Genomic DNA, 115,343 nt, shown 5'->3' with positions numbered 1-115,343 from the left:
GGTCTTCTGAAACCATATTTGCCATCATGGCTGTCATTGTCGGTGGGGCCATGTCTGCCAAAGCCGCCACAGCGATCCCAATAAACAAAACATAGACACTCGCCGTCAATCCAAAGGCAATCAGCGCTGCGATGGCACAGATGACCGAGAAGATGAGGGTTTTGTACTCTCCCCATTTCGGGATCAGAAAACGCATAACCACGCCCTGCGTGAAGGCGACCCCAATGCCGTAGGACGCCAGTGTTAAGCCAATCAGCGCTGTGCCCCAGCCAAAGACCTCTCGTGTCCAGAAGGCCCAAAGGGTGGGATAGACCATGTTTGCGAATTCGAAGGCGAAGATCAGAACTAGCGGAAGGCCTAACCCCGGCAGGCGGAATGCGTCCAGGATAGAGCCAAAAGGGTTCAGATCACGACGCGTGAAACGCCGGCGTTTTTCCGTTGCAAGGCTTTCGGGTAGCAGGAAAAGGCCGAAGGCGACATTTGCTGCGGCCAGTCCTGCGGCAAGCCAGAACGGTGCTGTGATGTGCACACTGGCAATCAGCCCTCCAATCGCGGGGCCCATCACGAAGCCTATTCCGAAAGTGGCTCCGATCAAACCAAAATTGGTTGCCCGATCCTCGGGCTTTGAGATGTCGGCCAGATAGGCGGTTGCGGTGATATAGGTTGCCCCCGCTATCCCAGCCAGCACACGGCCGATCAGCAGCCACCAGAAGGTCGTGGCCAGCGCCATGATGACGTAGTCCACAGCAAGCGTCACCAACGCCAAAAGCAACACCGGCCGACGGCCAAGACTGTCCGAAATACCGCCAATGATAGGAGCAAACACAAACTGCATCGCGGCGTATGAGGCCATCAAGATACCACCCCAGAAAGCACCGTCGGCGGTGTTGGCCGCGCCGACACGCTCCATCAGGTCCGGCATGATCGGGAAAACAATACCGATACCCACCGCATCCAGAAGGATGGTGGCCAGAATGAACCAGATTGCCCCGCGCTTTTGCATGCTTTGCTCCTTTGTCCACATCAGTGACCTGTGGCAACGCAAAGCGCAAATGCAAAAAAGCCCCGCCATTTGGGCGGGGCTTTTCTAATTTCATGTGCCGTGGGCTTAGCCTTTGACGGAAAGTCCCAGTTCACTTGCCATCGCAGCGATATCCACCGTGCGTTTGGCCAGCTCGTCCAGATTTTCGGCGGTTGCGTTTTCGGATGCGGAAGCCGCATCAGACACAAACCCATCCAGAACGTCCTGTGTCACTTCCGAAACAGGCAAGGCACGTTCAGCCAGAACCGAGGTGCCCGTTGCTGTCACTTCGGCGAAACCGCCAGTAACCGCAAACTCGGCGTTGCCTTCGGGCGACTCAACGCGAACGATACCGGGGCGCAACGTCGTGATCGTCGGTGCGTGGTTCGGCATCGCCGTCAGGTCGCCATCGGCACCCGGCAGCTGGACCGCGGTCGCTTGAAGCGAAGCCAGGCTTCGTTCCGGCGACACCAGGTCGAATTGCATCGTATCAGCCATAAAAGGCCCTCCTTCAGCGGTTCAGCTTAAGCAGCGTCTGCCGCCATCTTTTCGGCTTTGGCGATCACGTCATCGATACCGCCAACCATGTAGAAGGCGCCTTCGGGCAAGTGATCGTATTCGCCAGCAACAACAGCTTTGAACGAGCTGATGGTCTCTTCCAGTTGAACCTGAACACCGTCAGAACCGGTAAAGACTTTCGCAACGTCGAAGGGCTGCGACAGGAAGCGTTCGATCTTACGAGCGCGCGCAACAGTCAGCTTATCTTCTTCCGACAGTTCGTCCATGCCAAGGATGGCGATGATGTCCTGCAGCGATTTATAGCGCTGAAGGATTTCCTGAACGTCAGTCGCAACTTTGTAGTGCTCTTCACCGATAACCAGCGGGTCAAGCAGACGTGATGTCGAACCAAGCGGATCCACAGCCGGGTAGATGCCTTTTTCCGAGATCGCACGATCCAGAACGGTCGTCGCATCAAGGTGGGCAAACGAGGTTGCAGGTGCAGGGTCGGTCAAGTCATCCGCGGGAACATACACGGCCTGAACCGAAGTAATCGAACCCGATTTGGTCGACGAAATACGTTCCTGCATGGCACCCATGTCGGTTGCCAGTGTCGGCTGATAACCAACCGCCGAAGGAATACGACCCAACAGAGCCGAAACTTCCGAACCAGCTTGGGTAAAGCGGAAGATGTTGTCGACGAAGAACAGAACGTCCGAACCGGTGTCATCGCGGAACTGCTCGGCCAGGGTCAGACCTGACAGGGCAACACGCATACGTGCTCCGGGAGGTTCGTTCATCTGGCCGTAGACCAGCGCAATTTTCGACTTTTCCAGATCGTCGGGAACGATAACGCCCGATTCAATCATCTCGTGGTACAGGTCGTTACCTTCACGGGTACGCTCACCTACACCAGCGAACACGGACACACCCGAGTGCACTTTCGCGATGTTGTTGATCAGTTCCATGATCAAAACGGTTTTACCAACGCCGGCACCGCCAAACAGACCAATTTTACCACCTTTGGTGTAGGGGGCCAGCAGGTCGATGACCTTGATGCCGGTGGTCAGAATTTCGGTTTCAGTCGACTGGTCTTCGAAAGCAGGTGCGTCGCCGTGGATCGGGCGAGTTTCTTTCGATTTCACAGGGCCTTTTTCGTCAACGGGCTCGCCGATGACGTTCAGGATGCGACCAAGTGTTGCGTTGCCGATCGGTACCGAGATCGGTGCGCCAGTGTCAGTTACTTCCTGACCGCGGACCAGACCTTCGGACGCGTCCATAGCGATACAGCGCACGGTGCTTTCACCGAGGTGCTGAGCCACTTCGAGGACAAGTTTGTTGCCGTTGTTTTCGGTGTTCAATGCGTTCAAAATTGCCGGAAGGGCATCCTCGAACTGAACGTCCACAACGGCGCCAATCACTTGGGTGATCTTACCTTTAGCGTTAGCCATTGTTGTTTCTCCGGTTCCTTAGAGCGCCTCAGCGCCCGAAATGATTTCGATAAGTTCGTTGGTGATCACGGCCTGACGCGAACGGTTGTACTGAATGGTCAGTTTGTCGATCATGTCGCCAGCGTTGCGGGTTGCGTTGTCCATGGCGGACATCCGCGCGCCCTGCTCCGAGGCTCCGTTTTCCAACAGCGCAGTGAAGACTTGCGTGGCCACGCCCGAAGGCAGAAGCGTTGCAAGAATGCCTTCTTCCGACGGCTCATAGTCATAGACGGTCGACGCTTCTTCGGCACCTTCTTCGGGTGCGTCAAAGCTGGCCGGAATGACCTGCTGAGCAGTTGGAATCTGGCTGATCACGCTTTCGAACTTGTTATAGAAGATCGTCGCGACGTCGAACTCACCCTCGTTGAAACGATGGATAAGGTCGTTGGCGACAGCCTGAGCATTGCTGTACCCAACATTGCGCACACCCGACAGATCCACATGGTCAACCATATGGTCTGCGAAGTCACGCTTCAGTTGTTCACGGCCCTTCTTGCCAACAGTCAGCATTTTGACTGTTTTGCCCGAAGCCATCAGCTCTTCTGCTTTCGCACGCGCCATTTTGGCGATCGACGAGTTGAAGCCACCGCAAAGGCCGCGTTCGGCGGTCATGACCACAATCATGTGGACCTGATCCGAACCCGTTCCCGAAAGCAGTTTCGGAGCACTATCGCCCCCAGACGAAGCAGCCAGCCCCCCCAGAACGGCGTTAAACCGATCTGCGTAGGGACGACCTGCTTCGGCCGCTTCCTGTGCCCGCCGCAGTTTTGCGGCGGCCACCATCTGCATGGCCTTCGTGATCTTCCGCGTCGACTTGACGCTTTCGATCCGATTTTTGAGGTCCTTAAGGTTGGGCATCGTTCAGAGCCCCTCTTAAGCGTAGTCTGCGGCAAACGCGTCCAGCGCTGCTTTGACCTTGTCTTCGAGCTCACCTTTAACCTTACGGTCGTTGTTGGTGATATCGTCCAGCAGATCTGAATGCTTCTGACGCAAGTGGTTCAGAAGACCGGCCTCAAAGCGACCCACTTCTTTCACGTCAACCTTGTCCAGGTAACCGTTGGTGCCGGCGTAGATTACGCAGACGATCTCGGCGTTGGTCAAAGGCGAATACTGTGCCTGCTTCATCAGCTCTGTCAGACGTGCGCCACGGTTCAGCAATTGCTGTGTCGACGCATCAAGGTCCGAACCAAACTGAGCAAACGCAGCCATCTCGCGATACTGAGCCAGCGACAGTTTAACCGGGCCAGCAACCGAGGACATAGCCTTGGTCTGAGCCGACGAACCAACGCGCGACACCGACAGACCGGTGTTCACAGCGGGGCGGATGCCTTGGTAGAACAGTTCGGTTTCCAAGAAGATCTGACCGTCGGTGATCGAAATCACGTTGGTAGGAATAAACGCGGAAACGTCGCCACCCTGAGTTTCAATAACCGGCAGAGCGGTCAGCGAACCTGCACCATAGTCTTCGTTCAGCTTGGCCGAACGTTCCAGAAGGCGCGAGTGAAGATAGAAAACGTCACCCGGGTAAGCTTCACGGCCCGGTGGGCGACGCAGAAGCAGCGACATCTGACGATAAGACACAGCCTGTTTCGAAAGGTCATCATAGATGATCAGGGCGTGGCGGCCATTGTCACGGAAGTGCTCGGCCATCGCGGTTGCGGCATAGGGTGCCAGGAACTGCATGGGCGCGGGGTCGGATGCGGTTGCAGCCACAACGATCGAGTATTCAATCGCGCCGCTTTCTTCCAGCTTCTTCACCAGCTGAGCAACAGTCGAGCGTTTCTGCCCAACAGCAACGTAGACGCAGTAAAGCTTTTTGCTTTCGTCGTCGCCAGCGGCTTCGTTATAAGATTTCTGGTTCAGGATCGCGTCCAGAGCAACGGCAGTTTTACCAGTCTGACGGTCACCAATGATCAGCTCGCGCTGGCCACGGCCAATTGGGATCATCGCGTCAACCGACTTCAGGCCGGTTGCCATCGGTTCGTGAACCGATTTACGCGGGATGATGCCCGGCGCTTTAACGTCAGCAACGTTGCGCTTTTTGGTTTTGATCGGGCCTTTGCCGTCGATCGGGTTACCCAGACCGTCAACAACGCGACCAAGCAGTTCGTCACCAGCAGGAACGTCCACGATGGAGTTCGTACGCTTTACAGTGTCGCCTTCTTTAATGTCGCGGTCCGAACCGAAGATAACAACACCAACGTTGTCGGCTTCAAGGTTCAGGGCCATTCCGCGGATACCACCGGGGAATTCAACCATCTCACCAGCCTGAACATTGTCCAGACCGTATACACGGGCGATACCGTCACCGACCGACAGAACGCGGCCAACTTCGGCCACTTCGGCGTCTTGACCGAAGTTCTTGATCTGGTCTTTCAGGATCGCAGAAATTTCTGCTGCTTGGATACCCATTATCCGACCTCTTTCATGGAATTCTGAAGTGCATCGAGCTTGGCTTTGACCGACGTGTCGATCATCCGCGAGCCCACTTTGACGACCAAGCCACCGATGAGAGTATCATCGACAGCCAGGTTGATGTTCACATCCTTGCCGATGGTGGCCTTTAAAGCCTTGGCAAGTTTGTCCTGCTGAGCCTTGGTCATGGCTTTGGCTGCGGTCACCTCTGCGGTCACCTCACCCTTATCCTCGGCGATCAGGGCGCGCAGGGCGTCCAGAAGCTGAGGCAGCACAAACAAACGACGTTTTTGGGCCATCAGACCCAACGCGTTCGCGACCATCGGCGAAAGTTTCATTTTCTTGGCGACAGCTGAGATCACAGCACCCTGTTCATCGCGGGTATACACCGGCGAATTGATCAGGTTCACAAGATCAGAGCTATCGGCGAGAGCAGCATCAAGAGCGGACACATCCGCTTCAACTGCTTTCAGTTTCTTACCCTCTTTGGCCAACTCAAAGATGGCCGTGGCATAACGTTGGGCAATGCCAGTTGAGATCGAGACTGGTTCGGACACGTCCACCCTTCCGATGTACTATGCCCCATCATGGTTTGCGTGAGCAAACCGGGGCGGCCTACAGAAGCCGCGATTTCGCGCGTGCTATCTAAATCGTCGTCGCATGTAACAGGGAAAACCCCACCTCGCAACAGGCTTGAGTGGGTTTAACGCCAACATTCTGGACGTAGGTTTCGTAAGATTCCTGCATCATTTCGCCCTTACCCCTTAACCCTAGGGACAAATTCGTGGTTAGGGGTCGAAATTCTGGGGTCCGTTTTCAGAATACCATCGCATACCGAAGTGACCCACAATCACGATTCCTTAGCGCCCGCGCCGTTTTTGGCGTTGAACAATCCTCACAATCGCGACTGATTCTGTTGGCTAAGAGCCACTGTGGCGCGGTGCGCTTGGTTCTGGCACGGCCAACCCCTCGAGCACCTTCAAAGGCTTGCGAACAGCTTGCGCCAGACCCGGGCGTTTCGGTGCGGGAATCTGTTTGGTGACTTCCACCATCAAAACACCGCCCGCAAGGATCACCGGCAGCTGATGCCCTGCCCGTTCCCAGAACGCCCCAGTCTTACGCCAAAAGCGTTTTGCCGATGGGGGTTGATACAGCGACGAAAGATGCCGTTCGACTTGGAAACCATGCTCTCGCAGTTGCGCCTCTAGCTGTCCAAGCGAATACGGGCGCCCATATCCAAAGGGCGTCGCATCTGATCGCGCCCATAAGCCCGCGCGGTTGGGCGCGATGAACAAGGCGCTCCCTCCGGGACCCAACACGCGATAGCATTCGTCCAACAATTGGCTGGGTGTTTCTGATGTCTCAAGCCCGTGCATCACAACCAGACGATCCACAATCCCGGTGTCCAGCGGCCAAAGCGTGTCTTCAACCAGAACCGAGACGTTTGGAAGACCCGCAGGCCAAGGCATCACCCCTTGTGGGGCTGGCATCAAACCGATGACGCGTCGCGCGGTCTTCAGATAAGGCCGCAACAAAGGCACCGCAAAGCCGAATCCGGCCACGGTTTGCCCCTTGCATTGAGATTCTGGCCACAACGCCACCACTTTATCGCGGATCGCCTTTTGGGCCGCACGTCCCAACATGCTGCGGTAATAGAAATTTCTGAGATCCTGCACATCTAGATGCATGAAACGTCATTCGACCCCGGTCTGTTCAGAGCTGAGACTACCTGAACACCTGCAAAATGGAATGCCCGATCTGCATGCAGCGGTTCCTACGAACCGCCCCCGGTTTTGCGCAACACAATGGCCAGATTGTTCGCCGGCATTTCAATCAGGTCAGCCTGACGCAAACCGGTTTCCGCACTCCACGCTTCGATTTTCTCGAGATCCTTGTAACCGATCTGCGCATCATGATCGGTAAGCGAAGCGTGAAACGCTTCGTCCCCTTCGCTTCGAAATGCACCACCTGTTCGAAACGGGCCATAAAGGAACCAACTGGCGCCGGGCGCAAGATTGCGTGAAACACCGGCAATCACGGCATGAGCCGTCTGCGCATCAATCAGATGCATCAAGTTCACAGTTACAATCATCGACATAGGACCCGTCCGCCATGATGGCGCGCTTGCATCCAGGAATTGCGCCATACGCATATTCCGGACACCCTTCTCGGCTCTCCAGGCATCAATGCTGTTGAGACGGGTAGCTTCGATGTCTGTTGGCTGCCAGATCACATTTGGAAAAGCGCGGGCATACTCCACGATATGCTCGCCTGTTCCTGAGGCCAGCTCTAACGCGACCCCCTGTTTGGGAACATAGGGCTCCATAGCTTCCAGGATCGGTGAAAGGTTGCGCGAGGCAGAGGGCGCAGACAAGCGATCATCAGCACGCTGATGCGCTATTGAATGTGGCTTTTCTCCTGCCATTTTTATCCCTTAGGCGCATAACCAGTATTGAGGCTCGGGTTAGTTTGAGCAAGACTGATTAACCAGTACGGAGGACCAGAATGCTCGAACTCGTCACAATTCCCTGCCTTTCGGATAATTATGCATTTTTACTGCACGACGCCAAGACAGGAAAAACGGCACTTATCGATGCGCCCGAGCCGCTGCCCATTGAAAGTGAACTTGAAGCGCGCGGTTGGTCTTTGTCGGAAATCTGGTTAACGCACCATCATTGGGACCATATTGACGGGGTCGCTGATCTGGTCGCCTCGACAGGTGCGCGCGTCATCGGGGCCAACGTGGACCAGAATCGCTTGCCGCCGCTTGATCAGTCTGTCACAGCTGGACAGAGCTTCGACTTTGCGGGTCACGAAGTTCAGGTCTCGGACGTATCAGGTCATACCATTGGACACATCGCGTTCTATGTCCCAGACGCAAAAGCGGCGTTCACCGGTGACAGCCTGATGGCGCTGGGATGCGGCCGTTTGTTCGAAGGCCGCCCTGAGCAAATGTGGGACAGTTTGCAGCGCCTATCCAAACTGCCTTCAGATACCCAGATCTGTTCGGGTCATGAATATACTGGCGGGAATGCGTCCTTCGCGATCACGATCGAACCCGGCAACGAGGCCTTGCGCACCCGTCGGGAACGCATTGAAGTGGCCCGTTCGCTGGGAACGCCGACAGTCCCTTCCCTTCTTGCGGAAGAGCTGGAAACCAATCCTTTTTTGCGGGCGCACTTGCCCTCGGTCAAAGCATCCCTACATATGGAAACCGCAACAGACGCCGAAGTCTTTGCCGAAATTCGGGCTCGGAAAGACGATTTCTAAGCAAAAATCCGCAAAATCACACTTGTGCGAGCAAAAATTGACCAAAAGGGTCTTGATAGCGACGCAAGGACAACCGAACCTTAACATTATGAGGCAACGGTAAAAGGCGAAGCAATCGCCGGCGGGAAATCCGCAGAACTTACGAGGAGCGCGCAACATGCCATCTTTTTCAAAACCCCTCGAAGAAGCCATTCATCAGGCTTTGGCGATAGCCAATGACCGCAAACACGAACTGGCCACGCTTGAACATTTGCTTCTTGCGCTTCTGGACGAGCCCGATGCAACGCGCGTGTTGAAAGCGTGTTCTGTTGAGGTGGAGGTATTGCGCAAAGTTCTGATCGATTTCATCGACGAAGAACTGACGACACTTATCACCGACCTTGAAGGGAACGAGGCGGTTCCAACCGCAGCTTTCCAGCGCGTGATCCAACGCGCCGCAATCCATGTGCAAAGTTCGGGCCGCACCGAAGTCACGGGCGCTAACGTGCTTGTCGCGATTTTCGCTGAGCGCGAATCGAACGCTGCCTTCTTCCTGCAAGAACAGGACATGACCCGCTATGATGCGGTGAACTATATCGCCCATGGCGTCGCAAAAGAACCTGGCTTTGGCGAAGCACGGCAAGTTTCCGGTTCACCAGATTTCGACGACGAGGATGTACAAGACGCCCAGCCCGCTGAAGAAAATGACAGCGCGCTTGCAAAGTACTGCGTCGACCTGAACGCAAAAGCGCGCGAAGGGGATATTGATCCCCTGATCGGGCGGGCCCACGAAGTTGAACGCTGCATTCAGGTGCTGTGCCGCCGTCGCAAGAACAACCCCCTTTTGGTTGGGGATTCCGGTGTTGGTAAAACTGCAATCGCGGAAGGGCTGGCGACTAAGATCATCGCGGGGGATACCCCTGAAATTCTGTCCGAAACCACAATCTATTCCCTCGACATGGGCGCACTTCTGGCAGGCACACGCTATCGCGGTGACTTCGAAGAGCGTTTGAAAGCTGTCATGAAAGAGCTTGAGGATCACCCGGACGCAGTCCTATTCATCGACGAAATCCACACGGTCATCGGCGCTGGTGCGACCTCGGGTGGGGCAATGGATGCTTCGAACTTGCTGAAGCCTGCCCTTCAAGGCGGCAAGCTGCGCTGCATGGGATCGACCACCTATAAAGAGTTCCGCCAGCATTTCGAGAAGGATCGTGCACTAAGCCGCCGGTTCCAGAAAATTGACGTGAATGAACCGACTGTTGATGACGCGGTGAAGATCCTTCAGGGGCTGAAGCCGTATTTTGAAGAACATCACGGTGTGAAATACACTGCCGATGCCATCAAATCAGCCGTTGAACTGTCTGATCGCTATGTGAATGACCGTAAGCTGCCGGACAAGGCGATTGACGTGATCGACGAAGCGGGTGCTGCCCAACATCTGCTGATTGCTTCGAAACGCCGCAAAACCATCGGCACGAAAGAGATTGAGGCCGTGGTTGCCAAGATCGCGCGCATTCCGCCAAAAAGCGTTTCGAAAGACGATGCTGAAACCCTGCGCGATCTTGAGAAATCTCTGAAGCGCGTGGTGTTCGGTCAGGACAACGCGATCGAGGCATTGTCTTCGGCCATCAAACTGGCACGCGCTGGCTTACGTGAACCCGAAAAGCCCATCGGTAACTATCTGTTCGCCGGGCCAACGGGCGTGGGTAAAACCGAAGTGGCCAAACAGCTCGCCGACAATCTTGGTGTAGAGCTTTTGCGTTTCGACATGTCCGAATACATGGAAAAACACGCCGTTTCACGCCTGATCGGGGCACCTCCGGGCTATGTTGGGTTTGATCAGGGTGGGCTTCTGACTGATGGCGTCGATCAGCATCCGCATTGCGTGTTGCTGCTGGACGAGATGGAAAAAGCACACCCGGATGTCTATAATATCCTGCTTCAGGTCATGGATAACGGCGAACTGACGGACCACAATGGCCGCACGGTCAGCTTCCGTAATGTGGTCTTGATCATGACCTCAAATGCGGGCGCAGCCGAGCAAGCGAAATCGGCCATTGGCTTTGGTCGTGACCGTCGCGAAGGCGAAGACACTGCCGCCATCGAACGTACCTTTACGCCGGAGTTCCGCAACCGCTTGGATGCGGTGATCAGTTTTGCGCCGCTGGGCAAAGAAGTGATCCTGCAAGTGGTCGAGAAATTTGTTCTGCAGTTGGAGGCTCAGTTGATGGACCGCGGCGTTCACATCGAACTCACCCGCGCTGCCGCCGAATGGATTGCCAACAAGGGCTATGATGATCGCATGGGCGCACGCCCACTGGGCCGTGTCATTCAAGAACACATCAAGAAGCCTTTGGCCGAGGAACTGTTGTTCGGGAAGCTCGCCAAAGGCGGATTGGTTCAAGTGGGCGTCAAGGATGGCAAGCTGGACATTCGCATTGAAGAACCGAAAACCCCGCGCATCGGACGTCGCAAGAAGCCCCCGCTTCTACCTGCGGATTGATGCGCGCCCTTTGGGCGACAATAGTGCTGATCTGCGCCGCAACCCCGGTTGCGGCGCGTGATCCAATTCTCAGCTTCCCTGTAGACTGCAAGCTGGGCGATGACTGTTTCATTCAGAACTATGTGGACGCTGATCCCAGTTCGGGTGCAACAGATTTCACCTGCGGGTCACTCAGCTATGACGGCCACGAAGGTACGGATATCGCACTAACCTCAGACATGGCAGCTAGAGGTGGAGTTGACATTAGACCCGTCGCGCCAGGGGTGGTTCGGCACACCCGAACCGACGTCGAAGATCATTTTCTCTCTGAGCCATTGGACTATCCCCAAGGACAGGAATGTGGGAATGGCTTGATCGTGGAGCATGGCGGTGGTTGGGAAAGTCAGTACTGCCACCTGCGCAAAGACAGCATCCATGTTTCCGTCGGCCAGAAAGTCGGGCTTCGATCCATATTGGGGCAAATCGGCATGTCAGGGCTGACCGGTTTCCCTCACCTCCATTTGACGCTGCGCAAGAATGGCCGTGTGGTTGACCCATTTAATGCCGATCCCTTGACCTATTGTGGCAGCGATCAAACGAAATCACTGTGGGCTGAGGAGCCTGAGTACCAAACCAGTGGATTTGTAAATGCAGGCTTTAGTTTCAAGGTTCCGGAATTCGAGGTCATAAAATGGGGACAGGCGCATCGGTCCACAATTAAAACCACGGCAGGCGGGCTGGTGTTCTGGGCACAAGTATTTGGGGCCAAACAAGGCGACAAACTGCACCTTATCATTCATGGACCGATGGGAGTTTTCGTTGACCATTCCGAAACTCTGACATCCACGCAAGCCCGCGCAATGCGTGCGATTGGTCGCAAACTTCACCAAGAAAACGCGGTGCCCGGCATTTATCACGGAACGGCTACGCTGCTACGTAAGGGGCAGGAAGTTGATCGCGTCTCGATCCTGACCACACTGCAAAGCGCGCTTTAGCGTTCAGTCAGCTTCAGTTCGATCCGACGATTTAGCGCGCGGGCTTCAATAGTGTTGGCAGGATTAACTGGACGATACTCACCAAATCCAGTTGCGGCCAAACGTTCCGGCGGGAAACCCAATTCGTCGATCATGTATTCCACAACCGACAATGCACGAGCTTGGCTGAGCGCCCAATTGTTGCGGAACTCGCCTGTGCCGGACAATGGAACATTATCGGTATGCCCATCAACACGGATCACCCAATCAACCTCGTCAGGGATTTCCCCGGCGACGTCAGACAACAGCGTGGCCACCCTTGCGACTTGCGCTTTGCCTTCGGGCTGCAATTCCGCGCGGGCGCTGGCGAACAACACTTCTGACGAGAACACAAAACGGTCCCCGACAATCTGAACACCTTCACGATTCCCAAGAACCGACCGCAGCTTGCCGAAAAACTCGGACCGGTAAGCGGAAAGCTCTTTGGCTTCTTCCTCAAGCCGTTTGCGCTCTGCCTCTTCCAGCTCGGCGCGTTTGCGTTCCTCGGCGGCCACGCGCGCCAATGCGGCATTCAGCTCGGACCCGAGCTTCTGAATTTGCACTTTTGCTTCCTGATCGCGTGTCGATCCATCGTCAAGAATGGCCTGCAAGCCGCCAAGTTGGGTACGCAATGCGGCGACCTGTTCGTTTAACAGCGCGATCTTGCGTTGGCCCTCGGCGCTTTGCGCCTCTTCCTCGGCAAGTGCCAAATTGGCTGCGGCCAGCAACCGGGCACGTTCCTCGGATTCACTCAAAACGTCAGTCGAAACACGTTCGGCTTCCAACCGCGCGGCCAATTCGGCCTCCAAACGGTCGCGCAGATCGGCACTATCGGCACCAGCTCCGGCTTGTTCTTCCAGCTGCAACAAGGCCGAAGCCAGACGCTTATCCAAATCCACACCGGCCGCCTTCGCAGCCGCGAGCAAGGTTAGCGTATCCTCTGCCTGCTTGCGCTCTGCTTCCAGCGCAAGCGTCATCGCCGTCAGCTCCGTGTCCGCGTTTTTCAATCGTTCACGCAAAGCTTCAGCGGCTGCGGCTTCGGCCAGCTTTCCAGCCTCTTCGTCGCTTAGGGCTTTTTGGCCGTCTTCGACTTTGACTTCCAAATCGGCGACCAATGCTTCCAACGCTTCACGTTTGGCAGCGGCCAATCGCGCAGCTTCGGTGCCGGCGTCTATCTCATCGCGCGCCTTCACAAGAGCCAAATTCAACGCTTCTTGTTCCGTGATCAGCTTCGTGCGGGCTTCCTCAAGCTCGGCAACAGAAGCACTTAGGGCTTCTCCTTCAGCCAGAGCACGGTCACGTTCTGACAGCAACGTCGCGACCTGAGCTTCAAAGCTTGTGATCCGCGCCGCTTGTGCCGCGAGATCTGAAGCTTGGTTTTCTGTCTGCGTGGTCAGCTGAGCGATCATCGAAGCCTGCGCATCCGAGATTGATCGCGCCTCGCTGAGTGTTGCATTCAGCGTACCGACCTCACCCTGAAGCGCTTCGGTGCGGTTGCGCTCTAGCCCCAAGGCATCAGCAAGCTCTGACACCTGTACAGACAGGGCATCAAGTTCGTCGGCCTGCCCTGATATCGTTTCGCGCAGGATAAACTGAACGATCATGAAGATGGTCAGAACGAACATCAACACCAGCAGCAATGCCGTCATAGCATCCACGAAACCGGGCCAAATTGACCCGCTCATGCGTTGGGAAGATCGGCGGCTCAACGCCATGACTTAGTCTTTCTCCTGACCCGAAGCGACACGGATCGCGTGGGTCAAGGTTGCCAAATCACCACGAAGATCGGACAGGCTTTCCTGTCGTCCAGCCTGCATTTCTTCCAAGATGCGCAAAAGCTGTACATCGATCGAACGCAGGCGCATCCGGCTTTCGGCGTCGACCTGCGTTTCTTCATCTTCTTGTGCATTGGCTTCAAGAATCCCGCGGACCGCCTCTTGGCTTTCGGCGATCTGCATCAGCGCCTGCGTCTGCCCATCATCCTGAGCAAGCTGCGAGGTCAGAGCTTCGATATTGGTCGCAAGCGACCGCAAACGTTCGTCCATCATCGTGCGCTGCGCGTCGGATTGGACAAACATAGTTTGCATGGTTTCAATCTGTTCGGCCAAGATGCCCAGATAGGCACCGGCTTCGGCAGCGTCCTCACCATCTCCGCCCGAATAGCTCAGCTTGGTGATGGTCGACAGCCATTCTTCAAGCTCGCGGTAAAACCGGTTTTGACCATGTCCTGCGAACAGCTCCATCAATCCAACGACCAATGAGCCCGCAAGCCCAAGAAGCGAGGATGAGAACGCGGTGCCCATACCACCAAGCTGTTCTTCCAAACCGGTCATCAGGCGGTTGAACACTTCAACCCCGCCTTCACCTTCGCCGGGGGCAAGGGACCGGATGGTCTCGACCACCGCGGGTACAGTGGTGGCCAGCCCAAAGAACGTGCCCAACAGGCCCAGAAAAATCAAAAGATTGACGATGTAGCGCGTGATGTCGCGCGCTTCATCAATACGGGTGGCGATACTGTCCAAGATCGACCGCGACGACCCCGAGCCGATCTGAAGCTGCGATCCACGATTTGAGCGAAGCAACGCCGCCAAGGATGCCAAAAGACGCGGTGCGCGTTCCGGATCGTGATGTTCGCGCTTCTGCACAAAGCCTTCGATCCAACCGACCGAAGCAAACACCTGCCAAACCTGCCAAAAACAAGCCAAAAGCCCGATCACGAAGACAAACAGGATAAACCCGTTCAGATATAGGTTTGCCATGAACACAGGCAACACATGTGGCAGAGCGACAAACGTGCCAAAACCCACAAGCCCCAAAGCAACCAGCATCAAGATGATCTGGCGTACGGGATGGGTGAAAGACGGCTCGATGCCTTTTCTTTTGGGCGCAGTCAGCGTCCCGCGATCTGGTTGATCCATGCGGGGAAAGTCCTTGTCGCCATTATTATTGACGACAGGATAGGCAGGTTTTCAGCCCCTGCCAAGCTTTCTATCTGCTGATCTCAATTGCCCGTTAACGCACGCACCTGACGCGACAGCCACGACAAATCTTCATCCTCGATCCCAAGCTCGGTCAAGTGGTTGGCTGTGTTATACAGATACTCTGTATTTGGCCCCCTGCCCCCAACAGCAGAGGCAATGATGTCAGCCTGCACAGTCAGCTCAATCTGGCAATATTGAACGTGATCCGGGTCGATAACATAAGTCACGGCCTGGACCGTTCGCCCGTCAAACAGATCAATCGTCAGCTGCTTTTCAAGATATGCGGATGACACAAGTTCGCGTTCGCGCAGGTCAGCCATCGTCTTGTCGTAGGTACCCGGGCGCGCGCGAAAGGCCAGACCTTGGCAATGTGCGCCTTCCAGTTCATCCAAGGCCAGCACCAGTCCCGGGTTCTCTTCGGTTCCCCGATGATGGATCGAGCGCATGCAAAAGCTTCGATGGTATTCGGGCAGCGTCGCGACAACGGCTTCGTCGTGATCGAAGCCGGGGTTCCACATCAAGGAACCATATCCGAACACCCACAAGTCATCATTGCTCATTTTGCTCGCCCTTCTGTTTCGCGCAGATTAAACACGCCTATAAACACGTGTTGTGTAAAAGGGAAAGTGTCATGCGCAAGTTGGTTGTGATTGCAGTTGTTTTGGCCGGTCTTTGGGCCGGATATTGGTTTATCGGTGCGAAAGGTGTCGAAACTGCATTCAACACGTGGATCGAAGATCGCCGTAGCGATGGTTGGGTATCACAGGCGCAAGATATCTCGACCCAAGGATTTCCCAATCGCTTTGACACGATCTTCACAGGGCTCGAGCTTGCCGATCCCGAGACCGGTCTGGCGTGGCGCGCGGATGAGTTTCAGATCCTTGCGCTTTCTTATCAACCAAATCACGTGATTGCGGTGTGGCCGGGGCAACAAGTGTTGTCTTCACCCGAACAAAACATCTCTTTCAAGGCCGACGAATTCAAAGGCTCGTTGGTTTTTGATGCTCATCCGGATCTTCCTTTGGACCGAAGCTCGATTGTGATTGAGAACCTGACCATGCAATCCAGTGCCGGCTGGACGGCAGGGCTTGAAAGCGGGCAGATCGCTACGCGCAAATCCTCAGCTGCGCCTAATCGCTACGACATTCATTTCGAAGCGTCCGACCTGTTGCCCGCGTCGTCCTTAATCCAAGGATTTGCAGGTGGAGAGCTGCTGCCCCCGGTTTTTGAGAGCGCGCTACTAAAGGCCAGTGTTGATTTCACCATGCCTTGGGACCGGCACGCCGTTGAAGATGCCCGCCCACAGATCACACGGATTGATCTGGAAGACCTTGATGCACAATGGGGAGAGCTGGGGCTGAAAGCCGTCGGAACAGTCGATGTTGATGAGCGCGGCATCCCAGCGGGCGAGGTCGCAATCAAAGCCAAGAACTGGCGCCAGATGGTTCAGATCGCCGAAGCATCGGGCACCCTTGCACCAGAATTGGTCAGCACCGTGACTGGCGCGCTTCAGTTCGTGGCAGGCTTGTCTGGCAATTCGGAAACATTGGACGTGACACTGCGCCTTTCCGGCGGGGCCGTGTTCCTTGGGCCCATCCCGATTGGATCAGCCCCGATTATCAAAATCCGCTAAGGCACAGCCCTAACGACAGTATGATCCACTGCGATAGCGGGCCGTATCAAAATGGAAGTGGTCCTGATGATACCGGTCTGCATTGGGGCCTAAAACGGTTCCAAATGGTCCGCAGGCGGCTTTGTGCATCTTCTTCAGAACTTTGCTATGTACCGGATCGCGCCACCCGCGCAGGACAGATAGCTCGGTCCCATTCTTCAGTCGAATCCCTGCGATATCCACCGCGCGGCCTTTGCCGTGTTCACTGATCTTCGCCCCGCGCTTGTTGTTGCGCGTGCGACAAGCGTAATGCGCCACAACGCGAAGCGATGACGGTCCACCGCCCAAGCGTCCAACTGACGGGAATACGCCATTGCGAACCCAGCTGTTCAGCGCTTTGGCCGTCGTGCAATCCATGACAGCTGACTGACTTAGCTTTACGCCTGAAACCTCGGTCACGCGGACTGGGGACGAAATACCGCAACCACGGATTTTGCCCGGAATTGCTGAAATCGCCTGCCCCTTGATCTCGTTCACACCACAAATTCGGCCACGCTTGCCTGATGATGCGGGTTTTGGAGTCGATGAAGCGATTTTTTGAGCAAACCCCTTTGGGCGATTGACCGGACGCAACGAACGCGCAACAGCCAGTTTGGTTGGCGCTAATGGCACTTCTGGCGCGACGACGGGTTCAGCTTTTGCTGGGCGTTCTACCGGTCGCTGAGGTGTTGGCGACGCAGGCTCTTCTTGCACGTCAGGGCGGGGTTCAGGCCGCGTCGTTTCAGCCGTCGCAACACCAGCGTTAAGCAGTGCAAACAACGCAAAACTTCCGATCCGCAAGGTAAATCTGCAGCCAATCAAACTCGTCATCCTACCCTCGTGTATGGCTTAGTCGTGTTTAACGGAGCGCCCGAAATCTGGTGCGTCCGTATCCTGTCCAGCTTCGATGATACCACGCCGGATCGCACGGGTTCGAGTGAAATAGTCAAACAGGTGGTCCCCGTCGCCTTGTCGAATGGCGCGTTGCAAGGCGAACAGCTCTTCCGTAAAACGACCCGAAGATCTCTAAGGTCGCGTCTTTATTGGTTAAAAACACATCACGCCACATGGTGGGATCAGAGGCGGCAATACGCGTAAAGTCGCGGAAACCCGCCGCTGAATAGTTGATCACCTCAGTATCCGTCACGCGGCCCAGATCATCTGCGACGCCTACCATTGTATAGGCAATCAAATGTGGGGCGTGGCTGGTTACGGCAAGAACCAGATCGTGATGGTCCGCTTCCATCATTTCGACATTCGAGCCCATACCGCGCCACAAATCTGCAAGGCGTTGAGTTGCTGTCTCATCAGCACCGTTGGGCACAAGAATGCACCAACGGTTATCATAAAGCTCGGCAAAGCCGGATCGCGGTCCACTGTGCTCGGTCCCGGCAAGTGGGTGGCCCGGAATGAAATGAACACCGTCGGTCAGATGCGGTGATACAGCATCGATAACAGCACGTTTCACAGACCCAACATCTGTCACAGTTGCGCCCTTACCCAGAACCGGACCAATTTCCTGTGCAACTGCACCCATTGCGCCGATCGGAACTGCCAACACCACAAGATCGGCACCTTCGGCGGCCTCGGCGGCCGTATCCACGACCCGATCACAGAAGCCCAGCTCTCGGGCAGTGTTACGAGTCTCCGCTGAACGCGCGGTGCCTACGATCTCGCCTGCCAGTCCACCACGGCGCATTGCATGCGCCATCGACGATGCGATCAGTCCCAGACCAATCAAGGCGACGCGTTGATAGATCACACTCATGATGCGCCTCCTTCCTTTTGATCGCCCTCAGCCAACGTAGGTCCGCCTTTGAAACGCCCTATCATGTGCGCCACGCGGCGACAGGATGCCTCGTCCCCAATCGTGATACGCAGGCAGTTAGGCAAGCCATAGCCCGCGACACGGCGGACGATAATTCCTTCGCTTTGAAGAAACTCATCACAAGCGTTTGCTTCACCTTCGTCCGCAAAGCGTGCAAGAATGAAATTCGCACAAGACGTGTCAGATGGCACACCAAGTTCCGCCAAAGCTTCTGCCAGCCAGGCCCGAAGGCGCGTGTTTTCCTTCAAACAGCGCGTGCTGTGTTCATGATCGCCCAGCGCAGCTTCGGCAGCATCAAGCTGAGGCATAGAAAGATTGAACGGTCCCCTTACTCGGTTCAGGACACCGATCACCTCGGCCGAGCCATAGCCCCAACCAATGCGCAGACCGCCAAGTCCATACATCTTCGAGAAAGTACGCGTCATGACGACATTCTCGTGTTGTTCGACAAGCGAAGCCCCACCATCGAACCCATCAACATATTCCGCATAAGCGCCATCAATGACCAATAGAACATCGTCCGGAAGTTCACGAGCAAGGCGTGAAAGGTCGGCCCGGCTGACCATCGTGCCGGTCGGGTTTCCGGGATTGGTGACAAAAACCAACGACGTCTTGGGTGTCACTGCGGCCAAGATCTCATTCACATCGACCATACGCTCACGCTCTGGCACTTTGACCGGGGTTGCACCCGCCGCCAACGCCGAGATCTTGTACATCGAGAACCCGTGTTCGGTGTAGATCACTTCCGTTTCCGGACCGCTGTAGCACTGACACAGAAACGTAATAACCTCGTCCGAGCCTACGCCGCAGATGATGCGCTCTGGATCAAGACCATGCAGCGAACCAATGGCCGTACGAAGGCTGGCGTGGTCAGTGTTCGGATAGCGATGCAGCGCATGACCTGCTTTTTGGAACGCCTCAACAGCTAGCGGGCTTGGTCCGAACGGGTTTTCGTTCGAGCTGAGCTTGATGACATTCGTCATCCCCTCGACACCCGAGGCACCACCTACATAGGGCTTGATCTCCATGATCCCCGGCTGGGGCACAGGTTTTGTCATGACTTAGCCTTTCCTTCGTAAGCGCGGTTTTAGACCTACTCCAAATTCAAGACCAGCGATGTTTAGATCGTGCTGAGATTTTGAAGCAGAATTGTATTTTGGCCGCATTTCCAGAATTGCAGTGATCCTGAAAAGCAGAAAGGGCCGCGACTGGCGCGACCCTTTCCAAATTCGAATGATCCGTAAAGATCAGTTTTTGGCGTAGAATTCGACGACCAGATTAGGTTCCATCAACACCGGATAAGGCACGTCTGACAAGCCAGGGGTGCGAGTGAAGGTGGCAACCATTTTTGAATGATCGGCTTCAATGTAATCAGGTACATCGCGCTCGGCCAGACCAACAGCTTCCAGAACCAGAGCCATTTGCTTGGACTTGTCACGCACTTCGATCACATCGCCTTCTTTGACGCGGTACGAAGGAATGTTAACCTTCTGGCCGTTCACTTTCACGTGGCCGTGGTTCACGAACTGACGGGCAGCGAAGACGGTCGGTACGAACTTGGCGCGGTAAACTACAGCATCCAGACGACGCTCCAGCAGGCCGATCAGGTTTTCACCGGTATCGCCTTTAACACGCTCGGCTTCGCCGTAAATGCGACGGAACTGTTTCTCGGTCAGGTCGCCGTAGTAGCCTTTCAGCTTCTGCTTGGCGCGCAACTGCAGACCGAAGTCCGACAATTTACCCTTGCGACGCTGGCCGTGCTGGCCGGGGCCGTATTCACGACGATTTACTGGCGACTTCGGACGTCCCCAGATGTTTTCGCCCATACGGCGGTCAATTTTGTACTTGGCAGCAGTTCTTTTTGTCATCTGCTGATCTCCTTCAATAAAGTTTCGAAGGGCGTTGTCCTCTGGCTTGCGCCTGACAGGGATCCCCTTGCGGAGGCCACCAACACCAATGAAAACCGGCCCCTCGCGGGACCGGACTTGGGGCTTATAGCGCCGTGGACGGTGGAGTCAATGACTAGGCAACACCAATTTGCCCGTTACGGCCATAGATCTGCTGCGCCGAATTATCAGATTGTGAAGTGAATCCACTCAACCCCGGAAACAGGCTATTCAACCGGTCTTGATGCTTGGATTGCGTGGTATCCAAATCCGAAAAGGCTGGGTGCTGGCTTTCCAGCGGAACACCATTGGCCCAGATCACCTCGTGCCGCCCTAACAAGACCTGATAGAAACATGTTTCTTCGGCAACTCGATCCGTCGAGATAAGGCTGCCATCAACCAGATCGGCGGCACTGGCTAGAACTTCGTCCTGTCCGATCAACTTCTGAGCGCGCATGCCTGAAACTAGAATTTGTTGATGAGGAGAAACCAAAAGATCCGCATCCGGCTGGCCAGAGCGAATAGCTCCTGCGCGCAGACGGATGGGCTTTGTCTCTGGGCTTACCATCATTCGCGCAGCCGATATCTGACGTTGCCCGACCCAAAGGACCGGCTGACCACCGTGTTCACGGGTCAATAAGATGCTACCTTCCCGCAGCTTTTCGACCGGACACTCGCCTGAAGGCGTGCGCACCCGCGTGCCTTGCGTCAGAACTGCCATGCCCGACGGCTGTTCGACCAACTCATCCTCGGTTGACGCAACCATATTGGCGCGAACAACACGCAAGGTTGTTTCTGATGGTGGAACGGAGCCCGCGAAAACCAACAAGGGACATCCGCCATTTGGTGAAACCACCAAAGAGACCAGATAGCTTTCATAACCATCTGTCACTTCGAACCCAACATTAAGCCTTGGATCGTTTTCCGCCATAACATCGAGGCCGTTAGCCCCAATCGTAGCCGCGCCAACCAGTTGATGCACAAACACTGCTGCGCGTCTTCGATTGTCTGATTGCTCACCTACATTCTGAAGCAATGCGAGCTCTCGTGACCGATCAACCCGTAATGCTTTGCCACTCCATTGCCAGTCTGAACCCACAACCAAAGCCCTAAGCGGAGCATTGTCCGCCATGTCGACCTTCGTCTGCGCCCAAGAGATGACAAAAGTGCCCTCGTAGCCCATCTTCATGCCTATATACCTGCCATTATATTTATTTTTTTAAAAAGGTAGCACGCGCGAATCACCTTGGTAAAGGTTTTGTAGCGCACGGATGACACCTGTCGCAGATGGGTAACAAGTTGGATCGCAAGCGTTAATATCAAAGCTGTATCTGAACCCTTGCGCAGCGCATTTATGATTGGTAATATTTTCTTACCAATCTTCAGGAGCGCTTCATGCCCGTCATCACAGAAATCGAAGATCTACGTCGCATCTACAAACGGCGCGTGCCGAAGATGTTCTATGATTATGCTGAAAGCGGCAGTTGGACCGAACAGACCTTTCGAGAAAACAGCACGGACTTCGAAAAGATCTACCTTCGACAACGTGTCGCCGTGGATATGGACAACCGCTCGACCAAAACCACGATGCTGGGGCAAGATGTCTCAATGCCTGTTGCACTGGCCCCTGTTGGTTTAACCGGCATGCAAAGCGCTGATGGTGAAATCAAAGCTGCCCGCGCGGCCGAAGCATTTGGCGTTCCGTACACGCTGTCGACAATGTCGATCTGCTCGATCGAAGATGTCGCCGAAAACACCACCGCTCCTTTCTGGTTTCAGGTTTACACCTTGAAAGACGATGACTTCATGCGCCGATTGTTTGATCGCGCACGCGCAGCAAATTGCCCTGCCATTGTCGTCACCGTAGATTTGCAGGTCTTGGGCCAGCGCCACAAAGATCTGAAAAACGGGCTTTCAGCCCCACCCAAGCTGACTGTCAAGTCTGTTGCCGATATGATGACCAAGGTGCAGTGGGGGCTTGGTATGCTGGGCACCAAACGCCGCTTTTTTGGTAACATCGTGGGACACGCCGAAGGGGTCGAGGATCCATCGTCGTTGCACACTTGGACCGCGCAGGCATTTGATCCATCCCTAGACTGGGATCGGATCAAACAGTTCAAGAAAATGTGGAATGGCCCAATGATCGTCAAAGGGATCATGGAGCCCGAAGACGCCATCGCCGCCATGAATGCGGGAGCCGATGCGATTATCGTGTCCAATCATGGGGGGCGGCAGCTGGATGGAGCACTCAGTTCCATTAGGGCGCTGCCTGCCATTATGGATGCCGTTGGCGATAAGGTTGAGGTACATTTGGATAGTGGCATCCGGTCAGGGCAGGACGTCCTAAAAGCGATCGCGATGGGGGCAAAAGGCACGTATATCGGCCGCGCATACACCTATGGATTGGGTGCGATGGGGCAAGCGGGTGTCACGCGCGCGCTAGAGGTGCTTCACAAAGAGCTTGATATCTCGATGGCATTTTGCGGCCATAGGGACATCAACAATGTCGACAGAAGCATACTACGTATTCCCAAAGGGTTTTCCGGCGACTGGGAAGGCTGACCAGTGTCCGAGACCTGAAAGTTGGGTTGGCCAAATTCAGTTTGGCCAACCTTCAGAAATAGCTGCGCACCAACGCACCCGATATCAAAACCCACCCATCTGCGACCACGAAGAACGCCAGCTTAAATGGGAGCGAGACGATTGCCGGCGGAACCATCATCATCCCCATGGACATCAGGATCGCCGCGACAACCAAGTCGATGACAAGGAATGGCAAAAAGATCAGAAAGCCGATCTGAAAGGCGCGCTCAACTTCGGACAGAAGGAAAGACGGCACCAAAAGCGATAGGGGCGATGTTCCCGCAAGATCAACCCCTGCGGTTTCTTCCCGCAAAGTGGCCAGATGGGTGAAGGTTTCCGGATCAATACGATTGGCCATAAAAAAGCGAAACGGTTCAATCGCAGCTGTAAATGCAGGCTCGAGTTCCAACACCCCTTCCGAGAAAGGCTTCGCACCATTCGCCCATGCCTCCAAGAAAACAGGTTCCATGATGAAATAGGTCAGGAACAACGCAAGGCTGACGATCAACATATTCGGTGGCGATTGCTGCAAACCGATCGCCTGCCTGAGGATGGAGAGGACGGTCACGATAAAAGGAAAGCAGGTGATCATTATGGCCAAGCCGGGAACCAAACTTAACACCGTGACCAACACAAATATCTGAATTGTCCGGGTGGCAAGCGACCCATCTTCTCCCAACGAGATCGAGATATCTTGCGCCATCAGCGCCGAACCAGACCCCATCCAGATTAATCCGGCGACCAGCAAGCACAGCCCAGATACCCAACCCTTCATCGCGATCACAGCCCCGACTTTAGATCGACAATTTTAGTCAAGCGCACGGCTATTTGCCCTGTAGGATCACCTTCGACCTCTTCAAGCTCTCCGTGCGCAATAAGCCGGTCGCCAACATAGAGCTCGACTGGGTCGTCTATCCGCTTGTCCAACGGCAGGACATCATCTTGCTTGAGGCACAAAAGCTCTTTAACAGTCGGGCGGGCAACGCCCACTGATATCGTCACTGCAATGGGAACACGGGCGAATGGGCTACCATCGGATTCGATTTCCTGGGTAAGTGATTGTTCAGCCATGATGGAATGCCTTTTCGTTCACGTGGTACAAAGTTTCGACGGCTTGTTTGATGCGCAAAACAGCTTCTGAAAGATCAACGCAGCATTCACTTTTGCCTGACCGCAAATAGATCTGCCCATCCGGCAACGTATCTTTCTCTAAGATCTCAAAAGGTATCGAAATAGCTTCTTCCAAGAACGCCTCCAAAGCAGAACGATCGGCGGGTGAGACGAGAACTTGAATGGACCCATCGGCCAGCTCTTCAGCCATTGGTATTATCGCCTCGGACACTATGGGGCCGATCGCCTTTTCAAGCGCCTTGGGAAGGACCACTTCGAGCATCTGTGTTAGAAGCGGCTCGAGAGTAGACAGCACGTGGCTGCGTGCTTCTTGATATGTAAATCCCAGATCCTCAAGGTTGCGCGCGAACTCTGCTTTAACGCGTTCGCCATCTTCATTCATGGAAGCCGCCGCATCACCCCATCCAGTTTGATATCCTGCCTCGTATCCTTCAAGCCTGCGCGCTTCGAACTGTGCGTTCAGGTCGGACTGTTTTAGGGTCAGCGTCGCATCTTCATGCGAATGCCCAGCGACGGAAACTGCGTCGCCAAAATCTTCCAAGGAATATCGAAGGCTCATCCTGCTGCCCCCTCGTCTTCTTCCATCCAACCGCGCAAAATCTCAACCGTTTCGGTCTGACGCTCGGAGATAAGATCACGGAGTCGCTGCACTGGGTCAGCAGAGGGCTCAATCGCCACAACGGCGTCGGAGGTGTTCTGAATGGATCGAACGTTCGGGGCCAATGCTGGTGCTGTGGATTGCCCCTGCAACGCCTCGCTGGCAGCGCTGATTGCACCACTTGGTTGGCCGACGGACGCATCAGGTAAGCCAAGTGCTGGTACATCACCCGCCGTCTTAGGCAACGCGGCCTGAGCGGTCAGCATCGGGCGCAAAACGAAAAGCCCCATCACAAGTGTGACGATGGATAGCAAAACAAGTTTGATCACCGACATTAAATCAATATTCAAAGAGCTCAGAAAACCCGATGAAGGGCTACTGCCCGCCTCGGCAATCGCCTCGAACTCCATGGTCTTTATGGTAATGATGTCACCGCGCGTTTCATTGAAGCCCACTGCACCTGCTACAAGCTCCTGTAGGCTTTCAAGTTCTGCGTCTGAGCGGGGAGCCCATTCGGTTGACCCGTCGTCATTTACTGTTCGAATACCGTCCACCAACACTGCAACAGTCAGTCTTTTCACAGCACCCGGGGTTTTCAGAACTTCGCGCGTTGTTTCGGACACTTCGTAATTCACGCGTTCGCGCGTCTCTGACATGTTTGACGATGACGACCCGCTTCCCGCGGCGGCATCTCCGTCTGGAAGATTAGAAGCCACACTGACGCCGCCCGCCTCACTGTCGTTGGCTGCGTTCGAGCTTTCAGTCGTATCTGTAGAGATCGCAACACGGCTTTCGGGATCAAATCGTCGTTCACGGATGGATTCTTGCTCGGTCTCCGTTTCAAGGTTCAACTCAATAACGGCGTTCCCAAAACCGACTCGGGCCTCCAAAAGCCGCTCAACATTCTGCTTCAGACGCTCGGCACGATCCTGCGCGCCAGACAGCCCACCAACTCCCGCCTCGTCACCCCCCATTAAACCAGCCCGGCTGTCGATTACCGAGACGTTTTCCGGCGACAACCCAGGGACTGCGGATGCCACCAAAAACTTGAATGCCTTGATTTGATGGGTGGGCAGTGTGCCGCTTGCGGTTGTGATGGTGACCGAAGCAGTGGGATCATTGCGCTGCCTAAACTGTCTGGATGACGCATTTGCGATGTGCACCCGTGCATTTCGAACCATGGGGCTGGCCACAATAGTGCGTGCGATTTCACCTTCTTTCGCCCGCCAATAGGCAGCGTCGAACATCTGCGACGTGGTACCAAAACCGCTGAGCCCATCCAAAAGCTCGTACCCTTTGCCAGAATTTGCCGGCAGACCTTCGCTTGCCAGAGTCATGCGCAGCGAATCCCGCTGAGTTGCATCAACGAATATTGAACCTCCGCGAATTTCAAAGGCTACATTACGACCTTCAAGCGCCTGTACCACTTCACCCGCCGCACTGCTTTCCAGACCCGCGTATAACAGTGTCATCTGCGTATTTGTTGCCATGCGGGAGAGGCCAATCACGGCCACAAACATGGCCAAGGTTGCCGCCACGACGACACCCCTTTTACGTAGGTCCATCGCCCCCCAAACCGAGATCAACTGTTGCAAGACGTAACTCCTTTTTCGAGCGGGCTTCTACCCCCGTCATGTCAACCTGTTTCCCCCATCGCCCTTAATAATTGGTTAGTGCCAATCAGTTTATATCGGCCCAGTGCAAATGGATTCGAGGATCACATGTCTGACGACGAAACCGCTCAAGGAGCCGAGAATGAAAAAGCCTTGGGAAAGAAATCGAAGAAGGGTCTGGTGATCGGACTAGTTGGTGCATTGCTGCTAGGCGGTGGCGCTTTTTACGCAACGTTTGCCGGGCTTGTCGGCTCTAAGCCCGCGGCTGAAACGGCGCTGGAAGACACACCCGGCGTTCAAGAACTACCCGCTGTGAGCTTCTTGGAACTTGATCCGCTCGTCGTTTCGCTCGGCCCGAATGCAAGCAATCGCCACCTAAGATTTCGCGCTTCGCTTGAGGTCGAGCCCACGTATGAAGAGGATGTCGAGAGGCTGAAGCCTCGCGTGGTAGACATCTTAAACTCGTATTTGCGGGCGGTAGATACCGCGATGCTGGAAGATCCCCACGCATTGGTGAAACTGCGTGCGCAGATGCTGCGCCGCATTCAACTGGTGACCGGCGAAGGCCGTGTGCGCAACTTGTTAATTCTCGAATTCGTGCTCAACTAAACTGGAGTAGGTCATGAACTACCTTGCCGATATTTTCCTTGGACTGGGCGCTTTTGGGGCGGGCATCTATTGCCTAGTCCTGTCACGCCGCCTGAAACGGTTCAACAACTTACAAGATGGTATGGGCGGTGCAGTTGCCGTCCTAAGTGCGCAAGTTGACGACATGACAAAATCCCTTGATCAAGCGCAGTCGGCAGCTGGTCATAGCGCGTCCGTTCTGACCGAGCTAACAGAGCGCGCGGAAACATCAGCCCGCAAGTTAGAGCTGATGATGGCGAGCCTTCATGATTTGCCAGACCCTTCTGATACGGCAGTTGAGACAACGCAGAACCCCACCGCAAACAAGACTGGTTTTTCTTCGACACGCCACTCTGCATCGGCGTCTCCACTCTTTTTGAGCAACCGCAATGTTGAGGCCGCAGAATGACAGGCGCACCTAAAATCACCCGCAAACCAACAAGAACGTCCCGGTTTCGAAAACGTAGCATTTTGGTTTTGATTGCCGTGACTTTGGTGACGTCTGGCGCGGTCAGGCTTGGGCCAGTAACGGCGGCATTCGCAGAGGATCTTTCCGAGCTGCTCTCTGGAACATCTGCTGAGGCGGATTCTCCAGCACTGCAGTCAGAACAAAGGGATGTCGCTGTCGTTCTGGCCGCCCTGCAAGAACGAGAAGCGATGTTGGATGAACGAGAGAAAATGCTCTCGCAACGAATCGATGCGCTTAGCATTGCAGAAGAACGCGTCTCCGAAAAATTGGAAGAGCTTACCATGGCGGAAGAGATGCTCGCGTCCACAATGGCCAAAGCTAAAACAGCTGCGGCGGACGATTTGGATCGATTGACTGTTCTTTACGAAAACATGAAGCCCAAACAGGCAATCCCGCTGTTTGCAGCAATGGAACCCGATTTCGCAGCGGGATTCATCGCCAAAATGAAACCCACCTCGGCGGCGCCCATCATGGCGGGGCTCGACCCCCAAACATCTTATGCCATCAGCGTAGTTCTGGCAGGCAGAAATGCGTCAGCGCCGACCCAATAGACCAGTAATCAGAAATTAACTCGGCCATGCGATGACAGTTAGGTACTGGCTTAGAATAGCAGAGGTTCTTTATGATTGGCTTTGTAGGTATAGCCCTGATTTTCGTGATGGTGTTTGGCGGTTATCTAGCTGCTGGCGGGAAAATGGGAATCATTATGAAATCCCTGCCCTTTGAGTTCACAATGATTGGCGGTGCTGCCGCAGGCGCATTTATCATCTCGAACGACATGTCGGCAATCAAGCACACGCTCAAGGATATTAAGAAGGTCTTCAAAGGCTCTAAATGGAAACCCGATGACTACCGTGACCTGCTCTGCCTTCTGTTTGAATTGATCCGACAGGCTCGGCAGAATGCTGTTGCGCTTGAAGAACATATCGAAACGCCAGAAGACAGCCCGATTTTTCAGCGCTACCCTAATATTTCAGCCGACAAGGAAGCTATCGAACTGATCTGCGATACGCTCCGATCAGCCTCGATGAACTATGACGATCCCCATCAGGTCGAAGAGGTGCTTGAAAAACGGATGGAGGCCAATCTCCATCACGCGCTGCATTCAAGCCACGCCCTACAATCTGTGGCTGACGGCCTACCCGCGCTGGGTATTGTGGCCGCAGTTCTTGGTGTGATCAAAACCATGGGTTCCATTGATCAACCACCTGAAATTCTCGGAAAGATGATTGGCGGCGCCCTCGTCGGAACATTCTTGGGCGTTTTCTTGGCATACGGGTTGGTTGCACCCTTCTCAGCGAAGGTGAAAACCGTGACGGAAGAAGAAGCACATTTCTATCATCTTATTCGCGAAGTGCTTGTCGCCAATCTTTACAATCACTCGGTCAACATCTGCATTGAAGTTGGACGCCAAAATACACCCGGCCCGCATCGCCCCAGCTTCAATGATCTCGAAGAAGCACTTAAAGAGATCAAGAAAGCAGCTGCATGAGAGTTTGGTTCGCACCGGCAATCGCAATCCTTGTGACTGCAATGCCAGCGATGGCGCGCGACATCACGGTCCGTTCGGGCGAACACACAGGTTTCTCGCGATTGGTATTTTACATCAAACCCACAGACGCATATGCCATTACGAACGTTGTGGATGGATACCGACTTACGCTTCCTCAGGATGTCACAAGCTTCAATTCAGCGCAGGTATTTGAATTGATACCCCGCACACGCGTTGAAGATCTAATATACTCTGGGAACGGCGAAATCATCATTCGCGAAGCCTGCGACTGTCATATCAAAGAACTTCGGCTCGCCTCCGGTGAGGTGGTGATCGACATTGTTGATGGACCCGATCCCAATACGCATTCCGAACCGACGACCAAGATGCCAGATGACACACCTGCTTTTCAAATTTCAGGGACCAAAGGTCTCTTGCCTCTGTTTGGTTCTGGCGAATACGAGGCTAGTCTAGAGAAGACAGTCAACGCCGAGCATTTGATACTACAAGCCGATCCGCCACCTGCCGAAGAGGAACAATCTTTGGTCGACAAGCAACGCTTGCTTACGCAGCTTTCAAAGGCCGCCGCGGAAGGATTGATCGAAGCGAAGATCGACCAACCTAAAATGCCAACAATTCTCGCCGATTCAGTTCTAGAATCCGAGGAGCTCATGCCCGAGCCCTTTGCGCATACCCCGAATGACCACGTTAGGATGCAAACAGCACACGACGAAGCGCGCGCTATGCGAACTGGACAATCGTTCGCCGCTCGGGCTTGCCTGCCAGATGATCAATTTGACATCGCAAGCTGGGGTCATGTCGCACCGGCCAGCACCCAACCGACAGCAGAGTATTCATCTAGCTATCTGGGAGAATTTGACCGGCCCGACGAAGGGCTCCTCCTGGCACATATCAGGCAAAATATATTCATGACATTCGGGCTGGAGGCACTGCAGCTTATCGATATCTACGATGGAGTCCTTTCGGACATCACCAGCCTTCGTATGATGGCGGAAGTGATGGAATACGGGCATTCAGCCGACGCTGACCGCTGGCTGACACAAATCAGCTGCAACAACAGAATCGCCATGTGGGCAGTCCTTGCGCAAAGGGCACTACCAGCTGAAGTCAACGAAACCGCTATTTTAAGATCATTTTCGGAGTTGCCATCACATCTCAGAAGTCATTTAGCGCCTGTATTGGCGCGAAAATTCTTGGACGCTGGCGAGACTGACGTAGCGATCGAGATCAGAAATATTGCAGCACGGTCCGGGCGCGCACCATCGGAAAGTGAAGCTCATCTTGAAGCTGAAATCAAGCTCTCAACAGGGCAAGCGAATGAGGCCGAGAGAGAACTTTATAACGCAGTTCAGAACGACCTGTCGCGAACCCAGTCCGCTGTTACCGCGTTGATGGAAAGCAAGTTGGAAAATGATCGCGGGATTTCGGATCAAGAACTTTCACTTCTGGCGTCGATTGCGTTTGAACACGGGGAAAGCCCTATGGGTATCGGACTCCAGCTTTTACATGCCCGCTCTCTCTTCCACATGGGACGATTTGCTCAAGGGTTTAGTTATTTTGACGATATCTCAGGCTTTGTTAAGCAAACCCAGTTAAACGCCACACTTGATGAAGCCGGGCAGAAATTGCTGTCCCTCGGGTCAGATTCTGATTTCCTAACGTTCAGCATGACGCGCAACGACTGGGGAACAGTATCTGCAGAAACCAGGCTGGAAATCGCAAAACGCCTTAAGAAATTAGGGTTTACAGAAAATGCACGGCGCTTTGTCCTGAACAGCCCGAACGCCCCTGATCGGGCTACGCGTGAGTTCTTAGGGTCGGTAGCCATGCGTCAGCGGAAACCAGGTGTGGCTTTGAGCTATCTTGTTGGCCTAGAAACGGAAGCCGCAGTTGCTCTGCGACAGCAAGCTTTGAAGCTGCGTCCCAAAGATGATCGCGGGCAAGTGATTTCCAAAAATCTTGCGCTCGCATCCGTGCAAAAAAGCAATACGAAAACCACCATACAGATTCTCGACATCCCAGCAGGTTTCATTCCGGATGACGTCATAGAAGCTTTGCGGGAAGAACACCCGACGTCTGAACCCGATGCTCAAACTGATTTGCAATCTTATCAGGCCATTCTGGATAGGAGCATATCCACGCGGGACGCGTTGAATAGCCTTCTTGGCCTTTTTCCAACGGTTGATAATGGTAAGTAACTGATCGTTAAGCGTGATCTTCTAGGCTCGGTTCGAACTTAGCAGCAAGAAATGCGCGAAAATGACGATCCTCAGAAAAACGCCTCCGGATACAGAGGTCTATAGCAAAGCTCACACCACCAACGCTCATCGTCTGGGTTGCGCGCCTTTGTGTGCACGTCCACAGACAAACAAGAGTTGCGCTAAGACAAAACGGCAATCAGTTTCGAGCCAACCGTGATGATTATCCGCGCCGCGAAGGATATATTCCGCCCAACAATCCTGCTTGCATTGGCCCTTATGGCGATCATCGTGATGATGATCTTACCGATGCCTGCTTGGGTCCTAGATTTGGGATTGGCTGCATCTTTTGCCTTGGCCATCCTTATGTTCACGGTCACTTTGTTTATCGAGCGCCCGCTGGATTTCTCGGCTTTTCCCACAGTGTTGCTTGCTTCGCTCATGCTACGACTGTCGCTGAATGTTTCCTCAACAAAGCTTATAATTGGGAATGGACACACAGGAACCTCCGCCGCTGGGAGTGTTATCGAGGGCTTTGCCAGTTTCGTTATGGGCGGCAGCATCCTTTTAGGTCTGGTCGTATTTTGCGTCCTTCTCATCGTGAACTTCATCGTAATCACAAAGGGTGCCACCCGCATGGCCGAAGTCGGCGCCCGGTTCGCTTTGGACGGCATGCCCGGCAAACAGCTTGCCATCGACAGCGACATGTCCGCGGGTGCCATTGATCACGCCGAAGCCAAGGCGCGGCGTGAACGCGAGCAGGCCGAGACCACATTTTTCGGATCGCTTGATGGCGCTTCAAAATTCGTCAAAGGAGATGCCGTCGCAGGACTTCTGATCACCTTCCTGAACCTCGTCATGGGGCTTATCATCGGTGTTGTCATTCACGGGATGGACTTGTCGCTTGCGTTTCAGACTTACGCAATTTTGACGGTTGGGGATGGGCTGGTCACGCAAATCCCTGCTGTGATCATCTCGATCGCATCCGCCCTGTTGCTGGCGCGGGGCGGCACGTCTGGATCGACTGATCTGGCAATGTTCTCGCAATTCGCAAAACATCCCTCTGCCCTAGCAACCGTTGCCTTTCTGATGGGGTTGTTCGGCTTGGTGCCCGGGCTGCCATTTATACCATTTATGCTTGGGGCTGCGGTGCTTGGATTTGCTGCATGGTCCGCTGCCAAACAGAACGCAGCCGCTGCCGCCCAAACGAAAGATCCCGCAGACGTTGAGACTGAAACCCCTCAGGAAAGCATCGGTGATATTCTGGATTTGGACGATATCCACGTGGAGTTTGCAGCCGACCTTGTCGCGATGGTATTGGATCCGGCCACGGGATTGGATGCCCGCATCTCTAGCATTCGCAATCACACAGCCAGTGCATTTGGACTGATCCTGCCCGAAATCAGGTTAACGGATAACGGATCACTTCCGGCAGGGACCTACACGATCAAGATCCAAGGTGTGGAGCAAGCTCGTAATCGACTGTACCCTGATCGGGTATTGGTCATTCTCAGCGGAGACGAAGCTCTGCTGCCCGAGGGGGAAGACGTGCAAGAGCCCGTTTACCAAGCCCCGGCGCGCTGGATTCAAACCGATGATCAGGAACAAGCTGCATTGGCGGGTTGCGCAGTTGTTTCTCCAACCGAGGTCCTTGCGACACACCTGCTTGAGATCATGAAGCAAAACTTCCCACGGCTGTTGGGCCTAAAGGCCTTACGCAGGCTTTTGGACGAGTTCGTCAACCTATCTGACCCTGCGCGAGCTGAAGCCAATAGGCGGCTGTTGGACGAACTGGTTCCGGACAAGGTCCCACTTGACCTGCTACACTCCGTTTTGCGGCTGCTTTTGGAAGAGCGGGTTTCCATTCGAAATCTGCCCGTGATTTTGGAAAGCGTGGCCGAGGCGCGGCCAGTATTGGGAACGCCCGAGGCCATTTGCGACCACGTTCGTCAGCGTCTGAACTTTCAGCTTCTCTCTGAATTGAAGCGTGAGGACGGAACCGTCCCATTGATCCAACTGGCTCCGGAATGGGAAGCCTGCTTCCAGTCGCATCAGCTGGACCAAGATCGCGGTGAAGTGGCCCTTCCACCAGAGGAATTCAACCGTCTTGCAAATGCTGTTGCAGACAAGATCGCGCGCGCCGGTGAAACCGGTATCTATCCAGCCGTTGTCACATCATCACGCCGACGTCGCTTCCTGCGCACAGTCCTTTCGGCCAAAGGGATTGCTAACCCAGTTCTGTCGTTCGAAGAAATTGGGACAGAGGCACGACCCTCCCTTGTCGGACTGGTGCCCGGATGAATGCTCAATATGCCTTGCTTCTGGAGCAGTCTCAGACCTTTTTCATGTTGGGTTTTGTCGTGTTTTTGCGCGTGGGCGCTGCAATGGCCCTTCTTCCAGCCTTTGGGGAAACCATGGTCCCGGTACGTGTACGCTTGTTTCTGGGGTTGGCCTTTACTGCAATCGTCACGCCAACCGTTGCATCCCAAATCGAGCTTTCACTTAGTCAACTTAACTCTCCGATCTACCTTCTGAGCGAACCGATCATCGGGCTGGGATATGGGATCACCTTGCGTCTTGCGATCATCACCCTTCAGGTCGCTGGCAGCATTGCCGCTCAATCGACATCTCTTGCACAATTGATGGGGGGGAACAATTCTGACCCCCAACCAGCTATTGGACATGTCCTTACGATCTCAGGGTTGGCGCTTGCAGCTATGCTGGATCTGCATGTGCGGATCGTTGAGGGCTTCATGCTTTCCTATCAGGCATTCCCAATCGGGCAACTGCCAGCGCCAAAGGGATTTTCAGACTGGGGCATCACCCACATTGCGCGCAGTTTCGGATTTGCATTCACGCTGGCAGCCCCCTTCGTCATCGTATCGCTTCTTTACAATGTGGCGCTTGGGATCATTAACCGTGCCATGCCCCAGTTGATGGTGGCTTTTGTTGGCGCCCCAGCCATTACTGCGGGTGGCCTTATTTTGCTGGCGCTGACCACGCCCGTGCTTTTGCCGATCTGGCAAAACGCGTTCGAAGCCCTGCTGCTTGATCCGTTCGGAGGGTGGTAAATGGCTGACGAAGACGATGACAACAAACAACACGAGCCAACGCAAAAGAAGCTGGATGATGCCAGAAAACGTGGCGAGATCGCGCGGTCTACTGATCTGAACACAGCCATGTCCTACATGGTTCTGCTGCTGCTTGCGACGTCAATAGGGGCATCAACGATGAGCGGCCTTGGTAGCGTCTTTTCGAGTCTCCTTGGACAATCGGACAAGCTTTCTGAATTCGCGTTCCGTGGCCGGGGCGGACCAGTCTTAGCAAATGCAATGACAGACATAGCTTGGCATCTAGCACCCTGGCTTTTGGTGCCAATGGTGGCGGTGCTTGGCTTGACCGTGGCCACGCAGAGCTTCGTCGTTTCGCCGGAAAAGCTTATGCCCAAGCTTAATCGCGTGTCCCCTCTTTCCAACGCCAAAAACAAATTCGGTCGCTCGGGTCTGTTTGAATTCTTCAAGAGCTTCGTGAAGCTTTCGATATACGGCTTCATTTTGGGCATCTTCATCTGGATCAAGCTCCCCCTTATGCTGGCGGCACTTGCCCTGACTCCCGGCATGGTGTCGGTTTTGTTGTTGGAGCTGTCAGTCGAGTTTTTCGCCATCGTGCTTTTGGTCGCAGTGGTCATCGGGGGCATTGATTTTCTCTGGCAAAAGCAAGAACACCTACGCAAAAACCGCATGTCGCACAAAGAACTCATGGACGAGATTAAGCAAAATGAGGGTGACCCGCACATGAAAGGTCAAAGGCGGCAAAGGGCGTATGACATCGCCACGAACCAAATGTTGCAAGACGTTCCGGATGCTGATGTCATCGTCGTCAACCCAACCCATTACGCGGTGGCTCTGAAATGGTCCCGTCTTCCCGGGGATGCGCCGATCTGTGTAGCGAAAGGTGTGGATGAAATCGCAGCCCGCATCCGCGAGGTGGCATCCGAACATGGTGTGCCAATTCATCGTGATCCACCAACAGCACGTGCGCTTCACGCCACGGTCGAAGTGGGCAACGAGGTGCCACCAGATCAGTATCAAGCTGTCGCAGCGGCCATTCGTTTTGCTGAAAACATGCGCCAGCGCGCCAAGAAATCACTGAGGAATACAGATGGCTAAACCTATTGCTCAACTTACAGATCTGACCGCAATGAAACTTGAACGCGCCATGGCAGAATTGTCCGCCAGTGCAGCGACGATTGCAGATCTGGAAGGACTGATCGCTGACCTTAGGGATCGTTTGCGACAGCTTCCGGGACTCGATGCCGAAACAGGGAAGAACCCTGCCCTTTCCAGTGGGCATTTTGACCGATGGCAAAAACAGGCCGAGGGTCAGTTGCGTCATCTGAACATTCTGCTTGCGCAGGCGCGATCAGAGCATGAAGAGGTTACTGCGAACACCCGCCTGGCCTTCGGGCGCGATGCTGCAGTAAAAGCCATCAAAGCCAAAACAGGGCGCGCGCAGCAGGACTTGCTGAGAAGACGCATGGAACACCAATAAAACCAAGCTCCAGAAGCGTTTCCCCCCTTTTCATTGGCACCGATCCAGTCTATAGGCACGGCTTCACTGCGGGGCTTACACCCTTGGAGGATTCCCGCACCTTTTGATTATGGAGAAAACCAATGGCAAATAAGATTCCGAATCTTGAAGCCACGGTACGTACGGGGACAGGCAAGGGGGCCGCTCGTCAAGCTCGCCGCGAAGGCCAGGTACCGGGTATCGTTTACGGCGGTGGCGAAGAGCCGCTTTCGATCAATATTCCCTTCAACGAACTGTTCAAAAAGCTGAAGGCCGGTCGTTTCCTTTCGACCCTGTGGAACCTGAAAGTTGACGGTCACGAAGACGTTCGCGTGATCTGCCGCAACGTTCAGCGTGACGTTGTCAAAGATCTGCCGACCCACTTGGACCTGATGCGCCTGCGTCGTACCAGCCGGATCAGCCTGTTCATCCACGTTGAGTTCGAAAACGAGGAAGAAGCACCTGGCCTGAAACGCGGTGGTGTTCTAACCATCGTACGCCCGGAAGTCGAGCTGAACGTTCTGGCAGGCGAGATCCCTGAAAAGATCGTTGTTGATCTGACCGACCGTGAAGTTGGTGACGTCATTCACATCTCAGACGTAACGCTGCCTGAAGGTGCGAAAACGACTGTTGACCGTGACTTCGTCATTGCCAACATCTCTGCACCAAGCTCGCTGCGCTCGGAAGACGATGGCGAAGCTGAAGAAGCAGAAACCGAAGAAGCCGCTACTGAAGAAGCAGCCGCTGAAGAATAAACAAGACCTGAAAAGGTGTTGTGAAACGGGATCCTTCGGGGTCCCGTTTTTTTGTTCACTCAATCTGGTGCATTATCCAACCGTTCGAACACCAGAACACTTCCCCGTGTTCCCCACGGCATTAGCCCAAACCCATTTGCAAACATATCGACAATTAGTTGACGCAAAGCGTGGCCACCATAGGCTTGCGGGTGGATCTCCATAATGACGATCCGTACATCCCGCCACCATTTTTCGCCTGCCAGATCCCGTTCTGCGCCTTCAATATCCATGGTGATCACAGTGGGTTGAACCGCCGCTTGGAGGTCTGAAAACTTCAACGCAGGAACAGAAACCAGCTTGGATACTTGTTTGGTTTTCTCTCCATCGGCGGAAATAGCTGAAGCCCAAAACCCGGGAAGGATTTCGAAAGTCACCGTTTCTTCCGAATAACTGTCTGGTACAACTGCGCCATGAAGAACGCGCAACTCCTCTAAACTGTTCATCACCGCATTGTCGCCAATCGCTTTGAACATGGCCGGACTGGCCTCGACGGTAGTTACATTTGATGCCCCGGCAAGGCGCGCCGCCTGCATTGCGATATAGCCAGCGCCCCCTCCCAGATCCAAAACGCGATCGGTACTGCGGACATGCTGTTTCGTCGCGTTGCTCTCGTTGCCTTCATAGCGCTCGTCCCTGATGACCGCTTCGATATTGTCATTCATGCAAGATTTGGGGATCTTCAGCTTAAACCCATCTATTTTGAACTGTGGCATACTGCTCTCCTGCTATGAACGGCCACATGGGAGTATTTGCCACGCTGGATCAGGCCAAGTAGATTACCTAAAATGATAATTTCGGGTTCACACCCCGATGTCCAGAAGGAAAAATCGCTTATGAAACTGTTCGTCGGACTTGGGAATCCAGGCGCGAAATATGCAGGCAATCGGCACAATATTGGCTTCATGGCAGTTGAACGTATAGCCGAGGATCATGGGTTTGCCCCCTGGCGCGGCAAGTTTCAGGGCAGCGTGAGCGAAGGCAAGCTTGGGTCCGAGAAGGTAATCTTGCTGCGCCCCGAGACTTTTATGAACCTGTCGGGCCAATCTGTCGGAGAGGCCATGCGGTTCTACAAGCTCACACCTGACGACGTGTATGTGTTTCATGACGAACTGGACCTTGCACCGGGAAAATGCCGCGTGAAAACCGGCGGGGGACATGCAGGGCACAATGGCTTGCGATCTATCCACGCCCATATAAATGCTGATTATCACCGCGTTCGGATGGGTATTGGCCATCCGGGCAACAAGAATGCTGTTGCCGGATATGTCCTACGGGACTTTGCAAAAGCAGATCAGGATTGGCTGGATGACGTGTTGCGTGGCTGTTCTGACGGGGCGTCGGAATTGGCGGCTGGTGACAGCGGCAAGTTCATGAACGCCATCGGCCGGCGCGTTAACCCTCCTCGGTCTTCGGGCGGCAGCGAAGCACCCCCGAAAAAGAAGGCGCCGCCAGAACCTCGCCCTACGGCCAAACAAGCACCAGCATCTGACGACACCCGCAGCCCACTGCAAAAACTGATGGATAAGTTTTCTTGAGTTTGCGTGACGCATTTGAAGTTCAGGCAGGCAATAATGAACGGTTAGATAGCCCTTTCACAGCACGCATTCTGCGTGTTGCTGGGCGCATCCTGACACCCGGATCCCCGCTTGCCGATCGGATGTTGGAATGGGAGGGGAATGTCGGAGCCTTCGGTCAGTCTTTACCCCTACGGTTTCTGGCTGGGCTTCATGCGCTGGTGCTAACTGAAGACTGTCCAGCGCTGGTGGGCATCTACCCACCCAACCCCTCTCCTAGCGATACACAGATTGAAGCTGCAATCCGGGTGGCCCTTTCAGATCACACAAAGACGTTGGATCGCTGGTTGGATATGCCCCCTCAGACAAATGAGGTCCGACGTGCAGCGGTTATGATCGCGGCCGGACATTGGTTGGCTAAGCATTATGCACTGCCGATGCGGGTGCTGGAACTTGGCGCGAGTGCGGGGCTAAACCTGATGTGGGATCAATTCGCGCTGCAAGCAGGCAGTGTTCGGTTGGGGCCAGAAGATGCACCCGTCGTGCTGTCTCCAGATTGGCGTGGGGATCTTGCCAACCGGAACCGCCCCTAGGGTTCTTTCGCGCCGCGGTGTCGACCTGATGCCCATGGATGTTGAAGACCCTGATGATCTTTTGCGCATGTCCTCTTATCTTTGGGCGGACCAGCCCGAGCGCTTGGAACGCAGCAGGGCTGCCGCTTCAGTTTTCGAAGCACATGTCGACCAAGGTGACGCAGCCGATTGGCTGGAAACACAGCTGGAAGCTGTTGCGCCTGATCACCTGACCCTGATCTATCACACGATCGCCTGGCAGTATTTCCCAGCTGAAACCCAAACGCGTTGTTTGGCAGCCATTGAGGCCGCAGCGCAAAACGGGCCAGTCGCACATCTGTCTATGGAAGCAGATGAACGCAAAGGGGAAGGCGCAGCCATGACGCTTTCACTATGGCCTGAGGCGCGAAAGTTGACGCTTGGTCGTGTCGATTTCCATGGACGATGGGTGGATTGGACGGCACCTTGACCCGAAGAAAGTGAGTTCCAAATGCGCCATCTCTTGAAACGCCTGATGCAGGTTTTACTGGTTCTTGTCGTTCTGGCTGTGGTCGCGGCTATCTGGAAACGTGAAGAAATCTCTCGGCTGCTCGCCGTGAATTCTTTGTTTTCGGAAGAGAAGATTGTTCAAAACTTCTCGCATATGGATGGTGCGTTTCTAACCCAGACACTGTCGCGCGGGGATGGTCCTGTATCTGAGATTCCTTTGGGGGACGCCATTAAGCTGCCCGCAGGTGGCGACGAATGGATCAAGGACCGCAGCGTGACGTCTTTGGTTGTGCTGAAGAATGGCAAGCTGCGCTTTGAAGACTACTATCTTGGTACCGAAGCTGAAGATCGCAGGATCAGCTGGTCCGTCGCGAAAAGCTTCCTTTCAGCGCTGACCGGTATTGTTCTGGCCGATGGCGCAATCGCGTCGCTTGACGATCCCGTCGTGCTATATGCCAAAGACCTGAAAGGCAGCGCATATGAAGGTGCCACGATCCGAAATGTGCTGAATATGTCTTCGGGCGTCGTGTTTGACGAGGATTATCTGGACTTCAATTCTGACATCAACCGCATGGGCCGCGTGCTGGCACTTGGCCAATCCATGGACGACTTTGCCGCCGGGTTGACCGAGACCTTCGCGGCCCCCGGTGAGACTTGGCAATATGTCTCGATCGACACTCATATCATCGGCATGGTGATCCGGGGGGCCACTGGGAAATCAGTTTCGGAACTTCTGCAAACCCGGATTGTCGAACCGATGGGATTAGAAGACGCCCCCTATTATCTAACCGACGGGTATGGCGTGGCCTTCGTACTGGGCGGGCTTAATTTACGCACCCGTGATTATGCTCGGTTCGGGCAGATGTTCCTTCAAGATGGGCTGTGGAATGGCCAACAAATCGTTCCGGCAGATTGGGTTGCCGCATCGACCGCATCCTCTGCCCCTACGGCCGCTGGCGAACAGAAATACGGATATCAATGGTGGATGGCACCCGACGCGCCAGATGGCGAGTATTTCGGGCGCGGCATTTATGGCCAGTACATTTATATCGACACAAATCGCGATGTAGTAATCGCGACCAATGCAGCAGATCGCGGGTTCCGCGGGGAAGGCGTGAACGACACCAACATCGCGATGTTCCGTAAGATCGCGATGTCGATGGATTGAACCCAGTTAGTCTACCGCACGTCCTTCAGTGTCGGACATGTCAAAACCCAGATACTTGGCGACGGTGAAGATATCCTTGTCGCCACGCCCGCACATGTTCATGCAGATGATGTGGTCCTTAGGCAGCTTCGGGGCGATCTTCGTCACGTGAGCCAGCGCGTGGCAAGGCTCAAGCGCAGGGATGATACCTTCGGTCGAGCAGCAAAGCTGGAACGCATCCAAGGCTTCCTTGTCGGTGATGGCAACGTATTCTGCGCGCCCAATTTCGCGCAGCCAGCTGTGTTCGGGGCCGATGCCCGGATAATCCAGCCCGGCTGAGATCGAGTAGCCGTCAAGGATCTGCCCGTCATCATCCTGCAACAGGAAGGTGCGGTTGCCATGCAGCACGCCGGGGCGACCACCGGTCAGCGAGGCGCAGTGCTCCATATCGTCATTCACACCCTTGCCGCCGGCCTCAACACCGATGATGTTCACGCTTTTGTCGTCGAGGAACGGATAGAACAGGCCAATCGCGTTCGATCCCCCGCCGATCGCAGCGATGAGCGTATCGGGAAGACGGCCTTCGGCCTTCTGCATCTGCTCTTTCGCTTCTTTCCCGATGATCGACTGAAAGTCGCGCACCATCGCAGGATAAGGATGCGGCCCTGCTGCGGTTCCGATGCAATAGAACGTGTCGGCCACATTGGTCACCCAATCGCGCAGCGCATCGTTCATGGCATCTTTCAACGTGCCACGACCGCTTTCTACGGCAATCACCTCGGCGCCCAACAGGCGCATGCGGAAGACATTCGGGGCCTGACGCTGTACGTCATGTGCGCCCATATAGACGATACACTTAAGGCCAAACTTCGCACAAACCGTCGCAGTCGCAACGCCGTGTTGCCCCGCACCAGTCTCGGCGATGATACGGGTCTTGCCCATGCGTCGTGCCAACAGGATTTGACCCAGCACGTTGTTGATCTTGTGTGCGCCGGTGTGGTTCAGCTCGTCACGCTTCATATAGACCTTCGCGCCGCCCAGATGCTTGGTCAGACCTTCTGCAAAGTACAGCGGGCTAGGACGGCCAACATAGTGGGTCCAAAGATCCTGCATTTCGGCCCAGAAACTATCGTCGGTTTTGGCCTTCTCGTACTCGGCTTCCAAATCAAGGATCAGCGGCATCAGCGTTTCCGAGACGAAACGCCCACCGAAATCACCAAACCGGCCCTTTTCATCGGGACCATTCATGAAGCTGTTGAACAGATCGTTGGACATGGGCTTACCCCCCTTTGGCCTTAAGCGGCAGCGTGAGCAGCGGCACAGAAGGCCGCAATCAATCTCTCATCCTTGATACCGGGCGCGGATTCAACCCCTGACGACACATCGACTTGCTTTGCACCCGTCAAACGGATCGCTTCAGCGACATTGTCGGGCGTCAGTCCCCCCGCCAGCATCCATGGGCAGGGCCAGTATTTGCGCTGCACCAGACGCCAATCAAATGTGATGCCGTTGCCCCCCGGCAGATCGGCCCCTTTGGGTGCTTTGGCATCGATCAGCAATTGATCGGCCACGGCCGCGTAGCGATCAATCTGTCCCACGTCATCGGGGCCAGAGAATTCCTATGGCCTTGATCACCGGCAGCCCGAAAAGTGCCTTCACTTCGGCCACACGTTCGGGGCTTTCAGATTCGTGCAACTGGATCATATCTGTCGTCGTCTTGCTGACGATATTCTCGATCCCGGCGTTATCCATATTCACAACCAACGATACTTTGGCCACGCCCACAGGCACGTCCAACATCAGTTCTGCCGCTTGATCCACCGATACGGATCGCGGACTTTTGGGAAAGAAATTGAACCCAATATAGCGCGCACCTGCGTTAACCGCAGCCGCGAGCTGTGTGGGGTCTTTCAACCCACAGATCTTTACCGAAATGCTCATCTGGTTCAGCTGGTCTTGTCTAGGAGCGCCAGTACATCATCGCCTGTGCGAGCTTTGGGCTCTCGCAACGACTTCACTTCACGTGCCAGTTGGTCCCGTTCACGGCGGTTGCGCGCACTTTCAGCACGCAGCTTGTGTTCGCGCAGCCATTCCCAAACGAAACCGATCAAGATGCCAGCCACAACGCCGCCAAAAATGACAACGAACAATGGAAGCGTGATGGACCAGCTCCAACCCAGGAAGCCCGAAAGCTCGCTGGGAAGAATATTCAACGTGACACTGCCCCGATTGGCCAATGCGACCGTGATCAGAACAACACCAAGCGCCGCCAGAAAGGCGTAACGGATATACCGCATTTAGAACCTCTTATTTGCCGTTCAGCCGGTCCCGCAGAAGCTTGCCGGTTTTGAAAAACGGCACATGCTTTTCTTCGACTTGCACCGACTCACCCGTACGTGGATTTCGTCCAATACGAGCATCTCTTTTCTTGACTGAAAATGCGCCAAAGCCGCGCAGTTCGACCCGATCACCACGAGCCATAGCTTCAATGATCTCTTCGAAAATGCTGTTCACAATGCGTTCGACATCACGCTGATAAAGGTGCGGGTTTTCGTCCGCAATCTTCTGGATCAGTTCAGACCGGATCATTCTGGTCCCCCCAAATTGGTCTATCTAATGGATTTTGCATCCTTATTCTGTCCGAGTATAGGAGCAAACCAAGCCTTAGGATACAAGCCTTGGTAGGCAAGAAAGCAAAAATCTGACCAATTTCCGCCATTTTCTGCGGTAAATCCAGCATGCTGCAAATGCACATCACACCCTTTCCGCAGGTCGACACTTACGTTGGCAGCTAGCAGCCCTTGTGATTCGAGGCATCCAAAAAGAAAACGGCCCCACGCATTGCGCAGGGCCGTTTCATCAATTCAGTGGAAGACTTAGTCGTCCTGCTTCAGAGCGGCGCCCAGGATATCACCCAGCGATGCACCCGAATCCGACGAACCATACTGTTCTACGGCTTCTTTCTCTTCCGCGATTTCACGGGCTTTGATCGACAGACCCAAACGACGCGTTTTCGCATCGATGTTGGTCACGCGAACGTCCATCTTGTCACCGACCTGGAAGCGCTCTGGGCGCTGCTCGGCACGGTCACGCGACAGATCTGAGCGACGGATGAAGGACTTCATGCCTTCATACTCGACTTCGATGCCGCCATCTTCGATCGAGGTCACTTCAACAGTCACAATCGAACCGCGCTTCACGCCGCCAACTGCATCTGCGAAGGGGTCGCCGTCCAGTGCTTTGATCGACAGAGAGATACGCTCTTTGTCAGTGTCAACTTCCGACACAACAGCCTTGACGATGTCGCCCTTTTTGAAGTCCTGAATGGCTTCTTCGCCACGCTGGTCCCACGAGATGTCCGACAGGTGAACCATGCCGTCGATTTCGCCGTCGAGACCAATGAACAGACCGAATTCGGTGATGTTCTTGACTTCGCCTTCGACCTCGGTGCCCTCGGGGTGTGTTTCTGCAAACACTTCCCATGGGTTGCGCATGGTCTGCTTCAGGCCCAGGGATACGCGGCGCTTGGCACCATCGATTTCCAGAACCATGACTTCGACTTCTTGCGAAGTGGACACGATTTTGCCTGGGTGAACGTTCTTCTTGGTCCACGACATTTCAGAAACGTGTACCAGACCTTCAACGCCCGGCTCCAGCTCAACAAACGCACCGTAGTCGGTGATGTTGGTCACGCGGCCAGTGTGTGTGCTTTCCAGCGGGTACTTGCCAGCAACCAGATCCCACGGATCGTCTTGCAGCTGCTTCATACCAAGCGAGATACGGTGGGTCTCTTTGTTGATCTTGATGACCTGAACCTTGATGGTTTCGCCGATCGTCAGGATCTCGGAAGGATGGTTCACACGGCGCCATGCCATGTCGGTGACGTGCAGCAGGCCGTCTACGCCGCCCAGGTCAACAAACGCACCGTATTCGGTGATGTTCTTGACGACACCGTCAACTGCTTGGCCTTCGGACAGGTTGCCGATGACTTCAGCACGCTGTTCGGCACGCGACTCTTCCAAGATTGCGCGACGCGAAACAACGATGTTGCCACGACGACGGTCCATTTTCAGGATTTGGAACGGTTGCTTCAGACCCATCAGAGGGCCAGCGTCACGTACGGGGCGCACGTCAACTTGGCTACCGGGCAGGAACGCAACAGCGCCGCCAAGGTCGACTGTAAAGCCGCCTTTGACGCGGCCGAAGATCGCGCCTTCGACGCGTGCATCGTCTGCGTATGCTTTTTCCAGGCGGTCCCATGCTTCTTCACGGCGGGCCATCTCACGCGAGATAACAGCTTCGCCGCGGGCGTTTTCAGCCGCGCGCAGGTAGACTTCCACTTCGTCGCCAACGGCGATTTCAGGGGCTTCACCAGGATTTGCGAATTCTTTTAGATCAACGCGGCCTTCCATTTTGTAGCCTACGTCGATGATGGCTTGGCCAGCTTCAACAGCGATGACTTTACCTTTGACAACAGAACCCTCGTCGGGCGTGTCCATTTCGAAGCTTTCATTAAGGAGGGCTTCGAATTCCTCCATAGTTGCGTTAGCCATGTGGCGTTTCATTCCTTTACAGTCATTTTCACGGGCCGAGCGGTTGTCTCCGCCGGTCTTGGATTTCCCAATTTGGTCAACAGGTTAGACGCAAAACAAAGAGGGCCGGAGCACCGACCCTGCCTGTCTTTCCCTGAGTCGCGGCATTTACACCTTGTCGACAGGGCGGGGATTACGCGGATTCTGCCTTTAAAGCAAGGGCATTTCGCGCGATTACAGCGGGATGCCCTTCTTCTGAAGCTGCTCGATAAGGTCTTGTTGCAGCGCATTGCTATCGCCACCGCCAAACTGCACACCCCCGCCTGTGAACGCAGAGCCAAAGCTTTGCGCGGCCACAACGGTCTGGGTCAGGCCCGACACAAATTGTCGTGTTTCCAACGGGGACAAAGGGTGGATGAAGACCGACCAAATCTGTCCACCCGCTACGGCATATCGTGCATCCAGAACAGCATCGAAATTGGCTTGTAACATGCGCTGCATCAACGTCTCATCCATTGCGCCAGCGGGACCGATCCGCACCATCGCACGCATCCTACCCGCTGCTGGATCGGTGACCACCACCATCGGTACGCCAGCAATAACCAACTGAAAGCCAGTTCCTTGCGGCTGAAGTTCGGGATCAATCGCGGCCAAGATTCGCCCGATCCGCTCGTACGTCATAGGCGGTTCGCTCTGCTCCTGCGCAAGCACGGGCAGATGGTTGGCAATGGCCAGCATCACGGCAAGGATTAAGGTTGTGGTTCTGCGCATCTGGGCACCTCCGTCTGCGTCAGCATAACCTTGCCTGATGTTACATACGATGCACAGTGTGGTGAGGGGCGCGTCAGCGCTTAGCGTTAATATACGCGACGGCCAGCGCCACCGCATCCTCGATCGACAGGTCGGACGTGTCGATAATCACCGCATCCTCAGCAGGTTTCAGCGGGGCCTCTTCCCGTTCACTGTCTCGTTTGTCACGCGCGATTACGTCGGCAAGCACCTGTTCGCGGATGACGTCATGGTCCTTGGCGGACAGCTCCAAGAACCGCCGTTCGGCACGCACTTCGGCGCTGGCGGTTACGAAAAGCTTCACATCCGCATCAGGACAAATCACCGTCCCAATGTCGCGGCCATCCAGCACCGCGCCTTCATCACGCGACGCAAAACTGTGCTGAAAGTCGACCAGAGCAGCGCGCACTTCTGGGATAACCGCAACTTTCGATGCTGCCTGCGCCACCTCGGGCGTGCGCAAATCACCCTGCATGTCAGCGGAGGTTAAAGCCTTGGCGGCTTCAATCGGGTCACGACCATCCAGCACCTTTGCCCCAACCGCCCGATAAAGCAGCCCTGTGTCCAAATGGGCAAAACCGAAATGCGCAGCGACCGCTTTGGAGATTGTTCCTTTGCCAGCGGCGGCAGGACCGTCAATTGCAACAATGAATGTCATGCAGATTGTCCTTTCCAACGACGCCACATCATACCAGCTACTCCGGCAAGCAGTATGGACAGGGCGACCGTTACAAAGCCCGACTTCAACATGGTGAAAAGTGCCGCGACCGAGACCACCTCTTCATCAATACTCTTAGCGCCCAGACGCAGCAGATCCGCCACGGCACTGTTTTCATTCCAGTCAAAAACAGCGGCCAGAACAGCAAGACCTGAAAGCCCAATTGCCCACTTTTTTGGGAACAATAGGAAATAGGCCAGAATAAGAGAAAGGGCCATCAAACCGGGATAAAGAGTATCCAGCTTATGCTGCACACTCAAATAATGTGCTTTCCCGTTTTCGCTTAGAGCCATCAGAAATGCGCGCGCTTCGTCAGTCGTATATCCGCTTGGACGCAAATCGAACGGCATCAGCCCATTCGTATCATCCATGATGATCGGCAGGGACCAAAGAACCATGGCACAGTAGACAAGTACCGTTGCGGCAAACACCGCCCAGAAGGCTCGTTTCAAGCTCATCCGTTGTTGCGCACCATCTGTGCGCCAAGGTCCGACATCAGCGGCTCAAAGACCGGGAAGCTGGTGGCGATGGGGCCGCCGTCGTCTAGATTGATCGGTTTTTGCGAAGCGAAACCAAGGCAGGCAAAGCTCATCGCGATGCGATGGTCCAGAACTGTGGCGACGGTACAGCCGCCGGGTACACCATCGGGGCCAAGGCCCTCGACGCTCCACCAATCTTCGCCCTCGTCTACGGTGACGCCAGCGGCGCGCAGACCTTTGGCCATCGCATCGATCCGATCGCTTTCCTTCACGCGCAGCTCGTGCACGCCGGGCATTTCAGTCTTGCCGGTGGCGAAGGACGCGACGACAGACAGAATTGGGTATTCGTCGATCATGCTGGCTGCCCGTTCGGGCGGTACCACGATGCCCTTCATGTTGGGCGAGTATTTCGCGCGAAGATCTGCGACAGGTTCACCGCCCTCGAGGCGTTCGTTTTCAAAACTCAGATCCGCTCCCATGTCCTGCAGCGTGTAGAACAGCCCAGCGCGGGTCGGGTTCAGGCCGATGTTGGGCACCAAAACGTCCGATCCTGGCACGATCAACGCGGCGCAAACTGGGAAGGCCGCCGAGCTGGGGTCGCGCGGCACAGCGATGGTTTGCGGTTGCAGTTCCGGCTGTCCGGTCAGTGTGATCTTGTGACCGTCTTCCGTGTCTTCGACTGTAATCTCAGCGCCAAAGCCTGCGAGCATGCGTTCTGTATGATCGCGGGTGGCTTCTTTCTCGATCACGACAGTCTGGCCGGGCACGTTCAGACCCGCCAGAAGCACGGCAGACTTCACTTGAGCCGAGGCCATCGGCGTGGTGTAGGTCACGTTCACAGGTTCGCGCGCGCCAACGATGGTCATCGGGATGCGGCCACCTTCGCGGCCATAACTTTGCGCACCAAACAGCGCGATGGGGTCCGTCACGCGACCCATCGGACGCGAGCGAAGCGAAGCATCTCCGGTAAAGGTCGCGGTGATCGGAGATGTCGCCATCGTGCCCATAATCAGACGCACACCGGTGCCCGCGTTGCCGCAGTCGATCACGTCTTCAGGTTCTGCGAACCCACCAACGCCCACGCCGTTCACGCGCCATTCGCCTTCTCCTAGGCGTTCCACATCGGCACCGAAAGCGCGCATGGCATCTGCGGTGCCCAACACATCCTCGCCTTCCAAAAGTCCCGTGATATGGGTCTCGCCCACAGCCATCGCGCCCAAGATCAGCGAACGGTGGCTGATTGACTTATCGCCGGGCACGCGCGCCTCGCCTTTCAGCGGGCCGGATTTGCGGGCGGTCATGGGAATGGCGGGGCCGTGTCCGGACATAGAAGACTCCTGTATTCTTAGAATGCTGATAGCGCAGACATTCCAGCGAAGCCAGAGCAATTGGGCTTCAAGGCCAACCCAGGAAGATCAGATGCGGCGGAAGGTCAGATAGTGCGGTGTACGGCCTTCGCGCAGGGCCTTTTGCTCGTAACGTGTCGAGATTCAGTCGCTCCAAGGTGCGCGCCAATCTTCAGCACGTTCGCCCAGCCATTCGAACCCAGCGCGTGGCACCTCTTCCAAAGTCTGGCGTACATAGTCTGGAATGTCGGTGGCCACACGGAACTCGGCCCCCGGCTTCAACACTTTGTGGAAGGGTTCAAGATATTCAGGCGTGACGAAACGACGGCGGTGATGGCGTTTCTTGGGCCACGGATCGGGATACAGCAGGAATGCTTTGTCGATGCTTTCAGCTGGCAGCACGTCAAACATGTCACGCACATCCCCCGGATGAACGGCCACATTTTCGCAACCCGCCTCGCGGATTTTGCCCAGAAGCATGGCCACACCGTTGATGTAAGGCTCACACCCGATGATGCCGATCTCAGGATAGGTGGCGGCCTGATGAACCATATGCTCACCGCCGCCAAAACCTGTTTCCAGCCAAACCGGCTTACCGTCGAAAAGCGCGGTCAGATCAAGCGGTGTGCGATCGGGGTTTTCCTCCCAATCCACTGCACCCGGGCTGAGTGCTTTCAGGTCTTCGTCCAGATAGGTTTTCTGGCTGTCACGCAGGCCTTTGCCTTTAAGGCGGCCGTAAAAATTGCGCCATGGCGCGCCAGAGCGGTGTTTGTTTTGCGATGCATCATCTTGGGTCATGGCCGCGCCTATGCAATGCAAAGGGCGGGCGCGTCAAGTGACGGCCCGCCCTTTTGTTGTTCTGATCGTGGATCAGACGGCTTTCTTAAGCGCATCCACCAGATCTGTCTTTTCCCAGCTGAAGCCGCCATCGGCCTCGGGCGCGCGGCCAAAGTGACCGTAAGCTGCCGTGCGTTGATAAATGGGCTTGTTCAGGTCCAGATGCTGGCGAATGCCGCGCGGCGTCAGGTCCATTTCCTGTGCCACAGCGCGTTCAATCTCGGCCTCAGGCACTTCGCCAGTACCGTGCGTATCGACATAGATCGACAGTGGCTTGGCCACACCAATGGCATAAGACAGCTGCAGGGTGCAGCGTTCAGCCATACCAGCGGCAACGATGTTTTTCGCCAGATAACGCGCAGCATAAGCGGCCGAGCGGTCCACCTTAGTCGGATCTTTGCCTGAGAAAGCGCCGCCGCCATGAGGCGCAGCACCACCATATGTATCCACGATGATCTTGCGGCCCGTCAGACCCGCGTCACCATCAGGCCCACCGATCACGAATTTACCGGTCGGGTTCACGTGCCATTCGGTGCCGCCATTCACCCAATCCGACGGCAGAATTTCGCGGATATAAGGCTCCACAAGGGCGCGCACATCGTCGCTGGTCATCGTTTCATCCAGATGCTGGGTCGACAACACGATCGAGGTCACCTCGACCGGCTTCCCGTTCTCATACCGCAACGAGATCTGCGACTTGGCGTCCGGGCCCAGTTTCGGCTCGGCGCCACTTTTACGCACTTCGGCCAATCGCTTAAGGATGGCGTGGGAATACTGGATCGGCGCTGGCATCAGCTCGGGCGTTTCATTTACGGCGTAGCCGAACATGATGCCCTGATCCCCTGCCCCGTCGCGATCCACGCCTTGCGCGATATGGGCGGATTGTTCGTGAAGGAAGTTCAACACGCGGCAAGTGTTCCAGTGGAACTGTTCCTGCTCGTACCCGATGTCGCGGATACAGTCGCGGGCGATCTGTCCGATCGAGCCCATCATGGCTCGCAGACGATCCTGATCGGTTAGACCAACCTCACCGCCGATGACAACCATCCCGCTGGTTGCAAAGGTCTCGCACGCGACGCGGGCGTTGGGTTCTTCGCTCAGAAAGGCATCAAGAACGGCATCCGAAATTCGGTCGCAAACCTTATCAGGGTGGCCTTCGGAAACGGATTCCGAAGTAAAAGTATAATTCTTACGTGACATGAAACATGCTCCATTTGTTCAGCCCGTCACGTCAGGAAGCCGTTGTGACGGTGGTCAAACATGGGTATCCGGCCTAGCACCGAAAAGGTCAATGTGAAAAGCGATTACGGGTAGAAATGGCGGCGAGCGCGACACAGGCCAGCAACAAAATAAGTGGCAAGTCCCCGAAACGGGCATAGATCGTCTCAGGTTTGGAAGCTGGAAGCGATACATCAAGATGGCCAGCCTGCCCCAGTGGTAGAGACTTAACAACGCGTCCATGCGCATTGATCGAAGCGCTGATACCGGTGTTCGCAACCCGTATGATTGGCAGACCAAATTCAATGGCTCGAAATCTCGCTTGTGCTAGATGCTGTTGCGGGCCGGAGAAGTCGCCAAACCATGCATCATTCGTGACCTGAAGTAACCAGTTCGGACGGACAGGCGCATTGCGAATATCCTGCGGGAAAACCGCTTCATAGCAGATCAGTGGCAACACCGTACCCAGCGCCCCAAAGTCCAGAACTTCGGGGCCTGCTCCTGCCGAGTATCCTTGCCCCAGTTGGGACGCGAAAGCCCGGATTCCGAAACGGAGCATGGCGTCACCAAATGGAACGTACTCTCCGAACGGGACGAGGTGATGCTTATCGTAAACCGGGCGTGCGCTTCCGTCCGCTTCGACCAACGCCAGACTGTTGAAATAGCGCTGCCCCTCAGACCGTTGAATGCCCAGAAGCACGGGCTTTCCATTTGCGGCACCAGCCACATGCGGAAGCAACCACTGGACGTGTTCCAACAGCGAAGGCACCGACGTTTCGGGCCAGATGATAAGATCGGGGGCCGCGCCTTCGGGATTGGCGGCTGTCAATTGCAACTGCCGCTCTACGAAACTTTCCGCAAAATCAGGGTCCCATTTCAGATGCTGTGGCGCATTAGGTTGCACCAAACGAAGCGTGTGTACGGTGTTTTCCGGGGGGTCTGTTGACACCAGAAACGTTGTCAAACCCAGCGTCACTGTCAGACTTCCAAGCCGCCAAAACCCTTTGGCCTCACGTCCAACTATGGACATGGCGAGGAGACTTACCCAAACCAAAGACAGAAATGTCAGACCCGTCACCCCCACCAACGCAGCAAGCTGTGCGACGGGTGTGTTGATCCATGCAAGACCCGGACCACCCCACGGGAAACCAGTGAACATTGTGCCGCGCAACAGCTCGGCTGCGGTCATTCCAACAGGCCAAAGCAGCCATTCAAGTCGACGTTGTGACCCCGCAAGCCACCGAGCCACAGAACAGCCCAGCGCCCAAAGAAGGGACAGCCCGCCTGCCATCCCTAAAAGCGCAAAGGGGGCCATCCAACCGTGGCGATCCGGTTCAACGAAGAACGGATTGACCAGCCAACTCATCGTGACGGTGAAATAACCAAGCCCAAACAGCCATCCATGTAGCGCAGCACTGCGCGAGGAATGGCTGTGTCGCCAGATCAAGTATCCGACAAGAAATCCAGCAAGCGTGGCGGCCCAGACTCTGAAATGGCGCTTGCCCAAGTGCAGCGAAGGCGCCCGCCAAGATAAGGACGACGACACGCCATCTTGGATGGGCTGAAATGCGCGACGCCCAGGCGTCAATGTCAGGCATTCTGTTTTGCGGCGTCATTTGCGTCGGGGTCTTCGTCCGCCACATCCGCTACCGGCAATGGGCCGGGCACACGCAGGCGCAATCGCTTGATGCGACGCGGATTCCGCATCCACGACCTCAATCTCAGCGCCACCTGGATGTGAGATGACTTCGCCACGTGCTGGCACCTGCCCGCACAGAACAAAGACCAGTCCGCCCAGAGTTTCGATTTCGTCCCCATCAGCTTCTTCATGTTGAAGCTGGACCCCAGTCGCGGCTTCAAACTCATCAAGCGGAGTCTTGGCTTCGATCAGATACCAGCCGGGTTTCTCTTCAACCCACAGCGCACCTTCTTCAAGGTCGTGTTCGTCTTCGATCTCGCCAATCACCTGCTCGATCAAATCTTCAATGGTCACAAGACCATCCACGCCGCCGTATTCATCGATCACCAGCGCCATGTGAATCCGTTCAGTTTGCATCTTTTGAAGCAACACACCGATCGGCATCGAAGGCGGCACAAATAACAAAGGCCGGATCAACTTACGCAGCACAAATCGGGCAGACTTTTTGCCCGGCTTGCCGTTGAAACCGTGATTCAGCGCCAAATCCTTTAGGTGCACCATGCCAATAGGGCTATCCAACGTGCCATCAAATACGGGCAGACGAGACAACCCGCTTTCGCGGAATTGTTCGACCAGCTCGTCTTTCAGAATATCGATGGGGGCGGACACGATCTCGGATTTCGGGATCATGACATCTTCGACGCGCATGCGACGCAGGTTCACCATTCCCGGAGTTACCACAGGTGCATTTCCATGCAGTTCCGGCAGCGTTTCCACCGGCGTGATACGATCATATTCTCGGGAGGCACGCGCACCAAATATGCGGCTAAAAAATCCCGGCCTTTGTGTTGTTTCATCCCGCAGCGCGCCAAGCGCTGCCTTAGAAGATCCGTCTGCGGTGTCGCCCATTGTTCCTTTTCCGTTGTTGCGCGAAGTGCGCTGTCACTCTTCATATGGATTGGAAATGCTCATCTTGCCAAGGATTTCAACCTCCAACCCCTCCATCAATGCTGCATCTTTGTCGTCTATGTGATCATAACCCAACAGATGAAGCACTCCGTGTACCAAAAGATGGCTCACGTGATGGGGAAATTCCTTACCCTGCTCCTTGGCTTCGCGCAGGCACGTTTCATAGGCAATTGCGATATCACCCAGTTCTGGGTCACCCGGAGGACCCGGTTGGCCACCTGGATTCTCCGCCGCCCGATCATCAGAGGGCCAAGATAAAACGTTGGTCGGGACAGGCTTGTCACGAAAGTCTTGATTCAATACCGAAATGCGCGCGTCGTCACAGGCCAATACGCTGATTTCAAAATCATCGCCAATGGCTGGCAGCAACTGCAAATGCGCAATCGTTTCGGTCGCTGCGTGATCCGCCAAGGATTGCAGCTTAGCCTCTTCCCAGCGGGCATCTTCAAACACGATGTCGGTGTTCATGTCATTTGTCGCGACGGGTTGAACGCGCAATCGCCTTTTGAGCGGCCTCGTCATACGCCTCGATGATCTTGGCCACCAATGGATGCCGCACAACGTCTTTCGAGGTGAAATAGTTGAACGAGATCTGCTTAATCCCGGTCAAAAGCCCCTCGGCATCGCGCAAACCGCTGTCCACGCCGCGCGGCAGGTCAACCTGACTGCGGTCGCCGGTGATCACCATGCGCGATCCCTCACCCAGACGTGTTAGGAACATCTTCATCTGCATCGTGGTGGCGTTCTGTGCTTCGTCCAGAACGACGAATGCATTCGCCAAAGTACGTCCGCGCATGAACGCCAGCGGTGCAATTTCAATCCGTTTATCTTCGATCAGTTTGGCAAGTTGTTTACCGGGTAGGAAGTCGTTCAACGCATCATACAAGGGCTGCATATACGGATCGACTTTGTCCTTCATATCGCCAGGGAGATATCCCAACTTCTCGCCAGCTTCGACAGCGGGTCGGCTAAGAATAATCTTGTCGACATGGCCGCCCAGAAACATATTCACGCCCACAGCCACAGCCAGATACGTCTTACCTGTGCCCGCAGGGCCGATTCCAAAGGCTAATTCATTGTTGAACAGGCTTTCGACATAGGCTTTCTGTGCTTCCGTGCGTGGCTCAACGGTTTTCTTGCGTGTCTTAATCTCGACACCGCCGCTTTTGAACATCTCGATCTGATCGCCGTCACGGGTGCCCGTGCCTGCCTGCGTCCCGCCCATTCGGATTTCGGCGTCGATGTCACCCGGCTCGACCGCTTTGCCACTTTCCAGCCGCTCATAAAGCGCGCGCAGTACTTCTATTGCCTTATCGCGCGCATCGGATTCCGCTATCACAGCAAGCTGATTGCCGCGCCGAATAATCTGCACGCCCAGATGGCTTTCGATATGTGTAAGGTTGCGATCGAACTCGCCGCACAGGTCAATGAGAAGGCGGTTGTCAGGAAATTCCAGCAGCGCTTCGTGGGCCGAACTGGCGTCCGGGGCTGCGGTCATGTCTTCAATTCCCAATGGGGTCTCCTGTAAGATGCATATCCCGATGGTGCCAAGAGCCGAGGGGACACGCAAGCCCCCACATGAAAACTTCATGTGATTGTCACGAAGTCGCGCGGTTTTCAGCCATCTTGGATTTAGTCCAGCAGTTCGCCCGTCAAGGAATTGGTGCGACTGCCAATGATCTTTACGCGACGCAATGTGCCGACGGGCACATCACACTCGGCATGAACCGCGTGCAAGTGATCGGATTTGCCAACCATCTGCCCGTCAAGCCGCCCTGTCTTTTCGAAAAGCACACCAACTTCTTGCCCAACCATCGCGCTTTGAACGGCGCGCTGTTGTTCAGTAAGCAAAGCTTGCAGGCGATGCAGCCGCTCGGTGGCGACTGTATCATCGATCAATGCGCGTTCAGCCGCTGGCGTGCCGGGGCGGGACGAGTATTTGAAGCTGTAAGCCTGACCATAGTTCACTTCGCGGATCAGGTTCATTGTGTCTTCAAAGTCTTGATCATCTTCTTCAGGAAAACCGACAATAAAGTCGCCCGAGATCAGGATGTCGGGGCGTGCTTCGCGAATCCGCTCGATCACGCGCAGATAGCTTTCAGCCGTGTGACTGCGGTTCATCCGTTTCAAAATCTTGTCCGAGCCTGACTGAACGGGCAGGTGTAGGTATGGCATCAGTTTTTTGCAGGTGCCGTGTGCTTCGATCAAGTCATCGGTCATGTCATTGGGGTGTGAGGTGGTGAAGCGAATACGCTCCAGCCCGTCAACATCGTCCAATGCCCAAATCAGCTTGGCCAAAGACCAATCACCATCCGGCCCAGCGCCGTGATAGGCATTCACGTTCTGACCAAGCAGAGTGATTTCACGCACGCCGCGTTCGACCAGATCGCGCGCCTCGCGCAGGATGCGGTCAACCGGGCGGCTAACCTCGGCCCCGCGGGTGTATGGGACCACGCAAAAGGCGCAGAACTTGTCGCACCCTTCCTGAACCGTCAAAAAGGCCGTCGGGTTGCGTTTGGCTTTGGTGCCACGCTGTTTTGGAAGATGTTCGAACTTGTCTTCATCTGGGAAATCAGTGTCGAGCGCTTTTTCACCCTTGGCCACTTGCTCCATCATGGCAGGTAGACGGTGATACGTTTGGGGGCCAACGACCAGATCGACCATCGGCTGACGGCGCATAATCTCTTCGCCTTCGGCCTGCGCGACACAGCCTGCCACACCAATCTTCAGATCCGGGTTCTCGGCCTTCAATCCTTTAAAACGACCCAGTTCGGAATAGACTTTCTCGGCCGCCTTTTCCCGAATGTGACATGTATTCATCAAGATCATATCCGCATCATCGGGCTTGTCCGTTTCAACGTACCCATCCGCGCCCAGCGCTTCGGCCATGCGTTCGCTGTCATAAACATTCATCTGGCAGCCATAGGTGCGGATGTAGAGTTTTTTCTTGTCGGACATGACGCGTTTCCCGAAGTTTTGCGGCTTATGTTCAAGTTCCCGCGTCCTACAGCAAAGGGAACAGGCCCGCAACGCTTGCAAAACCTGTTGTTTTCAGGAAGTTTCTGACGGCAATCAGCAAAACCAGCGATGAACGGGAACAAATCATGCGACATAGTGATCTTAGCCAGTTCCTAAAAACCTCTGGGGACGTTTTGTCCAAAGGCCCCGTTGCGCTGATCTTTGTCGAGGATCTGGTCGAGGTTGAAAGCACCATTCAGCACCATCAGGACGCAGGATTTCGAGCCTTGCTGGTATTTGCACCCGACGCGTTGAAGCTTCCCGCTGAAATGGAGAGCGCCGTTCATCGGATCGCCTTCAACACATCAGTGCCAGGGGCCGTGATGGATGCCGTCAATCAGGTGATCGACGCCGCACCGGGAACCTGGCTGTACTACTGCTACAATGCTGAATACTTGTTCCACCCCTTCTGCGAATCCCGCACAGTGGGAGAGCTTATTGCCTACCAAACGGAAGAGCGACGCGACGCGATCCTAAGCTATGTCGTCGACTTATACGCTGATGATTTAGAGCAGTTCCCAAACGCGGTTTCGATCGAGAACGCCCATTTGGACAAATCCGGTTACTACGCAAACGGACGAAAAGGCCCCGATGGAAACCCGCACGAACGTCAATTGGATTTCTTTGGCGGGTTGCGGTGGCGATTCGAAGAACATGTGCCCGCGAACGGACATAAGATCGACCGCGTATCACTGTTTCGGGCGAAACCCGGATTGAAATTGCGCGACAATCACACGTTCAATGACGAGGAATACAATACCTATTCCTGCCCGTGGCATCACAACGTGACTGTAGCAATCACCAGCTTCCGCACAGCCAAAGCCCTGAAAACAAACGCTGGTTCAAAACACGACATTCCAAACTTCAATTGGCACAACACCACGAAGTTTCAGTGGAATTCACAGCAACTATTGGACCTTGGCCTTATGGAGCCCGGCCAGTGGTTTTGACCAGCATTCCAACTCGCCTCGTTTCACGATAAACATGGCGGATCATCCAAGCGAGCACCCGCCGCGACAACGCCTCGGCCTCGTTTATTCATTCCAAGACATCACGAGGTACTGATGACAGAAGTCACGCAAGGCGCGAAGGTGCGCATTCACTATACTGGTTCGCTTGAAGACGGCAGTGTTTTTGACAGCTCAGAAGGGCGTGACCCGCTGGAGTTTGAAGTTGGGTCCGGCATGATCATTCCCGGTCTCGACAAAGCCCTTCCCGGTATGACCGTTGGTGAAAAGAAGAAAGTCACTATCGCCCCAGAAGAAGCTTACGGCCCACGTCAGGACGAAGCCATTTTGGAAGTCCCGCGCAGCGACATCCCTGCCGAAATCCCGCTGGAAGTTGGCATTCAGTTGCAGATGTCTGGCCCACAAGGCCAGCCGGTTCCAGTGACCGTCACGAACCTGACCGACGATACTGTCACGCTAGACGCAAACCACGCGCTGGCGGGTAAGGCATTGATCTTCGATTTTGAGGTTGTGTCGATCGACTAACGACTTTGCAAATTGCTGGGTCGCGCGCCTTTGTGTGCGGCTCAGCTTCGGCGCAGACGGATCACCACATCAACTTTCGAAATCTCGGCACCCTCCGGCGCTTCCGGAAGTTGAGAGATTTTCAGATCTTCGTCCGGCGCATCCATCAATTCTTCGGTGTCTTCCCAAAAGAAATGCGGGTGGTTCGAAACATTGGTGTCGAAATAACTCCGCGCACCGTTCACCGTAATTTCACGCAGAAGACCCGCCTCGGAAAAGACGCGCAGCGTGTTGTAGACCGTTGCAAGAGACACACGCTCTTCGCCGCCACGTGTCGCTTCATACAAGCTTTCCGCGGTGACATGGCGGTGTTGCCCATCCCCAACCAACAGCTGAGCCAACACCAATCGCTGCCGTGTCGGGCGCAATCCGGCACTTGCCAACCAGTTGGCTTCGGTGGGTTTTTCGTGCTGCATCATATTCTAGAACTTTAGGGACCCGCAGAGTGTTTCCAGACGAATATAGGGGCTCCGGGCACCAAGCGCCAATAAAAATTGGCTTTTGCGAACAACATACCCTTTCTGGGCGATCAGCTACCCTTGCGCCAAGCTTTCCTCGGGTGCTAGAGGGTGGTGTAACTGAAGACACAAGATATGGGGCGGAGTGAATGGCGGACTATCCGACAAGCTTTGGAAAAGAAGACCTTTTGAAATGCGCAGCAGGAGAGCTTTTTGGCCCCGGCAACGCGCAACTTCCAGCGCCCCCCATGTTGATGATGGACCGTATCACCGAAGTTTCGGGTGATGGTGGCGCGCATGGCAAAGGCCACATCCTGGCTGAATTCGACATCACGCCCGACCTTTGGTTCTTTGACTGCCACTTCCCTGGCAACCCGATTATGCCCGGCTGCCTTGGCCTTGATGGCTTGTGGCAGTTGACCGGCTTCAACCTTGGTTGGCGCGGTTGGCTTGGTCGCGGCTATGCGCTGGGTGTGGGCGAAGTAAAGCTGACCGGAATGGTCCGCCCCGACCGCAAAATGCTGACCTACAAGATTGACTTCACCAAAGCGATCCAAACGCGCCGCCTCACAATGGGTGTGGCCGACGGTATTGTGGAAGCTGATGGAGAGGTTATCTATCAGGTCAAGGATATGAAGGTCGCTCTGTCCGAGAGCTGATCCGACTTACTATCGGTGCCCCAAGGCACTGCTACACGGAGGAGTGCGCGCATGCGTCGTGTCGTCGTTACCGGTCTGGGCATCGTCTCGGCCATCGGGAACAACAAGGACGAGGTTCTGACCTCGCTCAAGGCTGGCAAGTCCGGCATTTCCGCCAATCAAGACATGGTTGATCATGGGTTCCGCAGTCAAGTTGCAGGCATGCCTGACATCGACATTGCGGCCCATGTGGACAAACGCACACTGCGCTTCATGGGCCCGGGTGCGGCCTATGCGCATATCGCGATGAGCCAGGCGATCGAAGATGCGGGCCTTGGTGAAGACGATGTTGTGAACCCACGTACGGGTTTGGTTGCCGGATCTGGTGGCCCATCGACCAGCGCGATGTTTGCAGCCCACCAGACCGCGCTGAAAACCGGCGCGACCAAGCGAATTGGACCGTTTGCCGTGCCGAAATGCATGGGCTCGACCATTTCTGCGAACCTTGCGACGGCGTTTAAGATCAAGGGGATCAACTACTCGATCACCTCGGCCTGTTCGACTTCATTGCACTGTATCGGCAACGCATCCGAACAGATCATGATGGGCAAGCAAGACGTCATGTTTGCTGGCGGTGGCGAGGAATTGGACTGGACCCTGTCGTGCCTATTTGACGCGATGGGTGCGATGTCATCCAAGTATAACGACACGCCCGAGAAAGCCTCGCGCGCGTTTGACGCAGACCGCGACGGATTTGTGATCGGTGGTGGTGGTGCCATCTTGGTTCTGGAAGACCTTGAGCATGCCAAAGCGCGTGGCGCCAAAATCTACGCCGAGGTCACTGGCTACGGCGCGACGTCGGATGGCCACGACATGGTGGCCCCGTCTGGAGAAGGCGGCGAACGTGCAATGCGTCTGGCCATGGACATGCTGCCCGAGGGCCGCAAAGTCGGCTATATCAACGCCCACGGCACATCGACCCCGGTTGGTGACGTTGGCGAAGTGGAAGCCGTACGCCGCGTCTTCGGCGAGGGCACCACGCCCCCTATTAGTTCGACCAAATCTATGACCGGGCACAGCCAAGGCGCGACTGGTGCGCAAGAAGCTGTCTATTGCTTGTTGATGCTGGAAAACGACTTCATTGCGCCGTCCATCAACGTTGAAAATCTCGACGCTGAAATCAACGAGGGCGAGGTCGCCACTAAGTTGGTTGAAAACGCAGGTCTGGATTCGGTCATGACCAATAGCTTCGGCTTTGGCGGCACCAATGGCTCGATGATTATGAGCAAATACCAAGACTGATACGACGACGAATTTGACACGAACAGAATTGAGGGACTGACATGGCAGGGCTTATGCAAGGTAAACGCGGCCTCATCATGGGGGTTGCAAACCAACGCTCGATCGCGTGGGGCATTGCGCAGGCGATGGCCAATGAGGGCGCTGAATTGGCGTTTTCCTATCAGGGTGACGCATTCGGTGGACGGGTTGCTCCGCTGGCTGAATCAGTCGGGTCGGACATTCTGGTCGATATGGATGTGACGGACGATGCCGCGCTGGACAAAGGGTTCGATGACTTGTGGTCCAAATGGGACTCGATCGATTTTCTGGTTCACGCGATTGCTTATTCTGACAAGAACGAACTGACTGGCCGCTTTGTCGACACGTCACGTGCGAACTTCAAACACTCGATGGACATCAGCTGCTATTCGTTGATCGAAGTGGCCCGTCGTGTAGCCCCGAAAATGACTGAGGGCGGCACGATCTTGACCCTGACCTATGGCGGATCGAACCGCGTGACCCCGTTTTACAACGTGATGGGCGTTGCAAAAGCCGCGCTGGAATCTTCCGTTCGTTATTTGGCCAACGACCTTGGCCCGGACGGCATCCGCGTAAACGCGATCTCGCCCGGACCGATGAAAACGCTGGCCGGGGCTGCAATTGGCGGCGCGCGCAAAACCTTCCGCCACACGGAACAAAACGCGCCGCTACGCCAGAACGCAACGCTCGAGGCCGTGGGCGGCACCGCTGTTTACCTCGCCTCGGATTATGGCAACTGCACGACGGGCGAGATCATCACCGTCGACAGCGGCTTTCATGTATTGGGCATGCCGCAGCCAGATAATCTCTGAGTGGCAAAACAGTAATCGCAACGAAGGCTCCCATTCGGGGGCCTTTTTTGTTTCCCTTCCAGCTCTGGACCCTATCCTTGATCTGGTGCTTACTGCGCGAAGCCAAAGACAAGGACCCGGACCATGCAAACATTCACCGCCAATGACGGGTTAGAGATCGCATTTCGTGAAGAGGGTGAAGGCCTGCCGGTGCTGGCACTGTCCGGCCTCACGCGCAACTCGGACGACTTCAACTTTGTTGCCCCGCATCTAAAGGGCGTCCGCCTGATCCGCATGGATTACCGCGGGCGGGGGCAGTCGGATTGGGGTGACCACAAGACCTATACCGTGCCGCAAGAAGGGCTGGATGCGCTTTTCCTGATGAACCATCTTGGGATCGATAAAGCCGCCATTCTTGGCACCTCGCGTGGTGGACTGATCGCGATGGGGCTTGCTGCGACCGTGAAGGATAAGCTTCTGGGCGTTTGCATGAACGATATCGGACCCGAGCTTGCCGCCGACGGGCTGGACAACATCATGGGTTATTTGGGACGCAAACCAAGCGCCAAGACCATAGAAGAGGCCGCCGAAACACGTGCAAAACTCATGGCCGGATTTGGCTTCAAAGATGTGCCGATGGGACGCTGGATCGAAGAGTGTCACAACTTGTTCGAACAGGACGATAAAGGGCTGACCAATCGTTATGACCCTGCCCTGCGCGACGCGGTTCAGGCCGCTGGCGCGCAGCCTGCCCCCGATCTATGGCCATTCTTCGACGCGATGGCGGACTTGCCCCTTGCCCTGATCCACGGCGCAAACTCGGACCTTCTGTCCGACGGGACCGTTGCCGAAATGCGCGCGCGCCGCCCGGACATGGGGTATGCCAAAGTGCCCGACCGTGGCCATGTGCCATTCCTCGATGAACCCGAAGCCATTGCAACCATCACCGAATGGCTTGGAAAGATGCAATGAACATCAACGAGATCCGAAACGCGGCCCGTCGCTGCGCGGGCCATGTAAGACGCACGCCGCTTTTGTCTTCACCGTTTCTGGACGAAATCGCCGGGCGATGCGTGTTCGTGAAACCCGAATGCCTGCAACATACGGGCAGCTTCAAGTTTCGCGGTGCGCATAACGCGATTTCCATGCTGACTGCCGATCAACGCGAATTGGGCGTAATCGCCTTTTCATCCGGCAACCACGCGCAAGGTATTGCACTTGCCGCCCGCCAAAACGGCGCACCGTCTGTGATTGTCATGCCATCTGACGCCCCCCGGATGAAAATCGACAACACACGCGCCCTTGGGGCCGAGGTGGTGCTTTACGACCGTGCGGGCGAGGACCGGGACGCTATCGGTGCCCAACTTGCCAAAGAACGCGACCTTACGCTGATCAAACCCTTCGACAACGAGGCCGTGATAGCAGGCCAAGGCACAGTTGGGCTTGAGATCGCCAATCAGGCCCGCGAGGAAGGCATTTCAAACGCACAGGTGCTGGTGCCATGCGGTGGTGGCGGGTTGACCTCGGGCATCGCGCTGGCTTTGGAGCACGAAGCCCCCGACATGATAGTCCGCCCAGTCGAGCCTGCGGGGTTTGACGATGTGACGCGTTCGCTTGCCAGCGGCAAGATCGAAGAAAACGCCCAGCGCGCCGGGTCAATATGTGATGCGATCATCACACCCTCGCCCGGCCAGATCACGTTCCCCATCATGCAACGCCTATGCGGGCCCGGCATCGTTGTGCCGGACGAAGATTGCCTGTGCGCTATGGCGCAAGGGTTCACCCGTTTAAAATTGGTGATCGAACCGGGGGCGGCCATTGCGTTGGCTGCGGCCCTGTTCCACCCAGAAACCATCAACGGTGACGCCGTGATTGTCGTGGCCACCGGGGGCAATGTTGATGCCCCAGTTTTTGCTGATGCCCTAAACCGTTTTGCCTGACCGGAGACACTTATGACTGATTTCACGATGGCCTCGTTCAACGTCAAAAACCTGATTGGCGCGGACAAGGAGTATTACCAGTTCCAAAGCTACACACCCGAGGAATACGCTTGGAAGCGTGACTGGATGGCGGACCAGATGATGTCGCTGGACGCCGACATCATCGGTTTTCAAGAGATATTCGAGGAAGACACGCTGCTGGACGTGATCGGTGAGGCCAACGCACGCGCACACGACCTGAACGCCGCCACCATACCCGATGAAAACAAGCGCTATCATCGCAAAGCGATCTTTAGAAAGCTTGCCACGCACCCATGGCCCAAGGATGGATTGGCCTTTGCCCCAAATTCGGCCGATGGCGGGCCCGGAGAACGAAGACCCGGCGTAGCTGTATTGTCACGCTTTGGATTTGTGGGCGACCCAGAGGTTATTCAGGACCTGCCAGAACCGCTTACCATTCCCTTCCCCGCCCTGCGTGGGGATGACGGGGAAGCGGGTCACTACACGCTGACCCGCATGTCGCGGCCGGTCCTGAAGGTGCGCGTGCCAGTTGGCGACCATGTGATTACGATCTTCAACTGCCACCTGAAATCGAAACTGGGCGAGTTTATCCGTCCAGAAGGTGCGCCCTTCCCGCCGGAAGCCGACCTGACTGCCTATGACCCCGTCGGGCGGGCGTTAGGAGCCGCGCGTTCAGCCATGCGGCGCATGGCCGAGGCATGGGTTTTGCGCAGGTTGGTCGTTGATGAACTGGAAGCTGGTCACCCCGTTGCCGTCATGGGCGATTTTAACGATGGGGAACATGCAGTAAGTTCCGAGATTATCTCGGGCGAGGTGCCGTTTAAGAACTACGCTTGGATGCTGCGCCATGACGCGAAAACCGACCGCGACCGCTATTCCCGCGAGGAAAGCGCCCAGATCACCGCGGAAATCGAAGCTGTTCGCCTGCATTCAGCCGAAAAGCTCTTCGTGCGCAAATCCTTGCGCGACATGGTTTATACTTCGGCCTTTGGTGGAGTGTTTGAAAGCATCGACCAGATCTTCCTTAGCCGCCATTTTCATCCGGACAATGTGCAGCGTATCGCAGACATGACCTATTTCAGCGTGCTGAATGATCACATCACCGACGGCTCCCATCCAGAGGCGCCTTATAACAAGTTGGCGTCGGATCACGGTCAGATCATGGCGCATCTGACTTTGCGCGGGTCCGAATGATCAAGATCCCGGATGACAACGGCGTGGCGCTTCACGTCGTGGAAAGCGGATCAAAGGAAGGACCTGCCGTGGTGTTTGCCCACGCGCTTGGGTCCGACCTGTCCATGTGGGATGCGCTGGTGGCAGAGATGCCCGATCATCTGCGCCTGATCCGAATGGACATGCGTGGGCATGGCCACAGCCCCTGCCCCGACGGTCCTTATCCGATGGGCGATCTGGTGGCCGACGCCGGTCGGGCGCTGGATAATCTGGGCGTTAAAGATTGCGTTTTCGTGGGCCTGTCGATTGGCGGCATTATTGCGCAGGGGTTGGCGGCTGAACGGTTGGATCTTGTACGCGGGCTGGTGATCTCGAACAGCGCCGCCAAGATCGGAACGCCATGGATCTGGGCCGCACGCATCAAGAAGGTACGCGACAGCGGGATCGACGCCGTGGTTGACGCCAATATCGACCGCTGGTTTTCGCGCGCTTCGCAACGCGATCAGCCAGAGCTTTTGGACGACGCCCGCACCCGCATGCGCGCCACACCGCCTGAGGGTTATCTGGGCTGCATGGAAGCCATCGCAGACACCGACCTTTATGAAAGCACCGCACGCCTACGGCTGCCGACACTGGCCATTGCAGGTAGCGAAGACGGATCAACCCCTGCCGACATGGTGCGTGAAACGGCTGGCCTGATCCCCGGATCGAAATTCGAGCTGATCCGCGGCACAGGTCATATGTCCCCTGTCGAGAAACCCGCTGAATATGCTGTGCTTCTGACGGATTTCCTGCGCTCTATCGGCCATTTCTAAGAAACGCCGCGTCGTTTTCTGACCTTCCTGTCGCAAGATTGTTGGCAAGCTCTTCGTTTCCGCGCAAGCTTTGGGGGAATGACACACCAACAGGAGCTGCCATGGACCGGATCAAAGCCGCTGTCTGCCACGCCTTCGGGGAACCGCTGGTCATCGAAGAGATCGCAATTCGCGCGCCAGAAGGCAGCGAGGTTGAAGTGACGCTGGATGCCGTCGCCATCTGCCACAGCGACATATCTTATGCCGACGGGGCTTGGGGTGGATCACTGCCTGCTGTTTATGGCCATGAAGCCGCCGGGCGTATTACAGGTGTGGGCGATCACGTAAAAGGGTTGTCCGTTGGCGACCCGGTTGTTGTGACGCTTATCCGCGCCTGCCAAACCTGCCCCAGCTGCGCCTCGGGCACCCCCACCGCCTGCGCGACGCCTTATGACGGCGACCATGGGCCCATCACCGACGTTGATGGAGGCAAGATGCATCAGGCCATGGCAACGGGCGCCTTCGCCGAACGTGTCGTAGTGGAACAAAGCCAAGTTGTGGAACTGCCCGAAGATATGGCCATGGACGTGGCGTCTTTGCTTGCTTGTGGCGTCATCACCGGCGTGGGCGCTGTGGTGAATGCGGGCAATGTTCGCGCAGGGGACGTAGTGGTTGTGATCGGCGCAGGCGGCGTGGGCCTGAACGCCATCCAAGGCGCGCGCATTGCAGGTGCCTCACGCATCATCGCGGTCGACATGTCGGAAGAAAAGCTCGACGCAGCAATGGAGTTTGGCGCGACGGACGGTGTGCTCGCCACAATGGACAAGCCATGGAAAGCCGCCATACAGGCCGCAGGGCGCGGGGCGGATGCAGTATTGGTGACCGTCGGCGCGATCCCAGCCTATGACAGTGCCCCGCGCTATCTTGCACCGGGTGGCAAGGTCGTCATGGTTGGCATGCCCCACTCGGGTGACATGTCCAGTTATGAGCCCGTGGTATTGGCCGCACTTGGGCAGGGTATGGTTGGGTCCAAGATGGGCGACGTGGTGATTCAACGTGACATCCCATGGATGATCGACCTCTATCGGCAAGGGCGCTTGAAGCTGGACGAGCTGATCTCGGGCCGTTGGTCTTTTGACCAGATCAACGAGGCGATAGCCGACACCAAAACCGGGGCCGCGCGTCGGAACGTAATCCTCTTTGATAAAGGATAATTAGATGCGGCTTCGGGACCTCGACATCATCGTGACAGCACCGCCTGCCCCCGGTTGGGGCGGGCGCTATTGGATTTTTGTTAAAGTCACGACCGATAACGGCATCACTGGCTGGGGCGAAGTCTATACATCCGCCGTTGGCCCCGATGCCATGCGTGCCGTGATCGAAGATGTGTTCAAACGGCACATGCAGGGCGAAAACCCTGAAAACATCGAATTGATGTTCCGCCGCGCCTTTTCTTCTGGCTTCACCCAACGCCCCGACCCGACTGTGATGGGCGCGTTTTCCGGGCTTGAGATCGCTTGCTGGGACATCCTGGGCAAAGCGCGCGACCGCCCGGTCTGGGCCTTACTTGGCGGCAAAATGAACGAGCGTTTGCGCAGCTACACATACCTCTATCCCGATCCGCACCACGAACTGCCAGCGTTCTGGACCTCGCCCGAAATGGCCGCCGAGGCGGCTGTGACCCGCGTTGAGCAGGGCTTCACCGCACTGAAGTTCGATCCCGCCGGGCCATATACGATCCGTTCGGGCCATATGCCTTCAATGAAAGACATCTCGCGTTCGGTTGCGTTCTGCAAAGCGATCCGCGAAGCCGTCGGTGACCGCGCGGATCTGTTGTTTGGCACCCACGGTCAGTTCACCACCGGCGGCGCGATCCGCATGGCCGAAGCCATCGCACCCTACGGGCCGCTTTGGTTCGAAGAACCCATCCCGCCCGACAACATCGCCGAAATGGCCAAGGTTGCCCGTGCCAGTTCCGTTCCCGTGGCAACCGGGGAACGACTGACAACAAAAGCTGAATTTGCTGAAGTGTTGCGCCAAGGAGCCGCCTCAATTCTGCAACCCGCCTTAGGGCGCGCAGGCGGTATCTGGGAGGCAAAGAAGATCGCCACCATCGCAGAGGTTCACAACGCCCTGATTGCCCCGCATCTCTACGCAGGCCCAATCGAATGGGCCGCCAACCTGCATCTAGGCGCGTCTATTCCAAACCTTCTGATGGTGGAAACCATCGAGCAAGGGGGGGACTTCCACCTTGCCCTGATTGGCAACACGATCCATTGGGAAGACGGCTTTGTGATCCCGCCAGACGCTCCGGGACTGGGGATTACACCGAACGAAGCCTTGATGCGCGCGCACCCATATACGGGAAGCGGATTGCATCTGGAAACGCAAGAAGATCCCTGCAGCTATGATCAAGAAAACCAGTTTGAAGGTGGTGCGCCGTCTATCAAAATCGACGACGCTTGATCAGACCTAAACCAGCAGAGGTTTCTTGTTTTTAAGATGACGCTCAACAAGTTTCTTCTGGCGTTTCGCGTCTGGTGTGAACTTGGCAAAGCTGGGACTATAGTCCCGATCCGCCAGCTCGGGAAACAACGTCAAAACCTCTTCCCGCGCGTCATCGCTGATCGCCTTCAATGCCTCAGGTCCGGTATATAGGCTTTCGCTGGGCGCGCCTTCTGCATAAACCACTTGATGGTCATCAAACAGCATGTGGTAGTACGTGACCTCGGTCATAGATTGGTCAATGTAGATACCGGGAAGCTGTGTCAGCTTGACCGCATGGACCAATACATCCGTCGTTCCAAACATACGTTGCGCAATAGGTGAGCTGATCAGCATCCGATGCTGGCGGGACACCAGAAGATCGCGCTTTGGCAGCCCATCACCCAGCGCGCTAGCGGTAATTCGGATTGGGAACAGCTTTGGGTTGCTAAGAAGCTTCTCAACAGTCACTGGGCTTTTTCCGATCCATCGCACGGGCTTCACACCCTCTGCGGTCAGAACCAGGTCACCAACCTGAACATCCTCAATCGCTATCGGACCAAGCTTGGTTTCGATGAGAGTACCTGCTGTGAAACAGGTTACATCGTCCCAAGCGAAACCAGAAGTATAGTCCTGCCACCCCCCTAGACTGTCAATGACAGACCCATCGTCAAAAGCCGATCCTGGGGCTGGTACAAAAATGAAATTGCTACCTGTCGACCAAAGATAAAAGTCTTCTGTATGCGTGGTGCCGCTGGAATCCGTAAAGGTCAGCTCGTAGGTGCCGCCTTGCGGATTGGTATAGGTTGTTCCACCGATTGTGATCTCTTCTGTGAAATCATCGGTGAAGTAAGGGGACATGTTGGGGTCGTCATCTTCAATGGTGACCGGCACTAAAGTGGTGGGCGTCCCCGTCCCTGACCAAATCCAACCTTGTACATTATAGGTGGGCATAGCTCACCTCCACTCAACACATAGGCTTTCATTGCGGCTTGTTTTGGCTAAATAAAATAGCTGTCGGCAGCTCACTAATTTCCGGCCTGTTCGCGAAACACATGCTGAACATTAATACTGCATTAAGTGTGAAGTTGCAATTTTCATCTCGCTATAACTGCATCACAACAAAAAAACACACGCCCAGGATGAGTGCACCCAACTCTGATGGGTGAAGGTTTTTCTGGCTTTTGGATACAGTATCCGTTAATGACAACCTAGGACCTGCTTTCCACCTCCCTCCTCAAAAGGAATCCCTATGTCACAATCCGTGTTTTCTGGCACCATGCCTGCCTTGATGACCCCGTGCACTTCTGACCGCACGCCAGACTATGACGCGCTGGTCAAAAAGGGACACGAGATGATCGCTGCCGGCATGTCGGCTGTGGTTTATTGTGGGTCCATGGGGGACTGGCCGCTTCTGACAGATGAAGAGCGCATGACGGGCGTTGAACGCCTTGCCAGTTCAGGGATTCCCGTCGTTGTGGGGACGGGTGCGATCAATTCGAAATCCGCCGTTGCACTTGCGGCTCACGCCCAAAAAGTGGGCGCTGTTGGGCTGATGGTTATCCCGCGCGTTCTGTCGCGGGGATCGTCGATGGCCGCGCAGAAAAGCCATTTCAAAGCGATCCTGTCTGCCGCACCGGATGTCCCTGCCATCATCTACAACAGCCCCGTTTACGGTTTCGCGACTAAAGCAGACCTGTTCTTCGCCCTGCGCGCAGAACATCCCAACCTGATTGGCTTCAAGGAATTCGGCGGCAAGGACGACCTGCGCTATGCGGCCGAGCACATCACCAGTCAGGATGATAGCGTGACACTGATGGTCGGCGTCGACACTGAAGTCTATCACGGCTTCGTCAATTGCGGCGCGACAGGCTCGATCACTGGGATCGGCACCGCCCTTCCGAAAGAAGCGTTGCTACTGGCGGCCCTTTCGCAGAAAGCCGCAGAAGGCCATGCCGAGGCCCGCAAGCGCGCGCTTGAGCTGGAAGACGCTTTTGGCGTTCTGGCCAGCTTTGACGAAGGCACCGATCTGGTGCTGTACTACAAGCACCTTTTGGTCCTGAATGGTGAAGACGAATACCGCCTGCATTTTTATGAAACTGACGCCCTGTCCGATGCGCAGCGCAACTATTGTGAACAGCAATACACCTTGTTCAAAGCATGGTTTGCTGACTGGTCAAAACAGGGTGGTATCATCGCCGAGTGCATGTAAGCCTATCCGCAACTCATAAGGATCAAGATGCGTAGCAATAAAGTCATCCACGTGGTCTCCGCCCATGCCGAGGGAGAGGTGGGCGATGTGATTGTCGGCGGTGTTGCCCCTCCGCCCGGCGATACGGTCTGGGAGCAACGCAATTTCATTGCTGCGGATCAGACCTTGCGCAACTTCGTCCTGAACGAACCACGAGGCGGAGTGTTTCGCCACGTGAACCTTTTGGTTCCTCCAAAACACCCCGAAGCTGATGCGGCTTGGATCATAATGGAACCTGAAGATACGCCGCCAATGTCCGGGTCAAATTCGATCTGCGTGTCTACTGTGCTGCTGGACAGTGGCATTCTGCCAATGACCGAGCCCGAAACCCACCTGACGTTGGAAGCACCGGGTGGTCTGGTTCGGGTGCGCGCAGAATGCAGGAATGGCAAAGCCGAACGGATTTACGTTCAAAACGTGCCCAGTTTTGCAGACAAGATTGATGCGATGGTCGAGGTCGAAGGGCTGGGAACCCTGCGCGTCGACACCGCATTTGGGGGCGACAGTTTCGTGATCGTTGACGCCACCGATCTGGGCTTCGCTCTGACGCCAGACGAAGCTGCCGATCTGGCGCGCACTGGATCAAGGATAACCGATGCCGCCAATGAACAGCTTGGCTTCAGCCATCCCGTCACAGATTGGAACCACATCTCGTTTTGCCAAATCGCTGGTTCCTTAACCCGCGACGGCGATCTTCTTGAAGGCAAAAACACAGTGGCCATCAAGCCCGGAAAGCTGGACCGATCACCTTGCGGCACGGGTGCGTCAGCACGTATGGCGATGCTTTTGGCGAAAGGTCAGATGAAAGCGACAGATCGCTATCATGCACGATCTGTCATCAACAGCGAATTCCGCTGCCGTGTGGTGAAGACGCTTGACCTAAATGGCCGCCCCGCAATCCTTCCCGAAATCTCGGGTCGTGGCTGGATCACCGGAACACATCAGCACATGCTTGACCCTGATGATCCCTGGCCAGGCGGTTATCGTCTCAGCGACACATGGGGTGCTTAGGGCAGGCGCATCTGACCCATTGGTCAAAGAAACAGTGGGTGCATCCCACTTGAACATCTGGCACACCAGTTTCAAAATGCCGGAAAAGCAATAACCAGGGCTCTTACATGACCGTCAAACGCAAGATTGCTAGACAAAGCCTTCCGGATGTCATCACCAACGACTTGCGTGAACGCATCCTAAGCGGCGACCTTGCAGAAGGTGCGGTGATCCGTCAGGAAGCGTTGGCCGATGAATATGACGTATCGCGCATGCCAATCCGCGAAGCGTTGAAACGGTTGGATGCCGAAGGTCTTGTCCATCTGACGAACAATCGCGGAGCATCGGTTGTAAAGCACTCGATTGCCGAGATCGGTGAGATTTTTGATCTGCGTATTCTGATCGAAGTGGATTTGTTCAAACGCGCCATACCGAAGATGACGCAGACTGATTTCGACAAATGCGAAATGCTCCTGACGCAAATGGAAACGTCTTACGATGCGGATGACGTGGCTCATTGGGGCGCGCTGAATTTCAGCTACCACACCGCGCTTTATGCAGCCGCGCAGCGCGGGCTGACAAACGAACTGCTGCATCGAGTGAATCTGCAATCCGATCGCTATGTGCGGATGCACCTAAGCCTTATGGAACAACGCGATGGTGCAAAGGACGAGCATCGTCGCCTTTTGGAACTTGCCGTGAACAGGGATGTGACCGCAGCGACTGCTTTGCTAACTCAGCACATCCAAAACACCAAAGACGAGCTTCTGAGCATGATCTCAGCGCTGCGAGAGGCCGAAGCGCGCTGAATAGCCGGTCATGATGTGTTGGGGATGTTGATACCCAGCAGAAACAATTCATGTTCCTTGCGGATAAAAAAAGACCAGACAACGATCACTCGCTGTCTGGTCTATTGATTTATAGGCTTACTCAGCAGCCGAAGCTTGCTCTGCATTGGCCAACTTGTCACGCAAGCCGTCGCGGTACAGTGCTTTCGTAAGCGCGACACACATCAGGCCCATTACCACAGTGAACGGCAAGGCCCCGATAATCATGGCGCTCTTAAGTGCCTCCATCGGATCAGCACCGCCATTGGTCTTACCTGCGATCAACAATGTGCCGATCACAAACGTTAGGATAAGACCCCACACGATTTTGTGCTTGTTGCCGATGTTCTGATCGCCACCAGACATAATGGTGTTCATCACCAAGATGCCCGAGTCAGCCGAACGTCACCAGGAACGTCATGATCAGGACCACACACATCACGGTAATGCCGGACAGAAGTCCGCCCGAGATGATCTGCTCAAGTGTTACGAACAGTTTGGCTGTGTTCGAAGCCCCGATGATCGCGCCTTCAGCAGCACCGCTCAGTTCCATGTCGATGGCCGTGCCACCCAGAACAGTCATCCACGCAAAGCAGACAAGTGCAGGGGCGAAAACGCAGCCAACGATAAACTCACGAACCGAACGACCTTTCGAGATACGCGCTAGGAACAGTCCCACAAAGGGTGAGAACGCGATCCACCAAGCCCAGTAGAACGTGGTCCAACCAGCTTGCCAGCCGAACTGACGTCCCGGCTCACCAGCAGCATATGCGGCAGTTAGAACATCGTCAGACAGGGCTGCAGCCTCGCCTTCAAGACCTGACTTAAAACCCGCAAGTGAACCCCAAGCGTTGGTCGCTCCGCCACGCAATGCGTCGGCATATGGTGCGGCCTCGGCTGGCAGAGCTGCCGCGAAATCAGCCCCGGATTGTGGACCGAATGCGCCAAAGCTTAGCGAGACGTAGTGCAGGATATAGTCGGCAAATGCAGTGGCGTAGGTTGTCATGGCGAACATAAACGACCCGAAGATGACAAAGGTCATCAGCAGGATGATCGACAGGACAAGGTTAAGGTTCGACAGGTATTTCACCCCACGACCAACACCCGACACAGCGGACAGAATGGAAAGGCTCATGATCACAACAAGACCCACGATCAGGCCAACTGTGCCTGGTGCAGGTGCATCACCTGTCATGTCCATCATCCATTCAGCACCGGTGATCGCATAAAGACCATCGATGAATTGTGACACGCCAAAACCGATGGTTACGGATACACCAAGGATCGTTGCAACAACCCCAAGAACATCCACAACATGGCCAAGAAAGCCGTTCATCATCTTACCGAAAAGCGGTGTCAGGGCCGAACGGATCGTCAGCGGCATGTCACGCGTGTAAGCGTAATAAGCCAGCGACAGCCCGGTCGCGACGTAGATTGCCCAGGCGTGGAAGCCATAGTGCAGGAACGTGTAGCGGAAGCCGGATTGAACAGCCTCAGCACTGTTGGCACCAACGCTGCCCGCCAGCACCTCGGGGTTGGAACCCCAAAGGCCAAGAGGCTCTGCCGTGGCGAACACCATCAGGCCGACGCCCAGACCGGCGCCAAACATCATCGAGAACCAAGAGAAGTTTGAGAACTCAGGGCGTTCGCCTTCGCGTCCCATGATCCTGCGACCGGTTTGCGGCAACACTGCCACCACCAGCAAGAAGAACGAGAAAAGACCAACGATTACGATGTAGAACGAGTTGAAGCTTTCCAGAAGCTTCCAGTTAAGACTGCCAAGAACGCCGTTGGCGTTGGCAGGCCAGACAAGGGCCCAGATAACCAGGCCAACCATGATTGCTTTGCTGAGAAGCGCGATTTCAACGCTGTGCCCCTCGTAGAACCCACTTGCGGCCCTTTTGACCTCCAAGTCGGTGAATGGTTGCTTTAAAGACATGCGTCTCCTCCCTAGTTCGCACGTGAAATTTTCCGGGTTAGTTGATTTTCCGATAGCGGCCCCCCGGATGGTTTCCGCTTGGTTTAATTCAGGATAGCTTCAATTTTCGCCAATGTCGCCACATTCACGGCAACACCATTATCCTTCGCAGACAGCCGTTTGTTACGGCGTCCATCACCGGGCAAATGTGCGCCCTCTTGTTGGTGGATTGCTTCGACCAAACCGACAACACCGGTCGAGTATGCGTCACCCGAGGTTGCCCCCGGATCGATCGCCAGAAAGAACTGTCCGGTTTTCGGCGGGCCGCCCACAGTGCCCGAAAACGGCGAGGCATTGATGCCAAGGGTGGCCCCGGTCATAGCCGCTGCCATGATTTCAGTCATCAAGGCGACACCCACACCTTTGTACCCCCCGGACGGAGCCATCGAGCCTTTCAGACCAACTTCAGGATCGGTGGTCGGGTTGCCTTCCGCGTCAAGAGCCCAACCTACGGGGATGGGTTTGCCTTCGCGGGCATGTTTCATCACTTCGCTTTTGGCGATGGTGCTGGCGCTTTGGTCGATCAGCACGGCTGGCTGCCCATCTGAACCCGGCGCAGCAATCGAGAAAGGGTTTGTGCCAACAACAGGCTTGGCACCACCCGATGGCGCGATCGAGGCTGGCGCATTGGTGAACCCAATCCCCAACAAACCGGCCTGCGCCAGTCGATGTGTGTGATAGCCAAGAACACCACAGTTATAGCTGTTGCGGATCGCCAGCGCGGCAATACCCTGCTCGCGCGCTGCGGGGATCAATGCTTCGAACCCCTGATCAATTGCGGAATGCGCAAAACCTGTAGCCGCATCAACGGTGATAACACCCGGCTTTGGACGTTCCAGTACAGGCTTGGCTTGCCCATCAACTTTACCGCACTGAACGTGCTCGCAGTAAATTGGGATATATGCCAGACCATGACTGGCAACACCGTCAGCTTCGGTCGCTGCGGTGGCAACAGCCAGTGGTCGCGCGTTTTCTTCTGACGTTCCGGCCGCGACAAGCGCGCGGAAAGACAGGTCCTCGATTTCGGCCAGTGTAAGTGTTTTCGTCTCTACCATTGTGTTGCCTTCTCAATCGTTGTCTGACAGCCCCGCACCGGCACCCAGTTTTCGGGATTCCTCGGTCGCAGGGGCATAGGTTCGGTGTGCAAACTGGTTCAAAGCGTCCCAGCTTGCCTGATCTGGATGTGAGCGTGTTTGAGGGGTCGTGGTCGTCACCGTATCGAAAGACAGGGACACCGACACGCGCCGGGCGATTTTCGGCAGATCACCCTGCATATCCAAACAAACGCCATCTGTTCTGGCAATCGTCCCATCAGCGTCGACACATACCGTTTGCCGCGTAACCTTTGCCACGTTTGCAGCAAAGGGCAGAAGGACGGATGGGACTGCAACATGCTGCATCTCGATCGACCTGTCCGACAGATGCTGCGCACAATCAGAAAGCAACGCACCGACAGCGATTGGGCACAGTTCACCTTCGCTCTGCCAGATGCCTTGAACTGAGTGCGGCCTGTGATGATCCGACTGATCAGTAAAGCCGCGCTGTAGAACTTGTATCAATTCTTCGCTGCCGTTTAACCCATGAACACATAGCCAGCGCGCTGCCTTTGAAGCCTCCTCAGCCAAACCCCAAGAATACCCGGCACCACGTGCGGCGCGTTTGGCGGTGGCCTCCATTTCGTTCAGAGAGAAGCTCATAGCGCGACCTCCGGGTAAACCCAAAGATCTGCGTTCTTGTCTGTCAGCTCGTCGGGATAAGGCGCACCGGCATACATACAAATCCGAACCCAGCGATCCGAGCGTGGATCAAAGCGTGTTGCCCCAAAAAACGACAACTTCGCCCGCAACATATCTATCGGCAGAACTGTAGAGGAAATCGTGTTGTCGCGAATTTCTCCGTAAGGCGCGATCTGGCTGATCTGCGCCCGCCGAATGGTGTGACGATGTTCTGGGTGCTGCAAAAGAAATTCAGCGATCGGCAGGTCCGCGTCAAACAAAGCAAGCGCATTGAAAGCGGCAACTGCATCCCGGGCTGGGGCAAGGGGTTGTTCATATTCCGCGATTGGTTCTTCGAAACGCTCCCCTAACCGAGGTTCCAGCTTTTCTTCCGAAACATACCATGCTCGCGCATGGTTTTCTTTTTCGGTCCAATCGGTATCAAGCGCCCAGCCAAAGCTGTCTTTGATCAAAGCACGTGTCTGCGCGACAGTGGTGGCCCCATCAATCACGAAAGCCTCTTTGTTGCTGTCAGCCATGCAGGTGGCCAATCCGTCGACAAGATCACCATAAGGCTCAAGTATCAGCGACGCGACAAGCTCTTGTCCTTCTTCGCTGAGTGAGGCCGAGGTCCAGTTCATGAGCTTATCCCACGGCGCATCCCCCGCAAGAGCATCTTTGGCAAGGTAGGCGTTCAGAAGCTTCAAGTCAGCTTTCAGCTCTTTAAGCTTTTCAATCTGAATTGGGTGTTCGGAACGCCACTGATCAATCGTGTTGGCGCTTCGTTGTAGAAGCGAGATGAAGGTCGCGCGCTCATCCGCACTTGCAGATTTCAATGCACGAACGCGGGCAATCGCCTCTTCCCGGGCCATGATCCAGTTGTTGAACAAGACCGGGTGGTTGACGATGAACGGCGCCATGCCCAAGCCCGTTGAATTGCCGATCCCAAGCTGGCGCGCAATGTTGGGATCAAGCCCAACAGCTAGGTCGCCCCCCTTCGCATTCGCCATATGCTGTACGAGATCACGCACAAATGTTCGGGTCAGGAACACCGACAGCATCTCGGCCTGGAAAGGAACGGCCATTTCTTCACGATCCGCAATGCCCTCGCGGTCCGATGCCCCAAGCTTGCCTGATCCATAGACCGCTGTCGTGCGCATCAAATAGCCAACGGCATCGATCTTTTCCTGATCAGGCTGTTGGCCGGCGGCGAGTGCATCGACAAAGTGTGCCCACAGTCGAACTGATCTGTTGGCACGAGACACCGAGATCTCACGCCCGCTGACCCGACCTGCTTCCTGCAGCGGCACATTTTGGGACAGCCGTTGGATGTCAGCGGCATCTGGCACCCCATCAAACAGCGTAAATGTTGCATCCCATGCTGTGGCAATCACTCGATCGGAACGCATTTCGGGCGGAAGATCATGCGCAAACGCAACAAGCGAATAAGCGCGATCTGGACCTTGCGCCGTGTAAACCGCATGCCCTACGCCATCGGCATTGATGTCAAAGATCGGACGGGTGAATTTCCAGTTTTCGCGTGCCATTCGGCGGGTCAGAACGCGCATGAAGCTAAGTCGGCACTGATGCAAAGACCCAAGCCGTTTCAGCCTCATCACATCTTCAGGCGCGCGGCGCGTTATATGATCGGCAGCTTGTCTCATTTGGCTTGTGGCCCAAAACTCTGATCGTAGAAGCGGTACCAATTTCCGCCCATGATGCCGGCAACTTCGTCGGCATTCATACCTGTGGCCTTTAGACCGGCTTCGATATTTCCGAAGTGGCGGTTATCTTCGAACCAGCTGGGCATTGGGGGGAAACCCGGCGCGGATTTTGATCCTTCGCCATAGTCGATCTCTTTCGTCCATCGGCCAACGCGCATCCATTCCACGATACTGTCGGGCTGATCCTGACACAGGTCGGTGCCAATTCCCAAATGCTCGACACCGTATGTCTCTGCCGTCCGCGCGATCATTTCGCAGAAGCTTTCCAGCGTGCAATCGGACTTGTCCTTCAGGTGATGCGGATAGATCGAAAAGCCGAGCATACCACCGTGTTCGGTTACCGCATGGATCACCGCGTCGCGCTTGTTGCGCAAAGCAGGCGACCAATCATACGGATTCGCGTGAGTGATAGCGATGGGACGCTCGGACAGTTCGGCAGCCTCGATGGTGGAGCGATCGCCGGAATGGCTCATGTCCACCACAAGGCCGACCCTGTTCATCTCTTTGATGACCTGTTTGCCCATGCGGGTGATGCCGGTATCTTCTGCCTCGTAACAGCCCGTCGCCAGCAACGACTGGTTGTTATAGGTCAGCTGCATGAAACGCGCGCCCAGCGTGTGCACGATTTCAACCAGACCGATGTCGTCTTCAATGGGCGACGGGTTCTGGAAACCAAAGAACACGGCAGTGCGGCCTGTTTCACGGGCCACGTCGATATCGCTGGCCCACTGACCTTTCATGATCAGATCAGGGTAGGTCTCGAACCAGCGATTCCATTTCTCAAAATTCAGGACGGTCTCTCGGAAATTCTCGTGATAGGAAATGGTGACGTGGATCGCGTCCACGCCCCCTTCACGAAGCTGGCGAAAGATCTTTTCCGACCAGTTGGCGTACTGAAGACCGTCAATCCGCATCAGACGGGACCGGCGCTGATGTAAGCGGTTTTAACGGTGGTGTAGAACTCGGCAGCTGCCTTGCCCTGTTCGCGCGGTCCGTAAGAGCTGTCACCCCGGCCACCAAACGGCACGTGGTAATCCGTACCTGCGGTCGGCAGGTTCACGGTAACAACGCCGGTGCGCGCATTGCGGCGGAAATGCGTGGCCCGGGCCAGAGATTTCGTCACGATGCCTGAGGTCAGACCGAAATTGGTGTCATTCACCGTGGCCAGCGCTTCATCATAGCTGCCCACCTTGATCACACTGGTCAGGGGCGCAAACATTTCCTCGCGGTTGATGCGCATGTCGTTGGTGGAGTTCAGGAACACACCCGGCGACATGTAGAACCCTTCGGTTGGCATTTCCAGACGCGCACCACCACAGGCAAGTTCGGCCCCTTCCGACTTGCCCAGATCGACGTAAGCGAGGTTTTCGCTCAGCTGCTGTTCGCTGACGACCGGACCCATCTGGGTGCCCTCTTCCAGCGCGTGACCGACTTTCATTGCCTGCGTGCCTGCCACCAGTTTTTCGACAAAGGCGTCGTGAATGGCTTCATGCACAACAAGGCGCGAAGACGCGGTACATTTCTGACCGGTGCCGCCAAAGGCGCCACCAAGCGCCAGTGTGACAGCTAGATCCAAATCCGCGTCGTCCATGACGGCCAGCGCGTTCTTCGAACCCATCTCCATCTGCACTTTGGTCAAGTTCTGGATGGCTGCGGCGGCAATACCTTTGCCCACCGGCACAGACCCAGTAAACGAGATCGCGTTTACTTTCGGGCTTTCTACCAGTCGCTGTCCAATCGAGCGACCAGCGCCCATAACAAGGCTGAACAGGCCCTTTGGGATGTCCTGACGATTGATGATCTCGGCCAAAGCAACAGCCGATGCAGGCGTCGCATTGGCGGGTTTCCAAATCACCGCGTTGCCATAGCAAAGCGCAGGCGCAATTTTCCAAGACGCGGTGGCTGTTGGGAAATTCCACGGGCTGATGATAGCCACAGTGCCCACGGCTTCGCGACGCACATCAATCTCAACACCCGGACGGACGCTGTCGGCGTTCTCGCCCAATTGGCGCAGACATTCTGCGGCGTAGTAGGTGAAGAATTGACCGGCGCGATACACTTCGCCTTTGCCTTCTGCAAACGGCTTGCCTTCTTCACGGGCCAAAAGCGTTCCCAGCTCTTCACAGCGTGCGATCAGTTCGTTGCCGATGGCCATCAGAACTGCCTGCTTACGCTCCATGCCATACGCTTCCCATTCGCGCTGGGCGACACGAGCCTGATCCAAGGTGGCTTCAAGTTGATCACCGCTGGCTTGTGCAAACATACCGACAAGATCGGACAGGTCTGACGGGTTGCGGTTTTCGATCTCGCTTTCGCCAGTCAGCCATTCGCCAGCAATCAGGTTTTTTTGGATATCAGTCATGAAAGTGTCGCCTTACACAGAAGTCAATTTCATCCAGTATGGACTTTTTACGTCACTTCAATCAAACTCAAATTACTGAAGTTAGTTTCAATAATTTTGAATGTTGACCAATGACGCTGAAAATCGAAATGCTCCGGGGCTTCGCAACAGTTGCGCGAAGGGGAAATCTAAGCGACGCGGCACATGCGCTTGGGCGCACGCCATCTGCTGTGTCCATGATGCTTAAACAGCTTGAGATACATCTGGGTGAACCGCTGTTCGAAACCGATCGTAAGAACAAACTGACCGCCCTTGGCGAATTCGTTCTTGAGCAGGCCGAACGCGAGCTGTCACAGTTTGACAGCACCGTCAGAGCCATCGAAGGTTTTGCAAAGGCCACGCATGGACATGTGCGGATCGCGGCCGTTCCGTCCGTTGCTGGTTCAATCATTCCACAGGTTTTCCTGCGCTACATCAATGAATTAAGCAATGTTGATATCGAGCTAAGAGACATGGATTCCCATTCCATCTTGCACGAGCTTTCCCGCGACCGCATCGATATTGGCATCGCCACACTTGGGGAAAACAACGCGGGCCTCCACAGTCAGTTCCTGCTGTCGGACGCCTTTGGCGTGATCTGCCCGAAGGACCACCCACTGGCGAAAAAACAAGGGCCGATAACTTGGGATGCGTTGGGGGACGAACGCTTGATCGCCAACAGCCTGTCGGCTGGAATTGACGCCGCCCCCTCGCACGTGTTGCACCAAAAAGCATTGCTGACCGCACAGAACCTGACGTCCTTAACCGCGATGGTTCGGGCAGGAATTGGAATAACAATCCTTCCGGAAATGGCTGTGAGAGCATCCAATTCCATTGACCTTGCTTTCCGTCCTTTGACCGATCCCGTCGCAAAACGGCGAATCCATTTGCTGCGCAAAGCTGGGGCCACTCAGTCCCCAACCGCCCGCCGATTGGAACGTCACATCATCGATTGCGCCAGCGAGCTGACCCAACATGACGGGTTTGGAGCAGAGCCATGACCGACGCGCCCCTTACCCTTGGCATCCTAATATTTCCGGGCTTTCCTATGGCGTGCCTTACATCCTGTATCGAACCCCTGCGCGCCGCCAATGAAATATCGGGGCGCAAGGCGTTTCAGTGGCAGGTGATCGCCGAAACTAATACCCCGGTTCCTTCTTCTGCTGGGGTGAGCTTCGCCCCAGACATGGCCCTGCCCGAGGTCGAAGAGATGGACCTTTTGTTGTTTACGGCCAGCCCGAATGAACGCTTCAAAACACCTGCTCGTGCGCACGCGGCACTGCAACGTTTATCACGCCGAAAAACCCGGTTGGGTGCGATAAGCGGCGGAGTATTTGCACTTGCCCGCACTGGGCTAAGTGGTGACACACCAATGTCTGTGCACTGGTGCTATGAGGCTGCGTTTCAGGCTGAATTCCCAGACATCCCCATCCAGAACACGGTGATTTGTCTGGATGGATCACTGACCACAATTTCAGGAGCATCGGCGGTTTTCGACCACATGCTCACCCTGATCGAAGAGCGATTGGGCGGCGACATCATGGCCGAGGTCGCCTGCTGGTTTCAGCACCCCTATATCCGAAGCGCAACGGCAGCCCAGAAAACGCCTGCACATACGACTGCAAAAAGTCAGGATCTGCTCCCCCAGCAAGTGGCGAAAGCCATCGAGCATTTTGCCGAGCATATCGAAAGCCCTATCCAGATCAGCGATGTGGCTGACGCCGTGGGTGTATCGACCCGATCGCTTGAACGGAACTTCAAAGAGGCGACAGGCCAAAGCCCCCTGAAATACTATCGAATGATGCGCATGAACCAAGCGCGGCAGCTTGTGCTTTATTCAAACACTCCGGTGACCGAAGTGGCCTTTATGGTCGGTTACACAACACCCAGTGCGTTCTTACGCCACTATCGTGAAAGCTTTGGCCGTACGCCGATTGCAGATCGGCGTGCCAAAAACTCAATGCGTGTTGGGTCCAGCGATGCGCTGCCTATCGGCTGATCAGGCGACCGAATGGGCAGCTGTGATCAATGCATGATGAAGTGAGGCCGCAGAGGAGCGTGGCGCAATCACTGCCACCTTTCGGCCAGTCAAACGCCAGATGAATGCGCCCATGTGCTCGATCGTGCCGCGGACAACACTGTCCGACGTCATGTTTCGCACAGGGACGTTGGTCAGTCGTTCGAAAAAGTCACAATGCGCGTCCCCTTCCACGTCAAAGCGACACCAGCCATCCGTCTGCTCAACCACCGAGGCCGTTTGCCCCAACGCCTGTTTTAGCTCAAACGCCAACAGCTCGTGATGGTCATGCGGGGCCAAGATCATCCATTGTTCATGTCCGGTCCAAAGCGCCGAGAAGCCCCCGGTTGAAGCAACCTGTCCGACATCGGGCAGCGACAGATCATGGTGTTTCAAGATGGCGGCCCGCAGCTTGTCCAATTGATCGGTGCGCGCGGCAACAGAAGCCACTGCCTGATCAACGACCTCTGAAATCGTCAAAGTGCCGATCTGATCAACGCGCGGCACATCCGCGCCCAGTGGTGTAAGGGCTTGCAGTTTATGCACGAAGTTTATCCCCCTCCGGATCAACGAAGTGAGCACTGGTAATCTCTACCAGCACCTCTTGATTTTCCAGTGGATTGACCAATCGCAACCGCTCTCCCATCCGGTCGAACCCACCTTTTACGAATGCCAATGCGATCGAAGTTTCAAGGGTTGGGGAATATGCGGCCGATGTAACGTAGCCTTGATCATCTGCAGCGCTGGTCGGACCAGAAACATTCATCAAATGCCCGCCTGCAGGGAGGGTCTGAGAGACGTCAACAGGACGAAGCCCCACAAGATTTAAAGCGTCGTCCTGTTTCATTCCGTCGCGCTGTGAAAGCACACTTCCGACAAAATCCTTTTTGGTAGACACCATGCGCCCCAGCCCCAGGTTCAACGCGGTTGTCGTACCATTCAGCTCATTCCCAGCTGCGTGGCCCTTTTCGATACGCATGACGCCCAGCGCCTCAGTACCGTAAGGTGTAACGTCAAACTCTTCGCCCGCCGCCATGAGCGCGCGCATCAGCGCATCACCATAGCGGGTTGGCACGGCGATTTCGTAAGCAAGCTCACCCGAGAACGAGATGCGGAACAGCCGTGCACGGCAGCCGCCACAAACCGTAATCTCGCCGCAGGCCATGAAGGGAAACCCCTCGTTCGAGATGTCATACTCCGGGTCCACGATCTTTTGCAGTAGCTTGCGCGCATTGGGGCCTGCGACTGCATATTGCGCCCAGGCTTCTGTCGTCGATATCAACTGCACATCCAGATCCGGCCACAGGCATTGGCGGGCAAATTCCATGTTGCGATAAACCAGAACCGCATTGGCGGTGGTGGTGGTGACAACAAAATGATCCTCGGCCAGACGGGCGGCAGTGCCGTCGTCATAGGCCACGCCATCTTCACGCAGCATCAGACCATAGCGCACCTTGCCAACGGGCAGTTTCGCAAAACCATTGGCATAGATTTTGTTCAGAAACTCCGCGGCATCCGCGCCCTGAACGTCGATCTTGCCCAGCGTGGTCACGTCGCAAATACCGACCGAACTGCGTGTCGCCAGCACCTCGCGATCCACAGATTGACGCCAGTGCGTCTCGCCCTTCTGCGGGAACCACTGCGCGCGCAGCCAGTTGCCAACCTCGACAAACACCGCGCCTTGTTCCTCGGCCCATGTGTGGCTAGGGGTCAGGCGGGTTGGGTGAAACTCTTTGCCCACGGCACGACCCGCGAGCGCACCCATGGACACGGGCGTATAAGGCGGGCGGAAAATGGTGGTTCCGGTTTGCGGGATCGACTTGCCTGTCAGCTCGGCCATCACCGCAAGCGCGCCGACATTTGACGTTTTGCCCTGATCGGTCGCCATGCCCAGCGTGGTGTAGCGTTTCAGGTGCTCCACCGACGTGAAGTTTTCTTGATGCGCCAGTTTCACATCCTTCACGGTCACATCGTTCTGAAAATCGAGCCATGCGCGTTTCGCGCCTGCAACGTGCCAGAAAGGGGTGAGCGAGACGGGGGCGCCATTGGCTTTGGGCAAGTCAACAGGCTTCGCCTTGATACCCAGATCGGCGAGGGCCGCTATGGCCTTGGTCGTCCCCGAATTCAGCGCGGCGTGGGTCGACATCTCACCCATCGCGGCCCCGGCTACGGATTGCCCGACCGGAAGGTCACCCCCCGGCACAAAGGCGTGGATGCTTTCATTCCAAACCGGGCGGCCGCGTTGGTGGCACGTCAGTCCCAAATTGGGATTCCAGCCACCGGACATGGCCAGCGCCCCGCAGGAAATCTCGCGGGTCTGACCATTGGCCAGTCGAACCGTGACCAACTGCAGCCCCAGCCGACCTTTCGTATTGATAATCTCAGCCCCTGTCAGAACCTCAGTTCCTGCAATCGACGGCGCACCGGGGCGAACATCGACCACGGCAGGTACGTCAATACCTTTCGCGATCAGGTCGCGGGCTGTCTGGTGGGCGTCATCGTTGTTCGCGAACACCACGACCGACTGCGCGGGCGTCACTGCCCAACGGTTGGCATAAGCGCGCGTGGCACCTGCCAGCATCACGCCGGGGCGGTCATTGTTTTCAAAGGCAACCGGGCGCTCGATTGCACCCGTCGCAACCAAAGCGCGCTTGGAATAAATCCGCCAAAGCGTTTGGCGTGGCTTCCCGATCTCAGGTGCGGGCAAATGGTCGGCGTTACGTTCAACCGCTCCGTATATCCCGTGATCATATGCGCCAAACACGGTGGTGCGGGGCATGATCCGCACATTCGGCAGCGCGGCGAGTTCGGCTTCAGTCTGTGCCACCCAATCCGCGCCTGACAGGTCAGACAGTGCCGATGTTTCAGACAGCAAACGTCCACCCAGACGGAAATCCTCATCCGCCAAAATGACCTGCGCCCCAGCCCGTCCGGCAGTCAGCGCTGCGGCCAACCCAGCCGCCCCCGCACCGATCACCAACAAATCGCAGTGCAAATAGCCCTTGTCATAGACATCGGGATCAGCCTCGCCCGTCAGGCTTCCAAGCCCTGCGGCTTTGCGTATGATTGGCTCGTAAACCTTTTCCCAAAACGCCTTCGGCCACATGAAGGTCTTGTAGTAAAACCCCGCACTCAGGAAGTTCGAGAAGCGATCATTGATCGCCATCATATCGCGCTCCAGAGACGGCCACCGATTTTGTGAATTTGCGGCAAGCCCGTCATAGACTTCAGCCACCGTCGCGCGGGTGTTCGGTTCTTGTCGACCGCCCGAACGCAGCTCGACCAGCGCGTTTGGTTCTTCCGACCCGGCGGTCAACACCCCACGCGGACGGTGATATTTAAATGACCGCCCCATCAAGCGCACGCCATTGGCCAACAGCGCCGAGGCCAGCGTGTCGCCTGCGTGCCCTTGATAGGCTTTCCCATCGAATGAGAAATTGAGCGTCGCTGACCGATCGATCAGTCCGCCGGAAAGACGGTTGGGCTGTGTCATGCCTCAACCTCAGCCGCCCGGTTGGCGCGCGCGACATCGCGGGCCAGTTCGACCTTAGTGATCTCGTGCGTGGTGGTGTCGCGGGTCACGACCAGCCATGACCGATCCCCTTGTTCATGGAACCACAGTTCACGGTGCAGACCCGCCGGATTATCGCGCAGATGCAGATAGTCGTGAAACTCTCGCAGAGCATTTTCTGACAACCAGTAGGGTCGATTGATCAGACTTGCGTCACCCAGATAGGTGAATTCCTGCGCGTCGCGCGGCCCCAGAAGCGGATGGTTGATGATCATCGGTCTGTCCTCAGTGCAGGTTGGGCTGCGCGCCCTGCCCTTTTTCGTCAATCATGTGCCCGGTCATAAACCGATCCAGCCGATAGGCCGTTGCGGTCTCATGTGGGCGATCTGTTTTCAGCAGATGGGCGAAGCAATAGCCCGCTGCAGGCGTGGCTTTGAACCCGCCATAACACCAGCCGCCGTTGAAATAGAGCCCGTCAATATGGGTCTTATCGATGAAGGGTGAACCATCCATCGACATATCCATGATGCCGCCCCAGCTGCGCAGAAGCCGCGCGCGTCCAAGGCCAGGGATCAATGACATGCCACTTTCAATCACATCCTCGACCACCGGCAGGTTTCCGCGTTGGGCATAGGTGTTGTAGCCGTCGATATCGCCACCAAAGACCAGCCCGCCTTTGTCGGACTGGCTGCAATAGAAGTGCCCAGCGCCGTAGGTGATCACGCCCGGAATGAAGGGCTTCAACCCTTCGGACACGAAGGCCTGCAACACGTGGCTTTCGATCGGCAAACGCATGCCCGCCATCGCCATCACCCGGCTAGAGCTGCCAGCGACCGACACGCCAACCTTGCCCGCCCCGATGAACCCGCGCGACGTCTCGACGCCCAGTACGCGACCGTCTTCGATGCGGAACCCAGTGACTTCGCAGTTTTGGATGATGTCCACGCCACGCTGGTCCGCGCCGCGCGCATAACCCCACGCGACCGCATCATGACGCACAGTGCCGCCACGCCGGTGCAGAAGGCCGCCCTTGATAGGGAAACGGGCGTTTTCAAAATTCAGGAACGGGTACATGGCCCGAACTCCGTCGGTGTCCAAAAGTTCGGCGTCTGATCCGTTCAGGATCATCGCGTTTCCACGTCTGCGCGCTGCATCCCGCTGTGCGTCTGTGTGCACAAGGTTCAGAATGCCACGCTGACTGACCATCGCGTTATAGTTCAGGTCTTGTTCAAGCCCTTCCCACAACCGCAACGAAAACTCATAGAATGGCTCATTCCCATCAAGCAGATAGTTCGAGCGAATGATTGTCGTGTTGCGCCCGACATTCCCGCCACCGATCCAGCCTTTTTCAAGCACCGCGATCCGCGCGCCATTAAACTCTTTCGCCAGATAATAGGCCGTTGCCAAGCCATGCCCACCGCCGCCGATGATCACATAGTCATAGGCATCCTGCGGGTCGGGATCACGCCATTGCGGCCCCCAACCTTTGTGCCCGGTCAATGCCTCTTTGATCAGCCTGAAAGCAGAGTATTTCATCGCTAGTCCAATAATCGCCTGTACCCATTGATCCGTTCCAAAGCGGTTACCGACAGCGTGGTTTCTGACAATAGTGAGCATAAAACCGACAAGCCCGCCACAAAGCGGGGCGTTGGTCAGGCCGAGAAGCGGATCTCAAACTCAGCGCCGCCTGCTGGCGTCGCATTGTTTGGCGTGACGTGCAAATGCGCGCCATAGATCTCTAACAAGGCCGAGACGATGGCCAAACCCATCCCGGTTCCCCCTTGCGCACGCCGCGTGGTGAAGAAGGGATCGGCAAGTTTTGCAGCATCGTTTTCTGAAATGCCTTCACCGTCATCAGAAATTCGCAAAACCCCGTTCTGAAACTGCAGTTCCAGATTTCGCGCGCCATGGGCCAAAGCATTCTGCGCCATGTGCAAAAGTATGATTTCACCATGATCATTCGAAAGCGGGATCTCGTCCTCGCTGGGCTGGGCAATATGGATGGTCAAGCCGTCGAGATCTGGCAGCATCTTTGACAGATTACCCGGCCCTTTTTGCGCTTCCTGACGTAGCTGAGACATCTCGCGCAAGCGGGTCAGCAGGATGTTCATCCGTTCACTTTCGCTGCGGATATTTCCAAGCAGTTTGGCGCGATTTTCCGGGCTCATATCGTCGCTTTGAAGAAGTTCAGCAGCACCCGATATCGACGTGACCGGAGACTTCAGCTCATGGGTAACATGGTCCGTGTATGTGGCGATCTCTTGCGATTTTTGATCCAAGGTATCCGCCATAGACAGCATGCTTTCACCAAGGTCCGCCAGCTCGCGCATCCCGTAGTGCTGCAAAGGTTCTGATTTGGGCTTTTCACCGGCTGCAATGGCCCGTGCCTCATCGCGCAACCCACGCACTGGTCGCGACATAAGCCGCAACAAAAGGAAGCCAAGCAGCAAGGCCCCGGACAGGGTGAACACCCCCATGATCATCAATGGCGCGCGTTCACGGAAGACGAACTTTCGAAGGCTAAGCGGGGTACGTGACAGCAACACAACACCGATCACGCGGTCTTGCGAAAGCACAGGATAGGCAACAAAAACGCGAAACCCCGTATCGCGACTGATCGAATTCAAAGGATGGCGACCATAGTCATCGTCACGAGCGCGTAGCGTTACCCCGACGCTTCCTGTCAGCGCGGTTTGCACCTCAGGTAGTTGCTCGAAGCTGCGCAGCCCATCTTCCCCTAAGCCCACAGCTTGGTGGTCTAGAAAAATGGCACCTGCCAAGGTCGTTCTGCCTGCAGCTTTTGCAAGTTCCCGAAGGCGGGACAACACGTCGTCATGGCGCGCGTCCGCATGAGCATCGACAGGTTCCCCGTCGGGCACAGGCGGCAGCACCGGTTGTTTGCGAACGTCAATTCTGGATGGAATGGGATGCAAGGCCTCGCTCCAGAACTCCAGTTGCTTTGGAAAGGCTTTCGTCCCGACCTCTGAACCGCCTAACGCCTCGAAACTGGCACGATAGACTTCAGAGTATATCGCCCCCTGCTTCAAAAGAGATTGCTCGGTTTCCCGGACAAACTGATTTGACGTCAACTGCACTGTCAGCATTGCCGCAAGCGGGATCGAAACAAGCGCCACACAAACGAGCCCCACGACAAGAGCCATCGAGGGGCGCCATTTTTTGCGTATGCGGGTTACAGGCTGCATGGGCCAAGCTTAATGCCAACACCATGGACAGTCACAATGACATCATCACACCCCGCCTGCGCCGCCTTGGCGCGTATGTTGCGGACATGGCTGTCAATCGTGCGGCCTGACATGGTGGAATTGGCACCATAGACCGCTTGTATCAACTGATTGCGATCGTGAACGTGTTCCGGGCGCGCCAGAAGGTGACCCACAAGCTGAAACTCGGTCGCTGTCAGGTCCAACTCATGCTCGGCAATTCGGCAAACATGGCCAGCCGTGTCGATGGACAACGCACCGTGCACCAACCGGCGCGTAGCGGCATTTGCCCGTGACAGTATCGCCTTGATGCGCAGCACAAGCTCGCGTGGGCTGAACGGCTTGGGGACGAAATCATCCGCCCCCAACTGAAAGCCCAGAACCCTGTCGATCTCGTCATCGCGCGCGGTCAAAAACAGCACCGGTACATCCGACTGTGCCCTTATCGCTTTGCAGCAATCGAACCCGTCCATGTTGGGCATGCCTATATCCAACACCACCAGATCGATTTTCTCGCGCCCGATATGGGTCAGAGCGATTTCACCGTTCGCGGCCTCGGTTGTGCGCATGTCAGCGGCTTCCACAGCGATACGGATGATGTCGCGGATTTTGGGGTCATCGTCTACAATCAGAATATGCGTAACCATGCTTGATGTCTTGCAAGGGGCAGAGCCGTTGTCCAGTCTAACTTGATTATGGATCATTCTTCAGACCCCCGCCTTGCGCCGGGGCCTCAACCCCAGAAGCGTCATCACTGCAATCATGATCATTCCCAGCATGGCTTCTGGTTCGGGTGACGATGACCCTGCGAACCCTTGCGGATACGCATTCTTCGTTACGCCTGACACCATGGGCAAAGGAACGCTGGCTTGAGTTGCCGCTTCTCCGGTTGTGTTCACCACATTCTGAGACACAGCGACGAAGGAAGTGTTTCGGGTTTGAAGTGAGTACTCCAACCCAAGCCGGGTGATCTCTTTATCAGCAGCATCCGCCCGATCACGTACGGCAATGCGGCGGTCGAGTTTCGCGATCTGGTTGCGTGCCCAGATTAGTGGCAGCGCCGCTTCACCTTCCTGATCTGACAGGACAAGCTCTACAGGCATTTCAGCCACACGCCCTCTGACAAGTCCCTTCAGCGTGACCTGCCCCTGATCGCTTCCTTTGTACCGCGCATAAACACGCAAACTGTTTCCGGCAAACAAGTCGGGCAGGCGGGAGGGCGTCATATCCGTGACCTCCAGATCACCCCAGTCAATCTCGATATCTGTCAACAGGGGTGTCTTCAGGTTCGCGGCCATAATGTCGGCAACTTCCATGGCGTCTTCATCTAGTCCAACATAGCGAGCGTATCCACGACCCTCGTCCGCCATGGCATCCAACAGGTATCTGTTGACCGAACTTCCAATCCCGAATGCATAGATACGCGATTGCCCAATCTGTTCACGAATGGTGCGCAGCACCCGTGCCTCGTCACCGATGTAGCCGTCAGACAGAAAGACCACGATGCGCATGGTGTCTTCCGGGCTTTCGGTTTCGAAGGCTGTGCGGATGGCCCTGTCAATCTCTGTCCCACCGCGGGCAGACAAACGCGAGACAAACTTGCGGCCTGCTGCAATGTTGGACGTGGTTGCTTGGCTGGCGTCTTCTGCGAAATGCCGCGCTGTGCTCGAAAATGGGATGATCCGGAAATAGTCGTCAGGGCGCAGACCCTTCAGGGCCGCATCCATGAACCGTTTGCTTGCAGCCAGTGGCTGCCCTGACATCGAGCCTGACGTATCCAGCACAAAAACCAATTCGCGTGGTGTGGCTGTGGCGTCATCAGGCACAGCGGGCGGTTCGATCATCACAGACAGGAAGCCACCGCGTTCGTCATGATGGGTTAGGGTTGCGGCCTGCAACGCGTCACCGCCCAGCATGTAGCGCAGAACCAAGTCCTTGTTGTCCATGACCTTTCCTTGCGCGAATTGCGCGTTCAGGCTGCCATCCGATTCAACTATATCCAGCGGATGAGTTGGGCTTGCCAATTGCGACATCTCGACCCCGGCCACCATGTTCAGGTCCAGCGAAACGCGATCCGACACGATGCTTGTTGGCAAATCCAACCCAGCCACATTCGGATAAGCAGGCACGGGACTGATCGACCAGGTGGCGTTCTGCGCGGGGTGCGTCGACATCCGTAGCAGGCTCTTCTGCATTCACTTGCGGGCTTTCATAACGCGGCCCAACGATCAACGGCACAACCAGCTCAAACTGCCCGTCGATCTTGGGAACCATCTGCACGTATTTCAGCGTGACCTCGACCGGCAAACCCGGCATCAGATTGGCGATCTTCTGAGTGAACATGTTCGGGCGGTGTTGGGTCAGCAACGCCGCTGCTTTACCCTCGGATGCGGCTTGTTTGTACTCGGCTTCTGCGGTCGCTTTCTCGCGGATCACGGCCTGCACGATTTCGTCCCCGACCTGCATGGTCATCCCGAATACTGCCGCATTTTGGTTCAGCGGGAAAAAGTACTCTGCCTCAAGCGGCACCTCGGAGGGGTTTGAGAAAACCTGACGCAGCTCCACCGTTGCCATGTCGCCCTCGATATTGACCCTATAAGCGCTATCCAGCATTGGCAGCTCAACCGTTTCGCCATTAACCTGCGCAATCACCCGACCCGCGACGTCATCCAATTCCGATTGAGCAAACGCCGAAATTGGCAGCGAGATCGCAAATGCCACGGCAACAATCAGCAGCGTCACGCGATTCATGCGGGGATATCTGCGACCCAGACTGCGCGGTGATTGGCGTAATGTTGTGTTGGTCATGGGAAACTCCTTCTGTCGAAAAATAGTCAAAGGTCCAAAGCCGCCAGCACTGCCTGCTCATAGGCAACACGCTCGGGCTCGGGCATGGATTTGGGGGTGATGCGCTGGATGGATTGCCACACGCGCGAAGATCCGTTCAGCCAGCTCCAGACAGCTTCGCCGACACCTGCTGTCTGCGCGCCATCCAGCGAGACAAAGCTGACGGCAACGGTCCAAACCTGACCATCGGGGGATGTGGCTTCGTAAACGGATGTGGGAAGCGGATCGAACCGCGTTCCGAGAAAACGGACGTCATATCCCATCCCAAGCAGGCAGGTCGCCGGTGAATGGAGATGCCGTAAGGGCGAAGACGTGCGCACGACGTTCAATCCCATGGGACCAAACTGCGCCTTCTGCGCAAAGCCGCCATAGCTTGCGAAATACAGCTTTTCAGTTGCGCTCAGCGGCACGCCTTGCGCTGGGTTGCCCAATAGCTGGCCGGGCAATTTGATTTCGGCCACGTTGTCGGACCGATCCAGCGGTGTACGCGGTGCGTTGACCACAGCCACAGCCATCGCAAGCGCCAGACCTGCGATGGGAAGATGCAGAACGCTGGGCAACCTGAAGGCTGGCAGCCAGTTTTGTCGGGGAGCGGCGGGTTGAGGGCGGTAAAACACCACCACGGGCAGTGCAACCAGCGCCAAAGACACCAGCCCGATCGTTGAATGCAGTCCGGGCTCCATCGTGTTCACGCCTTGGCCAAGCCCAGCCGCAAGAAGCGTGATCCGCACACCATTGCCAATCACAGTCGCCAGACCAATCACGACACCAGCAAGCACGGCGCGGAAGAATGCGGGGCGAAACAAAACATTGATAAAGGCCCATAGGCTTACCATCAAAAGCAAGCCGGACGCGCCGGAACACGGCAGAGTCCACCAATACATCAACGCCGTTCAATTGCAGGCGAACACCTTCGCAGGTCAAATCCGCAAAGAACGGGGACAACATCGCGCAGGCGACGTCGGCTGACATCATCTGAAGCGGAAACCCCGCGACGCGTTGAAGGATCGGGGCCAGCGGAAGGCAGAACAGGAAGAACACCGACAGCCAAAGTGGCGAAAGCGCAATTCGGCGCTGATCCAGTCGCAGGAACGTGGCCAATGCAAACACATCAATCGCCAGCGCCAAGGCGCTAAGGATGTTGATCGCCAGCATCTGACCCGCAAGACGGACCCCGGCCGCAAAAAGGAATAGAACAAAAACGCGTCCCCGTGTGTCAGGGCCGCTTGGACGGGAGCTCCAAAGGGACAGGACTGCAAGCCCGATAATCAAAGCGCCATATAATCCACCATTGGATTGATATGAGGGATCGCGCCAACTCGTAATCAGCCATCGCACGGGTTCGATGGCCAGCAGGGCCGATGCAGTCGACAGGCCAATCCACAACAGGGTATCGCGTTTTTGTTCCATGCAACCGTTTTGCGCAGACAGTTGTGCAGACCAGCGCTGCAAGATGTGCAGGAAATGTGCAGGAAGGCGTTTGGTATGGCATTCAACGCACTGCAACCCCCTTGCGCTCAATCAAGAATTGCATTTCCATGCGCGTAGCAGGAGTATTTTAGCTATGAAGAATTTCACACGGCGCGCGGCGCTTATTGGCGTTGGAGGTGCTGCAGGCTGGGGGATGTCTTCCCTGATCCGTGCGCAATTGCCCGTCTATGAGGGAACCAGCCGTATAGATGTTCCCACTGGTGACAAAATACTGAATGACGCAAGCGGTTTGTCGGCAACACCGGTCAACAAGCACCTACGCCTCAGCAGCTCTGCTAATGACAATTTGATTGACGAAATCCGGCGCGAAATCTCTGAGGCAAAATCCGAAAACCGCCCGCTTAATGTGGGTGCCGCGCGGCATTCCATGGGTGGCCAAGCCATTCCCCGGGATGGGACAGCAATCACCTTTGATAACGCAGAGGTCGAGCTGGACAACACCGCATTGACCTATCGCGCACATGCAGGCGCACGTTGGTCCGACGTGATCACCACGCTTGATCCTGCGGGCTTCTCGCCCAAAGTCATGCAGTCCAACAACGACTTTGGTCTGGCGGCCACCTATTCCGTTAATGCGCACGGCTGGCCTGTCCCGTTTGGTCCGATGGGGTCAACCGTAAGGTCGTTGCGGATGATCTTGCCGTCAGGCGATCTGGTGACATGTTCAAAAACCGAAAACACCGATCTGTTCAATCTTGCCATGGGGGGATACGGGCTGATTGGCATCATCATCGACATGGAAATCGAAATGGTGAAGAACACGCGCCTTACCCCCAGCTTCGAGGTAATTGAAGCAACCGATTTTGCCGCTGCTTTTCGAAAGGCCGTAGACGATCCCGCTGTCTCCATGGCCTATGGACGACTAAACGTAGAACGCGAGACATTTTTCGAGAAAGCTCTGCTTGTCACCTATCGCGAAACAGATGACCAAACCGACCTACCAGCCGCAGCAAGTTCAGGCTGGATGTCCCATGCGGCCAGCCGCCTTTACCGTGCGCAGCTTGGAAACGAGACTTTCAAAACCTTTCGATGGTGGAACGAAACCAGCATCGGCCCAGCACTTGGCGGAGGGGACGTCACGCGCAACTCCCTGATCAACGAACCTGTGGTCACCTTGGATGACCGAAACCCCGACCGGACTGACATATTGCACGAACACTTTGTCGGCTTTGATGCATTCGATGCCTTTGTGCGCGCCTGCCAAGAGGTCATTCCGGCCTCGTATCAAGAATTTCTGAATGTGACGCTTCGCTACGTGGCTCAGGACGACCAAAGCATTTTGTCTTTCGCCCCGGAACCCCGCATTGCCGCAGTCATGTCATTTAGCCAAGAGCTGACACAACGGGCAGAGGCGGACATGACGCGCATGACACAAGAACTTATTGATCGCGTTGTAGAGGTCGGCGGGGCCTATTACTTGCCCTATCGACCACATGCACGATTGGAACAACTCTCTGATGCCTATGCTAATGTGGGCCAATTCGTACGTGCGAAACGCGAGGTCGATCCTGACCTCGTTCTGCGCAACAATTTATGGGACCAGTATCTGGGGCGCTTATGACCAATCTACAAAAACTTTGCATGGGGTATTTCGTAGCGCTGATGGGTGCTGCATCCCTGAATTACATTCCCGGCCTGACGGATAAAGACGGTCTCGCGTTTGGGATATTTGCGCTCGATATCTATGACGACGCACTGCATGTGGCCTCGGCCATTTGGGCGCTGGTCGCGGGGCTTCTATCGCACAAAGCAGCCAGAAGCTTTCTGATCCTGTTTGGGCTCGCCTATCTGGGCGATGGGGATCTTCGGTTTCTTCACCGGCTACGGATATCTGGACCTTGGGATATTCACCAACGGATCGGCGGGGATGGACTGGTCGCTGCCACGCGTATTGGCCAACTTGCCCCATTTGGCACTGGGTGGGATCGCCGTATGGGCAGGATTTGGGCGTATGGGACGCGCAGTTTGAGGCGACTTTGGCGATATACGAAGCGGCTATTGCTACTTGGCGTCTTAGCGGTTGTAGGTTTGCTGCTGCCCGTGGGCTATGTCGAAACGATGTGCCGTGGTGACGCCGAACCGACGGCCTACACTGCTCTAATCGCACCTGCCCATCACCGACCAGAATCCCGAACGCTGATGACCTATCCTGAATGGGATATCGTTCATGCGTACGAGGACTATGCGCGGGTCATCGAAACCGCAGACCCACATGATTTTGGCTTTTTGCAATCAATTGGTGGGTTCTGGTCATCCCTATGTTCGCTTACTCGTGAAGCCTCAAACCACGGTCACGTCGATGGTGAAACAAAGCAGATGGTCTATGTGATCGGCGTCAGCTTCACTGCCGAGCTGTTGCTTAAAGCCGCCTATGAAGAAACCATTGGGCGCTTGTTTGCTGCCCTTCGCGGCGCTGAACGTGCACCTCTCGACGATGTCTCCGCGCGTCAAGCCTCTGCCTATGCGGAATTCCTTCAGCAAACCCCTTGGTACAAATGGGATTTTCAGGCGGATGCATTGGCTTTGCAAAATGCGGCGACGGACAACTTGCGCGATCAAGAGCGTCGTTTCGCGCTTGGCGCTGAATATGGGGCCAAGGCGGCATATGCCGATGTAATCGCAGACGCGGTCGCGCAGGTGGGACCAGACGCCTTAACACTCAGGATGATCGCGACCGGAGTGGACGCTTCGTATTTCGACAGCATCCCTGATGTGGTGGTCGTGGGTAACCATCCCGAAGGCATCGAAATTGAGACACCCCGTTACCGCGCATTGACGCATCTTCTGACGAGGTTCGCCAATGATGGGCTCGACTTCGTGGAAATTGCGGGCAACGACGACATTCTGTTCACCGCGCTTTCTGCGCGCGCCTCTGAACCGGGGGCAGTTTTCAGTCGCGCACGGCAGGGGATCGATGATCATCGCCATCTCATCGTCGTAAAAACTGTCGATCTGGCGGCCCGCCTGCGCACCCTATCAAGCACCGGTCTGGTCTTGGAACATATCCATGACTATTAGACGCTTCCTGATCGCCATTCCGCTGATGTTTCTGGGATGGATTTCAGTGCTGCTTGCCGTTGCATTGCTCACCGATGAAGCGCCGGCCTATGTCGTCGTTTTTCCCAACCAGACCCTTCTGAACAATCTAGCACCAGATACGTCCGTGATTGCCACGTCAGATTTCACAATATCACTCAGGTCCGAACAGGCCGGTTTCGCGAAATCTTTGTACAAGAAAGGAGCGCGGCTTGTTCTTCCTGTCGGTTTGGCTGGATGCCTGCCAATGCCGCAAAACACACCTATTCGTTAGTCAAATTTGTTAGGGAATAGACCCGCCAAAATGGGCAGCTTGGATTCTGCTTTGTCTGCAGACCGTAATGCTGTACTAATTCTCTAGTTGTCACTGACGGAGAATTGCCGTGGCGCGCCGACGCAGCGAGTTGCTCACAGATGTTGAGCTTGAATTTATGATCGCCCTCTGGAGCCTTGGTTCCGGATCGGTACGTGATGTTATGGGGGCCCTAAAGGGCAGCACCAAGCGGGCTTATACGTCCGTGGCGACCATCATGAAAATTTTGGATGACAAAGGGTATGTCACATCCGAGCGGCAGGCCAGAAGCCTGGTGTATGTGCCCGCCATCCAAAGGCATGAGTACGAGGGACGGTCCCTCAAAAATTTGTCAGATGCTTTGTTTGGAGGAACACCAACCGCGCTTGTTGCAAGGCTGGTGGATAACGAAGATCTGACGGACGAAATGATCCAGGAAATAAAAGAGATCATTGATACAAGGATCAGAAAGGATGACGATTGAACAAATCGTAGGGGGGGTGATCTGGATTCAATCCATGATCTTGCTGGCCGCGTTGGTATTTGCCGTTTTCGAAGCAGCATTCATGCTGTGCGGACAACGGCGATGCTTCCTGACGCGCCGCCGCTTGGGCGTTACCGCCTGTGCCAGCCTTGCCGTATTGCCGCTTCTTCTGCCATTTCTGTTGTCATCGCCGCTGGCGACATCAGTGAATGCGACGGACGCGATTGTGGCGCAATATTTGAAGGGCAATCTTTCCGTCAGCGCCAGCGAAATGAGCGCGCTAATCTCGGTCAAATCCCAGATCGTTGACCTTGTCACCGGCGGTGGCTCGACATTGGTTATGGTTTTGGTCGCAGCGTTTCTGGCGACACTCATCGGTCGAAGCTTTTATCTAGCCATCAATGTCGCGCGAATTCATCGGTCCATCCGCGCGGGACGCGTGATGGGTCAAAGCCGGCGCGTGCGTGTGGTGCTAAGCCCCGAGATCACTGTGCCGTTCTCGACGCGCGGGCTCTGGTACTACTACGTTGTGCTTCCAGAAAACCTATACCGGGATCGCGATGCAATGCAGATGTCCATTGGGCATGAAATGCAGCATATCAGACAAGGTGATGTGGATGCCGAAGTAATCTTGTCGCTAATCTCACCCTTGGCCGTTCTGAACCCCGGGTTTTGGTTCCTGTCAGGTCGCCTGCGTAAGCTGGGTGAACTGGCGTGCGATCGCGCCTATCTGGCGCGCCGTGGGTTTGATGCACATGGCTATTCGATCCGCCTTCTCAGTATCGCCCGCCGCAACCGAAACACTCGAGGTCAGCCCCGCGCCTTTGGTGTACCACTGGTCGGGCGTTCTATTCCGTTCATGGGGCGTCGCTCGATGCTTAAAGATCGCATTCTTGAGATTGCGCGCGATCAGGCCAACCCAACACGCGAACGTCGCCTTGTGGGTATCGCGATGTCAGTTGTGGTGACGGCCTGTGTGTTTGTTGGCGCGACCTCGCTTGCGCAACCTACGGATTGGAGCCACGAGCGGATCATGCTGTCGACGGTTGCCAACCTAGAGCGGCTGAACCAGCTGAACACCTTGGCGCAACGCAGCTGGTAAACATCCATATCGCGCAATGAAAAACGGCCCGGAAATCCGGGCCGTTTCTTATTAATATGCTTGGAGTTTCACACCTTCCAGAAACAGAAGACACCCCATGCGATTGAGATTGCAAGCGGGGCCCAAAGCGGCATTCCGATAAGTCCCAGCCAGATCAGAAAGATGAAACTGGTGCCCAGAAGGCTTAGGAAATAGCGATCACCGCGAGTGGTGGTCAATCCCAACACACCCTGACGCTCTGCCCCACCGGGGTATTTGATCTCGGTGATAGTCAGGATTGCGATCCCCGTGAAAATTCCAATGAAGACGAACGCAGTGGGCCACGTCCAAGCCATCCAACTTAGCATATCAAACCCTTCCCATCGCGAAGCCCTTCGCGATGTAGTTGCGGACGAAATAGATTACGATTGCGCCCGGAATAATGGTCAAGGTACCAGCGGCTGCCAGCAATCCCAGCTCATACCCCGCACTGGATGCAGTCTTGGTCATTGTGGCGGCGATCGGCTTGGCCGCGACCGCCGTCAGGGTCTTGGCAAGCAGCAGTTCGACCCATGAGAACATGAAGCAGAAGAATGCGGCGACACCGACACCTGCCTTGATCGTCGGGATGAAGATCGACACGAAGAAGCGCGGGAAGGAATAGCCGTCGACATAAGCGGTCTCGTCCAATTCCTTGGGCACGCCGCCCATGAAGCCTTCCAATATCCACACGGCGAGCGGGATGTTGAACAAGCAATGCGCCAGAGCCACGGCCAAGTGCGTGTCGAAGATACCTACGGCTGAGTAGAGCTGGAAGAACGGCAAGGCAAACACCGCCGCCGGGGCCATCCTGTTGGTCAGGAGCCAAAAGAACAACTGCTTGTCGCCCAGAAAGCGATACCGTGAAAACGCATAGGCCGCAGGCAACGCCACAGCGATCGAGATCACCGTGTTGATCGACACGTAAAGGATCGAGTTGATGTAGCCCCAATACCACGTCGGATCGGTAAAGATCGTCTTATAGGCGTCCAGCGTAAAGGTCTGAGGAAACAGCGAGAAGCCTGACAGGATCTCGTTTGTGGTCTTGAAGCTCATCGCGACAAGCCAATAGATCGGCAACATCAGGAAGATGATGTAGATGATCGGGACGAGGGAACGTTTCTTCATGGGGTCGTCCTCAATTCAAATCGTCTTTGGTCATCAGGGTGTAGAACAGCCATGACACCAAAAGCGTGATTGCGAAGTAGATCAGCGACATCGCCGCTGCCGGTCCAAGGTCAAACTGCCCAAGGGCAATTTTCACCAAGTCGATGGACAAAAGCGTTGTCGAATTACCGGGACCGCCGCCGGTAAGGACGAAGGGTTCGGTATAGATGTTGAAGCTGTCCATGAACCGCAGCAGGATCGCGATGGTCAGCACGTTTTTCATCTTCGGCAGTTGGATATAGCGAAACACCGACCAATTGGATGCACCGTCGATTTTGGCCGCTTGGTAATAGGCGTCGGGGATCGAAACGAGACCCGCATAAGCCAGCAGCACAACAAGCGATGTCCAGTGCCAAACGTCCATCGTAATGATAGTCACCCAAGCCGCGAACGGGTTTTGAGTCATATCATAACTGATGCCCAAAACGTGGTTAATGAAGTATCCCAGCAGACCGATATCGGGCAGCGCAAAGATGTTCCACATTGCGCCAACAACGTTCCATGGGATCAACATCGGAAGGGCCATTAGGACCAGACAGACCGGTACCCAGAAGCCCTTGCGAGGCATAGAAAGCGCGATTGCGATGCCTAGTGGTACCTCGATGATTAAGATCAGGAAGGTGAACAGAAACTGGCGACCAAGGGCGGCGTGGAACCGTTCAGATCGCAAGATCTGTTCAAACCACGTCAGCCCTTCCCAGAAGAAAAGGTTGTTCCCGAAGGTTTCTTGAACCGAGTAGTTCACCACGGTCATCATTGGGATCAGCGCGTTAAACGCCACCAGGATCAACACCGGCAGCACAAGGAACCACGCTTTTTGGTTTTCGGTTTTCATGCTGAAACCTCCTGCGGGGCGGGATCGGTTGCGATCCAGCCATCGGAATAAACTCGGGTCTGGCTTTGCAGAAACTGCAAATGAACTTTGTCACCTTGCGCCGGTGCAGGACCGTTCATAATGGCCGAGACCTTCTGGTCGCCCACTATCGCCTCGACCACGTTGTGGCGGCCGACGTCAGCCACACGATTTACCCGTGCCGCGATGCCGGTGTCACCAACGGCCACAAATTCAGGGCGGACACCGATTTCAATTCGGCCATCCGTGCCGCGCTTCACAGCGCCTTCCAGTGGGACATTCTGGCCTTGGAAGAAGGCGCCTCCGTCGCGTAGCTCTGCGGGCAGGACGTTCATGCCGGGCGACCCGATAAAGTGGCCGACAAAAGTGTGGGCAGGGCGTTCGAACAGCTCGACCGGGGTACCGATCTGAACCACTTCGCCGTCTTCCATCACCACGACCTGATCGGCGAAGGTCAGAGCCTCGGTCTGGTCATGGGTCACATAAATCATCGTTGCTTTGACGCGCTGGTGCAGCTCTTTCAGTTTCGACCGCAGCTTCCATTTCAGATGTGGGTCGATCACTGTCAGCGGTTCATCGAACATCACGACATTCACGTCGTTACGCACCAACCCGCGCCCCATCGAGATCTTTTGCTTGTTGTCAGGTGACAGCCCGGCCGCACGACGATCGAGCATGTCGTTGACTTCCAACATCTCGGCAATCGCAAGCACCCGTTCGCGCACAGTGGCTTCGTCCCTGCCCCGGTTGCGCAGTGGGAACGCCAGATTATCGTAGACCGTCATTGTGTCGTAGATGACCGGAAACTGAAAAACCTGCGCGATGTTGCGTTGATCTGGCGGCAACGGTGTTACGTCCTGATCGTCAAACAAGATACTGACCGTCCGACGGTATCAAAAGCCCCGAAATGATATTCAGAAGCGTGGATTTTCCGCAGCCTGACGGACCCAGCAGCGCATAAGCCCCCCCGTCTTCCCAATCAATGTCGAGGTGCTTTAACGCATAATCCTCGGGACCTTGCGGGTTCGGCATGTAAGAATGCCGAAGGTTCTTAAGTGTGATCTTGGCCATCTCGTCCCCCTTAGACGGCGCGGCTGCCATCGGGTGCAAAGTAAAGGCACGCGTTGGCATCCATGAAGAATGTGTGGTTTTCGCCGACCTCATACGGGTGGGCGCCGTGGGCAAGTGAAACCCAGGCATGATCGTCAAATTCAAAATGCGCCGAGCTTTCGGACCCGCTGAGTTCTGTCACGGCGATGCGGCCTTCAAGCGGGACGGTTGCCATGTCATTTGGCTGCGGCACGATATGATTTGGACGCACAGCAACGGTGTATTCACCGTCAGAAAGCCCCGATGTTTCAGGATTTGCTGCCCAATTGATATCGCCCATCCGGAAGCTGTCACCCTGCTTCACCACAGGCGCATAGTTGATTGGAGGGTCCGAGAATATGCGCGCAGCGGCCAAAGTGTCCGGAGCACGATAGATGTCGGCAGTTGTGCCGAATTGCGCGACGTATCCATCCGCCATCAGCGCGGTTTGCCCGCCCAAAAGCAGCGCCTCTTCCGGTTCGGATGTGGCATAAACCACAACCGCCCCACGGCCCGCGAAAAGCTCGGGCAGAAGTTCACGCAATTCCTCGCGCAACTTGTAGTCGAGGTTGGCCAACGGTTCGTCCAAGAACACGGCTTGGCTGTCTTTGGCAATCGCACGCGCCAGTGCACAGCGTTGTTGCTGTCCGCCAGACAGTTCATGCGGGCGTCGATGCAGCATCGGGCGCAGCTTCAGAATATCGGCCGCCTCTTCCACGCGACCTTGAATTTCGGATTTCGCCAGTCCAGCCACTTTCAGCGGCGAGGCGATGTTGTCGTAGACTGTCATGTGTGGGTAGTTGACGAAAAACTGGTGCACCAAGCTGATCTTCCGCTTCTGCGTCGACAGTTTCGTTACATCTGTTCCGTCCATCAGAACCTGACCAGATGCAATCGGGTCCAGCCCCGCCATCATCTTGATCAAAGACGTCTTACCGGCCCCGGTTTGCCCCAACAGTACGTTGAAATGACCTGTCTCCAACGTCAGGCTAGTGGGTTTGATATGCGTCACCCCTTGAACCACCTTGGTGATATCTTTCAGCACAAGTGCCATCATTCATCCTTGATTGAGTAAACGCCGGTGGGCGGACAGGGGGGCTGAGGCCCGATAAGGCCCCAGCCCTTTTTGGGTCACGAGGTAAGGGCCTCGTGACACGGGAGTCGTTTAGTTGGCACTCCAGCGCGCAACCAGTTCGTCATAGTTGACGGTCTGGCCTTGCGGCTTTTCGTTGTCCAACGGGGGCTTTGCACCACCATTAGCGTACCACCATTCCGCATCCTTTTCCTCGTTCAGACGAGGGCCACAGCCGCCATAGACGTTCTGAGCTTCATCTGCGCGTTGCATCCGAGCCATGGTGATGTCCATTTCCTCGGCCAGACGGTTCATCGCTTCCTGCGGGGTAAAGGCACCCGAGTTCACGTCACCAATCTGCTGCCACCAGATTTGGGCAAGCTTAGGATAGTCAGGCACGTTGATGCCGGTTGGCGACCAAGCCACGCGGTCGGGCGAGCGGTAGAATTCCACCAGACCACCCAGTTTTCCGGCGCGTTCGCTGAAGCTCTCGTGGTTGACCGAGCTGTCGCGAATGAAGGTCAGACCAACATGCGACTTCTTCACGTCAACGGTTTTCGAGGTCACGAACTGAGCATACAGCCAAGCAGCTTGCGCGCGATCCGATGGGGTCGACTTCAGGAAGGTCCAGGTATCCAACATCCTGATAACCGACCTTCTGGCCTTCTTCCCAATATGGGCCATGCGGGCTTGGGGCCATGCGCCAAAGCGGCGTACCCTCGTCATCCACGGTGTTGTTGCCTTCAGATTTAGGCTTCACCATGTCGGCGGTAAAGGCGGTGTACCAGAAAATCTGCTGGGCCACGTTGCCTTGTGCCAATGCGGGCAGCGACTGATAGAAGTCATAGCTTGCAGCACCCGGAGGGGCGTAATTCCGCAGCCATTCGTCCCATTTGCGGATCGCATAAACAGCCGCTGGGCCGTTTGCAGCACCACCACGGGTCACGCTTGCGCCTGATGGGTTACACGAACCGGCTTCCATGCGGATGCCCCATTCGTCGATTGGAACACCGTTGGGCTCGCCCTTAGAACCAGCACCAGCCATCGACAGCCAAGCATCCGTCATACGCCAACCAAGATCAGGTGCACGTTTGCCGTAATCCATGTGACCATAGATATCGACGCCATCGATATTTTTGACGTCGGTCGAGAAGAACTCGGCAATGTCTTCGTAAGCTGACCAGTTGACAGGAACGCCAAGGTCATAGCCGTATTTCGCTTTAAAGGCCGTTTGCAGGTCTTCGCGATCAAACCAGTCCTTGCGGAACCAGTAAAGGTTCGCAAATTGCTGGTCTGGCAGCTGGTACAGGTCGCCATCCGGTCCGGTGGTGAACTGAGTGCCCATGAAGTCAGCAAGGTCAAGCGTCGGCGATGTTGTCGCCGCCCAATCGCCTGCCATTTGATCGGTCAGGTTATAGGCCAGTTGCAGGCGCGAGTGCGTCCCGATCAGGATCAAGTCATTCACGTAGCCATCATAAAGGTTACGCTTGGTCTGCATCTGTGTTTGCACAGCTTGCACAACTTCGCCTTCACCCAAGATCTGGTGGTTGACCTTGATGCCGGTGATTTCTTCGAACGCCTTGGTTAGAACCTCGGCTTCGTAACCGTGAGTCGGAATACCTTCCGACAGCACGTTGATCTCCATCCCAGAATAGGGCTGAGCAGCTTCGATGAACCAGTTCATCTCGGCCATTTGTTCGTCTTTGCTTAGCGACGAAGGTTGAAACTCGCTGTCAATCCAGCGTGTCGCAGCCGCTTCATCGGCATAAATCGAGTGTGTCCCCGCAATTACGGCGGTCGCCGCAACTGCGGACATAAGATACGTCCGCATCTTGTCCTCCCAGTTTTTTATAAACCGGCCTCCCGCCGGATACGTAACGTTTGCAAAGACAGCGCTAACAGTCAACTAATAAATTAGTAGAAAGAATATTGACGGCTATTTCGGTGGAAAGCTGGAACTTTTCTTGGGCCCGTAAACTGCGTACTGTAGGAAAAATACTCATTGTAATCCAATGCATTAAGGCTACATCGCGTCGCATGAAAACCGCTTACGGATATCAGGTTACAGCATCAGATTCGGCCCAAGTCACGATGGGCCATCATGCCAAATCGCTGTATCTGGCTTTGCTTGATAAGGAACGTACGACAGGGAAATGTAAGAACTGCGGCAGATGTCAGCCTCCGCTAAACCAGTTCAATCAGTTTGATCCTCTGGATTTTTCCCGAGGGACCTTTGGGTAAATCTTCCAGAACATAGATGGCGTCTGGGGATTTGAACTTGCCGAGCTTCGAAACGCATATCTCCACAAGCTGCTCAGTCGACAACTCTGATCCATCGCGCAACTTAACAGCAGCCTCTACCCGCTCTCCATAGGTATTGCAGGGGCGGGCAAATGCAGCAGCCTCAACCACATCTGGATGCGAATAGAGCGCTTCATCGATTTCGCGTGGGGCGATGTTTTCGCCGCCCTTGATGATCAGCTCTTTCAAGCGACCCGTCACGAAGAAATACCCGTCTTCATCTACATGCCCAAGATCACCGGTGCGTAGCCATCCGTCGGGTGTGAACGTGTCAAGCGTGGCCTCTGGGTTCTTCAGATACTCGCGCATCACATTCGGACCACGCACCGCAATCTCTCCCTTGGTGTTCGGTGGCAGGGGCTTCAGATCAGTGGACAGGATACAGGCTTCGTTCCCATAGGCTTTCCCCGGTGATCCGATTTTGCGGACACCTGGTGGAAGAGGATTGGATAGTATTTGAGCCGCTGTTTCCGTCAGCCCCATCGTCTCGACAATCGGAACTTCGAACCGGGTTTCGAACGCCGTCTGAACATCGGGCGACAACGGAGAAGAAGCTGAACGCCCGAACCGCAGGCGGGCACGGGTATCGGATGAAGGGGTGATATCCGAATGCAGCAAATGCGAGATGATGGTCGGCACGACCGAGAACCAAGTTACTTTCGCCTGTTCACACTGATCCCAAAACTTGCTTGCCGAGAACTTCTCGGACACCGCAAGCGACCCGCCTGAGACCAGCGTGCTCAGGAGCGTCACGCACAGCCCGTTGATGTGATAAATTGGAAGCACGCAGAGGCCACGATCATCCGGCGTCAGCTTGTGGGCCACGGCGGGCGTCCAACCACCAGCCAGAAGACTTGCATGGCTATGCACTACGCCTTTGGGTCGACCCGTGGTGCCCGAGGTATACATAAGCAGCGCATCGTCGTCGGGGGCCAGCGGATGCAGCGTCGGGGTCTCGTTAGCGCAACCAGCAGAAAACCGCGACATTCTTTTTGGGCGAACTCTTTCGAACAACTCCGCTTGGGCTTCGCCAACTAAAGCGATACGCGCCTCGCAATGATCCAGCGCATATCCGATGGCCTCGTCTCCGGCGACAAGGTTGATCACCGTCGCGCGGAACCCGCCGTAGAGCACTCCGTAAAGGCATTCGACGGCCTCGCGCCCGTTTGGTTGGAGGATCGCGACACTCGCCCCTTTCTCCAGCCCCAGCGCGGTAAGTTGCCCCGCCAAATGCTGCGCCCTGCCCCGCAAATTCGACCAGGTCAGCGCGGGCTCGCCATCGAAAAATAGATAGGCATCACGATCACCGATCCCCCTTGCCCGGTCATCCAGCCAATCGCGGACGGTACCGTTGGGGGGCGTATGATCGTCCACCATCATTTCCCAGCGTCGGCCCAGTAATCCGCGAAGATGTCTTCGACTGCGGGTTCAACGGGGGGAATTTCACGCACAATCTTGGTGCTTTGGATGAAGTGCTTCCAATGCAGATTTTCATCAATCGCATTGCCACCCCAACTGCCGCACCCCATGGAAAGCGAGAACGGCATCCCGTTGTTAAACGACCCGCCCGTGGCGAAGGTGTGCGCCTGATTGACGATGACCCGGCAGGTCGGCATCGACGCGCCCAGCGCGACAGCACGTGCATCATCAGCGGTGTGAATGCCGATGGAATGCCCTGCTCCTTGATAGTCCAGAATACGCGTGGCGATGGCCTGCGCATCATCATAATCCTTTGCGCGATACAGCGCCGCGACACGGCTGAGCTTTTCGCCCGACAGTGGATGATCCGGGCCGATGCCTTGTGTCTCGACCGCCAAGAACTTGGTGTCATCCGGGACCTGACCAGACAGGCCAAGCGCCTCGATCATCTTGTCGGCATCCTGCGCGATCACCTCACGGTTCAGATGCCCGTCAGGCCAAAGCTTCGAGACGATCTGCGCTTCGTCTTTCACCAGCGCGCCGCCCTCGTCGGCCAGTGTTGCGATGAAGTCGTCATAGATTGCGTCGACGACGATCATCGAGTTCTCGGACGAACACGAGGTCGCGTTGTCGAAGGTCTTGGACGCCGTGATTTTCTGGGCTGCGGACTTTAGGTCAGCAGTCTCATCCACGATCACGGTCACATTGCCTGCACCAACAGCCACAGCGGGTGTGCCGCAGGTCTGTGCGCGATGCACGTTGTTCTGACTGCCCGTGCAGATCACGCGATTGCACAGCTCCATCATCGCCTGCGTTTTGGCTTTGGACCCCGGCGCGGGGATCATCTGAACCAGATCATGATCCAGCCCCAGTTTGTCGAACTCCGCGTGAATGTAGGACAGAAGCAGCTCGCAGCTCGCCACACCCTTCGGCGATGGGGCAACAACAACCGCGTTGCCGCACTTCAGTGAATTGATGATGTTGTTGGCAGGCGTGGCCGCCGGATTGGTTGATGGGACCACAGCGCCAATCACCCCGATGGGGCGGGCGATCTCGGTTATGCCGGATGCCGCATCGTCCCGGATGATCCCTTGCGTTTTCACACCTTTGATGTCGCGCATCAGGCCAAGGGTCTTGCGGTGGTTCTTGATCATCTTGTCAGGCACATTGCCAAGTCCGGTTGTTTCAACCGCAAGCTCGGCCAAGGCCTTATTGCGTGAAGGCTCCATGATTGCCCAAGCGGCGGCTTCGGCCGCGCGGTCATATCGCGCTTGGCTGGCGCCAGCTTCGTAAGCTTTCTGGGCGGCACGCGCACGGGCCACAATCGCGCTTACTTGGGCAATATCATCATGTGCATTCATCACGGAATTCCTATTGAAGTGGATAGGGCGACGACCGCCCTATCCGTTGGTACTGCTCTACTTGTTAAAGACCTGCAAGAAGCTCTGCGAGTGTCTCTTGACGGGCTGCCCACATCGCCTGAACCTCTTCACGGGTCATGATGTGCATGGGCGATCCACCGGCTTTCATTTTGCCTGCTACGCGAGAGTTCTTGAACATCTCAGGAACGCTTGCAGCCAGTTTGTCGATGACGTCTTGCGGGGTGCCTTTGGGCACCATGACACCGCGGAAGTTCACACTGGCATTGTCGATGTCATAACCCTGTTCTTTCAGGGTCGGAACGTCTGGCAGGAACTCGTTGCGTTCCAGATCGAACACACCCAGAATTTTGACGTTGCCAGCTTGCTCTGCACGGAAGGCATCAGACAGGTTGTTCACGCCACCCATTACGTCACCCGCGATCACAGCCTTCATCGCTGCGGCACCGCCACCTTTGGTCGGGATGTAAGCCATTTTCACGTCGGCGGCTTTTTCAAGCTGAAGCGCTGCGATGTGGTGACCCACAAAGAGGCCTGCACCTGAGAAGGTCAGCTTGCCCGGGTTTTCCTTGGCGTAGTTCACGACATCTTCCATCGAGTTCATTGGGCTATCTTTGCCGACAACAAACACAGCTGGGTCTGCGCCCCAGTTGGCGATGGGCTCAAAACTGTCGGCTGAGTATTCCACGCCACCTTTGATCGACTGAGCAATAAAGTGGGGAACATTGTATGCGCCCAACGTGTAACCATCAGCCTCAGCCTGCGTTGCAAGCCAGTTCCAACCAACACGGCCACCAGCGCCGGGTTTGTTGATAATGGCCACAGGCATGCCAAGCGCGTCTTCATTGCCCGCCGTCATGGTGACGATGCGCGCCTGAAAGTCGGTGGCGCCGCCTGCGCCATAGCTAACCATCATCATGATGGGACGTTCGGGGTAGTCCTCGGCGATGGCTGCGCCACCGGACAGGGACATCAGCGCCAATGCGGCGCCTGCCAGTAGATGTTTCATTTAAGATACTCTCCCTTGGATGTGCGTTTGCCGCTTTTGCGCGGTCTTGTTCAGAAAAATATCTCTCGTGGTGTGTAAACTTTGAGCAGCATGGCGAAGAGCCCATACATCACGGCCAAAAAACCAGCGGTGATAATCACACGCTTGATCCACGTTTTGGCTTCACCATGTGGTGCAGGGTCGTAAAAGCTAAGCAGGATGAAGAAGGCGATTGTGCCGGCTGTGTAAAAGCCCAGCGCTTTGGCCGCCCAGAAGATATAGATAAGCGCAATGATCAAACCCGGCAGCAGCCAGACGAAATCCCGCTGTGAAACTCCGTTCCCAACTTTCGTCCAACCCAGGATCGCTTTGACAAAAGTCCACAAAGCCAACACGACAAAGGCGGTCGAGATGAGGCGCGGGAACAGGAATGCTTCGGACGGTTGCTGCGTGTAGCTGACCCAAGCGACCCACATGCCGACCAAGGCGATAGCACCAGACGCGACGATGTGTTGAATACGGGGAAGACTAACGTGGCTCATCCCATGATCTCCTCTTTCGACGTATAGCGGCGGTTGCGAAGTTCCATCCAGACTGAATAGGCGATCGACGCAACGACGATTGCGATCAGGACGATGTTCAACATTCCGGACAGGAAGTAGCTGGCCATCCCGTCGGTGGCCCCTGCTATCATCGATCCTTGGATAAAGTTTGCCTCGGCGATCGGACCTAAGATCAGACCAAGCACCAGCGGCGCGGCCGAGAAACCAAAGCGTTCAAGGAAGTACATCATGACGCCCAGCGTCGCCATTACGTAAACGTCGCCCATGCTGGATTGGACCGAGTAGCTTCCGAAGACGGCAAGCCCAAGCACCACAGCAGCCATGACGCTTTGCGGGACCTGCGCCACGCGGGCGGCAAGACCGGCCACATAAAGCCCAAAGATGCACATCAGGATTTGTCCGATCAGCATCGAGTTGATGAAGGTCCATGCCACGTCCGGGTGATTGTCGAACAGGTCAGTGCCCGGGAAAATTCCGTGGATCAGTAGGCCACCCAACAGTACCGCTGCGGTTGGCGATCCGGGGATGGAAAGCGTCAGAAGTGGCACAAGGCTTGGCCCGACCATGGCATTGTTGGCCGCCTCAGCCGCGATCACGCCTTCGCTGTGGCCCTTGCCGAACTTTTCACGCTCCGAGCTGAATTTCTTAGTTTGGTCATAGGCGACAAGACCCGCGATCTGCCCCCCGACGCCCGGAATAAGCCCGATGATCGAACCTGTGATGGTTCCAATGCTCAGGGCTTTCGGGCGGCGAAGAATCTCGCGAATGGCATCCATGATCGAATGTTTCTCGACCTCGATCACCTCCGCATTCGTCGCACTGCGCCCTTTGGCGAACATGGTCAGAACCTGCGGAATGGCAAACAGCCCGATAAGCGCCGCGATGATGTTGATGCCGCCACCCAAAGCCGGGTGGAAGATAAACCGCTGTGCACCCATGATGTCGTCAAATCCAATGGTTGCAAGCCACAGGCCAATGCACCCCGACAGAAGACCCTTCACCACCGATGCGCTGTCCAGCGAACCAATGACTGTGACCCCAAGGATGGCGAGCCAGAACAGATGGCTTGGCCCAAAGGCCAGCGCCCATTGCGACAGAACGGGTGTCAGAAAGATTAGCAGAAGAACACCGAACACACCCCCAACAGCCGAGGCAAGGAAGCTAAGCTGAAGCGCTTGCGCCCCTTTGCCCTGCTTGGCCATGGTGTGACCATCCAGTGTCGTCGCAATGTTTGCAGGCGCACCCGGGATCTTCAAAAGAATAGCGCTGACAGCGCCACCCGCCACCGTCGAGGTATAAGCGGCCCCCAGAAGGATCAGCCCCTGCACGGGCGCCAGGTGAAAGGTGAAGGGTATCAGCAACGCGACAGCCATCGTGGGCGAAAGTCCCGGCGTTGCACCAAGGATAAGCCCCCCAATCGTGCCTAAAAGCAAAAGGCCGAATGAGATTGGTGTGAACACATCACCGAAGTAATATAGAAATTCCAAGATGCCGTCCCGTTTTTGATCACGCGTTGACAATTAAAGCTAAGACATGAAAATAGTTTTGCAAATGTTTTCATTTTTTAGTGCGAAGAGCCAGAAATATGAACCGAAAACAAAAGACTAAGCCGGATATTGTCGATGTTGCGAAGGCGGCTGGGGTCTCGATCTCGACCGTATCGCGAAGTTTCAATCACCCTGATTTGTTGAAACCAGCGACTCGCAAGAAAATCGATCGGGCGGTGCAAAAGCTTGGGTATATCCGAAATCGTGCAGCGCAGGTCATGCATGGGCGTCGGACCGGGACAATCGGACTGGTTGTCCCCACAATCGACAATGCAATCTTTGCAGAGCTCATCCAATCTTTCTCAGAAGCACTGGATGAGCTGGGATTCACGATGCTTATTGTGTCCCACGGGTTCGACCTTGATCGCGAATATGCGATGCTGCGTAAACTGCTTGAGCACAGGGTTGATGGGCTTGCCGTTATTGGTCTTGAGCACAGCGAAGCGACCTATCAGCTGATCGAACAGCAAGCCATTCCAAGCGTCGCAATATGGAACTACGAAAGTGACGCTCGGCTGTCCTGTGTGGGGGTCCAGAACTCGGAAGCGGGTCGACTGGCCGCGCGCCACCTTCTGGACCTTGGCCATCGCGACATCGCGTTTATCTTTCCGGATCCGGCTGGGAATGACCGTGCCCGGGACCGCCTGCAAGGTGCCGTTCACGTGTTTCAGCAAGAACAGATCGCGATCCCGGATGACTGGCGACTTGAGTCCCCCTACAACATTGCGGAAGCCAAGCAGGCAAGTCTGACGCTGCTTTCCGGAACGCGGCGACCGACTGCAATCCTGTGCGGCAATGACATCATTGCGCAAGGCGTTCTTTACGCAGCGCTACAGCTAGGACTTCATGTACCAAATGATTTGTCGATCATGGGGATCGGCGATTTCAAAGGCTCGGGCGAGATCGAACCATCGCTTTCAACCATTCGCATTCCGGCACGTCGTATCGGCGCATTGGCCGCTGAACAGATCATAAAAACCGTGACAGGGGAAACCGAAGGAACAACCGCAACGAATTGCGAACTTCGGCTTGTGCAAAGGGCGTCGACGTCTTCTCCAAAACGCACGACGCCCTAAGAAATCGTATTAGGTGCTGTTCACCAGCCACCGATCACATCAGGCAGGCGCGTTTACACCACGGGCAACCCGCTTACCTGACGTCAGACCATTCACCTTCTCGACGATGGCTTCGGCATCAATCCCGTGATGACGATACAGATCGCCAATCGTGCCGGTTTGACCGAAATGCTCAACACCCAACGGGATGGTCTGATGACCCGTCACAGACCCCAACCACGAAAGCGTCGCGGGGTGCCCATCGATCACCGTGATGATCTTACAATGCGGCGGCAACGTGCCCAACAGCGCCTCGATATGAGATTGCGCTTCTGCGTTCCCTCGCGACCGCGCACGTTGCGCCGCCGTCCAGCCCGCGTTCAACCGATCAGCCGAGGTGACAGAGAGAACGCCAACATCGCGTCGCCCTTCACCGATGATGCCAGCGGCCTTGATCGCTTCAGGGGCGACCGAACCTTGATAGGCAATCACGACCTCACAATTCGGGCCGGGTTTGCGCATCCAATAGGCGCCATCAATGGCCCCTTGGTGGAAGTCCTCGTCCACACGTTTTCCGGGTTGTTCAATGGGATTGGTGGTCAGGCGCAGATAGACAGAGCCGCCGGTTTCATCGCGCAGCCAAGTCCGTTCATCCGGGTCGCCCTCACCATCGCGCTGAAGGTAGTCAAACGCCCATTCCATGATCACGGCCAGTTCGTCAGCAAATGCCGGTTCGAACGAGGCTAGGCCGTCCTGCGACATCCCGATCAATGGCGATCCAATCGACTGGTGCGCGCCTCCTTCGGGGGCAAGCGTGACACCTGACGGGGTGCCAACCAGCAAGAACCGCGCATCCTGATAACAGGCATAATTCAGTGCATCCAAACCACGTGCCACGAAGGGATCGTACACGGTGCCAACCGGGATCAGCCGCTTGCCAAACAGGCTGTGGCTAAGGCCCGCAGCCCCCAAAAGCAGCATCAAGTTCATCTCGGCAATGCCAAGTTCGATATGCTGACCTTCGGGTGTGAACTCCCATTTCGCGGTCGAAGGGATGCGGTTTTCGATAAACGCATCAGCCTGTGCGGTGCGGGCAAAAAGCTTGCGGCGGTTCACCCACGGACCAAGGTTCGTCGTGCCCGTCACGTCAGGGGACGTCGTTACGATCCGTTCGGCCAGCTTGCTGTCACCCTTGGACAGATCGTCCAGCACCTTGCCAAACGCCATCTGGGTCGAGATCTCGCGCGAGGTATCCATCTCGATCGCGGGCACCTCGATCTTATCATCGGCAAAGCGGCGCGGACCTTGGGCAAAGAAAGGCGCTTTGGACAAGAAATCCCGAAGAGCAGCCTGATCTTCGACAGTGGCCAGCGGCTCCCATTCGTCACCTTCAGTCACACCCATGTGCTTCTGCCACGCACCAAACTGCGTGTTGTTCATCAACCCGCCGTGGTTGTCTTTGTGGCCCGCAATCGGCGTACCCCAGCCCTTGATCGTGTAGGCAAGGAAACAGGTGGGGCGGTCATGGTCGATGGCGTCGAATGTCTGGGCCATCGTCTCGACGCAGTTGCCGCCAAGGTTTTCCATCAAGGCTGCCAGCTCTTCGTCGCTGTGCGCTTCAATCAGCGCAGTCACATCACCTTGATCGCCCAGATCGTCCATCAGACGTTTGCGCCAAACCTCACCGCCCATGTAAGTCAGGGCCGAGTAATCCTGGTTGGGGCAACTGTCGATCCAGTCGCGCAGCTTGTCCCCGCCCGGCTCTTCAAAGGCCGCACATTGCAGCGTGCCGTGCTTGATGCGCACAACGTCCCAGCCAAACGCGTCAAAGATCTTTTCGACGCGTTCGAACAACCCTTCGCGGACAATCCCATCCAGCGACTGGCGGTTATAATCGATGATCCACCACGTGTTGCGCAGATCGTTTTTCCAACCTTCCTGCAGGGCTTCGTAAATGTTGCCCTCGTCCAGTTCGGCATCACCAACCAGCGCCACCATACGGCCCATCGGCGCATCAGTACCCCAGCTTTTCGCCTTGATGTAGTCTTGGATGATCGAGGCAAACGACGTGACCGCCACGCCAAGCCCAACCGAGCCGGTCGAGAAATCGACATCATCAATATCTTTGGTTCGGCTGGGGTAAGACTGAACCCCACCATAACCGCGAAAGTTTTCCATCTTCTCGCGGGTTTGGTTGCCCATCAGATACTGAATGGCGTGGAACACAGGTGATGCATGCGGCTTCACCGCCACACGATCTTCTGGCTTCAGCGTCGAAAAATACAGCGCCGTCATGATCGACACCATCGAGGCTGAACTGGCCTGGTGCCCGCCAACTTTGATCCCGTCCACTTTGGGGCGCACGTGATTGGCGTGATGGATCATCCAGTGTGACAACCACAGCAGTCGTTGCTCAATAGTCTTGAGGTGTTGCATCTCGGTGGACATAGAACCCTCCTTATTCGGCAGCATGTTTAGCAGGAATTGGCAACGCGTGTCCCAGATCCGCAAGTATATCTGTCACCTCTTCAAGGCCAACAGACAAGCGGATTAGTCCATCGCTGATCCCATGCGCGGCACGCTCTTCGGGCGTATAGGTCGAGTGTGTCATCGATGCTGGGTGCTGGATCAGGCTTTCTGCATCCCCTAGCGATACGGCCCTCTGGATCATTTTCAGATTGTTCATCAGTTGAATGCCGCCTTGCATACCGCCTTCGACCTCGAATGCGATCATAGCACCGGGTTGGTCCATCTGACGCTCAGCCAACGCATGCTGTGGGAAGCTTTCCAATCCCGGATAATGCACGGCGGTGATCGCCGGATGGGTTTCCAAGAATGCAGCAACCGTTTGCGCCGAAGCGCAATGCCGATCCACTCGCAACGCAAGTGTCTTCAACCCGCGCAAGATCAGCATGGCGTTGAACGGCGCCATCACCGCCCCGGTCATATCCTTCATGCCAACCAGCCGGATTTCCTCGATCTGCTCGGCCGTGCCGACGACAAGTCCGGCGACCACGTCACCGTGCCCCCCCAGATACTTGGTGGCCGAATGCACAACGATGTCAGCCCCCATTTCAATCGGGCGGGTCAGGTATGGCGTGGCATAGGTGTTGTCGACAATCACCTGCGCACCAAACTCATGGGCAATCCGGGCGGAGGCTTCGATATCTACCAAACGCATATTCGGATTGGCTGGTGTTTCGAAATAAACCACCCGCGTTTTGTCCGAGATCGCTTTGCGCAGGTTTTCGGGGTCCGTCATATCCACGTGGGTGATGGTTACACCCCATTTCGCCAATCCGTGCCGCATGAATGCGAAGGTGCAGCCATATAGGGTCTTATCCACGAGCACTTCGTCGCCGGGCGACAGAAGCGTCCAAAGTGCTGCGGTAATTGCCCCCATGCCGGAAGACAATGCAAGACCAGCCTCGGCCCCTTCCAAAGTTGCTATGCGTTGCTCCAACAGGTCGCAGGTCGGGTTTGAGATGCGGCTATAGATGTGACCCGGGCGCTCACCTTCGAACATCTCACCGCCAGCTTCGGCCGTTTCAAAGGCAAAGGTCGACGTCAAATGCAATGGCGGTGTTAGCGCGCCCTCATTCTGAAACGGATCATATGCGTGATGGATGGCACGAGTGGCGAAACCTGTTGAGTGGGTCATTGGAAGCTCCTGATTCATTTAGTGACATAATGAACCCCATCGCGCGGCATTGAATTGCCAACAATGCCACCAATTGATACTATATTGGCATAATCTACTAATTTAGGACCGAAAATGGACACGAAAGACAGGCAGATCATCCGTGCACTGCAAAAAGATGGCCGCATGACAAACCAGGATCTCGCCCAAGAAGTGAACCTGTCGCCGTCGCCCTGCTTGCGCAGAGTTCGCAATCTGGAAGCCGACGGCGTCATTCAGGGATATAGTGCCGACGTGGACCCGGCCGCTTACGGCCTATCCATTACTGTCTTCGTGCGCATCCGGCTTGAACGGCATAACGAAGTTGATGTGCAGAACTTTGAAAAACGGGTCCGAATGATTGACGAAGTGCTTGAATGCCACGTGATGACCGGGGCTATGGATTATCAACTGCAGGTTCTGGTGCCCGACCTTAACGCCTATGAAGATTTCATTCGCACCCGGATCCACCCGATCGGCGGCATCGCTTCGATCGATACAAGCTTTGTCTATGGGACTGTTAAGAAGACAGCAGTATTCCCGCCCACGTCTTAATGTCGGCCCTTCAGCGATTGCCCTATCGGTTGTGCCGCCTACCAGACGATCGTCACGCAGTCAGGTGAAATCCCCGGAACTCTTTTACCGTGGAAAGACACAGCAAGGTTTTCATCTGCGCGACCGAGGGAATAAGCGACAACCGTTCACGATATAGCGTTTCGTAATCCTCGGTGTTTCGGGCTGCTACCCGGATGAGATAATCAAATTCACCCGAAATCAGATGACACTCCAAAACCTCTGGCATCTGGCAAATAGCTTCCTCAAACGCAGTAATATCATGCCGTCGAGCACTTACCAGTTTGACCTCGATAAAGATTTGTATTTCAAGCCCGACGGACTTGCGGTTAAGGCGCGCAGCGTAGTGGGAAATTTTCCCGTCAGCCTCAAGCAATTTGACACGCCGATGGCAGGCTGACAGTGACAGCCCGACCTTCTCGGACAACCGCGCCATCGATATCTGACCGTCCTTTTGAAGGATGGAAAGAATGTGGATATCAAGTTGGTCCATAGGAAATTTTCTCTTTTGAAGCCCTCAGATGGAAATATTTCCAGAAATTTTCCTATTAATCAAGAAATGGAAGAACCTTTCTTATCTTGGTTGCGCTAACCTGAACATGTCCTGAAACGGACGCTACAATTAAAGGGAGGGAAACATGTCCCATAAGATCGTCGTCGGTTATGACGGCAGTGACAGCGCCAAAGCGGCGCTCGCATTCGCTACGGATTTGGCCAAAACGCTGGGCGGCAGCATCGTTG

General features: G+C 55.7%; 102 protein-coding genes, 9 pseudogenes and 1 riboswitch (2 of these 112 only partly in view). Of the genes and pseudogenes, 42 read left to right on the top strand and 69 right to left on the bottom strand.

Annotated elements, in window-relative coordinates:
- The 8 genes from AC0L6A_RS04245 to AC0L6A_RS04210 all read right to left on the bottom strand — a co-directional run.
- Positions 1 to 1,003: the 5' portion of an MFS transporter gene (locus AC0L6A_RS04245; RefSeq protein ID WP_473292406.1), read on the bottom strand. 194 nt of this gene lie to the left of the window's left edge; 1,003 of the gene's 1,197 nt are visible here — the first part of the coding sequence; the start codon lies at positions 1,001 to 1,003; its stop codon lies beyond the left edge, outside the window.
- Positions 1,004 to 1,108: 105 nt separating this feature from the next.
- Positions 1,109 to 1,519: a F0F1 ATP synthase subunit epsilon gene (locus AC0L6A_RS04240; RefSeq protein ID WP_473292405.1), complete on the bottom strand. Its 411-nt coding sequence runs from the start codon at positions 1,517 to 1,519 to the stop codon at positions 1,109 to 1,111.
- Positions 1,520 to 1,545: 26 nt separating this feature from the next.
- Positions 1,546 to 2,970, bottom strand: a complete 1,425-nt coding sequence (gene atpD / locus AC0L6A_RS04235; protein ID WP_473292403.1) for a F0F1 ATP synthase subunit beta — start codon at positions 2,968 to 2,970, stop codon at positions 1,546 to 1,548.
- Positions 2,971 to 2,988: 18 nt separating this feature from the next.
- Positions 2,989 to 3,867 (bottom strand): F0F1 ATP synthase subunit gamma, encoded by an 879-nt coding sequence (locus AC0L6A_RS04230; RefSeq protein ID WP_473292402.1) that lies wholly within the window; start codon positions 3,865 to 3,867, stop codon positions 2,989 to 2,991.
- A 15-nt stretch (positions 3,868 to 3,882) separates the two neighbouring features.
- Positions 3,883 to 5,421: a F0F1 ATP synthase subunit alpha gene (gene atpA / locus AC0L6A_RS04225; RefSeq protein WP_473292401.1), complete on the bottom strand. Its 1,539-nt coding sequence runs from the start codon at positions 5,419 to 5,421 to the stop codon at positions 3,883 to 3,885.
- The gene (locus AC0L6A_RS04220; RefSeq protein ID WP_473292399.1) at positions 5,421 to 5,981 is read right to left on the bottom strand and encodes a F0F1 ATP synthase subunit delta; all 561 of its coding nucleotides are present in this window, start codon (positions 5,979 to 5,981) and stop codon (positions 5,421 to 5,423) included. Before AC0L6A_RS04220 ends, atpA begins: the two co-directional genes overlap by 1 nt.
- Before the next feature lie 363 nt (positions 5,982 to 6,344).
- Entirely contained in the window at positions 6,345 to 7,112 is a 768-nt protein-coding gene (locus tag AC0L6A_RS04215; RefSeq protein ID WP_473292398.1) for a class I SAM-dependent methyltransferase, read from the bottom strand.
- 86 nt (positions 7,113 to 7,198) lie between these two features.
- Positions 7,199 to 7,849 (bottom strand): DUF938 domain-containing protein, encoded by a 651-nt coding sequence (locus tag AC0L6A_RS04210; protein WP_473292397.1) that lies wholly within the window; start codon positions 7,847 to 7,849, stop codon positions 7,199 to 7,201.
- 80 nt (positions 7,850 to 7,929) lie between these two features.
- On the opposite strand from AC0L6A_RS04210, the gene gloB reads away from it, so the two are divergent.
- From gloB to AC0L6A_RS04195, 3 genes are all read left to right on the top strand, one after another.
- On the top strand, positions 7,930 to 8,694 hold the full coding sequence (gloB, locus tag AC0L6A_RS04205) for a hydroxyacylglutathione hydrolase (RefSeq protein ID WP_473292395.1): 765 nt from the start codon (positions 7,930 to 7,932) through the stop codon (positions 8,692 to 8,694).
- Between the two features lie 157 nt (positions 8,695 to 8,851).
- Complete coding sequence (gene clpA, locus AC0L6A_RS04200) at positions 8,852 to 11,179, top strand: ATP-dependent Clp protease ATP-binding subunit ClpA (protein WP_473292393.1); 2,328 nt, start codon at positions 8,852 to 8,854, stop codon at positions 11,177 to 11,179.
- Positions 11,179 to 12,153, top strand: coding sequence for a M23 family metallopeptidase (locus tag AC0L6A_RS04195; RefSeq protein ID WP_473292391.1), 975 nt, complete (start codon positions 11,179 to 11,181; stop codon positions 12,151 to 12,153). Before clpA ends, AC0L6A_RS04195 begins: the two co-directional genes overlap by 1 nt.
- On the opposite strand, the gene AC0L6A_RS04190 is transcribed toward AC0L6A_RS04195, so the two are convergent.
- The 3 genes from AC0L6A_RS04190 to AC0L6A_RS04180 form a co-directional block, all read right to left on the bottom strand.
- A complete protein-coding gene (locus tag AC0L6A_RS04190; protein ID WP_473292390.1) occupies positions 12,150 to 13,886 on the bottom strand; it encodes a peptidoglycan -binding protein in 1,737 nt (578 codons plus the stop codon). The genes AC0L6A_RS04195 and AC0L6A_RS04190 overlap by 4 nt on opposite strands.
- A 3-nt stretch (positions 13,887 to 13,889) precedes the next feature.
- A complete protein-coding gene (locus tag AC0L6A_RS04185) occupies positions 13,890 to 15,089 on the bottom strand; it encodes a biopolymer transporter ExbB (RefSeq protein WP_473292389.1) in 1,200 nt (399 codons plus the stop codon).
- Positions 15,090 to 15,172: 83 nt separating this feature from the next.
- Positions 15,173 to 15,712, bottom strand: coding sequence for a gamma-glutamylcyclotransferase (locus AC0L6A_RS04180; RefSeq protein ID WP_473292387.1), 540 nt, complete (start codon positions 15,710 to 15,712; stop codon positions 15,173 to 15,175).
- Between the two features lie 71 nt (positions 15,713 to 15,783).
- On the opposite strand from AC0L6A_RS04180, the gene AC0L6A_RS04175 reads away from it, so the two are divergent.
- Positions 15,784 to 16,785, top strand: a complete 1,002-nt coding sequence (locus tag AC0L6A_RS04175; protein ID WP_473292385.1) for a DUF2125 domain-containing protein — start codon at positions 15,784 to 15,786, stop codon at positions 16,783 to 16,785.
- A gap of 9 nt (positions 16,786 to 16,794) precedes the next feature.
- Here the strand turns inward: AC0L6A_RS04175 and AC0L6A_RS04170 are convergent, their stop codons facing one another.
- The 5 genes and pseudogenes from AC0L6A_RS04170 to AC0L6A_RS04150 form a co-directional block, all read right to left on the bottom strand.
- Positions 16,795 to 17,634: an extensin-like domain-containing protein gene (locus AC0L6A_RS04170; protein WP_473292383.1), complete on the bottom strand. Its 840-nt coding sequence runs from the start codon at positions 17,632 to 17,634 to the stop codon at positions 16,795 to 16,797.
- An 18-nt stretch (positions 17,635 to 17,652) separates the two neighbouring features.
- Positions 17,653 to 18,571: pseudogene (locus AC0L6A_RS04165) on the bottom strand (prephenate/arogenate dehydrogenase family protein).
- Complete coding sequence (hisC, locus tag AC0L6A_RS04160) at positions 18,568 to 19,689, bottom strand: histidinol-phosphate transaminase (RefSeq protein WP_473292381.1); 1,122 nt, start codon at positions 19,687 to 19,689, stop codon at positions 18,568 to 18,570. Before hisC ends, AC0L6A_RS04165 begins: the two are co-directional and overlap by 4 nt.
- A gap of 189 nt (positions 19,690 to 19,878) precedes the next feature.
- Positions 19,879 to 20,499 (bottom strand): 30S ribosomal protein S4, encoded by a 621-nt coding sequence (rpsD, locus tag AC0L6A_RS04155; RefSeq protein ID WP_473292380.1) that lies wholly within the window; start codon positions 20,497 to 20,499, stop codon positions 19,879 to 19,881.
- Positions 20,500 to 20,653: 154 nt separating this feature from the next.
- Positions 20,654 to 21,706 (bottom strand): Hint domain-containing protein, encoded by a 1,053-nt coding sequence (locus AC0L6A_RS04150; protein ID WP_473292378.1) that lies wholly within the window; start codon positions 21,704 to 21,706, stop codon positions 20,654 to 20,656.
- A 206-nt stretch (positions 21,707 to 21,912) separates the two neighbouring features.
- On the opposite strand from AC0L6A_RS04150, the gene AC0L6A_RS04145 reads away from it, so the two are divergent.
- On the top strand, positions 21,913 to 23,079 hold the full coding sequence (locus tag AC0L6A_RS04145) for an alpha-hydroxy acid oxidase (protein ID WP_473292376.1): 1,167 nt from the start codon (positions 21,913 to 21,915) through the stop codon (positions 23,077 to 23,079).
- Between the two features lie 52 nt (positions 23,080 to 23,131).
- Here AC0L6A_RS04145 and fliP read toward each other — a convergent pair whose 3' ends face one another.
- From fliP to fliF, 4 genes are read right to left on the bottom strand one after another with little or no spacing between them, the layout of a single operon-like run.
- Entirely contained in the window at positions 23,132 to 23,875 is a 744-nt protein-coding gene (gene fliP, locus AC0L6A_RS04140; RefSeq protein WP_473293376.1) for a flagellar type III secretion system pore protein FliP, read from the bottom strand.
- A 5-nt stretch (positions 23,876 to 23,880) separates the two neighbouring features.
- On the bottom strand, positions 23,881 to 24,171 hold the full coding sequence (locus tag AC0L6A_RS04135) for a FliM/FliN family flagellar motor switch protein (protein ID WP_473292375.1): 291 nt from the start codon (positions 24,169 to 24,171) through the stop codon (positions 23,881 to 23,883).
- Complete coding sequence (locus tag AC0L6A_RS04130) at positions 24,164 to 24,790, bottom strand: FliH/SctL family protein (RefSeq protein ID WP_473292373.1); 627 nt, start codon at positions 24,788 to 24,790, stop codon at positions 24,164 to 24,166. The genes AC0L6A_RS04135 and AC0L6A_RS04130 overlap by 8 nt, the downstream gene beginning before the upstream one ends.
- Positions 24,787 to 26,424 carry a flagellar basal-body MS-ring/collar protein FliF gene (gene fliF / locus AC0L6A_RS04125; protein WP_473292372.1) on the bottom strand — a complete coding sequence of 546 codons (1,638 nt, stop codon included), beginning with the start codon at positions 26,422 to 26,424 and terminating at the stop codon, positions 24,787 to 24,789. The genes AC0L6A_RS04130 and fliF overlap by 4 nt, the downstream gene beginning before the upstream one ends.
- Before the next feature lie 126 nt (positions 26,425 to 26,550).
- Between fliF and AC0L6A_RS04120 the strand changes: the two genes are divergently transcribed.
- From AC0L6A_RS04120 to AC0L6A_RS04075, 10 genes are all read left to right on the top strand, one after another.
- On the top strand, positions 26,551 to 27,051 hold the full coding sequence (locus tag AC0L6A_RS04120; protein ID WP_473292371.1) for a flagellar basal body-associated FliL family protein: 501 nt from the start codon (positions 26,551 to 26,553) through the stop codon (positions 27,049 to 27,051).
- Between the two features lie 13 nt (positions 27,052 to 27,064).
- Positions 27,065 to 27,478, top strand: coding sequence for a hypothetical protein (locus AC0L6A_RS04115; RefSeq protein ID WP_473292370.1), 414 nt, complete (start codon positions 27,065 to 27,067; stop codon positions 27,476 to 27,478).
- A complete protein-coding gene (locus AC0L6A_RS04110) occupies positions 27,475 to 28,089 on the top strand; it encodes a MotE family protein (RefSeq protein WP_473292368.1) in 615 nt (204 codons plus the stop codon). Before AC0L6A_RS04115 ends, AC0L6A_RS04110 begins: the two co-directional genes overlap by 4 nt.
- A 71-nt stretch (positions 28,090 to 28,160) precedes the next feature.
- Complete coding sequence (motA, locus tag AC0L6A_RS04105; protein WP_473292367.1) at positions 28,161 to 29,030, top strand: flagellar motor stator protein MotA; 870 nt, start codon at positions 28,161 to 28,163, stop codon at positions 29,028 to 29,030.
- Between the two features lie 50 nt (positions 29,031 to 29,080).
- Positions 29,081 to 31,249, top strand: coding sequence for a hypothetical protein (locus AC0L6A_RS04100; RefSeq protein ID WP_473292365.1), 2,169 nt, complete (start codon positions 29,081 to 29,083; stop codon positions 31,247 to 31,249).
- Positions 31,250 to 31,468: 219 nt separating this feature from the next.
- Entirely contained in the window at positions 31,469 to 33,550 is a 2,082-nt protein-coding gene (gene flhA / locus AC0L6A_RS04095) for a flagellar biosynthesis protein FlhA (protein ID WP_473292364.1), read from the top strand.
- A complete protein-coding gene (locus tag AC0L6A_RS04090) occupies positions 33,547 to 34,320 on the top strand; it encodes a flagellar biosynthetic protein FliR (RefSeq protein WP_473292363.1) in 774 nt (257 codons plus the stop codon). The genes flhA and AC0L6A_RS04090 overlap by 4 nt, the downstream gene beginning before the upstream one ends.
- Complete coding sequence (locus AC0L6A_RS04085; protein ID WP_473292362.1) at positions 34,321 to 35,418, top strand: EscU/YscU/HrcU family type III secretion system export apparatus switch protein; 1,098 nt, start codon at positions 34,321 to 34,323, stop codon at positions 35,416 to 35,418.
- On the top strand, positions 35,411 to 35,800 hold the full coding sequence (locus AC0L6A_RS04080) for a hypothetical protein (protein WP_473292360.1): 390 nt from the start codon (positions 35,411 to 35,413) through the stop codon (positions 35,798 to 35,800). The genes AC0L6A_RS04085 and AC0L6A_RS04080 overlap by 8 nt, the downstream gene beginning before the upstream one ends.
- Positions 35,801 to 35,922: 122 nt before the next feature.
- The gene (locus AC0L6A_RS04075; RefSeq protein ID WP_473292359.1) at positions 35,923 to 36,573 is read left to right on the top strand and encodes a 50S ribosomal protein L25/general stress protein Ctc; all 651 of its coding nucleotides are present in this window, start codon (positions 35,923 to 35,925) and stop codon (positions 36,571 to 36,573) included.
- A gap of 59 nt (positions 36,574 to 36,632) precedes the next feature.
- Here the strand turns inward: AC0L6A_RS04075 and AC0L6A_RS04070 are convergent, their stop codons facing one another.
- Positions 36,633 to 37,328 (bottom strand): FkbM family methyltransferase, encoded by a 696-nt coding sequence (locus AC0L6A_RS04070; RefSeq protein WP_473292357.1) that lies wholly within the window; start codon positions 37,326 to 37,328, stop codon positions 36,633 to 36,635.
- 120 nt (positions 37,329 to 37,448) lie between these two features.
- Here AC0L6A_RS04070 and pth point away from each other — a divergent pair, with 120 nt between their 5' ends.
- From pth to AC0L6A_RS04055, 3 genes and pseudogenes are all read left to right on the top strand, one after another.
- Positions 37,449 to 38,150, top strand: coding sequence for an aminoacyl-tRNA hydrolase (gene pth, locus AC0L6A_RS04065; protein WP_473292356.1), 702 nt, complete (start codon positions 37,449 to 37,451; stop codon positions 38,148 to 38,150).
- Positions 38,147 to 39,170, top strand: a pseudogene (locus tag AC0L6A_RS04060) (DUF2332 domain-containing protein). Before pth ends, AC0L6A_RS04060 begins: the two are co-directional and overlap by 4 nt.
- A 21-nt stretch (positions 39,171 to 39,191) precedes the next feature.
- Positions 39,192 to 40,358: a serine hydrolase domain-containing protein gene (locus AC0L6A_RS04055; protein WP_473292354.1), complete on the top strand. Its 1,167-nt coding sequence runs from the start codon at positions 39,192 to 39,194 to the stop codon at positions 40,356 to 40,358.
- 6 nt (positions 40,359 to 40,364) lie between these two features.
- Here AC0L6A_RS04055 and trpB read toward each other — a convergent pair whose 3' ends face one another.
- From trpB to miaB, 16 genes and pseudogenes are all read right to left on the bottom strand, one after another.
- Positions 40,365 to 41,612, bottom strand: coding sequence for a tryptophan synthase subunit beta (gene trpB / locus AC0L6A_RS04050; RefSeq protein WP_473292353.1), 1,248 nt, complete (start codon positions 41,610 to 41,612; stop codon positions 40,365 to 40,367).
- Between the two features lie 20 nt (positions 41,613 to 41,632).
- Positions 41,633 to 42,278, bottom strand: a pseudogene (locus AC0L6A_RS04045) (phosphoribosylanthranilate isomerase).
- Positions 42,279 to 42,283: 5 nt separating this feature from the next.
- Complete coding sequence (locus AC0L6A_RS04040) at positions 42,284 to 42,634, bottom strand: LapA family protein (protein WP_246934616.1); 351 nt, start codon at positions 42,632 to 42,634, stop codon at positions 42,284 to 42,286.
- Between the two features lie 10 nt (positions 42,635 to 42,644).
- On the bottom strand, positions 42,645 to 42,926 hold the full coding sequence (ihfB, locus tag AC0L6A_RS04035; protein WP_246934615.1) for an integration host factor subunit beta: 282 nt from the start codon (positions 42,924 to 42,926) through the stop codon (positions 42,645 to 42,647).
- A 287-nt stretch (positions 42,927 to 43,213) separates the two neighbouring features.
- The gene (rpsA, locus tag AC0L6A_RS04030) at positions 43,214 to 44,902 is read right to left on the bottom strand and encodes a 30S ribosomal protein S1 (RefSeq protein ID WP_473292351.1); all 1,689 of its coding nucleotides are present in this window, start codon (positions 44,900 to 44,902) and stop codon (positions 43,214 to 43,216) included.
- A gap of 201 nt (positions 44,903 to 45,103) precedes the next feature.
- Positions 45,104 to 45,640 (bottom strand): hypothetical protein, encoded by a 537-nt coding sequence (locus AC0L6A_RS04025; protein WP_473292350.1) that lies wholly within the window; start codon positions 45,638 to 45,640, stop codon positions 45,104 to 45,106.
- A gap of 73 nt (positions 45,641 to 45,713) precedes the next feature.
- Complete coding sequence (gene cmk / locus AC0L6A_RS04020; RefSeq protein WP_473292349.1) at positions 45,714 to 46,316, bottom strand: (d)CMP kinase; 603 nt, start codon at positions 46,314 to 46,316, stop codon at positions 45,714 to 45,716.
- Entirely contained in the window at positions 46,313 to 46,834 is a 522-nt protein-coding gene (locus tag AC0L6A_RS04015) for a hypothetical protein (RefSeq protein WP_473292347.1), read from the bottom strand. Before AC0L6A_RS04015 ends, cmk begins: the two co-directional genes overlap by 4 nt.
- The gene (gene aroA / locus AC0L6A_RS04010; protein WP_473292346.1) at positions 46,831 to 48,183 is read right to left on the bottom strand and encodes a 3-phosphoshikimate 1-carboxyvinyltransferase; all 1,353 of its coding nucleotides are present in this window, start codon (positions 48,181 to 48,183) and stop codon (positions 46,831 to 46,833) included. Before aroA ends, AC0L6A_RS04015 begins: the two co-directional genes overlap by 4 nt.
- Positions 48,184 to 48,270: 87 nt before the next feature.
- Positions 48,271 to 48,999 (bottom strand): annotated as a pseudogene (gene trmB, locus AC0L6A_RS04005) (tRNA (guanine(46)-N(7))-methyltransferase TrmB).
- A 72-nt stretch (positions 49,000 to 49,071) separates the two neighbouring features.
- On the bottom strand, positions 49,072 to 50,238 hold the full coding sequence (gene metK / locus AC0L6A_RS04000; RefSeq protein WP_473292345.1) for a methionine adenosyltransferase: 1,167 nt from the start codon (positions 50,236 to 50,238) through the stop codon (positions 49,072 to 49,074).
- Between the two features lie 6 nt (positions 50,239 to 50,244).
- A riboswitch (SAM-SAH riboswitch) is annotated at positions 50,245 to 50,292 on the bottom strand.
- 34 nt (positions 50,293 to 50,326) lie between these two features.
- Positions 50,327 to 51,802 (bottom strand): apolipoprotein N-acyltransferase, encoded by a 1,476-nt coding sequence (gene lnt, locus AC0L6A_RS03995; RefSeq protein ID WP_473292343.1) that lies wholly within the window; start codon positions 51,800 to 51,802, stop codon positions 50,327 to 50,329.
- A gap of 44 nt (positions 51,803 to 51,846) precedes the next feature.
- Positions 51,847 to 52,804: pseudogene (locus tag AC0L6A_RS03990) on the bottom strand (hemolysin family protein).
- Between the two features lie 33 nt (positions 52,805 to 52,837).
- A complete protein-coding gene (gene ybeY, locus AC0L6A_RS03985) occupies positions 52,838 to 53,332 on the bottom strand; it encodes an rRNA maturation RNase YbeY (protein ID WP_473292342.1) in 495 nt (164 codons plus the stop codon).
- Between the two features lies 1 nt (position 53,333).
- Positions 53,334 to 54,362, bottom strand: a complete 1,029-nt coding sequence (locus AC0L6A_RS03980; protein WP_473293375.1) for a PhoH family protein — start codon at positions 54,360 to 54,362, stop codon at positions 53,334 to 53,336.
- Between the two features lie 134 nt (positions 54,363 to 54,496).
- On the bottom strand, positions 54,497 to 55,822 hold the full coding sequence (gene miaB, locus AC0L6A_RS03975; protein WP_473292341.1) for a tRNA (N6-isopentenyl adenosine(37)-C2)-methylthiotransferase MiaB: 1,326 nt from the start codon (positions 55,820 to 55,822) through the stop codon (positions 54,497 to 54,499).
- A gap of 146 nt (positions 55,823 to 55,968) precedes the next feature.
- On the opposite strand from miaB, the gene AC0L6A_RS03970 reads away from it, so the two are divergent.
- Positions 55,969 to 56,832: a glycosyltransferase family protein gene (locus AC0L6A_RS03970; RefSeq protein WP_473292340.1), complete on the top strand. Its 864-nt coding sequence runs from the start codon at positions 55,969 to 55,971 to the stop codon at positions 56,830 to 56,832.
- Between the two features lie 114 nt (positions 56,833 to 56,946).
- Entirely contained in the window at positions 56,947 to 57,375 is a 429-nt protein-coding gene (locus AC0L6A_RS03965; RefSeq protein ID WP_473292338.1) for an FKBP-type peptidyl-prolyl cis-trans isomerase, read from the top strand.
- Positions 57,376 to 57,416: 41 nt separating this feature from the next.
- Here the strand turns inward: AC0L6A_RS03965 and irrA are convergent, their stop codons facing one another.
- Entirely contained in the window at positions 57,417 to 57,833 is a 417-nt protein-coding gene (gene irrA, locus AC0L6A_RS03960) for an iron response transcriptional regulator IrrA (RefSeq protein ID WP_473292337.1), read from the bottom strand.
- A 188-nt stretch (positions 57,834 to 58,021) separates the two neighbouring features.
- Here irrA and fabA point away from each other — a divergent pair, with 188 nt between their 5' ends.
- The 9 genes from fabA (at position 58,022) to AC0L6A_RS03915 (ending at position 67,015) form a co-directional block, all read left to right on the top strand.
- A complete protein-coding gene (gene fabA / locus AC0L6A_RS03955) occupies positions 58,022 to 58,531 on the top strand; it encodes a bifunctional 3-hydroxydecanoyl-ACP dehydratase/trans-2-decenoyl-ACP isomerase (RefSeq protein WP_473292335.1) in 510 nt (169 codons plus the stop codon).
- 51 nt (positions 58,532 to 58,582) lie between these two features.
- Positions 58,583 to 59,812, top strand: coding sequence for a beta-ketoacyl-ACP synthase I (fabB, locus tag AC0L6A_RS03950; protein ID WP_473292334.1), 1,230 nt, complete (start codon positions 58,583 to 58,585; stop codon positions 59,810 to 59,812).
- A gap of 41 nt (positions 59,813 to 59,853) precedes the next feature.
- Complete coding sequence (locus AC0L6A_RS03945) at positions 59,854 to 60,642, top strand: enoyl-ACP reductase FabI (protein ID WP_246927969.1); 789 nt, start codon at positions 59,854 to 59,856, stop codon at positions 60,640 to 60,642.
- Between the two features lie 123 nt (positions 60,643 to 60,765).
- Positions 60,766 to 61,593 carry an alpha/beta fold hydrolase gene (locus tag AC0L6A_RS03940; protein ID WP_473292332.1) on the top strand — a complete coding sequence of 276 codons (828 nt, stop codon included), beginning with the start codon at positions 60,766 to 60,768 and terminating at the stop codon, positions 61,591 to 61,593.
- Positions 61,572 to 62,561, top strand: a complete 990-nt coding sequence (locus AC0L6A_RS03935) for a threonine ammonia-lyase (RefSeq protein ID WP_473292331.1) — start codon at positions 61,572 to 61,574, stop codon at positions 62,559 to 62,561. The genes AC0L6A_RS03940 and AC0L6A_RS03935 overlap by 22 nt, the downstream gene beginning before the upstream one ends.
- 12 nt (positions 62,562 to 62,573) lie before the next feature.
- Positions 62,574 to 63,776, top strand: coding sequence for an endonuclease/exonuclease/phosphatase family protein (locus tag AC0L6A_RS03930; protein ID WP_473292330.1), 1,203 nt, complete (start codon positions 62,574 to 62,576; stop codon positions 63,774 to 63,776).
- Positions 63,773 to 64,570, top strand: coding sequence for a 3-oxoadipate enol-lactonase (gene pcaD / locus AC0L6A_RS03925; protein WP_473292329.1), 798 nt, complete (start codon positions 63,773 to 63,775; stop codon positions 64,568 to 64,570). Before AC0L6A_RS03930 ends, pcaD begins: the two co-directional genes overlap by 4 nt.
- Before the next feature lie 101 nt (positions 64,571 to 64,671).
- Positions 64,672 to 65,763: a zinc-binding dehydrogenase gene (locus AC0L6A_RS03920; protein ID WP_473292327.1), complete on the top strand. Its 1,092-nt coding sequence runs from the start codon at positions 64,672 to 64,674 to the stop codon at positions 65,761 to 65,763.
- Positions 65,764 to 65,767: 4 nt separating this feature from the next.
- Positions 65,768 to 67,015 (top strand): mandelate racemase/muconate lactonizing enzyme family protein, encoded by a 1,248-nt coding sequence (locus tag AC0L6A_RS03915; protein WP_473292326.1) that lies wholly within the window; start codon positions 65,768 to 65,770, stop codon positions 67,013 to 67,015.
- A 6-nt stretch (positions 67,016 to 67,021) separates the two neighbouring features.
- Here the strand turns inward: AC0L6A_RS03915 and AC0L6A_RS03910 are convergent, their stop codons facing one another.
- Positions 67,022 to 67,987: a Hint domain-containing protein gene (locus tag AC0L6A_RS03910; RefSeq protein WP_473292325.1), complete on the bottom strand. Its 966-nt coding sequence runs from the start codon at positions 67,985 to 67,987 to the stop codon at positions 67,022 to 67,024.
- A 298-nt stretch (positions 67,988 to 68,285) separates the two neighbouring features.
- Here AC0L6A_RS03910 and AC0L6A_RS03905 point away from each other — a divergent pair, with 298 nt between their 5' ends.
- The 3 genes from AC0L6A_RS03905 (at position 68,286) to AC0L6A_RS03895 (ending at position 71,083) form a co-directional block, all read left to right on the top strand.
- Positions 68,286 to 69,245: a dihydrodipicolinate synthase family protein gene (locus tag AC0L6A_RS03905; protein WP_473292323.1), complete on the top strand. Its 960-nt coding sequence runs from the start codon at positions 68,286 to 68,288 to the stop codon at positions 69,243 to 69,245.
- 27 nt (positions 69,246 to 69,272) lie between these two features.
- A complete protein-coding gene (locus AC0L6A_RS03900; protein ID WP_473292321.1) occupies positions 69,273 to 70,295 on the top strand; it encodes a trans-3-hydroxy-L-proline dehydratase in 1,023 nt (340 codons plus the stop codon).
- A 107-nt stretch (positions 70,296 to 70,402) separates the two neighbouring features.
- Positions 70,403 to 71,083 (top strand): GntR family transcriptional regulator, encoded by a 681-nt coding sequence (locus tag AC0L6A_RS03895; protein ID WP_473292319.1) that lies wholly within the window; start codon positions 70,403 to 70,405, stop codon positions 71,081 to 71,083.
- A gap of 117 nt (positions 71,084 to 71,200) precedes the next feature.
- Here the strand turns inward: AC0L6A_RS03895 and AC0L6A_RS03890 are convergent.
- The 6 genes and pseudogenes from AC0L6A_RS03890 to AC0L6A_RS03865 form a co-directional block, all read right to left on the bottom strand.
- Positions 71,201 to 73,040: pseudogene (locus AC0L6A_RS03890) on the bottom strand (BCCT family transporter).
- An 83-nt stretch (positions 73,041 to 73,123) separates the two neighbouring features.
- Positions 73,124 to 74,134, bottom strand: coding sequence for an Ldh family oxidoreductase (locus AC0L6A_RS03885; RefSeq protein WP_473292317.1), 1,011 nt, complete (start codon positions 74,132 to 74,134; stop codon positions 73,124 to 73,126).
- A 12-nt stretch (positions 74,135 to 74,146) separates the two neighbouring features.
- Positions 74,147 to 74,776: a DUF3726 domain-containing protein gene (locus tag AC0L6A_RS03880; protein WP_473292316.1), complete on the bottom strand. Its 630-nt coding sequence runs from the start codon at positions 74,774 to 74,776 to the stop codon at positions 74,147 to 74,149.
- Positions 74,773 to 76,458: a hypothetical protein gene (locus tag AC0L6A_RS03875; RefSeq protein ID WP_473292315.1), complete on the bottom strand. Its 1,686-nt coding sequence runs from the start codon at positions 76,456 to 76,458 to the stop codon at positions 74,773 to 74,775. The genes AC0L6A_RS03880 and AC0L6A_RS03875 overlap by 4 nt, the downstream gene beginning before the upstream one ends.
- Positions 76,455 to 77,432 carry a membrane dipeptidase gene (locus tag AC0L6A_RS03870; RefSeq protein WP_473292313.1) on the bottom strand — a complete coding sequence of 326 codons (978 nt, stop codon included), beginning with the start codon at positions 77,430 to 77,432 and terminating at the stop codon, positions 76,455 to 76,457. Before AC0L6A_RS03870 ends, AC0L6A_RS03875 begins: the two co-directional genes overlap by 4 nt.
- The gene (locus tag AC0L6A_RS03865; RefSeq protein WP_473292312.1) at positions 77,432 to 78,880 is read right to left on the bottom strand and encodes an aldehyde dehydrogenase family protein; all 1,449 of its coding nucleotides are present in this window, start codon (positions 78,878 to 78,880) and stop codon (positions 77,432 to 77,434) included. Before AC0L6A_RS03865 ends, AC0L6A_RS03870 begins: the two co-directional genes overlap by 1 nt.
- A 110-nt stretch (positions 78,881 to 78,990) precedes the next feature.
- Between AC0L6A_RS03865 and AC0L6A_RS03860 the strand changes: the two genes are divergently transcribed.
- Positions 78,991 to 79,899: a LysR family transcriptional regulator gene (locus AC0L6A_RS03860; RefSeq protein WP_473292311.1), complete on the top strand. Its 909-nt coding sequence runs from the start codon at positions 78,991 to 78,993 to the stop codon at positions 79,897 to 79,899.
- Complete coding sequence (locus AC0L6A_RS03855; RefSeq protein WP_473292309.1) at positions 79,896 to 80,897, top strand: GlxA family transcriptional regulator; 1,002 nt, start codon at positions 79,896 to 79,898, stop codon at positions 80,895 to 80,897. The genes AC0L6A_RS03860 and AC0L6A_RS03855 overlap by 4 nt, the downstream gene beginning before the upstream one ends.
- On the opposite strand, the gene AC0L6A_RS03850 is transcribed toward AC0L6A_RS03855, so the two are convergent.
- The 10 genes and pseudogenes from AC0L6A_RS03850 to AC0L6A_RS03805 form a co-directional block, all read right to left on the bottom strand.
- A complete protein-coding gene (locus tag AC0L6A_RS03850) occupies positions 80,898 to 81,461 on the bottom strand; it encodes a sarcosine oxidase subunit gamma (protein WP_473292308.1) in 564 nt (187 codons plus the stop codon).
- Entirely contained in the window at positions 81,454 to 84,408 is a 2,955-nt protein-coding gene (locus AC0L6A_RS03845) for a sarcosine oxidase subunit alpha family protein (protein ID WP_473292306.1), read from the bottom strand. Before AC0L6A_RS03845 ends, AC0L6A_RS03850 begins: the two co-directional genes overlap by 8 nt.
- Positions 84,405 to 84,701 (bottom strand): sarcosine oxidase subunit delta, encoded by a 297-nt coding sequence (locus AC0L6A_RS03840; RefSeq protein ID WP_246928547.1) that lies wholly within the window; start codon positions 84,699 to 84,701, stop codon positions 84,405 to 84,407. Before AC0L6A_RS03840 ends, AC0L6A_RS03845 begins: the two co-directional genes overlap by 4 nt.
- A 10-nt stretch (positions 84,702 to 84,711) precedes the next feature.
- A complete protein-coding gene (locus AC0L6A_RS03835; protein ID WP_246928545.1) occupies positions 84,712 to 85,962 on the bottom strand; it encodes a sarcosine oxidase subunit beta family protein in 1,251 nt (416 codons plus the stop codon).
- 116 nt (positions 85,963 to 86,078) lie between these two features.
- The gene (locus AC0L6A_RS03830) at positions 86,079 to 87,587 is read right to left on the bottom strand and encodes an ATP-binding protein (protein ID WP_473292305.1); all 1,509 of its coding nucleotides are present in this window, start codon (positions 87,585 to 87,587) and stop codon (positions 86,079 to 86,081) included.
- Between the two features lie 29 nt (positions 87,588 to 87,616).
- The gene (locus tag AC0L6A_RS03825; protein ID WP_473292304.1) at positions 87,617 to 88,294 is read right to left on the bottom strand and encodes a response regulator transcription factor; all 678 of its coding nucleotides are present in this window, start codon (positions 88,292 to 88,294) and stop codon (positions 87,617 to 87,619) included.
- A gap of 60 nt (positions 88,295 to 88,354) precedes the next feature.
- A complete protein-coding gene (locus AC0L6A_RS03820) occupies positions 88,355 to 89,728 on the bottom strand; it encodes a VWA domain-containing protein (RefSeq protein ID WP_473292302.1) in 1,374 nt (457 codons plus the stop codon).
- On the bottom strand, positions 89,637 to 90,455 hold the full coding sequence (locus AC0L6A_RS03815) for a VIT domain-containing protein (protein ID WP_473292300.1): 819 nt from the start codon (positions 90,453 to 90,455) through the stop codon (positions 89,637 to 89,639). Before AC0L6A_RS03815 ends, AC0L6A_RS03820 begins: the two co-directional genes overlap by 92 nt.
- Positions 90,456 to 90,481: 26 nt before the next feature.
- Positions 90,482 to 91,378 carry an exosortase T gene (gene xrtT / locus AC0L6A_RS03810; RefSeq protein ID WP_473292298.1) on the bottom strand — a complete coding sequence of 299 codons (897 nt, stop codon included), beginning with the start codon at positions 91,376 to 91,378 and terminating at the stop codon, positions 90,482 to 90,484.
- Positions 91,379 to 91,421: 43 nt separating this feature from the next.
- Positions 91,422 to 91,904 (bottom strand): annotated as a pseudogene (locus AC0L6A_RS03805) (archaeosortase/exosortase family protein); the annotation flags it as partial.
- 154 nt (positions 91,905 to 92,058) lie between these two features.
- On the opposite strand from AC0L6A_RS03805, the gene AC0L6A_RS03800 reads away from it, so the two are divergent.
- The 5 genes from AC0L6A_RS03800 (at position 92,059) to AC0L6A_RS03780 (ending at position 96,899) form a co-directional block, all read left to right on the top strand.
- Positions 92,059 to 93,546, top strand: a complete 1,488-nt coding sequence (locus tag AC0L6A_RS03800; protein ID WP_473292296.1) for an FAD-binding oxidoreductase — start codon at positions 92,059 to 92,061, stop codon at positions 93,544 to 93,546.
- A complete protein-coding gene (locus AC0L6A_RS03795) occupies positions 93,543 to 95,003 on the top strand; it encodes a hypothetical protein (protein WP_473292295.1) in 1,461 nt (486 codons plus the stop codon). Before AC0L6A_RS03800 ends, AC0L6A_RS03795 begins: the two co-directional genes overlap by 4 nt.
- Positions 94,993 to 95,295 carry a hypothetical protein gene (locus tag AC0L6A_RS03790; protein WP_473292294.1) on the top strand — a complete coding sequence of 101 codons (303 nt, stop codon included), beginning with the start codon at positions 94,993 to 94,995 and terminating at the stop codon, positions 95,293 to 95,295. The genes AC0L6A_RS03795 and AC0L6A_RS03790 overlap by 11 nt, the downstream gene beginning before the upstream one ends.
- 109 nt (positions 95,296 to 95,404) lie before the next feature.
- A complete protein-coding gene (locus tag AC0L6A_RS03785; protein ID WP_246928536.1) occupies positions 95,405 to 95,797 on the top strand; it encodes a BlaI/MecI/CopY family transcriptional regulator in 393 nt (130 codons plus the stop codon).
- Complete coding sequence (locus AC0L6A_RS03780) at positions 95,787 to 96,899, top strand: M56 family metallopeptidase (RefSeq protein ID WP_473292292.1); 1,113 nt, start codon at positions 95,787 to 95,789, stop codon at positions 96,897 to 96,899. Before AC0L6A_RS03785 ends, AC0L6A_RS03780 begins: the two co-directional genes overlap by 11 nt.
- A 68-nt stretch (positions 96,900 to 96,967) precedes the next feature.
- On the opposite strand, the gene AC0L6A_RS03775 is transcribed toward AC0L6A_RS03780, so the two are convergent.
- From AC0L6A_RS03775 to AC0L6A_RS03725, 11 genes and pseudogenes are all read right to left on the bottom strand, one after another.
- Entirely contained in the window at positions 96,968 to 97,246 is a 279-nt protein-coding gene (locus AC0L6A_RS03775) for a DUF2160 domain-containing protein (RefSeq protein ID WP_246928533.1), read from the bottom strand.
- A 1-nt stretch (position 97,247) separates the two neighbouring features.
- The gene (locus AC0L6A_RS03770) at positions 97,248 to 98,045 is read right to left on the bottom strand and encodes a carbohydrate ABC transporter permease (protein WP_246928532.1); all 798 of its coding nucleotides are present in this window, start codon (positions 98,043 to 98,045) and stop codon (positions 97,248 to 97,250) included.
- Between the two features lie 10 nt (positions 98,046 to 98,055).
- The gene (locus tag AC0L6A_RS03765) at positions 98,056 to 98,919 is read right to left on the bottom strand and encodes a carbohydrate ABC transporter permease (protein ID WP_473292291.1); all 864 of its coding nucleotides are present in this window, start codon (positions 98,917 to 98,919) and stop codon (positions 98,056 to 98,058) included.
- A pseudogene (locus AC0L6A_RS03760) lies at positions 98,916 to 100,008 on the bottom strand (ABC transporter ATP-binding protein). The gene AC0L6A_RS03765 and the pseudogene AC0L6A_RS03760 overlap by 4 nt, the downstream one beginning before the upstream one ends.
- Before the next feature lie 10 nt (positions 100,009 to 100,018).
- On the bottom strand, positions 100,019 to 101,080 hold the full coding sequence (locus AC0L6A_RS03755; protein WP_473293373.1) for an ABC transporter ATP-binding protein: 1,062 nt from the start codon (positions 101,078 to 101,080) through the stop codon (positions 100,019 to 100,021).
- 111 nt (positions 101,081 to 101,191) lie between these two features.
- A pseudogene (locus AC0L6A_RS03750) lies at positions 101,192 to 102,929 on the bottom strand (ABC transporter substrate-binding protein).
- A 353-nt stretch (positions 102,930 to 103,282) separates the two neighbouring features.
- Positions 103,283 to 104,779 (bottom strand): AMP-binding protein, encoded by a 1,497-nt coding sequence (locus AC0L6A_RS03745; RefSeq protein ID WP_473292290.1) that lies wholly within the window; start codon positions 104,777 to 104,779, stop codon positions 103,283 to 103,285.
- Positions 104,776 to 106,179 carry an acylating sulfoacetaldehyde dehydrogenase gene (gene sauS, locus AC0L6A_RS03740; protein ID WP_473292289.1) on the bottom strand — a complete coding sequence of 468 codons (1,404 nt, stop codon included), beginning with the start codon at positions 106,177 to 106,179 and terminating at the stop codon, positions 104,776 to 104,778. The genes AC0L6A_RS03745 and sauS overlap by 4 nt, the downstream gene beginning before the upstream one ends.
- 64 nt (positions 106,180 to 106,243) lie before the next feature.
- Entirely contained in the window at positions 106,244 to 107,206 is a 963-nt protein-coding gene (locus AC0L6A_RS03735) for a tripartite tricarboxylate transporter substrate binding protein (RefSeq protein ID WP_473292287.1), read from the bottom strand.
- A 50-nt stretch (positions 107,207 to 107,256) separates the two neighbouring features.
- Complete coding sequence (locus AC0L6A_RS03730; protein WP_473292286.1) at positions 107,257 to 107,727, bottom strand: tripartite tricarboxylate transporter TctB family protein; 471 nt, start codon at positions 107,725 to 107,727, stop codon at positions 107,257 to 107,259.
- On the bottom strand, positions 107,724 to 109,235 hold the full coding sequence (locus tag AC0L6A_RS03725) for a tripartite tricarboxylate transporter permease (RefSeq protein WP_473292285.1): 1,512 nt from the start codon (positions 109,233 to 109,235) through the stop codon (positions 107,724 to 107,726). Before AC0L6A_RS03725 ends, AC0L6A_RS03730 begins: the two co-directional genes overlap by 4 nt.
- 98 nt (positions 109,236 to 109,333) lie before the next feature.
- Here AC0L6A_RS03725 and AC0L6A_RS03720 point away from each other — a divergent pair, with 98 nt between their 5' ends.
- Positions 109,334 to 110,371, top strand: a complete 1,038-nt coding sequence (locus AC0L6A_RS03720; protein ID WP_473292284.1) for a LacI family DNA-binding transcriptional regulator — start codon at positions 109,334 to 109,336, stop codon at positions 110,369 to 110,371.
- 39 nt (positions 110,372 to 110,410) lie between these two features.
- On the opposite strand, the gene AC0L6A_RS03715 is transcribed toward AC0L6A_RS03720, so the two are convergent.
- Both AC0L6A_RS03715 and AC0L6A_RS03710 read right to left on the bottom strand, forming a co-directional pair.
- Positions 110,411 to 112,798, bottom strand: a complete 2,388-nt coding sequence (locus tag AC0L6A_RS03715; RefSeq protein ID WP_473292283.1) for a 1-deoxy-D-xylulose-5-phosphate synthase N-terminal domain-containing protein — start codon at positions 112,796 to 112,798, stop codon at positions 110,411 to 110,413.
- 10 nt (positions 112,799 to 112,808) lie between these two features.
- Positions 112,809 to 114,011, bottom strand: coding sequence for a methionine gamma-lyase (locus AC0L6A_RS03710; protein WP_473292282.1), 1,203 nt, complete (start codon positions 114,009 to 114,011; stop codon positions 112,809 to 112,811).
- 114 nt (positions 114,012 to 114,125) lie between these two features.
- Here AC0L6A_RS03710 and AC0L6A_RS03705 point away from each other — a divergent pair, with 114 nt between their 5' ends.
- Positions 114,126 to 114,584: an Lrp/AsnC family transcriptional regulator gene (locus tag AC0L6A_RS03705; protein WP_473292281.1), complete on the top strand. Its 459-nt coding sequence runs from the start codon at positions 114,126 to 114,128 to the stop codon at positions 114,582 to 114,584.
- Between the two features lie 52 nt (positions 114,585 to 114,636).
- On the opposite strand, the gene AC0L6A_RS03700 is transcribed toward AC0L6A_RS03705, so the two are convergent.
- Entirely contained in the window at positions 114,637 to 115,095 is a 459-nt protein-coding gene (locus AC0L6A_RS03700) for an Lrp/AsnC family transcriptional regulator (protein ID WP_473292280.1), read from the bottom strand.
- A 145-nt stretch (positions 115,096 to 115,240) separates the two neighbouring features.
- On the opposite strand from AC0L6A_RS03700, the gene AC0L6A_RS03695 reads away from it, so the two are divergent.
- Positions 115,241 to 115,343, top strand: the beginning of a protein-coding gene (locus AC0L6A_RS03695; protein WP_473292279.1) for a universal stress protein. Its footprint extends 332 nt past the window's final position; 103 of the gene's 435 nt are visible here — the first part of the coding sequence; its start codon is at positions 115,241 to 115,243; its stop codon lies beyond the right edge, outside the window.

The sequence above is a fragment of the Aliiroseovarius sp. D2-2 genome (genome assembly GCF_055809455.1).
The sequence above is the reverse complement of the archived record's forward strand: the minus strand, read 5'-3'. Positions and strand labels throughout refer to the sequence as shown.

Excerpts from the sequence above, each read along its gene's own strand:
- AC0L6A_RS04240 (WP_473292405.1), bottom strand. The coding sequence starts at position 1,519 with ATGGCTGATACGATGCAATTCGACCTGGTGTCGCCGGAACGAAGCCTG.
- atpD (WP_473292403.1), bottom strand. The coding sequence starts at position 2,970 with ATGGCTAACGCTAAAGGTAAGATCACCCAAGTGATTGGCGCCGTTGTG.
- AC0L6A_RS04230 (WP_473292402.1), bottom strand. The coding sequence starts at position 3,867 with ATGCCCAACCTTAAGGACCTCAAAAATCGGATCGAAAGCGTCAAGTCG.
- atpA (WP_473292401.1), bottom strand. The coding sequence starts at position 5,421 with ATGGGTATCCAAGCAGCAGAAATTTCTGCGATCCTGAAAGACCAGATC.
- AC0L6A_RS04215 (WP_473292398.1), bottom strand. The coding sequence starts at position 7,112 with ATGCATCTAGATGTGCAGGATCTCAGAAATTTCTATTACCGCAGCATG.
- AC0L6A_RS04210 (WP_473292397.1), bottom strand. The coding sequence starts at position 7,849 with ATGGCAGGAGAAAAGCCACATTCAATAGCGCATCAGCGTGCTGATGAT.
- gloB (WP_473292395.1), top strand. The coding sequence starts at position 7,930 with ATGCTCGAACTCGTCACAATTCCCTGCCTTTCGGATAATTATGCATTT.
- clpA (WP_473292393.1), top strand. The coding sequence starts at position 8,852 with ATGCCATCTTTTTCAAAACCCCTCGAAGAAGCCATTCATCAGGCTTTG.
- AC0L6A_RS04195 (WP_473292391.1), top strand. The coding sequence starts at position 11,179 with ATGCGCGCCCTTTGGGCGACAATAGTGCTGATCTGCGCCGCAACCCCG.
- AC0L6A_RS04190 (WP_473292390.1), bottom strand. The coding sequence starts at position 13,886 with ATGGCGTTGAGCCGCCGATCTTCCCAACGCATGAGCGGGTCAATTTGG.
- AC0L6A_RS04185 (WP_473292389.1), bottom strand. The coding sequence starts at position 15,089 with ATGGATCAACCAGATCGCGGGACGCTGACTGCGCCCAAAAGAAAAGGC.
- AC0L6A_RS04180 (WP_473292387.1), bottom strand. The coding sequence starts at position 15,712 with ATGAGCAATGATGACTTGTGGGTGTTCGGATATGGTTCCTTGATGTGG.
- AC0L6A_RS04175 (WP_473292385.1), top strand. The coding sequence starts at position 15,784 with ATGCGCAAGTTGGTTGTGATTGCAGTTGTTTTGGCCGGTCTTTGGGCC.
- AC0L6A_RS04170 (WP_473292383.1), bottom strand. The coding sequence starts at position 17,634 with ATGACGAGTTTGATTGGCTGCAGATTTACCTTGCGGATCGGAAGTTTT.
- hisC (WP_473292381.1), bottom strand. The coding sequence starts at position 19,689 with ATGACAAAACCTGTGCCCCAGCCGGGGATCATGGAGATCAAGCCCTAT.
- rpsD (WP_473292380.1), bottom strand. The coding sequence starts at position 20,499 with ATGACAAAAAGAACTGCTGCCAAGTACAAAATTGACCGCCGTATGGGC.
- AC0L6A_RS04150 (WP_473292378.1), bottom strand. The coding sequence starts at position 21,706 with ATGAAGATGGGCTACGAGGGCACTTTTGTCATCTCTTGGGCGCAGACG.
- AC0L6A_RS04145 (WP_473292376.1), top strand. The coding sequence starts at position 21,913 with ATGCCCGTCATCACAGAAATCGAAGATCTACGTCGCATCTACAAACGG.
- fliP (WP_473293376.1), bottom strand. The coding sequence starts at position 23,875 with ATGAAGGGTTGGGTATCTGGGCTGTGCTTGCTGGTCGCCGGATTAATC.
- AC0L6A_RS04135 (WP_473292375.1), bottom strand. The coding sequence starts at position 24,171 with ATGGCTGAACAATCACTTACCCAGGAAATCGAATCCGATGGTAGCCCA.
- AC0L6A_RS04130 (WP_473292373.1), bottom strand. The coding sequence starts at position 24,790 with ATGAGCCTTCGATATTCCTTGGAAGATTTTGGCGACGCAGTTTCCGTC.
- AC0L6A_RS04120 (WP_473292371.1), top strand. The coding sequence starts at position 26,551 with ATGTCTGACGACGAAACCGCTCAAGGAGCCGAGAATGAAAAAGCCTTG.
- AC0L6A_RS04115 (WP_473292370.1), top strand. The coding sequence starts at position 27,065 with ATGAACTACCTTGCCGATATTTTCCTTGGACTGGGCGCTTTTGGGGCG.
- AC0L6A_RS04110 (WP_473292368.1), top strand. The coding sequence starts at position 27,475 with ATGACAGGCGCACCTAAAATCACCCGCAAACCAACAAGAACGTCCCGG.
- motA (WP_473292367.1), top strand. The coding sequence starts at position 28,161 with ATGATTGGCTTTGTAGGTATAGCCCTGATTTTCGTGATGGTGTTTGGC.
- AC0L6A_RS04100 (WP_473292365.1), top strand. The coding sequence starts at position 29,081 with ATGGCGCGCGACATCACGGTCCGTTCGGGCGAACACACAGGTTTCTCG.
- flhA (WP_473292364.1), top strand. The coding sequence starts at position 31,469 with ATGATTATCCGCGCCGCGAAGGATATATTCCGCCCAACAATCCTGCTT.
- AC0L6A_RS04090 (WP_473292363.1), top strand. The coding sequence starts at position 33,547 with ATGAATGCTCAATATGCCTTGCTTCTGGAGCAGTCTCAGACCTTTTTC.
- AC0L6A_RS04085 (WP_473292362.1), top strand. The coding sequence starts at position 34,321 with ATGGCTGACGAAGACGATGACAACAAACAACACGAGCCAACGCAAAAG.
- AC0L6A_RS04080 (WP_473292360.1), top strand. The coding sequence starts at position 35,411 with ATGGCTAAACCTATTGCTCAACTTACAGATCTGACCGCAATGAAACTT.
- AC0L6A_RS04075 (WP_473292359.1), top strand. The coding sequence starts at position 35,923 with ATGGCAAATAAGATTCCGAATCTTGAAGCCACGGTACGTACGGGGACA.
- AC0L6A_RS04070 (WP_473292357.1), bottom strand. The coding sequence starts at position 37,328 with ATGCCACAGTTCAAAATAGATGGGTTTAAGCTGAAGATCCCCAAATCT.
- pth (WP_473292356.1), top strand. The coding sequence starts at position 37,449 with ATGAAACTGTTCGTCGGACTTGGGAATCCAGGCGCGAAATATGCAGGC.
- AC0L6A_RS04055 (WP_473292354.1), top strand. The coding sequence starts at position 39,192 with ATGCGCCATCTCTTGAAACGCCTGATGCAGGTTTTACTGGTTCTTGTC.
- trpB (WP_473292353.1), bottom strand. The coding sequence starts at position 41,612 with ATGTCCAACGATCTGTTCAACAGCTTCATGAATGGTCCCGATGAAAAG.
- AC0L6A_RS04040 (WP_246934616.1), bottom strand. The coding sequence starts at position 42,634 with ATGCGGTATATCCGTTACGCCTTTCTGGCGGCGCTTGGTGTTGTTCTG.
- ihfB (WP_246934615.1), bottom strand. The coding sequence starts at position 42,926 with ATGATCCGGTCTGAACTGATCCAGAAGATTGCGGACGAAAACCCGCAC.
- rpsA (WP_473292351.1), bottom strand. The coding sequence starts at position 44,902 with ATGAAACGCCACATGGCTAACGCAACTATGGAGGAATTCGAAGCCCTC.
- AC0L6A_RS04025 (WP_473292350.1), bottom strand. The coding sequence starts at position 45,640 with ATGCGCAGAACCACAACCTTAATCCTTGCCGTGATGCTGGCCATTGCC.
- cmk (WP_473292349.1), bottom strand. The coding sequence starts at position 46,316 with ATGACATTCATTGTTGCAATTGACGGTCCTGCCGCCGCTGGCAAAGGA.
- AC0L6A_RS04015 (WP_473292347.1), bottom strand. The coding sequence starts at position 46,834 with ATGAGCTTGAAACGAGCCTTCTGGGCGGTGTTTGCCGCAACGGTACTT.
- aroA (WP_473292346.1), bottom strand. The coding sequence starts at position 48,183 with ATGTCCGGACACGGCCCCGCCATTCCCATGACCGCCCGCAAATCCGGC.
- metK (WP_473292345.1), bottom strand. The coding sequence starts at position 50,238 with ATGTCACGTAAGAATTATACTTTTACTTCGGAATCCGTTTCCGAAGGC.
- ybeY (WP_473292342.1), bottom strand. The coding sequence starts at position 53,332 with ATGAACACCGACATCGTGTTTGAAGATGCCCGCTGGGAAGAGGCTAAG.
- AC0L6A_RS03980 (WP_473293375.1), bottom strand. The coding sequence starts at position 54,362 with ATGACCGCAGCCCCGGACGCCAGTTCGGCCCACGAAGCGCTGCTGGAA.
- miaB (WP_473292341.1), bottom strand. The coding sequence starts at position 55,822 with ATGTCCGACAAGAAAAAACTCTACATCCGCACCTATGGCTGCCAGATG.
- AC0L6A_RS03970 (WP_473292340.1), top strand. The coding sequence starts at position 55,969 with ATGCGACATAGTGATCTTAGCCAGTTCCTAAAAACCTCTGGGGACGTT.
- AC0L6A_RS03965 (WP_473292338.1), top strand. The coding sequence starts at position 56,947 with ATGACAGAAGTCACGCAAGGCGCGAAGGTGCGCATTCACTATACTGGT.
- irrA (WP_473292337.1), bottom strand. The coding sequence starts at position 57,833 with ATGATGCAGCACGAAAAACCCACCGAAGCCAACTGGTTGGCAAGTGCC.
- fabA (WP_473292335.1), top strand. The coding sequence starts at position 58,022 with ATGGCGGACTATCCGACAAGCTTTGGAAAAGAAGACCTTTTGAAATGC.
- fabB (WP_473292334.1), top strand. The coding sequence starts at position 58,583 with ATGCGTCGTGTCGTCGTTACCGGTCTGGGCATCGTCTCGGCCATCGGG.
- AC0L6A_RS03945 (WP_246927969.1), top strand. The coding sequence starts at position 59,854 with ATGGCAGGGCTTATGCAAGGTAAACGCGGCCTCATCATGGGGGTTGCA.
- AC0L6A_RS03940 (WP_473292332.1), top strand. The coding sequence starts at position 60,766 with ATGCAAACATTCACCGCCAATGACGGGTTAGAGATCGCATTTCGTGAA.
- AC0L6A_RS03935 (WP_473292331.1), top strand. The coding sequence starts at position 61,572 with ATGGCTTGGAAAGATGCAATGAACATCAACGAGATCCGAAACGCGGCC.
- AC0L6A_RS03930 (WP_473292330.1), top strand. The coding sequence starts at position 62,574 with ATGACTGATTTCACGATGGCCTCGTTCAACGTCAAAAACCTGATTGGC.
- pcaD (WP_473292329.1), top strand. The coding sequence starts at position 63,773 with ATGATCAAGATCCCGGATGACAACGGCGTGGCGCTTCACGTCGTGGAA.
- AC0L6A_RS03920 (WP_473292327.1), top strand. The coding sequence starts at position 64,672 with ATGGACCGGATCAAAGCCGCTGTCTGCCACGCCTTCGGGGAACCGCTG.
- AC0L6A_RS03915 (WP_473292326.1), top strand. The coding sequence starts at position 65,768 with ATGCGGCTTCGGGACCTCGACATCATCGTGACAGCACCGCCTGCCCCC.
- AC0L6A_RS03910 (WP_473292325.1), bottom strand. The coding sequence starts at position 67,987 with ATGCCCACCTATAATGTACAAGGTTGGATTTGGTCAGGGACGGGGACG.
- AC0L6A_RS03905 (WP_473292323.1), top strand. The coding sequence starts at position 68,286 with ATGTCACAATCCGTGTTTTCTGGCACCATGCCTGCCTTGATGACCCCG.
- AC0L6A_RS03900 (WP_473292321.1), top strand. The coding sequence starts at position 69,273 with ATGCGTAGCAATAAAGTCATCCACGTGGTCTCCGCCCATGCCGAGGGA.
- AC0L6A_RS03895 (WP_473292319.1), top strand. The coding sequence starts at position 70,403 with ATGACCGTCAAACGCAAGATTGCTAGACAAAGCCTTCCGGATGTCATC.
- AC0L6A_RS03885 (WP_473292317.1), bottom strand. The coding sequence starts at position 74,134 with ATGGTAGAGACGAAAACACTTACACTGGCCGAAATCGAGGACCTGTCT.
- AC0L6A_RS03880 (WP_473292316.1), bottom strand. The coding sequence starts at position 74,776 with ATGAGCTTCTCTCTGAACGAAATGGAGGCCACCGCCAAACGCGCCGCA.
- AC0L6A_RS03875 (WP_473292315.1), bottom strand. The coding sequence starts at position 76,458 with ATGAGACAAGCTGCCGATCATATAACGCGCCGCGCGCCTGAAGATGTG.
- AC0L6A_RS03870 (WP_473292313.1), bottom strand. The coding sequence starts at position 77,432 with ATGCGGATTGACGGTCTTCAGTACGCCAACTGGTCGGAAAAGATCTTT.
- AC0L6A_RS03865 (WP_473292312.1), bottom strand. The coding sequence starts at position 78,880 with ATGACTGATATCCAAAAAAACCTGATTGCTGGCGAATGGCTGACTGGC.
- AC0L6A_RS03860 (WP_473292311.1), top strand. The coding sequence starts at position 78,991 with ATGACGCTGAAAATCGAAATGCTCCGGGGCTTCGCAACAGTTGCGCGA.
- AC0L6A_RS03855 (WP_473292309.1), top strand. The coding sequence starts at position 79,896 with ATGACCGACGCGCCCCTTACCCTTGGCATCCTAATATTTCCGGGCTTT.
- AC0L6A_RS03845 (WP_473292306.1), bottom strand. The coding sequence starts at position 84,408 with ATGACACAGCCCAACCGTCTTTCCGGCGGACTGATCGATCGGTCAGCG.
- AC0L6A_RS03840 (WP_246928547.1), bottom strand. The coding sequence starts at position 84,701 with ATGATCATCAACCATCCGCTTCTGGGGCCGCGCGACGCGCAGGAATTC.
- AC0L6A_RS03835 (WP_246928545.1), bottom strand. The coding sequence starts at position 85,962 with ATGAAATACTCTGCTTTCAGGCTGATCAAAGAGGCATTGACCGGGCAC.
- AC0L6A_RS03830 (WP_473292305.1), bottom strand. The coding sequence starts at position 87,587 with ATGGCTCTTGTCGTGGGGCTCGTTTGTGTGGCGCTTGTTTCGATCCCG.
- AC0L6A_RS03825 (WP_473292304.1), bottom strand. The coding sequence starts at position 88,294 with ATGGTTACGCATATTCTGATTGTAGACGATGACCCCAAAATCCGCGAC.
- AC0L6A_RS03815 (WP_473292300.1), bottom strand. The coding sequence starts at position 90,455 with ATGACCAACACAACATTACGCCAATCACCGCGCAGTCTGGGTCGCAGA.
- xrtT (WP_473292298.1), bottom strand. The coding sequence starts at position 91,378 with ATGTATTGGTGGACTCTGCCGTGTTCCGGCGCGTCCGGCTTGCTTTTG.
- AC0L6A_RS03800 (WP_473292296.1), top strand. The coding sequence starts at position 92,059 with ATGAAGAATTTCACACGGCGCGCGGCGCTTATTGGCGTTGGAGGTGCT.
- AC0L6A_RS03795 (WP_473292295.1), top strand. The coding sequence starts at position 93,543 with ATGACCAATCTACAAAAACTTTGCATGGGGTATTTCGTAGCGCTGATG.
- AC0L6A_RS03790 (WP_473292294.1), top strand. The coding sequence starts at position 94,993 with ATGACTATTAGACGCTTCCTGATCGCCATTCCGCTGATGTTTCTGGGA.
- AC0L6A_RS03780 (WP_473292292.1), top strand. The coding sequence starts at position 95,787 with ATGACGATTGAACAAATCGTAGGGGGGGTGATCTGGATTCAATCCATG.
- AC0L6A_RS03775 (WP_246928533.1), bottom strand. The coding sequence starts at position 97,246 with ATGCTAAGTTGGATGGCTTGGACGTGGCCCACTGCGTTCGTCTTCATT.
- AC0L6A_RS03770 (WP_246928532.1), bottom strand. The coding sequence starts at position 98,045 with ATGAAGAAACGTTCCCTCGTCCCGATCATCTACATCATCTTCCTGATG.
- AC0L6A_RS03765 (WP_473292291.1), bottom strand. The coding sequence starts at position 98,919 with ATGAAAACCGAAAACCAAAAAGCGTGGTTCCTTGTGCTGCCGGTGTTG.
- AC0L6A_RS03755 (WP_473293373.1), bottom strand. The coding sequence starts at position 101,080 with ATGGCACTTGTGCTGAAAGATATCACCAAGGTGGTTCAAGGGGTGACG.
- AC0L6A_RS03745 (WP_473292290.1), bottom strand. The coding sequence starts at position 104,779 with ATGATGGTGGACGATCATACGCCCCCCAACGGTACCGTCCGCGATTGG.
- sauS (WP_473292289.1), bottom strand. The coding sequence starts at position 106,179 with ATGAATGCACATGATGATATTGCCCAAGTAAGCGCGATTGTGGCCCGT.
- AC0L6A_RS03735 (WP_473292287.1), bottom strand. The coding sequence starts at position 107,206 with ATGAAACATCTACTGGCAGGCGCCGCATTGGCGCTGATGTCCCTGTCC.
- AC0L6A_RS03730 (WP_473292286.1), bottom strand. The coding sequence starts at position 107,727 with ATGAGCCACGTTAGTCTTCCCCGTATTCAACACATCGTCGCGTCTGGT.
- AC0L6A_RS03720 (WP_473292284.1), top strand. The coding sequence starts at position 109,334 with ATGAACCGAAAACAAAAGACTAAGCCGGATATTGTCGATGTTGCGAAG.
- AC0L6A_RS03715 (WP_473292283.1), bottom strand. The coding sequence starts at position 112,798 with ATGTCCACCGAGATGCAACACCTCAAGACTATTGAGCAACGACTGCTG.
- AC0L6A_RS03710 (WP_473292282.1), bottom strand. The coding sequence starts at position 114,011 with ATGACCCACTCAACAGGTTTCGCCACTCGTGCCATCCATCACGCATAT.
- AC0L6A_RS03705 (WP_473292281.1), top strand. The coding sequence starts at position 114,126 with ATGGACACGAAAGACAGGCAGATCATCCGTGCACTGCAAAAAGATGGC.
- AC0L6A_RS03700 (WP_473292280.1), bottom strand. The coding sequence starts at position 115,095 with ATGGACCAACTTGATATCCACATTCTTTCCATCCTTCAAAAGGACGGT.